At 35.7% G+C, this 115343-nt stretch carries 117 protein-coding genes and 2 riboswitches (2 of these 119 cut by a window edge); of the genes, 57 read left to right on the top strand and 60 right to left on the bottom strand.

The window, feature by feature from the left end; all coding sequences use genetic code 11:
• Positions 1-435: the 3' portion of an LVIVD repeat-containing protein gene (locus tag EXIGUO8A_RS17470; RefSeq protein ID WP_236564514.1), read on the top strand. 1224 nt of this gene lie to the left of the window's left edge; only the last 435 of its 1659 coding nucleotides appear in the window; its start codon lies off the left edge, out of view; the stop codon is at positions 433-435.
• Positions 436-506: 71 nt separating this feature from the next.
• On the opposite strand, the gene EXIGUO8A_RS17465 is transcribed toward EXIGUO8A_RS17470, so the two are convergent.
• The gene (locus tag EXIGUO8A_RS17465; RefSeq protein WP_159304162.1) at positions 507-1625 is read right to left on the bottom strand and encodes a TlpA disulfide reductase family protein; all 1119 of its coding nucleotides are present in this window, start codon (positions 1623-1625) and stop codon (positions 507-509) included.
• Positions 1626-1727: 102 nt separating this feature from the next.
• Complete coding sequence (locus tag EXIGUO8A_RS17460; RefSeq protein WP_159304161.1) at positions 1728-2222, bottom strand: hypothetical protein; 495 nt, start codon at positions 2220-2222, stop codon at positions 1728-1730.
• Between the two features lie 90 nt (positions 2223-2312).
• On the opposite strand from EXIGUO8A_RS17460, the gene EXIGUO8A_RS17455 reads away from it, so the two are divergent.
• Positions 2313-5231, top strand: coding sequence for an FAD-binding and (Fe-S)-binding domain-containing protein (locus tag EXIGUO8A_RS17455; protein WP_159304160.1), 2919 nt, complete (start codon positions 2313-2315; stop codon positions 5229-5231).
• Here EXIGUO8A_RS17455 and EXIGUO8A_RS17450 read toward each other — a convergent pair.
• Entirely contained in the window at positions 5228-6094 is an 867-nt protein-coding gene (locus EXIGUO8A_RS17450) for a UDP-2,3-diacylglucosamine diphosphatase (RefSeq protein ID WP_159304159.1), read from the bottom strand. The two genes, EXIGUO8A_RS17455 and EXIGUO8A_RS17450, sit on opposite strands and share 4 nt — an antisense overlap.
• A 229-nt stretch (positions 6095-6323) precedes the next feature.
• Between EXIGUO8A_RS17450 and aroC the strand changes: the two genes are divergently transcribed.
• Both aroC and EXIGUO8A_RS17440 read left to right on the top strand, forming a co-directional pair.
• The gene (gene aroC, locus EXIGUO8A_RS17445) at positions 6324-7388 is read left to right on the top strand and encodes a chorismate synthase (RefSeq protein ID WP_116769190.1); all 1065 of its coding nucleotides are present in this window, start codon (positions 6324-6326) and stop codon (positions 7386-7388) included.
• 60 nt (positions 7389-7448) lie between these two features.
• On the top strand, positions 7449-8750 hold the full coding sequence (locus EXIGUO8A_RS17440; protein WP_159304158.1) for a dicarboxylate/amino acid:cation symporter: 1302 nt from the start codon (positions 7449-7451) through the stop codon (positions 8748-8750).
• Positions 8751-8755: 5 nt separating this feature from the next.
• On the opposite strand, the gene EXIGUO8A_RS17435 is transcribed toward EXIGUO8A_RS17440, so the two are convergent.
• From EXIGUO8A_RS17435 to EXIGUO8A_RS17420, 4 genes are all read right to left on the bottom strand, one after another.
• Entirely contained in the window at positions 8756-9547 is a 792-nt protein-coding gene (locus tag EXIGUO8A_RS17435; protein WP_159304157.1) for a DUF1206 domain-containing protein, read from the bottom strand.
• A gap of 55 nt (positions 9548-9602) precedes the next feature.
• On the bottom strand, positions 9603-10712 hold the full coding sequence (locus tag EXIGUO8A_RS17430) for a DUF748 domain-containing protein (RefSeq protein WP_159304156.1): 1110 nt from the start codon (positions 10710-10712) through the stop codon (positions 9603-9605).
• A gap of 132 nt (positions 10713-10844) precedes the next feature.
• The gene (locus EXIGUO8A_RS17425) at positions 10845-11249 is read right to left on the bottom strand and encodes a thiol-disulfide oxidoreductase DCC family protein (RefSeq protein ID WP_159304155.1); all 405 of its coding nucleotides are present in this window, start codon (positions 11247-11249) and stop codon (positions 10845-10847) included.
• Positions 11250-11407: 158 nt separating this feature from the next.
• Complete coding sequence (locus EXIGUO8A_RS17420) at positions 11408-13579, bottom strand: endonuclease MutS2 (protein WP_159304154.1); 2172 nt, start codon at positions 13577-13579, stop codon at positions 11408-11410.
• A 198-nt stretch (positions 13580-13777) separates the two neighbouring features.
• Between EXIGUO8A_RS17420 and ung the strand changes: the two genes are divergently transcribed.
• Positions 13778-14443, top strand: a complete 666-nt coding sequence (ung, locus tag EXIGUO8A_RS17415; RefSeq protein WP_159304153.1) for a uracil-DNA glycosylase — start codon at positions 13778-13780, stop codon at positions 14441-14443.
• Positions 14444-14527: 84 nt separating this feature from the next.
• A complete protein-coding gene (locus EXIGUO8A_RS17410) occupies positions 14528-14956 on the top strand; it encodes a response regulator (RefSeq protein ID WP_116769183.1) in 429 nt (142 codons plus the stop codon).
• Between the two features lie 5 nt (positions 14957-14961).
• Here EXIGUO8A_RS17410 and EXIGUO8A_RS17405 read toward each other — a convergent pair whose 3' ends face one another.
• The 6 genes from EXIGUO8A_RS17405 to EXIGUO8A_RS17380 form a co-directional block, all read right to left on the bottom strand.
• Positions 14962-15807 (bottom strand): substrate-binding domain-containing protein, encoded by an 846-nt coding sequence (locus EXIGUO8A_RS17405; RefSeq protein ID WP_159304152.1) that lies wholly within the window; start codon positions 15805-15807, stop codon positions 14962-14964.
• Positions 15794-17830 (bottom strand): polyphosphate kinase 1, encoded by a 2037-nt coding sequence (gene ppk1, locus EXIGUO8A_RS17400; protein WP_159304151.1) that lies wholly within the window; start codon positions 17828-17830, stop codon positions 15794-15796. The genes EXIGUO8A_RS17405 and ppk1 overlap by 14 nt, the downstream gene beginning before the upstream one ends.
• Positions 17831-17885: 55 nt before the next feature.
• On the bottom strand, positions 17886-18752 hold the full coding sequence (locus EXIGUO8A_RS17395) for a nucleoside phosphorylase (protein ID WP_159304150.1): 867 nt from the start codon (positions 18750-18752) through the stop codon (positions 17886-17888).
• A gap of 1 nt (position 18753) precedes the next feature.
• Complete coding sequence (locus EXIGUO8A_RS17390; RefSeq protein WP_116769179.1) at positions 18754-19686, bottom strand: DUF1835 domain-containing protein; 933 nt, start codon at positions 19684-19686, stop codon at positions 18754-18756.
• Between the two features lie 108 nt (positions 19687-19794).
• The gene (locus tag EXIGUO8A_RS17385) at positions 19795-20124 is read right to left on the bottom strand and encodes a translation initiation factor (protein WP_159304149.1); all 330 of its coding nucleotides are present in this window, start codon (positions 20122-20124) and stop codon (positions 19795-19797) included.
• Positions 20125-20129: 5 nt separating this feature from the next.
• Positions 20130-21080, bottom strand: a complete 951-nt coding sequence (locus EXIGUO8A_RS17380) for an isopenicillin N synthase family dioxygenase (RefSeq protein WP_159304148.1) — start codon at positions 21078-21080, stop codon at positions 20130-20132.
• 122 nt (positions 21081-21202) lie between these two features.
• On the opposite strand from EXIGUO8A_RS17380, the gene EXIGUO8A_RS17375 reads away from it, so the two are divergent.
• From EXIGUO8A_RS17375 to EXIGUO8A_RS17330, 10 genes are all read left to right on the top strand, one after another.
• Positions 21203-23179 (top strand): alpha-ketoacid dehydrogenase subunit alpha/beta, encoded by a 1977-nt coding sequence (locus EXIGUO8A_RS17375; RefSeq protein WP_236564513.1) that lies wholly within the window; start codon positions 21203-21205, stop codon positions 23177-23179.
• A 148-nt stretch (positions 23180-23327) separates the two neighbouring features.
• Positions 23328-23807 carry a lipocalin family protein gene (locus EXIGUO8A_RS17370; RefSeq protein ID WP_116770118.1) on the top strand — a complete coding sequence of 160 codons (480 nt, stop codon included), beginning with the start codon at positions 23328-23330 and terminating at the stop codon, positions 23805-23807.
• Between the two features lie 28 nt (positions 23808-23835).
• Positions 23836-24528, top strand: a complete 693-nt coding sequence (locus tag EXIGUO8A_RS17365; protein ID WP_159304147.1) for an OmpA family protein — start codon at positions 23836-23838, stop codon at positions 24526-24528.
• 80 nt (positions 24529-24608) lie between these two features.
• The gene (locus EXIGUO8A_RS17360) at positions 24609-25730 is read left to right on the top strand and encodes an NAD(P)/FAD-dependent oxidoreductase (protein WP_159304146.1); all 1122 of its coding nucleotides are present in this window, start codon (positions 24609-24611) and stop codon (positions 25728-25730) included.
• Positions 25727-26437, top strand: coding sequence for a methyltransferase domain-containing protein (locus EXIGUO8A_RS17355; RefSeq protein WP_159304145.1), 711 nt, complete (start codon positions 25727-25729; stop codon positions 26435-26437). Before EXIGUO8A_RS17360 ends, EXIGUO8A_RS17355 begins: the two co-directional genes overlap by 4 nt.
• Positions 26438-26460: 23 nt before the next feature.
• Entirely contained in the window at positions 26461-27516 is a 1056-nt protein-coding gene (locus tag EXIGUO8A_RS17350) for a type III polyketide synthase (protein WP_159304144.1), read from the top strand.
• A 13-nt stretch (positions 27517-27529) separates the two neighbouring features.
• A complete protein-coding gene (locus EXIGUO8A_RS17345; protein ID WP_201304137.1) occupies positions 27530-28312 on the top strand; it encodes an enoyl-ACP reductase FabI in 783 nt (260 codons plus the stop codon).
• A 10-nt stretch (positions 28313-28322) separates the two neighbouring features.
• The gene (locus EXIGUO8A_RS17340; protein WP_159304143.1) at positions 28323-28772 is read left to right on the top strand and encodes a 3-hydroxyacyl-ACP dehydratase FabZ family protein; all 450 of its coding nucleotides are present in this window, start codon (positions 28323-28325) and stop codon (positions 28770-28772) included.
• Positions 28765-30039 (top strand): beta-ketoacyl-[acyl-carrier-protein] synthase family protein, encoded by a 1275-nt coding sequence (locus EXIGUO8A_RS17335; RefSeq protein WP_159304142.1) that lies wholly within the window; start codon positions 28765-28767, stop codon positions 30037-30039. Before EXIGUO8A_RS17340 ends, EXIGUO8A_RS17335 begins: the two co-directional genes overlap by 8 nt.
• A 53-nt stretch (positions 30040-30092) precedes the next feature.
• Positions 30093-30347, top strand: coding sequence for an acyl carrier protein (locus EXIGUO8A_RS17330; RefSeq protein WP_159304141.1), 255 nt, complete (start codon positions 30093-30095; stop codon positions 30345-30347).
• A 1-nt stretch (position 30348) separates the two neighbouring features.
• On the opposite strand, the gene EXIGUO8A_RS17325 is transcribed toward EXIGUO8A_RS17330, so the two are convergent.
• On the bottom strand, positions 30349-31308 hold the full coding sequence (locus tag EXIGUO8A_RS17325) for a TerC family protein (RefSeq protein ID WP_159304140.1): 960 nt from the start codon (positions 31306-31308) through the stop codon (positions 30349-30351).
• 308 nt (positions 31309-31616) lie between these two features.
• Here EXIGUO8A_RS17325 and EXIGUO8A_RS17320 point away from each other — a divergent pair, with 308 nt between their 5' ends.
• Entirely contained in the window at positions 31617-31958 is a 342-nt protein-coding gene (locus EXIGUO8A_RS17320; RefSeq protein WP_159304139.1) for a hypothetical protein, read from the top strand.
• Between the two features lie 11 nt (positions 31959-31969).
• On the opposite strand, the gene EXIGUO8A_RS17315 is transcribed toward EXIGUO8A_RS17320, so the two are convergent.
• Positions 31970-32272 (bottom strand): HPF/RaiA family ribosome-associated protein, encoded by a 303-nt coding sequence (locus EXIGUO8A_RS17315; protein ID WP_058102867.1) that lies wholly within the window; start codon positions 32270-32272, stop codon positions 31970-31972.
• A gap of 232 nt (positions 32273-32504) precedes the next feature.
• On the opposite strand from EXIGUO8A_RS17315, the gene EXIGUO8A_RS17310 reads away from it, so the two are divergent.
• The 6 genes from EXIGUO8A_RS17310 to EXIGUO8A_RS17285 all read left to right on the top strand — a co-directional run bounded on the left by EXIGUO8A_RS17310 (position 32505) and on the right by EXIGUO8A_RS17285 (position 36415).
• Positions 32505-32837, top strand: coding sequence for a hypothetical protein (locus tag EXIGUO8A_RS17310; protein WP_159304138.1), 333 nt, complete (start codon positions 32505-32507; stop codon positions 32835-32837).
• Positions 32838-32954: 117 nt separating this feature from the next.
• Positions 32955-33281: a hypothetical protein gene (locus EXIGUO8A_RS17305; RefSeq protein ID WP_159304137.1), complete on the top strand. Its 327-nt coding sequence runs from the start codon at positions 32955-32957 to the stop codon at positions 33279-33281.
• A 56-nt stretch (positions 33282-33337) separates the two neighbouring features.
• Positions 33338-33877, top strand: a complete 540-nt coding sequence (locus EXIGUO8A_RS17300; protein WP_159304136.1) for a DUF4251 domain-containing protein — start codon at positions 33338-33340, stop codon at positions 33875-33877.
• A gap of 251 nt (positions 33878-34128) precedes the next feature.
• The gene (locus tag EXIGUO8A_RS17295; RefSeq protein WP_116769162.1) at positions 34129-34557 is read left to right on the top strand and encodes an FKBP-type peptidyl-prolyl cis-trans isomerase; all 429 of its coding nucleotides are present in this window, start codon (positions 34129-34131) and stop codon (positions 34555-34557) included.
• A gap of 95 nt (positions 34558-34652) precedes the next feature.
• Positions 34653-35162 (top strand): TlpA family protein disulfide reductase, encoded by a 510-nt coding sequence (locus tag EXIGUO8A_RS17290; protein ID WP_236564512.1) that lies wholly within the window; start codon positions 34653-34655, stop codon positions 35160-35162.
• Positions 35162-36415, top strand: coding sequence for a glycoside hydrolase family protein (locus EXIGUO8A_RS17285; RefSeq protein WP_201304135.1), 1254 nt, complete (start codon positions 35162-35164; stop codon positions 36413-36415). Before EXIGUO8A_RS17290 ends, EXIGUO8A_RS17285 begins: the two co-directional genes overlap by 1 nt.
• Here the strand turns inward: EXIGUO8A_RS17285 and EXIGUO8A_RS17280 are convergent.
• Both EXIGUO8A_RS17280 and EXIGUO8A_RS17275 read right to left on the bottom strand, forming a co-directional pair.
• Complete coding sequence (locus EXIGUO8A_RS17280) at positions 36408-36881, bottom strand: FKBP-type peptidyl-prolyl cis-trans isomerase (RefSeq protein ID WP_159304135.1); 474 nt, start codon at positions 36879-36881, stop codon at positions 36408-36410. The two genes, EXIGUO8A_RS17285 and EXIGUO8A_RS17280, sit on opposite strands and share 8 nt — an antisense overlap.
• 94 nt (positions 36882-36975) lie before the next feature.
• Entirely contained in the window at positions 36976-37173 is a 198-nt protein-coding gene (locus EXIGUO8A_RS17275) for a hypothetical protein (RefSeq protein ID WP_116769158.1), read from the bottom strand.
• Between the two features lie 246 nt (positions 37174-37419).
• Here EXIGUO8A_RS17275 and EXIGUO8A_RS17270 point away from each other — a divergent pair, with 246 nt between their 5' ends.
• The 11 genes from EXIGUO8A_RS17270 (at position 37420) to EXIGUO8A_RS17220 (ending at position 51605) form a co-directional block, all read left to right on the top strand.
• Positions 37420-37833, top strand: a complete 414-nt coding sequence (locus EXIGUO8A_RS17270) for an HYC_CC_PP family protein (RefSeq protein WP_159304134.1) — start codon at positions 37420-37422, stop codon at positions 37831-37833.
• Positions 37834-37958: 125 nt separating this feature from the next.
• Entirely contained in the window at positions 37959-41711 is a 3753-nt protein-coding gene (locus EXIGUO8A_RS17265) for an efflux RND transporter permease subunit (RefSeq protein ID WP_159304133.1), read from the top strand.
• On the top strand, positions 41708-42925 hold the full coding sequence (locus EXIGUO8A_RS17260) for a TolC family protein (protein ID WP_159304132.1): 1218 nt from the start codon (positions 41708-41710) through the stop codon (positions 42923-42925). The genes EXIGUO8A_RS17265 and EXIGUO8A_RS17260 overlap by 4 nt, the downstream gene beginning before the upstream one ends.
• Positions 42926-42928: 3 nt before the next feature.
• Positions 42929-43495, top strand: a complete 567-nt coding sequence (locus EXIGUO8A_RS17255; protein WP_159304131.1) for a helix-turn-helix domain-containing protein — start codon at positions 42929-42931, stop codon at positions 43493-43495.
• Positions 43496-43562: 67 nt separating this feature from the next.
• Complete coding sequence (locus EXIGUO8A_RS17250) at positions 43563-44147, top strand: DUF3347 domain-containing protein (RefSeq protein WP_159304130.1); 585 nt, start codon at positions 43563-43565, stop codon at positions 44145-44147.
• 236 nt (positions 44148-44383) lie between these two features.
• Complete coding sequence (locus EXIGUO8A_RS17245) at positions 44384-46894, top strand: heavy metal translocating P-type ATPase (RefSeq protein ID WP_159304129.1); 2511 nt, start codon at positions 44384-44386, stop codon at positions 46892-46894.
• Between the two features lie 8 nt (positions 46895-46902).
• Positions 46903-47610, top strand: coding sequence for a PepSY domain-containing protein (locus tag EXIGUO8A_RS17240; RefSeq protein WP_159304128.1), 708 nt, complete (start codon positions 46903-46905; stop codon positions 47608-47610).
• A 12-nt stretch (positions 47611-47622) separates the two neighbouring features.
• Positions 47623-48114 carry a DUF305 domain-containing protein gene (locus EXIGUO8A_RS17235; protein WP_201304134.1) on the top strand — a complete coding sequence of 164 codons (492 nt, stop codon included), beginning with the start codon at positions 47623-47625 and terminating at the stop codon, positions 48112-48114.
• Positions 48115-48116: 2 nt separating this feature from the next.
• On the top strand, positions 48117-49889 hold the full coding sequence (locus EXIGUO8A_RS17230) for an efflux RND transporter periplasmic adaptor subunit (protein WP_159304127.1): 1773 nt from the start codon (positions 48117-48119) through the stop codon (positions 49887-49889).
• A 21-nt stretch (positions 49890-49910) separates the two neighbouring features.
• The gene (locus EXIGUO8A_RS17225) at positions 49911-50741 is read left to right on the top strand and encodes a class I SAM-dependent methyltransferase (RefSeq protein WP_159304126.1); all 831 of its coding nucleotides are present in this window, start codon (positions 49911-49913) and stop codon (positions 50739-50741) included.
• 78 nt (positions 50742-50819) lie between these two features.
• Positions 50820-51605 carry a CPBP family glutamic-type intramembrane protease gene (locus tag EXIGUO8A_RS17220; protein WP_159304125.1) on the top strand — a complete coding sequence of 262 codons (786 nt, stop codon included), beginning with the start codon at positions 50820-50822 and terminating at the stop codon, positions 51603-51605.
• A gap of 1124 nt (positions 51606-52729) precedes the next feature.
• Here the strand turns inward: EXIGUO8A_RS17220 and EXIGUO8A_RS17215 are convergent.
• The 18 genes from EXIGUO8A_RS17215 to EXIGUO8A_RS17130 all read right to left on the bottom strand — a co-directional run bounded on the left by EXIGUO8A_RS17215 (position 52730) and on the right by EXIGUO8A_RS17130 (position 69151).
• The gene (locus EXIGUO8A_RS17215; RefSeq protein ID WP_159304124.1) at positions 52730-53209 is read right to left on the bottom strand and encodes a Dps family protein; all 480 of its coding nucleotides are present in this window, start codon (positions 53207-53209) and stop codon (positions 52730-52732) included.
• 13 nt (positions 53210-53222) lie between these two features.
• Complete coding sequence (locus EXIGUO8A_RS17210; protein WP_159304123.1) at positions 53223-53630, bottom strand: OsmC family protein; 408 nt, start codon at positions 53628-53630, stop codon at positions 53223-53225.
• A 23-nt stretch (positions 53631-53653) separates the two neighbouring features.
• Complete coding sequence (locus tag EXIGUO8A_RS17205) at positions 53654-54106, bottom strand: DUF3237 family protein (protein WP_159304122.1); 453 nt, start codon at positions 54104-54106, stop codon at positions 53654-53656.
• Positions 54107-54124: 18 nt separating this feature from the next.
• A complete protein-coding gene (locus tag EXIGUO8A_RS17200; protein ID WP_159304121.1) occupies positions 54125-54535 on the bottom strand; it encodes a nuclear transport factor 2 family protein in 411 nt (136 codons plus the stop codon).
• Positions 54536-54558: 23 nt separating this feature from the next.
• A complete protein-coding gene (locus EXIGUO8A_RS17195) occupies positions 54559-55092 on the bottom strand; it encodes a carboxymuconolactone decarboxylase family protein (protein ID WP_159304120.1) in 534 nt (177 codons plus the stop codon).
• 6 nt (positions 55093-55098) lie between these two features.
• The gene (locus tag EXIGUO8A_RS17190; protein ID WP_159304119.1) at positions 55099-55977 is read right to left on the bottom strand and encodes an alpha/beta fold hydrolase; all 879 of its coding nucleotides are present in this window, start codon (positions 55975-55977) and stop codon (positions 55099-55101) included.
• Between the two features lie 11 nt (positions 55978-55988).
• Positions 55989-56378 (bottom strand): DUF4267 domain-containing protein, encoded by a 390-nt coding sequence (locus EXIGUO8A_RS17185; RefSeq protein WP_159304118.1) that lies wholly within the window; start codon positions 56376-56378, stop codon positions 55989-55991.
• A 32-nt stretch (positions 56379-56410) separates the two neighbouring features.
• Positions 56411-57019: an FMN-dependent NADH-azoreductase gene (locus EXIGUO8A_RS17180; protein ID WP_159304117.1), complete on the bottom strand. Its 609-nt coding sequence runs from the start codon at positions 57017-57019 to the stop codon at positions 56411-56413.
• Between the two features lie 212 nt (positions 57020-57231).
• On the bottom strand, positions 57232-57816 hold the full coding sequence (locus tag EXIGUO8A_RS17175; RefSeq protein WP_159304116.1) for a TetR/AcrR family transcriptional regulator: 585 nt from the start codon (positions 57814-57816) through the stop codon (positions 57232-57234).
• Positions 57817-58926: 1110 nt separating this feature from the next.
• Positions 58927-60435 carry a hypothetical protein gene (locus EXIGUO8A_RS17170; protein WP_159304115.1) on the bottom strand — a complete coding sequence of 503 codons (1509 nt, stop codon included), beginning with the start codon at positions 60433-60435 and terminating at the stop codon, positions 58927-58929.
• A 5-nt stretch (positions 60436-60440) separates the two neighbouring features.
• Complete coding sequence (locus EXIGUO8A_RS17165; RefSeq protein ID WP_159304114.1) at positions 60441-62381, bottom strand: P-loop NTPase fold protein; 1941 nt, start codon at positions 62379-62381, stop codon at positions 60441-60443.
• Between the two features lie 463 nt (positions 62382-62844).
• Positions 62845-63804, bottom strand: coding sequence for a TIGR03571 family LLM class oxidoreductase (locus tag EXIGUO8A_RS17160; RefSeq protein WP_159304113.1), 960 nt, complete (start codon positions 63802-63804; stop codon positions 62845-62847).
• A gap of 98 nt (positions 63805-63902) precedes the next feature.
• Complete coding sequence (locus EXIGUO8A_RS17155; protein WP_159304112.1) at positions 63903-65111, bottom strand: MFS transporter; 1209 nt, start codon at positions 65109-65111, stop codon at positions 63903-63905.
• A gap of 118 nt (positions 65112-65229) precedes the next feature.
• The gene (locus tag EXIGUO8A_RS17150) at positions 65230-65802 is read right to left on the bottom strand and encodes a Crp/Fnr family transcriptional regulator (RefSeq protein WP_159304111.1); all 573 of its coding nucleotides are present in this window, start codon (positions 65800-65802) and stop codon (positions 65230-65232) included.
• A 122-nt stretch (positions 65803-65924) separates the two neighbouring features.
• Complete coding sequence (locus EXIGUO8A_RS17145) at positions 65925-66524, bottom strand: DUF6642 family protein (RefSeq protein WP_159304110.1); 600 nt, start codon at positions 66522-66524, stop codon at positions 65925-65927.
• Between the two features lie 138 nt (positions 66525-66662).
• Complete coding sequence (locus tag EXIGUO8A_RS17140) at positions 66663-67229, bottom strand: hypothetical protein (protein ID WP_159304109.1); 567 nt, start codon at positions 67227-67229, stop codon at positions 66663-66665.
• Between the two features lie 20 nt (positions 67230-67249).
• Positions 67250-67981 carry an NAD(P)-dependent oxidoreductase gene (locus EXIGUO8A_RS17135; protein WP_159304108.1) on the bottom strand — a complete coding sequence of 244 codons (732 nt, stop codon included), beginning with the start codon at positions 67979-67981 and terminating at the stop codon, positions 67250-67252.
• 120 nt (positions 67982-68101) lie between these two features.
• The gene (locus tag EXIGUO8A_RS17130; protein WP_159304107.1) at positions 68102-69151 is read right to left on the bottom strand and encodes a serine hydrolase domain-containing protein; all 1050 of its coding nucleotides are present in this window, start codon (positions 69149-69151) and stop codon (positions 68102-68104) included.
• 237 nt (positions 69152-69388) lie between these two features.
• Positions 69389-69482, top strand: a riboswitch (TPP riboswitch).
• Between the two features lie 105 nt (positions 69483-69587).
• On the opposite strand from EXIGUO8A_RS17130, the gene thiS reads away from it, so the two are divergent.
• Genes thiS through thiH form a run of 5 tightly spaced genes read left to right on the top strand, consistent with a single transcriptional unit; the run spans position 69588 to position 73022 of the window.
• Positions 69588-69791: a sulfur carrier protein ThiS gene (gene thiS, locus EXIGUO8A_RS17125; protein ID WP_159304106.1), complete on the top strand. Its 204-nt coding sequence runs from the start codon at positions 69588-69590 to the stop codon at positions 69789-69791.
• A 36-nt stretch (positions 69792-69827) separates the two neighbouring features.
• Positions 69828-70469: a thiamine phosphate synthase gene (locus EXIGUO8A_RS17120; RefSeq protein WP_159304105.1), complete on the top strand. Its 642-nt coding sequence runs from the start codon at positions 69828-69830 to the stop codon at positions 70467-70469.
• 14 nt (positions 70470-70483) lie between these two features.
• On the top strand, positions 70484-71137 hold the full coding sequence (thiE, locus tag EXIGUO8A_RS17115; protein ID WP_159304104.1) for a thiamine phosphate synthase: 654 nt from the start codon (positions 70484-70486) through the stop codon (positions 71135-71137).
• Position 71138: 1 nt separating this feature from the next.
• Positions 71139-71903 carry a thiazole synthase gene (locus EXIGUO8A_RS17110; RefSeq protein ID WP_159304103.1) on the top strand — a complete coding sequence of 255 codons (765 nt, stop codon included), beginning with the start codon at positions 71139-71141 and terminating at the stop codon, positions 71901-71903.
• A gap of 6 nt (positions 71904-71909) precedes the next feature.
• The gene (gene thiH / locus EXIGUO8A_RS17105) at positions 71910-73022 is read left to right on the top strand and encodes a 2-iminoacetate synthase ThiH (RefSeq protein WP_159304102.1); all 1113 of its coding nucleotides are present in this window, start codon (positions 71910-71912) and stop codon (positions 73020-73022) included.
• A gap of 10 nt (positions 73023-73032) precedes the next feature.
• Here the strand turns inward: thiH and EXIGUO8A_RS17100 are convergent, their stop codons facing one another.
• From EXIGUO8A_RS17100 to EXIGUO8A_RS17080, 5 genes are read right to left on the bottom strand one after another with little or no spacing between them, the layout of a single operon-like run.
• A complete protein-coding gene (locus tag EXIGUO8A_RS17100; protein WP_159304101.1) occupies positions 73033-73497 on the bottom strand; it encodes a cupin domain-containing protein in 465 nt (154 codons plus the stop codon).
• 7 nt (positions 73498-73504) lie between these two features.
• Positions 73505-74275, bottom strand: a complete 771-nt coding sequence (locus EXIGUO8A_RS17095) for a carboxymuconolactone decarboxylase family protein (protein WP_236564511.1) — start codon at positions 74273-74275, stop codon at positions 73505-73507.
• A 10-nt stretch (positions 74276-74285) separates the two neighbouring features.
• Positions 74286-74759, bottom strand: a complete 474-nt coding sequence (locus tag EXIGUO8A_RS17090; protein WP_159304100.1) for a cupin domain-containing protein — start codon at positions 74757-74759, stop codon at positions 74286-74288.
• A complete protein-coding gene (locus EXIGUO8A_RS17085) occupies positions 74659-75882 on the bottom strand; it encodes an alpha/beta hydrolase (protein WP_236564510.1) in 1224 nt (407 codons plus the stop codon). Before EXIGUO8A_RS17085 ends, EXIGUO8A_RS17090 begins: the two co-directional genes overlap by 101 nt.
• 48 nt (positions 75883-75930) lie before the next feature.
• Positions 75931-76692 (bottom strand): hypothetical protein, encoded by a 762-nt coding sequence (locus EXIGUO8A_RS17080; RefSeq protein WP_159304099.1) that lies wholly within the window; start codon positions 76690-76692, stop codon positions 75931-75933.
• 150 nt (positions 76693-76842) lie between these two features.
• Here EXIGUO8A_RS17080 and EXIGUO8A_RS17075 point away from each other — a divergent pair, with 150 nt between their 5' ends.
• Complete coding sequence (locus tag EXIGUO8A_RS17075) at positions 76843-77757, top strand: helix-turn-helix domain-containing protein (RefSeq protein WP_159304098.1); 915 nt, start codon at positions 76843-76845, stop codon at positions 77755-77757.
• Between the two features lie 29 nt (positions 77758-77786).
• Here EXIGUO8A_RS17075 and EXIGUO8A_RS17070 read toward each other — a convergent pair whose 3' ends face one another.
• The 4 genes from EXIGUO8A_RS17070 to EXIGUO8A_RS17055 form a co-directional block, all read right to left on the bottom strand.
• Positions 77787-79040 (bottom strand): NAD(P)/FAD-dependent oxidoreductase, encoded by a 1254-nt coding sequence (locus tag EXIGUO8A_RS17070; protein WP_159304097.1) that lies wholly within the window; start codon positions 79038-79040, stop codon positions 77787-77789.
• 46 nt (positions 79041-79086) lie between these two features.
• Positions 79087-79251 (bottom strand): Lacal_2735 family protein, encoded by a 165-nt coding sequence (locus EXIGUO8A_RS17065; protein WP_159304096.1) that lies wholly within the window; start codon positions 79249-79251, stop codon positions 79087-79089.
• Between the two features lie 158 nt (positions 79252-79409).
• Positions 79410-80147, bottom strand: a complete 738-nt coding sequence (locus EXIGUO8A_RS17060) for a DUF5995 family protein (protein WP_262885587.1) — start codon at positions 80145-80147, stop codon at positions 79410-79412.
• Between the two features lie 107 nt (positions 80148-80254).
• Positions 80255-81028, bottom strand: a complete 774-nt coding sequence (locus EXIGUO8A_RS17055) for a 3-keto-disaccharide hydrolase (protein ID WP_159304094.1) — start codon at positions 81026-81028, stop codon at positions 80255-80257.
• 366 nt (positions 81029-81394) lie between these two features.
• Between EXIGUO8A_RS17055 and EXIGUO8A_RS17050 the strand changes: the two genes are divergently transcribed.
• The 9 genes from EXIGUO8A_RS17050 (at position 81395) to EXIGUO8A_RS17010 (ending at position 93061) form a co-directional block, all read left to right on the top strand.
• A complete protein-coding gene (locus EXIGUO8A_RS17050) occupies positions 81395-81814 on the top strand; it encodes a response regulator (RefSeq protein WP_159304093.1) in 420 nt (139 codons plus the stop codon).
• Positions 81815-81962: 148 nt separating this feature from the next.
• Complete coding sequence (locus EXIGUO8A_RS17045; protein ID WP_159304092.1) at positions 81963-84002, top strand: ATP-binding protein; 2040 nt, start codon at positions 81963-81965, stop codon at positions 84000-84002.
• Positions 84003-84141: 139 nt separating this feature from the next.
• Positions 84142-84801, top strand: coding sequence for a hypothetical protein (locus tag EXIGUO8A_RS17040; RefSeq protein WP_159304091.1), 660 nt, complete (start codon positions 84142-84144; stop codon positions 84799-84801).
• Positions 84802-84958: 157 nt separating this feature from the next.
• Complete coding sequence (locus tag EXIGUO8A_RS17035; protein WP_159304090.1) at positions 84959-85480, top strand: RNA polymerase sigma factor; 522 nt, start codon at positions 84959-84961, stop codon at positions 85478-85480.
• A 37-nt stretch (positions 85481-85517) separates the two neighbouring features.
• Positions 85518-86429: a FecR family protein gene (locus EXIGUO8A_RS17030; protein WP_159304089.1), complete on the top strand. Its 912-nt coding sequence runs from the start codon at positions 85518-85520 to the stop codon at positions 86427-86429.
• A gap of 23 nt (positions 86430-86452) precedes the next feature.
• A complete protein-coding gene (locus tag EXIGUO8A_RS17025; protein WP_159304088.1) occupies positions 86453-88954 on the top strand; it encodes a TonB-dependent receptor plug domain-containing protein in 2502 nt (833 codons plus the stop codon).
• Between the two features lie 172 nt (positions 88955-89126).
• Complete coding sequence (locus EXIGUO8A_RS17020; protein WP_159304087.1) at positions 89127-90581, top strand: vanadium-dependent haloperoxidase; 1455 nt, start codon at positions 89127-89129, stop codon at positions 90579-90581.
• Between the two features lie 152 nt (positions 90582-90733).
• Positions 90734-91945, top strand: coding sequence for a cytochrome-c peroxidase (locus EXIGUO8A_RS17015; RefSeq protein ID WP_159304086.1), 1212 nt, complete (start codon positions 90734-90736; stop codon positions 91943-91945).
• 258 nt (positions 91946-92203) lie between these two features.
• Positions 92204-93061: an outer membrane beta-barrel protein gene (locus tag EXIGUO8A_RS17010; protein WP_159304085.1), complete on the top strand. Its 858-nt coding sequence runs from the start codon at positions 92204-92206 to the stop codon at positions 93059-93061.
• 121 nt (positions 93062-93182) lie between these two features.
• On the opposite strand, the gene EXIGUO8A_RS17005 is transcribed toward EXIGUO8A_RS17010, so the two are convergent.
• The 3 genes from EXIGUO8A_RS17005 to EXIGUO8A_RS16995 all read right to left on the bottom strand — a co-directional run bounded on the left by EXIGUO8A_RS17005 (position 93183) and on the right by EXIGUO8A_RS16995 (position 95856).
• Positions 93183-93482 (bottom strand): EF-hand domain-containing protein, encoded by a 300-nt coding sequence (locus EXIGUO8A_RS17005; RefSeq protein WP_116769119.1) that lies wholly within the window; start codon positions 93480-93482, stop codon positions 93183-93185.
• A 130-nt stretch (positions 93483-93612) separates the two neighbouring features.
• Complete coding sequence (locus tag EXIGUO8A_RS17000; protein ID WP_201304133.1) at positions 93613-94344, bottom strand: hypothetical protein; 732 nt, start codon at positions 94342-94344, stop codon at positions 93613-93615.
• Between the two features lie 246 nt (positions 94345-94590).
• A complete protein-coding gene (locus EXIGUO8A_RS16995) occupies positions 94591-95856 on the bottom strand; it encodes an aryl-sulfate sulfotransferase (protein WP_159304084.1) in 1266 nt (421 codons plus the stop codon).
• Between the two features lie 279 nt (positions 95857-96135).
• Positions 96136-96233, top strand: a riboswitch (SAM-I-IV-variant riboswitch).
• A gap of 51 nt (positions 96234-96284) precedes the next feature.
• On the opposite strand from EXIGUO8A_RS16995, the gene EXIGUO8A_RS16990 reads away from it, so the two are divergent.
• Positions 96285-97583 carry a Na+/H+ antiporter NhaC family protein gene (locus tag EXIGUO8A_RS16990; protein WP_159304083.1) on the top strand — a complete coding sequence of 433 codons (1299 nt, stop codon included), beginning with the start codon at positions 96285-96287 and terminating at the stop codon, positions 97581-97583.
• Between the two features lie 74 nt (positions 97584-97657).
• On the opposite strand, the gene hxlA is transcribed toward EXIGUO8A_RS16990, so the two are convergent.
• Complete coding sequence (gene hxlA / locus EXIGUO8A_RS16985) at positions 97658-98287, bottom strand: 3-hexulose-6-phosphate synthase (RefSeq protein WP_091604148.1); 630 nt, start codon at positions 98285-98287, stop codon at positions 97658-97660.
• Between the two features lie 46 nt (positions 98288-98333).
• A complete protein-coding gene (hxlB, locus tag EXIGUO8A_RS16980; protein WP_159304082.1) occupies positions 98334-98918 on the bottom strand; it encodes a 6-phospho-3-hexuloisomerase in 585 nt (194 codons plus the stop codon).
• 225 nt (positions 98919-99143) lie between these two features.
• Here hxlB and EXIGUO8A_RS16975 point away from each other — a divergent pair, with 225 nt between their 5' ends.
• Positions 99144-99986 (top strand): helix-turn-helix domain-containing protein, encoded by an 843-nt coding sequence (locus EXIGUO8A_RS16975; RefSeq protein WP_071342277.1) that lies wholly within the window; start codon positions 99144-99146, stop codon positions 99984-99986.
• Between the two features lie 149 nt (positions 99987-100135).
• Here the strand turns inward: EXIGUO8A_RS16975 and EXIGUO8A_RS16970 are convergent, their stop codons facing one another.
• Together EXIGUO8A_RS16970 and EXIGUO8A_RS16965 are read right to left on the bottom strand one after the other, a co-directional pair.
• Positions 100136-101176, bottom strand: a complete 1041-nt coding sequence (locus EXIGUO8A_RS16970; RefSeq protein ID WP_159304081.1) for a leishmanolysin-related zinc metalloendopeptidase — start codon at positions 101174-101176, stop codon at positions 100136-100138.
• Between the two features lie 124 nt (positions 101177-101300).
• Positions 101301-102515, bottom strand: a complete 1215-nt coding sequence (locus EXIGUO8A_RS16965; RefSeq protein ID WP_159304080.1) for a patatin-like phospholipase family protein — start codon at positions 102513-102515, stop codon at positions 101301-101303.
• Between the two features lie 222 nt (positions 102516-102737).
• Here EXIGUO8A_RS16965 and EXIGUO8A_RS16960 point away from each other — a divergent pair, with 222 nt between their 5' ends.
• The 6 genes from EXIGUO8A_RS16960 (at position 102738) to EXIGUO8A_RS16935 (ending at position 107568) form a co-directional block, all read left to right on the top strand.
• Positions 102738-103322 carry a TetR/AcrR family transcriptional regulator gene (locus EXIGUO8A_RS16960; RefSeq protein ID WP_159304079.1) on the top strand — a complete coding sequence of 195 codons (585 nt, stop codon included), beginning with the start codon at positions 102738-102740 and terminating at the stop codon, positions 103320-103322.
• Positions 103315-103989 (top strand): Rossmann-fold NAD(P)-binding domain-containing protein, encoded by a 675-nt coding sequence (locus EXIGUO8A_RS16955; RefSeq protein ID WP_317164615.1) that lies wholly within the window; start codon positions 103315-103317, stop codon positions 103987-103989. The genes EXIGUO8A_RS16960 and EXIGUO8A_RS16955 overlap by 8 nt, the downstream gene beginning before the upstream one ends.
• A gap of 12 nt (positions 103990-104001) precedes the next feature.
• Positions 104002-104634 carry a nitroreductase family protein gene (locus EXIGUO8A_RS16950; protein ID WP_159304078.1) on the top strand — a complete coding sequence of 211 codons (633 nt, stop codon included), beginning with the start codon at positions 104002-104004 and terminating at the stop codon, positions 104632-104634.
• A 50-nt stretch (positions 104635-104684) separates the two neighbouring features.
• Entirely contained in the window at positions 104685-105842 is a 1158-nt protein-coding gene (locus EXIGUO8A_RS16945) for an iron-containing alcohol dehydrogenase (protein WP_159304077.1), read from the top strand.
• A 128-nt stretch (positions 105843-105970) separates the two neighbouring features.
• Positions 105971-106870 (top strand): EamA family transporter, encoded by a 900-nt coding sequence (locus EXIGUO8A_RS16940; protein ID WP_159304076.1) that lies wholly within the window; start codon positions 105971-105973, stop codon positions 106868-106870.
• 86 nt (positions 106871-106956) lie between these two features.
• The gene (locus EXIGUO8A_RS16935; protein ID WP_159304075.1) at positions 106957-107568 is read left to right on the top strand and encodes a DEAD/DEAH box helicase; all 612 of its coding nucleotides are present in this window, start codon (positions 106957-106959) and stop codon (positions 107566-107568) included.
• Between the two features lie 8 nt (positions 107569-107576).
• Here EXIGUO8A_RS16935 and EXIGUO8A_RS16930 read toward each other — a convergent pair whose 3' ends face one another.
• The 9 genes from EXIGUO8A_RS16930 to EXIGUO8A_RS16890 form a co-directional block, all read right to left on the bottom strand.
• The gene (locus EXIGUO8A_RS16930) at positions 107577-108338 is read right to left on the bottom strand and encodes a patatin-like phospholipase family protein (protein WP_159304074.1); all 762 of its coding nucleotides are present in this window, start codon (positions 108336-108338) and stop codon (positions 107577-107579) included.
• A 36-nt stretch (positions 108339-108374) separates the two neighbouring features.
• The gene (locus EXIGUO8A_RS16925) at positions 108375-108989 is read right to left on the bottom strand and encodes a DUF6134 family protein (RefSeq protein WP_159304073.1); all 615 of its coding nucleotides are present in this window, start codon (positions 108987-108989) and stop codon (positions 108375-108377) included.
• A 162-nt stretch (positions 108990-109151) separates the two neighbouring features.
• Positions 109152-109736 carry a DUF6515 family protein gene (locus tag EXIGUO8A_RS16920; RefSeq protein ID WP_159304072.1) on the bottom strand — a complete coding sequence of 195 codons (585 nt, stop codon included), beginning with the start codon at positions 109734-109736 and terminating at the stop codon, positions 109152-109154.
• A gap of 188 nt (positions 109737-109924) precedes the next feature.
• On the bottom strand, positions 109925-111823 hold the full coding sequence (locus tag EXIGUO8A_RS16915; protein WP_159304071.1) for a monovalent cation:proton antiporter-2 (CPA2) family protein: 1899 nt from the start codon (positions 111821-111823) through the stop codon (positions 109925-109927).
• Between the two features lie 40 nt (positions 111824-111863).
• The gene (locus tag EXIGUO8A_RS16910) at positions 111864-112418 is read right to left on the bottom strand and encodes an NAD(P)H-dependent oxidoreductase (protein ID WP_159304070.1); all 555 of its coding nucleotides are present in this window, start codon (positions 112416-112418) and stop codon (positions 111864-111866) included.
• Positions 112419-112461: 43 nt separating this feature from the next.
• Positions 112462-113085 (bottom strand): MarC family protein, encoded by a 624-nt coding sequence (locus tag EXIGUO8A_RS16905; RefSeq protein WP_116769103.1) that lies wholly within the window; start codon positions 113083-113085, stop codon positions 112462-112464.
• A 240-nt stretch (positions 113086-113325) separates the two neighbouring features.
• Positions 113326-114159: a hypothetical protein gene (locus EXIGUO8A_RS16900; RefSeq protein WP_159304069.1), complete on the bottom strand. Its 834-nt coding sequence runs from the start codon at positions 114157-114159 to the stop codon at positions 113326-113328.
• A 135-nt stretch (positions 114160-114294) separates the two neighbouring features.
• Entirely contained in the window at positions 114295-115083 is a 789-nt protein-coding gene (locus EXIGUO8A_RS16895) for an SDR family NAD(P)-dependent oxidoreductase (RefSeq protein WP_159304068.1), read from the bottom strand.
• A 95-nt stretch (positions 115084-115178) separates the two neighbouring features.
• Positions 115179-115343 carry the 3' portion of a 2OG-Fe(II) oxygenase family protein gene (locus tag EXIGUO8A_RS16890; RefSeq protein ID WP_159304067.1) on the bottom strand. 795 nt of this gene lie beyond the right edge of the window, so 165 of the gene's 960 nt are visible here — the last part of the coding sequence; its start codon lies beyond the right edge, outside the window — the gene reads right to left on this strand; its stop codon occupies positions 115179-115181.

The raw sequence follows: 115343 nt of genomic DNA, 5'->3' as shown, positions 1-115343 counted from the left end.
AGTGAAAGTTTAGAAGAGAGATGTTCAGAACTGTCAAAATATTCTGGTAGCGCAAATCTGAACGTGAATAGCGGAGAAGAGTTGGCTTACAGTGGATCAAAGAGGTTTAATAATGTTAATATCAATGGCGAATTGTTGTTGTGTGGTTCTTGGACGGTTAAAGATGGCGTAGCTATTAATGCCAATGGCTTGTTTGAAATGAACGGTACCTTGGTTGTTGGTAGAAATAATCGTCAAAGAAATATAACCATCAATTCTGGTGCAACCTTAATTGTTGAAGGTGATTTGGTCATCTATGGTAATTTGGTACTAAATGATGGTGCTTCCATAGCTTTTTTAGGTGATGATTCTGTAGTTGCCGTTACTGGTGAGATAATTAAAAATGGTGATGTTGCCGTTTCGGGTAATTTTAATGACTATTACAACAAGTTTTAAGACTTAAATCAAGTTATAAAAAAATCCCCTAGGTTTCGCCTAGGGGATTTTTTATGAAATGAACTTAAAAATTAGTTCAGTAATTCTGCAACCTTGGCTTCCAATGCTGGTCCTCTTAGGTTTTTAGCTACTATTACACCGTTCTCATCAAGAAGAAAAGCGGCAGGTATAGCGTCTACATTATATAACTTAGCGATCTGATCATCAAAATATGCGATGTTTGAAATGTGGTTCCACTCCAAACCATCTTCTGCAATGGCTTTCTTCCAAGCTTCTTCTGTTCTGTCTAAAGAAACCCCTAAGATATTTAAACCTTTATCGTGGTATTTATTATAAACTGCTACAATGTTTGGGTTTTCAGCTCTGCATGGTCTGCACCATCCTGCCCAAAAATCTATAAGTGTAACTTTTCCCATTACATCTTTTAAAGCAAGTTCGCTACCATCTAAACTAGGTCCTGAAAATTCAGGAGCTTTTGCGCCGATACTTGAGTTTTTTCCCGCTTCTTCCGAGGCTTTTAGTTTTTCTATACCTTCTTGAACCTGCTTACCTGGTTTTGTGTTTTTGATGTCTTCAGACAATGTGTTGTAAATTTCTTCTACTTCTTCAAGACTAACAGCTTTTGTTGCGATAGCCCTGTCAAGAACCAATGCTGATATTAGTGCGTTAGGATTGTTTTTAACGTAATCCAGTTCAAAGGTTTTGTATTCCTCTTGCAATTCTTTCATTTCATCTTGAAGCGCGACTGCAGCTTCACCTGATGCAGATTTCATGTCTTGCTGAATAGATTGTGCTTGCATTGAAATTTCTCTAGACTGCTCCATATAATCGGCAAAAGCATCATTTTGAAAAGTACCGCTAATTTCTGCGAAGCCCATACTATCTCGTTGAGCATTGAATTGGATCTCACCATTTTCTAGAATAACCGCCGTATAACCTGGTAGTTGTTCTACGAAAATATAGTGCAGTTCTGGTATGTCTGATTTTCCTGTAAATGTAAATTCGCCATTAGTTGTAGTGGCGGTGTCTATATCCATTGGTTGGTTGTTCTCGCCAATCGTTTTTAGAAAAACTCGGGTGCCATCTGTTAATTCTCCTCTTAATTTTCCATTGAGGGTAAAGCTTTCCGGTTTAGAGTTACAGTTGAACAATAAAATTCCGGCAAGCAGTATTACAATACTATTTTTCATAAATTTCACTTAGGTTAAGTTACAAATGTACTTATATATAGGATATAAAAAAAGACCCTTAACGCAAGGTTAAAGGTCTTTATAGTAATGTGATTTTTGTGTTTAGAACTGATATCTAATACCTAGTCCGATATCAAAATCGAAATTATCCGAGAACCCATCATACCCTATAACACCTAATTCAGGTCTAAAGTCTAACGACAATATTAAAGGGATATCAAAGTTGTATTCGATACCGATATCACCGGCAGCAAAAACGAAAAGACCTCCATCGTCATCATTGTTGGGGTTTGTAGGGAAATCAACGCTTCCTAAACCACCACCTACACCGTAGTACCAATTAAAATCTCCTTCTATTGGTCTAACCCATTGGTAGAGTCCGGCTAATTTGAAAGCATCAAAATTTCTACTGTCTCTCCATCCTAGGTCGAACTCGGCCCTAGTGTATCTGGTCAATGATTTTTGGTAACTGATTTCAGCACCAAAGCCATCGCTGTCTCCTAATCTAAGTCCAAGTGCATGATCGGCAATATCTTGAGCCGATATTGAACATGTTGCTAGCAATGACAATGCAATAATACTTTTTAAAATCTTCATATAGTTATTGGTTTTTGTGATGAAAAATGAGCCTATTTATAATGTGGCTCACACAATAAAACTTAATTTAGCAATCAAAATTGTGTTACGTTGGATAATAATTTACTTGCAAAGTTAAGAGAAGATTTAGAGGGAGATGTGCAATTTGATAATCTTACCAAAACACTGTACGCTACCGATGCGTCAGTATATCGAAAAATACCATTAGGTGCGGCTTTTCCAAAATCCGTCGAAGATATTAAGAAGATTGTGCAGTTTGCGAATAATGAAGAAATTAGCATTATTCCAAGAACTGCAGGCACTTCTTTGGCAGGGCAATGTGTAGGTGATGGACTAGTGGTCGACGTGTCAAAACATTTTACTGAAATAATAAGTCTGGATCTAGAAAAGAAACAGGTAACTGTTCAGCCAGGGGTTATTAGGGACGAACTGAATCAGTATTTAAAACCGTTCGGTTTATTTTTTGGTCCGAATACATCGACATCCAATAGGTGTATGATGGGCGGTATGGTCGGCAATAATTCATCGGGGACCACCTCTATCCAATATGGGGTAACCAGAGATAAGGTCGTCTCTATGAAAACGGTATTGTCAGACGGTTCTATAGCGGAGTTTGGTAGCATAGCTACAGATGAGTTCAAGAAGAAATTACAAGAAGATACTTTTGAAGCTTTACTTTATAAAGAGGTGTATAAAGAGCTATCTAATAAAGATGTAGTTAAAGAAATAAAAGAGAATTTTCCTAAACCTGAAATTCATAGAAGAAGTACAGGTTATGCTGTAGATGAATTATTGAAAACCGATATTTTCGGAGGAGAATTGCCCTATTTCAATATGGCAAAACTGTTATGTGGTAGTGAGGGTACACTTGCATTTACTACAGAATTAACAGTGCAATTAGATACTTTGCCACCACCGCTTTCGGCTATGGTTGTTACGCATTACAACACTTTAGAGGATTGCTTAATGGATGTGGTTCCGGTAATGGAACACCCATTGCAATTATGTGAAATGATGGATAAGGTAATTTTAGATTGTACCAAGAATAATCGTGCACAGTTAGCCAACAGGTTCTTTGTGGAAGGGGATCCTGCGGCTTTGTTGATGCTGCAGGTATCAGCACATACAAAATTGGAATTGGAACAAGCAATAGCCGCTTTGCATGAAACCATTGAGAAATCTGGGTTAAGCTATGCGAATCCTGTTTTATACGGGGATCAAATTGCCAAGGCCATAGAGCTTCGTAAAGCAGGATTGGGTCTATTGGGAAATATTGTAGGTGATATGAAAGCGGTAGCCTGTATTGAAGATACTGCTGTGGCTTTACCGGATTTGAAAGATTTTATAGCGGAGTTTTCCCTAATTATGAAAGGTTATGGGCAAAGTGCCGTGTATTATGCACATGCTGGTGCAGGTGAGCTGCATTTAAGACCAATTCTTAATTTAAAGAAATCTGCCGATGTGGGCTTGTTTAGGGCAATTACTACAGATGTAGCTAAACTGACTAAAAAATATAGAGGTTCATTTAGTGGAGAGCATGGAGATGGTATTGTACGTGCTGAGTTTATCCCTTTAATGATCGGTGAGAAAAACTATGAGTTGTTAAGGCGAATAAAATCATACTTCGATCCCAAGGGAATTTTTAATCCGGGTAAAATAGTTGACGCTTATCCAATGGACAAGTCCTTTCGTTACGAGGTTGACCGAAAGGAGCCCGATGTGGAGACCTTGATGGATTTCTCTGATAGTGAGGGTATTTTAAAGGCTGCTGAAAAATGTAATGGAAGTGGCGATTGTAGAAAAACCGAAAAAGCAAAAGGAGGTATGTGCCCAAGTTATCATGCCACCAAAAATGAAAAAGATACAACTAGAGGTAGGGCAAATACATTAAGAGAATTTTTGACCAACCCAAATAGTACTGCTAAGAATAGGTTTGATAGTCCCGAAATTAAGGAAGCCTTTGACCTTTGTTTAAGTTGTAAGGCATGTGCAAGTGAGTGTCCCAGTAATGTGGATGTATCAACCTTAAAAGCTGAATTTTTATATCAATATCAAGAGGCAAACGGTTATTCTTTTCGTGGTAAATTGTTCGCTTATAATACAAAGCTGAACGGATTGGGCAGTAAGGTTTCTGGCTTGACCAATGCCGTGTATGATTCAAAATTACTTGGGGGACTTTTGAAAAAAACAAGTGGAGTTGCACAAGAAAGGAGCTTGCCAAAGGTTTATAGTTTTAATTTTGATAAACATCTTCAAAAAATTAGTAATCAAAAAGTTGATATAAATAAAAAGGTAGTTTTGTTTATCGATGAATTTACGCGTTACCTAGATATTGAAGTAGGGAAAGATGCTATAGAATTATTGGCGAAACTTGGTTATGATGTAGAGCTTTATTATGCAGAAAGCGGTAGAACATTCCTTTCAAAAGGCTTCTTGAAACAAGCTAAAAAACTAGCGGTTAAAAACTCCAAGGATTTGCAAAAATTTGCAGATGCAGGTTTGCCTGTATTAGGTTTAGAGCCTTCAGCAATTTTGTCGTTTAGAGATGAATACAAACGTATGACCGGTAATAGAGATATAGCACAGAAAATTGCGGATAATTCCTTTTTAATCGAAGAATTTCTGGCAAAGGAAATTGCAGAAGGTAATTTGAGTGCGTCGAGTTTTACCACAAAAGCTAAGGATATAAAGATCCATAATCATTGTCATCAAAAAGCATTGAGCAATCAGAAAGTGACTTTTGATGTTTTAAACTTGCCAACCAACTACAAGGTTACCATTATACCATCTGGTTGTTGTGGTATGGCGGGTTCATTTGGTTATGAGGAAGAGCATTACGAGACGAGTATGAAAATTGGTAGTCTTAAGCTATTTCCTGCAGTACAAAAATCATCGGAGGAAACTATTATTGCTGCCAACGGTACCAGTTGTAGGCATCAAATTTTTGATGGTACCAAAAGAATTGCTAAGCACCCGGTGAGTGTATTGAAAGAAGCTTTACTAGACTAAATATCGGTAAGACCGTCTTTTTCTTTTTTAGAATCCCTCTCCTTACGTTGGGTTATGGTAGCAATAAGCTCATTCATGTTCATGGACTTTAGTTCTTCGTCCATATAAAACGAAGCCAGTTTATCATTTTCGTATCGGTATAGTTTCCAACGTTTAAATGAATATTCAAGGGCAGTCATGTGTTTTACCCAGTCACCCGAATTTAAGTAGAGGCATTCACCTTTTTTGGTTTCGAACTGTTGTTTGTTCGGAGCATGGCTGTGACCGCATACGACATGATCGTAATGTTGGTTGATGGCCATTTTTGCTACATTGTTTTCGAATAAGGCTATTTGCTCGGGATCTCTTTCACCATAGTCTAATTCTGGGTTAGAAAATGGTTTGTTCTTCTTTCCGAACATGCCTAAAAACTTGGTTTTTAATTTTGCCAGTTTTAATAAGGTGTCAAACCCTGTTTCCCCAAAATTTAATAACCAATGTGAGTGTCTAAAGGAAAAGTCGAAAATATCACCGTGAAAAAAGAGCGTGTTTTTTCCATTTAGTTTTAAAGAAAGTCTGTTAGAAACCTGAATGGTACCCATATAAATATCATCAATCTTTCTTAAGGGTTCATCTTTATTGCCAGTAATGTAATGTACTACCGTTCCTTTGGCTGCTAAAGAAAATATTTTCTTGACCACTTTTAGATGAGAAGGAGGAAAGTAGTTATTGCGCATTCTTTTTGCGTCTAGTATATCACCGTTTAGAATTAGAATTTTCGGGTCGATACTACATAGGTATGTAAGCAATTCCTCAGCATGACAACCATATGAGCCTAAGTGAACATCAGATAGCACCGCTATTTCAAGACGACGTTTTTTCAAAGGGGATAAATTTTGGGTCAAAATTAAACCTAATGGTATACATGCCAATCATTTGGAGAGTCAATAATCTTTAATGATTAGGTTAATTAATCATTATCACAAAAGAGTAAGGTTAAGGTAATATTAAGCACTTTTTAAATTTTTCTTTCATGCATTTAACATTTACCTTTGAAGTCTGTGAATTTGTAGGTGTAAAAACCATACGTATTTAATAAAGAACATACTTATTATGGCCGGAAACAGCTTTGGGAATATTTTTAAGGTAACCACTTTTGGAGAGTCGCATGGTAGAGCCATTGGCGGAGTAATTGACGGCTGTCCATCAGAAATTGAATTGGATTTTGAGGCCATACAAAAAGACCTTGATCGTCGTAAGCCTGGTCAGTCTGCAATAGTAACCCAGCGTAAAGAGCCAGATGAAGTAGAATTCTACTCAGGCGTTTTTGAAGGTAAGACTACGGGTACACCCATTGGTTTTGCTATTCATAATACCAATCAGAAGTCAAAGGATTACGGACATATAAAAGATTCTTATAGACCATCGCATGCTGATTATGTTTATGATCAAAAATATGGCTTTAGAGATTACCGTGGCGGTGGCAGAAGTTCGGCAAGGGAAACGGCAAGTAGGGTAGTCGCAGGTGCCATAGCAAAGCAATTTTTAAAAGGTATAGAAATACAGGCCTATGTTTCTCAAGTAGGTAGTATGAATTTGGGTAAGCACTATACTGAACTAGATCTTTCTTTAACAGAATCTAATGCAGTTCGCTGTCCAGATGTGGCAATGGCCGCTAAGATGGAGGATTATATAAAATCGATTAAAAAAGAAGGTGATACCATAGGTGGAGTGATTACATGCGTTGCCAAAAATGTACCGATTGGTTTAGGAGAGCCTGTATTCGATAAATTACATGCGGAATTAGGTAAGGCAATGTTGTCTATTAATGCTGTAAAGGGCTTTGAATACGGTAGCGGTTTTGAAGGTGTAAAGATGAAAGGCAGTGAACACAATGACCAATTTAATTCTGATGGTTCTACAAAGACCAATTTTAGTGGAGGAATTCAAGGTGGTATAAGTAACGGAATGGATATTTACTTTAACGTTGCATTTAAACCTGTAGCCACGGTCATACAAGGTTATGAAACTATTGATAAAGAGGGTAATATGGTCAAAACGCAAGGTAAGGGAAGGCACGATCCATGCGTGGTACCAAGAGCTGTGCCTATCGTTGAAGCAATGACAGCATTAGTCTTGGCAGATTATACACTTCTCAATAGAACCATTAAATTATAGGTTCGTTTTTAGCACTTTTCCTAGCAAAATACTATCTTACTTCCCTAAACTAAATTTTTTATGAGGAAGCTTGAGTTGCATTGGCAAATTCTATTGGGGATGTTGGCCGGGGTTTTATTTGCTTTAGCAATGGTTCAATTCGAATGGGGACCAAAATTTATATCAGATTGGATCAAACCATTTGGAAACATTTTTATCAACTCATTAAAGTTAATAGCGGTACCCCTTATCTTGGGGTCTCTTATTAAAGGAGTATCCGATTTAAAGGATATTTCAAAACTCTCTCAAATGGGTGGCCGTACCATTGCCATCTACATCGGAACCACTGTTATCGCTGTTTCTATCGGTTTAGGGGTGGTGAACATTGTGAAACCCGGAGGCTCCATTACCGAACAGACAAGAACGGAACTTGTTGAAAACTACAGAGGCGATGCTGATGCCATAAAAACAAAAGCGGAAAAGCAAAAAGAAGCTGGTCCGTTACAGGCTTTGGAAGATTTGGTTCCCAGTAACATATTTAAAGCAGCTTCTGATAATGGTAATATGCTGCAGGTTATATTTTTCGCCATTTTCTTTGGTATTGGATTAATACTTATTCCGGAAGAACAAGCAACACCGGTTAAAAAATTCTTTGATGGATTCAATGAAGTAATATTGAAGCTTATAGATTTGATTATGTTGGCAGCGCCATACGGTGTCTTTGCTTTATTGGCTGCTTTAATAGTAGAATCGCCAAGTATGGATCTTTTTAAGGCTTTGGCTTGGTATGCATTCTGCGTAGTACTTGGTCTTACTTTAATGTTGGGTGTTTACCTAGTTTTGGTCTGGGTGTTCACCAAAACATCTCCAAGTAAGTTTATGAAAGGGATGTCACCGGCTCAACTTCTTGCATTTTCAACAAGTTCCAGTGCTGCTACATTGCCAGTTACTATGGAAAGGGTAGAAGAGCACTTGGGTGTTGATGAAGAAGTAACAAGTTTTGTATTGCCCATAGGTGCTACTATAAATATGGATGGTACAAGTTTATATCAAGCCATTGCCGCCGTTTTTATTGCACAGGCATTTGGTATGGATCTTAGTCTTTCAGCACAATTGGGAATTATTGTTACAGCTACATTAGCTTCGATTGGTAGTGCTGCAGTTCCTGGTGCAGGTATGGTAATGCTAGTCATTGTACTCGCCCAAGCGGGAATACCAGAAGCTGGTTTAGCACTTATATTCGCTGTAGACCGACCTTTAGATATGTGTAGAACGGTAATTAATGTATCTGGTGATGCCTCTGTATCTATGATGGTGGCGAAGTCGGTTGATAAGTTGCACGAACCGAAGGTTAAGAATTGGGACGACAACTATAAAAAATAATTGTTTTAATCATTGTACTTACGGTAGGCCGCAGTACTGAACATGAACAACCCGTAGCAAACCAACCCAGCGGCGACAAATCCCAATAAATATTTGCCATAAGCTTGATCTTGTATAAATGAAAAAGCTTCGGCAGTACCTTTTACTTGTTTGGAAGAGGCATTTAAACCAATTCCTGCTGCCAGAAAAAAATAGGAAATAATACTGGTGACTATGCCTCTTGATAGTAAACCGGCATAACCCATTCTTTTAATATATTTACGTGTGTTCAGTGATGTGACGGATTGTATGTCAAAGTTGTTAATGAAATTACCTTTATGGATCTTTATAAATTGATATACCGCTTTTATACCAAGCGCACATCCGATGATGATAAATATAAGGGAGCGGGTCGAAGTATTTAATTGAGTGTCTTGGCTATTGCTGCCAGTGCTATAAATAGAAAAGAAACCGAATGCATCAGCAATGGCAATTAAGCCTAGTGAGAGGTAAATAATTCCGCTTATGGAAAAACCAATTCGTTTTACCGCACCTTTAAAATCAGTTCCAATGCCTTCAGGGTCGTTTACACCTTGTATCGATCTCCAAATGCCATAGCAAATAAGTCCTAAGCCTAATAAAATTACAATGACAGAGCCTAAGCTTTGTTGTTCCAAATAATTAATAATTGAAATTTTACCTGCTTTTCTGCCTCCCATATTAAATGCGGATAAGAAAGCTAGAATTCCTGTAATAGAAAATACGATCCCTTTGGAAATGTAACCGCTAAGGGCAATTTTTTTTATCGTATCGTTCATTGTTGTTTATTTGAATAGATGGTATTAAGTATTTGTTGAAATTGGTGAATTGGATTTAGTTCTTTTTTGATTTATCATTCAACTTGTCGGCTCCATCGGCGGCGTCCTTAAAGTTTAAATCATCATCTGTAATATCTTTATAAGCCTGTATCCATGCATTTCTGAAAATTCGCGTAACTGTGGGCCAAATTTTTGTTTTGACACTATTAAGGTCTCCCTCAACAGGAATTTTAGTGGCGAGTGTATCTTGTTTATGATTCTTTAGGATGAACTTAAAAAAGCCAACAAAGCCTTCCCATAATGTTTTTAAGAATCCGTCGTCTTTACCTACCAATTTGGCATTTTTTAGAATAGGTTTAAAAGATCCTTTTAGGTATCCATCGGCAATGGCAAGTTCTCCGAACACATCGAACGAACCTTCGTCAAAATCAATTCCGGCGTAGTGGTTAGTAAAGTCGTTAAGGGCTGTTGCATTGGCATTTTCTAAACTAAAAGTAATATCCATGTCAGGTATTTCCTTTACTAGATTCATGTCGCCATCCAATACGACATCGCCATTACCTATTGAAGTTGCGGTCGCATGTATGCTAGAGGGTAGGGTTCTGCTTTTTTCTACTACGTTTCTCAGGTTGGTTGCAGATAATTCCACGTTAGAAAGGTGTAAATCAATGTTAGGGTCTGCTTGTAACTGTAAAAAAGCAAGTTTCCCATTTCGTACGGTTAAGCGGTTAATGTCAATAGGTACTAAGTCGGTTAATGCTTTGGTCCAATCTTCGGTATCCGCTTGACCTACGGTATCTTGTTGGTCTTCAAATACGTAAAGAACCTTAGGCTCTTGCATTTCTATTTCGCTTACAATTCTTCCATGCAAAAGGGCATTCCATTCAATAGAAATATCCGTTTTTTTAAAATCTAGAAAAGGAATTTCTGTATTACCATCTACTGTATTCAGGTACATACCGTGTATGGTGTATGCGCCACGTATGATCGATAGGTCTATGTCTTCTACCTGACCATAGTACCCTGGTAAGTCGGCAAGAACATTATTAACGTAATTTTTTACGAAAAATGGGAGGGAAAGTCGCAAGGAGATAAGAAGTATAACTATTATTATAGGTATTAAATATCTCTTTTTTTTATAAAGTTTCTTTTTCTCGGTACTCATCTTTATCAACACTAATTTCTAAGGTCGATAATATAAGTCATTGAATTTTAATGTATAACATTTAGTGCGAAATGGGGTAAAAGTAATTCTAATCGAATTAAAACCTAAAAACAAGCTCAAATTTTAAGAAGTCTAAATGAATTTGCTTTTCAGCTCTTCTGTAGGGATCATACAATCAGCCTTTTTACCGTACCATTTGTATCTGTTCTTAGCGATAAAATCGTATACGATATTGCGAAAGGATTCTGGTAACCATAGTAAAATGGAGGAAATTGTTCTAAGACCTTTCAAATTCTTACCAATTTCTAGAGCGGCGGTAGATTTTGTGTAATAGGCGACGTTTGGTTCTATTAAAATAATGGAATCAATTTCATTGGAGTCAATATTTCTTTCAGCCAATAACTTTTTTCCGGTTTCACTTTGTAGTGCAGCGTATCTGAATACGTCATTTTTATCTCGCTTAATAATAAACTGAACGCTACTATCGCAAAGATTGCAAACACCATCAAAAAGAATAATTTTCTTATTTATATCCACAGGATAAAATTAAAGGTTAATTCAAAAATTATTTCCTAACACCATTATAAAATTTGTTACAATATACTGTCAAATTTATATGTTGAATGTCGATGGAACAAAAAAGAAAGTCAACACAAAATCGTATATGATTTTTTGTAAGGTGTTGATTTTCAACGTTATTTTTTCTTTTCAACCATTTCTAGTTGGTCAACACTTACGTTGGTGGTAAAAATGCCATAATTTACGATTGCTTTTCCTTTTTCAAGGGAATCTATACTACCTACAGCTTTTCCATCTTGCATTCTTACTCGGTCACCAACCTTAAAAACCGGTCTTGGTTTATTCTTCTCTTTTATGATTGCTTTCTTTTTCTCAACCTTCTTTTTTTCGCGGATAACTTTAACCTCTTTTTGCACTTCTTGTGCTACTTTGGCTTTTTTTGTTCTCTCTAGTTTTGCTTGGTGGGCCGACTTCTTTTTCCTTTTACTGTTCTCGGTTTCTACAATACGTAAAAGCTCAGAAACCAAAGATCTTTTTTTGTTGTCTTGAAAATATTTATCAGCGGCTACATTCACTTTATTCCCTAACTGAATCATGCGTTGATCGTGATCATAGAGTTCTTGGTAATTTTCAAGCTTAGATTTGATTTTTGCGTTTAATTTCTCCAATCTCTGATTTTCTTCTCTGGCTTTATCCTCTTCCTCTTTTAATCTAGAGCCGGTTTGCGCCATCTTATTCCGTTCTTTCTGCAATTTTGCAATAGTGGCATCAAATCGCACCTTGCCACGTTCTATTTTCTTTTTTGCCTTATTGATGAGGGAGTAGGGTATACCGTTCTTTTGGGCAACCTCAAAAGTGAATGAGCTACCGGCCTGACCTAAAATCAATTGAAAGGTAGGCTCTAATGTCCTTCCATCAAATAGCATGTTGGCATTGGTTGCATGCGGTAATTCGTTAGCAAGGGCTTTTAGGTTTGCATAGTGGGTCGTTATTACCCCATATGAACCTCGCTCATAAAATACCTCTAAAAACGCTTCTGCCAAGGCACCGCCCAATTCTGGGTCACTACCAGTGCCAAATTCATCGATTAGAAATAAGGTATTGTTGTCGCATCGCTTTAAGAACTGGTTCATGTTCTTAAGTCGATAACTGTATGTACTTAAGTGGTTTTCAATACTTTGGTTATCTCCAATATCCGTTAAAATCTTTTTGAAGAAGCACACTTCACTTCGTTCATGTACAGGAATCAACATGCCGCTCTGAAGCATCACCTGAAGCAGGCCTATGGTTTTTAACGTTATACTTTTTCCTCCAGCATTTGGACCGGATATGACAATTATTCTGTTTTCCTGATGTAATTCAATGGTCTGTGGATATGTATTTTCACCTTTTCGTTTATTATTTAAAAATAATAATGGATGATAGGCTTCTCTTAGAAAAAGTTTATTGGTAGAATTTATTTTGGGTAGTAATGCGTTAATATCTTCTGCGTATCTGGCTTTTGCGGCTATTACGTCTATTTGTGTTAGAAAATTTTGATAATCGCTTAAAAGGGCTCTAAATGGTCTTATTTGAGCTGTTAGTTGCTTTAAAATGCGTTGTACTTCTTCCTTCTCTTCAAATTCTAGGTTATTCAGCTCTCTGCTATACTTTAAAACTGCCTCAGGTTCAATATAAACAATGCTCCCTGTTTTAGAAGTGCCCATTACGGCACCTTTGATTTTCTTGCGGTACATGGCCTTTACGGCTAATACACGTCTATTTTCCACGACAGACTCCCTGATCTCGTCCAAATAGTCCGACGCTTGATAAGTGTTAAGTGCCGAACCAAAGCTTTGACTGATTTTTCCTCTGACCGCATTAATCTGTCTTCTAATGGAGAATAATTGATCGGATGCACTGTCTTTTACCTCGCCAAATCTGTCTATAACGTTGTTTATCAGTCCTGGTATTTCTGTATTGGACTCTAGTTTTAGAGCATAATCATTCAGCAACGGGTAGTAATTCTTAAACTTTTTAAAGAATTTTTGATGTTGCACAACGGTTAAGCAAATACTGGCAATACGCTTAAAACCTTGGAGTTCTAATGTGGTATTTTCGATTTTCAATAACTTTAGGTCAGCATTGATACTATCAAAACCATGGTTTGGTATGCGGTTTTCGCTGACCATTGACGATAAATATTCCGCCGTTTTACCCAGTTCTATTTTTATGACTTCTTCTGTTATGAAAGGGGCGATATGCAACGCCGCTTCTTTACCCAACTCGGTATGGCACCTAGCCGATACTTGTTGTAATACTGAAGGAAACTCTAGGTCTTGTAATGTTTTGGAATGTATGTTGGCCACGTGATGTCTAAATAAGTTACAAAGGTACGCATTGCCGATGAAATCTAATAAGGCAAGGCACTTATAGCTTTATATGCGCTATTGCATTTTCATGGTAAAAAGAAAAATTATTGAATAGCGTTTAATTGGTTTTTATTTTTTGATTGGTGAATGTCATAATATTAAATTTGAATTTTAAAGAGGAAAATATTTGTTAGCATGAAAATGAACCTATCTCAAAGTTGGCAACAACAGCTTAATGATGAATTTGAAAAGCCTTATTTTAAAAATTTGATGCAATTTGTAACTAAAGAGTATAGCCAACACACATGTTATCCTAATGAATCGGATGTATTTGCGGCTTTTAATCATTGTGAATTCGATAAGGTAAAAGTGGTTATCATTGGTCAGGATCCGTATCACGGTCCTAATCAGGCAAACGGATTATGTTTTTCGGTGAAAGATGGTATAAAACATCCGCCTTCCTTAGTCAATATTTTTAAGGAGTTGGAGAGTGATATTGGCAAAGCCTATCCAGAAAGTGGAAATCTGGAAAAATGGGCAAAACAAGGTGTGTTGCTTTTAAATGCTACGCTTACCGTTAGGGAACATGAACCAGGTAGTCACCAAAAGATGGGATGGGAAATGTTTACGGATACCGTGATTTCCAAACTTTCTGAAAATAGCGAACGCTTGGTTTTTCTGCTGTGGGGCGGTTTTGCCAAGAAAAAGGCAAAGTTGATCAATAAAAAGAATCATACCATTCTAACATCGGGGCATCCTTCTCCATTAAGTGCCAATCGTGGCTATTGGTTTGGCAATCGACATTTTTCTGTGTGCAATAAAATTTTAGATGATTTAGGCAATAAAAAGATCACGTGGTAAGTTAGATAATAAATAAATTCTTTAAATTTAGTTGGTATCGAAGGGTACACCACTCAATCTAACAACTTAAAAACTACTAATTAAATGAATAACTTAGAAAGGCTGAATACGATTTTACTGGTCGATGATGATGATGCAAGCAACTTTTTGCATTCCATTTTCATCAATAAGCTTGATATGGACGTTAATATTAATTCGGCTTTAAACGGTCAAGAAGCTTTGGATTTTATTTTAGGTAAAGGTCAAGAGAAGTTGGAGTTGCCCTGTATGGTCATGTTAGATCTTAGGATGCCCGTAATGGACGGATGGCAGTTTATGAAGGCTTATGAAGATATGGTACCTAAAAAGCTTAAAGATCAAATTACCATAGTACTTGTTACTATTAGTGATAATCAGGATGATAAAGAAAGAGCGAACACTAATAAGTATGTTGCAGATTATGCACAGAAACCTCTTTCAGACGAAACCTTTAAAGCGCTGATACAAAAGCATTTTAGTTTAGCGGCAATATAAAATTTCTATTTCAAAATATCCGTTACGGGAATTGAATCTTCTATAAGGTTTAATTCCCGTAATGTTTTTTGAACATTGCGTAACACCTCTTCTGGTAGTTGTTTTTGGCTCCATTCCGTTATTTGCAACCATTCTTGAATATCTTCCAATTTTTGATGATACCTGTTGGCAAGGGTGGTATCTATTTTAGGAATTTGCTTAAATTCTGCTGTATAGGTATTGATGACGTCAAGAATATGATTTAAGATTCCGTTGTTTTCCTTAATAAAAGAATCGGTTCCTACAAGTACAAAACAAGGCCAGGGTGTAGGGCAATTTCCTAAATGCTTAAAAGTGCCATTATCCACTAGAGGTTTAGTGGTAAAACGTTCCCACATAAAATAATCTGCTTCGCCGGATGCCAAGCCTTCGATTGCTCCATTAAGATTGTTGATGATGTTGAATTTTAAGGTGTTGGTATCCCAACCCATCTGTTTGGCTTGTACGTAAGCCATTAAGTGGCTTCCGCTGCCAAAGCGACTTATTGCAGCTGTGGTATCTTTTAATTCATTTAATGAGCTAAATGAACTTTTCGCGTCTACGTGAATACCCCAAAGTAGAGGAGAGGCAATATATTCCTGAATAATTTTTACCGGATTGCCCTCTGTAATACTCTTTATAATACCTTCTGTTAGAATAATAGCTAGATCGGTTTCACCATCCTTGAGCATTTGGCTCATTTTACCAGTACCCTCGGGTATATCTGTCCATTTTAGCTGAATACCACGTTCTTCAAATGCACCTTCTTCTATGGCTAAATGCCAAGGAAGATTAAAATGCTCTGGTACTCCAATAATTCTAACGGTTTTCATTCAATTTATTTTTTAAATAGTCATAGATGGCATATTGTGATCTAATTGGGGTATCACCATCATTAAGGCTAACCTTTTTATTCGTGTTGTTTATGTCCAATACACGCGCTTTCTGATTGTCGTTGAGTTGTAAGGTTAAAATATGCTTTAATTCATTAAAAATATCCTCATCCAATATTGGGGTTAGCACTTCTATGCGCCTATCAAGATTTCGCGTCATCCAGTCGGCAGATCCAATATACATGAGTTCGTTTCCGCCATTTTCAAACAGGTATATACGCCCATGTTCCAGATAGCGATCTACAATACTGGTAATGAATACATTCTCTTTCATACCATCACCAGGGTTTTCGTTGGCAGTTAGATAACAGCAAAAGCCTCTTACGATCAACCTAACGTTAACACCGGCATTGGCAGCTCTATAGAGAGCCTTAATCATATTGGAATCCTCTAAGCTGTTCATTTTTGCCGTAATACTAGCTTTCTTACCGTTTAAAGCAGAATTAATTTCGTTTTGAATAAGATTCATGAACGTAATTCTGGTAGTAAACGGTGAAACTAGTAAGCGTTTTAACTTAGGTACAATTAACTTACGCTCTAAAACTTGAAATACCTGTCCTAAATCTTTGGTGATTTTTTTATGCGCTGTAAATAAGCCGTGATCACAATATATTTTTGATGTCTTAGCATTAAAATTGCCAGTGCCGATATAAGCGTACCGTTTTTCAATCTCAGCTTCCGTTCTATACACCATGGCAATTTTTGAATGCACCTTTACTTGTGGGATACTGAAAATAACTTTAGCTCCTTTCTCTTCAAAAATTCGTCCCCATTTAATATTATTGGCTTCGTCGAACCTTGCTTGTGCCTCTACGAACAAAGTAACTTCTTTGTTATTGTCCAAAGCAGTTAATATAGCATCTGCTAGTGAGGAGGACTTGGCAATACGGTAGATTGTCATTTTTATGGCAGTTACCGTAGGGTCGGTTGCAGCTGCGGACAAAAAATCTTCGACTACCTTAAAATCTTGATACGGAAAATGTACCAATTGGTCTTTTGTGGCAATACTTTTGAAAATATCGTCGGTAAAAGATAGTTCTGGGTGAGGTAAAGCCGGTTTTTCTTCATATTGCAGAGGTTCTGTGCCTTCTGGAGCAGGAAAAGAGAAAAAATCGGATAAATTATGATAAGTTCCTCCTGGAGATAGGTCAACATCGCCTAGTTTAAAATCACGCTTCATGGCATCTAATAGCCAGCTGGGCATTGTTTCATCATACAGTAGCCTAGTTGCTTGCCCGAACAAACGCTTGTCTAACGAATTGTATATTTTTTCAACGAGCTCAACATCAGAATAATCATCATCTAAATATAATTCGGCATCTCTAGAAAGTTTAATGGAATAGCAGTCTGTAGCCTCTTTTGTAGGAAGCAATTTTTCTATATTCAATCGTATTATATCATCTACATAACAAAATTGATGTCCGTTACCGGGTAATGCAATAAAGCGATCTTGTTCTTCGGTAGGTATTTTTACAATGCTATACTCACTGTTCGGGTGTGTAACTGCAAGATACAGTGCGCCGTCGGTCAAAATGGCGTTCCCGTCATGTATTTCACAAGCTTGCTTAATATCTTTATCGAACAATTCTTCTAGAAAATTCTTTTGCTCTGGTGTGAAGTTAGACGTATTCCTAATGAAAATATTATGTTCTTCAAGCTCCGATAGGGTTGAGGCTATTACCTTGCCAAATTCCACCTGCTGTTGGTTGATAATTTGTAGAATATGCTGAAGCGTAGAATTTGCCTTGAACATTAATTTCTTACGGAACTTCTTGTCAAGGTTTTTTATTTGACGTAGCTGAGATACACGAACTTTAAAATACTCATCAAGGTTTGAAGAAAAAATGGCCAAGAATTTTAACCGCTCCAATAATGGGGTGTCGGCACTTTTAGCTTCAAGCAGTACACGCTCATTGAAATAGAGCCAATTAATATCTCTATGCTTTAGGTTGTCTTTTTTCATGATTGGATTTGCGTAAAAATAAGAAGTACAATATTAAGAATATTGTAAATGTATGTTAAGCCAATCGTTTCAAACAAAATTCAATTAACCTATCGACAGATTCTGTTGGGGTTACCGAAAATTCTCCTGTAGACCTATTGGCTAAAATACAATTTAGAGACACAGCTTCGTGACCTAAGAGTTGTGAAAGTGCGTAAATGCCAGATGTTTCCATTTCTAAGTTGGTCAACTGAATGTTATTATAGCTGAACGTAGATAGTTTTTCCATCAATTCCATTTGACTAGGTTTAATTCTCAACTGGCGTTGTTGTGGTCCGTAAAACCCCGTGTTTGTTGCGGTAAAGCCTAATCGTATACGATTATCAGTAAATAATTTTCCTAGCTTTTCGGAGTAGGAGAGTACATATGGCCTAGCTTTATTAGCGTTCCACGAAGTATGGGCAATAAATGCGTCTTCTATTTTTGGGTAGTTGATGCTACCATGTTCGTAGAAGTGTAGAAGCCCATCAAATCCTATAGCATATTTGCTTATTAAAAATGAATCGATTGGAATATCGGGTTGTATGGCGCCACTAGTTCCAATTCTTATGATATTTAATGAGGTGTGTTCTTTTTTAAGTGTTCTTGTTTCAAAATCAATATTAACAAGCGCATCTAACTCATTTAAAACAATATCGATATTATCGGTACCGATACCGGTAGAAATGACGGAAATACGCTTACCGTTTAAATGACCGGTATGGGTATGAAACTCACGTTTTCCCTTTTTTACCTCAATGGTATCGAAGAAGCGGGACACCTGGCTGACCCTGTCAGGGTCACCTACGGTAATAACGGTAGTTGCAATATCTTCCGGTAATAAATTTAGATGATAAATACTGCCATCTTCATTGATGACAAGTTCAGCAGGCCTTAATTGCATGCTATAATTTTAAGATTCGGTTCGTGGTAGTGTTATATAGGAAATTGTACTTTAAAGCACCTCCTAAATACACATCGTTGTCTTGAATGCAAGAATAATAACTTGTTTTGCCTGCTAATATCTCTTTTCCTTTCTTGGAAACACGAACAGGGTTTAAGCTGGTGATCAAAGGTTTAAGGCGAGACAAGGCACGGTCGTACTGTGTATTGGAAAAGCCAAGGTTTCCTTGGTTTTTTAGAAGAACGTCCATGTATTCCGTTTTGGATTTAGGTTTCTTGTCGATTCCCAATTGCAAAATAGTATTTTCCATTTCATTTAATCCGTTGTTAATGCTAGGAAAACGTTTTAAATGAGATTTTACTGCATCACCTAGATAATCGAACTGATAATCTTTAAAATCGGTAAGATTCTCTAATCGTATAGGATTATTGCTACAATACAATTGCCAAACATAATCGGCGTATTCTGTATCGTCTTGTGTTAATACCTTTTTATTTTTGTAAAGGCTCAATAGTTGGTCATCGGTCAGCTCATTAAGACTGTACATTTTATCTGTTTCGTCTTCTTTACCACTGCAAACCAACGATATTTGAGCATATTTTCTATGGGTAAGCAGCCAGCTGATCACCGCTAGCATATTCACCTGACAAAAAAGATCATATTCGAACCAAAGCACGATATGATCTTGTTGTTTATGGCTACATAGCGACCTGTATTCCTTTAGGGTCTTTTCTATAAACCAAGATTTTGAAACTTTATAATTTTTATGAAGAAACTCAAAACGGGCTTTCCAGAAGGTTTCTGTACCTACGTTAGGTAGTGTTTGACCTTCACATAGCATTTCTCGCCATGTAATGACGTCACCGTCCAAGTTTAATTTTTGAAGGCGTTCGGTGAAAACATCTCCATTGGTAATGTGTAAGAGAGAACTCATACCGGGGTTTGATTTAGTTAGAATGATTAAAAATAATACTTATAACAACGTTATAAAATTATTTAACAGAAAACAAATGATAGGATTAAAGACTGAAAAAATGTTAAATTAGCCGCCTACACGCTTCACTGCGAAGCCTTTATCTTTAAGTATTGCCATGATTTTATCTCTGTAATCTCCTTGAATGATAATTTTATCATCCTTAAAACTACCGCCAACACTCAATTTTGTCTTAAGTTCTTTGGCTAATTTCTTAAAATCTTCGTCGGCACCGGTATAACCTTCCAATATAGTTATTGGTTTACCCTTACGTTTTTCATACTTACAAATTATAGGGTCATCTTGAAGCCAAAGAGAATTTTTTTCTTTGCTCTTTATAGGAGTTTCCTCGGGTTCGTGATCGGGAAATAGATTTTTTAACTGGTCTTTAATATCCATGTCCGTTATTTTTTAATTAGCCCTAATTCAATTAGTCTTTCATGTAAAAACTCACCTGCGGTTATATCTTCATATAATTTAGGATGGTCTTCATCAATACAATTTTCTAAACAGTTTAAAGGCATTTCACTAACCGGATGCATAAAAAATGGTACAGAATATCTAGAAGTACCCCATAACTCCTTTGGTGGATTAACGACCTGGTGAATGGTTGAAAGTAATTTGTTGTTGGTTAAGCGAGAAAGCATATCGCCAACATTAATCATTAATTCATCGGGTTTTGCGATGGCATCTACCCATTCGCCTTCATGGTTTTTAACCTGTAATCCCTTACCATGTGCGCCCATTAAAAGAGTGATCAAGTTTATATCGCCATGTGCGGCCGCTCTAACGGCATTTTTTGGTTCAGAGGTAATTGGTGGGTAATGTATGGGACGTAGAATAGAATTTCCGTTTTTAATGAAGTCATCAAAGTAGTATTCATTTAAATTTAGGTGAAGAGCCAATGCACGTAAAACGTATTTTGCAGTTTTTTCAAGCATTTTATACGTTTCCTTACCTACTTTATTAAACTCCGGAAGTTCCTTAACTATAACATTTGCAGGATATTCTTTTTCAAGTTTATCATTATCCTCTACATATTGTCCAAAGTGCCAAAACTCCTTTAGGTCGCCTTCTTTTCTTCCTTTGGCATGTTCCTTTCCAAAAGAAGTATATCCGCGTTGTCCACCAATACCTTCTATTTGGTAACCATCTTTTACATCATCGGGTAGATCAAAGAAGGCTTTTATTTCAGCATATAAAGAATCTACTAATTCATCGGATAAGAAATGTCCGCCCAAAGCAACAAAACCTATTTCTTCAAAGGCTTTTCCAATTTCATTTATAAATTTCTGTTTTCTTTTTGGGTCGTCCGAAAGGAAATCCGACAGGTCAACACTAGGTACCAAGCTCATATTTTTAAAGATTTTACGTAAAATTAATAATTATTGGCGATTTACGCGCGTTGTTATAATCGATACTTGCTATATGCATTTTTGTTACATTTATGGTTTAATAGTCAAAACTGACCTTATCAATGAATTATACCGATTTTAAAGTAACTAAAGACGTTAAGTTAACACTTTATAAATCAATGCTTAAACCTCGAATGGTAGAGGAGAAAATGTTGATTCTTTTACGACAGGGCAAAATTTCAAAATGGTTTAGCGGTATTGGTCAAGAGGCTATTTCAATTGGGGTTACATCGGCTTTGAAGAACGATGAGTACATTTTACCCATGCATAGAAACTTAGGTGTGTTTACTACAAGAGAAATTCCATTGTACAGATTATTCGCGCAATGGCAAGGTAAGGCAAGCGGATTTACCCAAGGTAGGGACAGAAGTTTTCATTTTGGATCGCAAGACTTTAAAATTGTAGGTATGATCTCGCATTTAGGTCCGCAATTGGGTGTTGCCGATGGTATTGCGCTAGCACATAAATTAAAAAATGAAAAGAAAGTTACGGCAGTTTTTACAGGAGAAGGGGCAACTAGCGAAGGTGATTTTCATGAAGCCTTAAATGTCGCGGCTGTCTGGGATTTACCTGTACTTTTCTGCGTAGAGAACAATGGCTACGGTTTATCAACTCCAACAAATGAACAGTTTAAATGCAATGATATTGCCGATAAGGGTATTGGTTATGGAATGGAATCTCACATCATTGATGGAAATAATATTTTAGAAGTCTATTTTAAAGTGTCGCATTTGGTGAGGGACATGCGTATAAATCCAAGACCCGTACTATTAGAGTTCAAAACGTTTCGTATGCGAGGGCATGAAGAAGCTAGCGGAACAAAATATGTTCCCCAAGCGCTTTTAGATACGTGGGCCGAAAAAGATCCATTGGAGAATTTCACAAAATACCTATTGGATGAAAACCTATTAACGCAAAAAAGTATTGCCAAGTATAAAGCAGATATTCAAGCAGAAATTGATGAGCATTTACGAATTGCTTTTTCTGAAGACCATATTGTACCTAATGCAACTAAAGAATTAAATGATGTATATCAAAAATTTGATTTAAAAGAAGTTAGACCAAGTAAATTTGTTACGAATATAAGGTTGGTAGACGCTATTTCAGAAGGATTAAGACAGTCTATGTTGAAATTTAACAACCTAGTTATCATGGGGCAAGATGTTGCCGAGTATGGTGGGGTTTTTAAAATTACAGAGGGTTTTATAAATGACTTTGGGAAAGAAAGAGTGCGTAATACCCCAATATGCGAATCGGCAATAGTTTCTACTTCTATGGGCTTATCCATTAACGGTATGAAAGCAGTTATGGAAATGCAATTTGCAGATTTTGCAAGTAGCGGTTTCAACCCGATTGTCAATTATTTGGCGAAGAGCTATTATAGATGGGGAGAAAAAGCAGATGTAGTTATTAGAATGCCTTGTGGTGGCGGTGTAGCGGCTGGGCCTTTTCATTCTCAGACCAATGAAGCTTGGTTTACCAAGACTCCTGGTTTAAAAGTGGTGTATCCGGCTTTTCCATATGATGCAAAGGGGTTGTTGGCTACCTCTATAGAAGATCCCAACCCTGTATTGTTCTTTGAACATAAAGGATTGTACAGAAGTATTTATCAAGAGGTACCGGTAGACTATTATACATTACCGCTGGGTGAAGCCAGTCGACTAAGACAGGGTGATCAAATTACTATAATTACATACGGTGCCGGCGTTCATTGGGCATTGGATGTTTTAGATAAGCATGCCGATATTAGGGCAGACTTATTGGATTTACGAACCCTTCAGCCTTTGGATACCAGAGCAATCTTTGATTCTGTTATAAGAACCGGTAAAGTCATCATTTTGCAAGAGGATAGCCTTTTTGGGGGCATTGCGAGTGATATTTCTGCGATGGTCACGGAAAATTGTTTCGAGTATTTGGACGGACCAATCAAAAGAGTGGCAAGTTTAGAGACGCCTATTCCGTTCAATGCCAAACTAGAAGAACAATATCTTGCCAAATCTAGATTTGAAAATGAACTTCTTGAACTAATCGCTTATTAAGGATACCGGTCAACAAAATTGTTAAAAGAGGTAATAGGTATTGATATTTAAAAGCATCTTTGCTGAGTCATTTGGTCGAAAAGTTAAAAAATAATCCGTCCAAAAAATGACGATCAACGTATATAGATCAAACCTAAATAATTTACTTATGAAAAAAATAATTTTGCTTTTTAGTGCCGTACTCTTAATCTCCTCATGTTCAGTTTCAAAGGATGCAAGGGCTAAACGAAACTTATTAAGCGGTACTTGGACTTTAAACAATGTTTCTTTTGAAGGCAATACGGGCAATGTAAAAGCTGTACTGTTCAACGATGTTGAAGATATTTGTTTAGAGGGCAGTGAATGGTTCTTTCGCGACAATAACAGTACTGGTCGATATACCATTGACCAATCTACCTTTTGTACAGGAGGTGATCGTTATATAAGATGGTCTGTTGTAGAACGTGAAGAAAATTATACCAGTCAATTACAGTTTAAGTTCATAAACGAAAAAAATCAAGACATATCAGGTGGTGCAGGTTACCGTTTAAATATTGAAAACCTAACGGAATATGCTATGACCTTAAAATCTAATGTGATGGTAGAAGGCGCACCAGTTAACGTTGTTTATGAATTCAGTAAAAAATAAAAACCTACTCAAAAATTAAATTAAGTATATGAAAACAATGATATTACGTAGAACTAGTTACATTCTTGCTCTTGCCTTGGTAATGAGCTGTAGTACGGTCAAAAACGCAAATAAAACACAAAAAGGAGCTGTAATTGGTGCATCGGGCGGTGCGGTAATCGGTGGAATTTTAGGAAACAATGTTGGTAGTGGAAACAACACTGCTTTAGGTGCAATATTAGGTGCTGCTATTGGTGGTGCAGCCGGTGGATATATCGGTAATAGAATGGACCGTCAAGCTGAACGTATTGAAGAAGAAATACCTGGAGCAGAAGTAAAAAGAGTCGGTGAAGGTATTAATGTTACTTTCAATCAAGATGCCGGAGTATATTTTGACACGAACAAATCTAATGTACAAGGTACTTCTGCGACCACTTTGAATAAATTAGTGAGTATTTTTAAAGAATACCCTCAATCTAATATATTGGTAGAAGGTCATACAGATAGCGCAGGTGCTGAAGAGTATAACCTAAATCTTTCAAAGCAAAGAGCAGAGTCGGTAACCAATTATTTGATAAGTCAAGGTATAGATGCCAGTCGTTTTGATACCAAGTGGTATGGAGAGGCACAACCTGTAGGTGATAACTCAACTGCTGAAGGTAAAGCAAAGAATAGACGTGTAGAATTAGCAATTGTAGCTAGTGAGTCGTTAAAACAAGAGGCAAAAATGCAAACAAACTAATAATTTTCAGTTTTGTATTGAGTTAAAAATAAAAGCCCTGCATTGCAGGGCTTTTTTGTTTTTGGTGTAACTTCCATGCAGTGAAGGAACACGACATACTTATTATCGGTGGTGGTTTGGCGGGGTTGACCGCTGCTATTCATTTAGCTTTAAATGGATTAAATGTTGCCGTTCTAGAAATGCAGTCATATCCACATCACAAAGTTTGTGGTGAATACGTATCTAAGGAGATTGTACCCTATTTACAACGTTTAGGTGTCAATTTACAAGCAAGTGGTGCTATTGATATTTCCCGGTTCAACATTAGCACTTCAGATGGACTTTTACTTGAGACCGATTTACCATTGGGCGGATTGGGAATAAGCAGGTATGCTTTTGACAATCTATTGTTTCAACGGGCAAAAGAACTTGGGGTCTTTTTTTACTTTGAAAAAGTGATTGCTACTACCTATAAAGAAGATTATTTCATAGTTGATACAAAAAACCAAACTTTTACTACTAAAATTGTCATTGGAGCCTACGGAAAACGCTCTGTATTAGACAAAAACCTAAATAGACCTTTTAGTAAGCAAAAGCAGTCGTGGTTAGCTGTAAAAGCTCATTATCGCATTTCTGATTTTCCTTCGGAATTAGTGGCATTACATAATTTTAAAGGTGGTTATGGCGGCTTGTCCCAAACGGAAACCGGAGCTATAAATTTTTGCTATCTAGCCCATTACAAAAGTTTTAAGAAATATAAAGATGTACATAGCTTTACTAAGAAAGTAGTTGCGGAAAATCCGTTGCTCAAAGATTTTTTGCATAATGCACAACCCGTATTTGAAACTCCGTTAACTATAGCCCAAATTTCATTTGATAAGAAAGATAGTGTCGTAGACCATATTCTTATGTGTGGAGATACGGCCGGTCTTATACATCCGCTTTGTGGAAATGGTATGGCGATGGCTATTCATAGTGCCAAAATTGCTTCAGAACTGATAGTTCGATTTTTTGACGAAAAGGGGTATGGTCGTTCAGCGTTAGAGCAAGATTATAAAAAAGCTTGGTCAATTGCATTTAGTAGAAGGTTGTGGTTTGGTAGACAATTACAAAAGGTATTAATGAATGACAGACTGGTCTCTTTCGGATTAAAATCTTTTGGCAGATCGAATTCGATATTGAAGTTCATAATTTCTAAAACACATGGAGAATTGATATCATGACGGTAGATTTTAAACATAGAAGTGATGAAATAGAGGTTATGGATACCTTTTCGGGGACAGTTGCTGAGCTTGAGGTTATTCTGAACGATATTAATAGGGTAAACAAGCTGCTGGGCGGTTATAAGATTACCTTAAAAGCTGTTTTTGAGTTACTTAAGAGTGAAAATAAAAAATCGTATACGATATTGGATATGGGTTGTGCCGATGGAACTATGCTAAGAAAGCTGGCAACGGAAGCAAAAAATAAACAAATCGATCTAAAGCTCGTTGGGGTGGATTTAAATGGGAAAGCATTGCAACTGGCACGGGAGTGTTCAATTGATTTTCCAGAAATAAGTTATATCCATGCCGATGTTTTAGCAACAGATTTTTCAGATTTACATATTGATGTGGTCATGACCACCTTAACCCTTCACCATTTTACAGATGAAGGCGTACAGCAGTTTGTAAATCGATTTGTAGAGTTGGCATCACTTGGGGTTGTGATCAATGATTTGCAGCGCAGTCCCGTTGCTTATTATTTATTTAAAGCATTCAGTTTGTTTTTTATAAAAACCGAAGTCGGAAGAAAAGATGGTTTGTTATCCATCCGTAGGGCATTTAAAAAAGAGGAATTGTTAAGTTTTGCACAACGAGTTTGCAATGCATCACACCAAATACAATGGAAATGGGCATTTAGATATGTATGGATTTTAAAAAAGAAGTAGTAGATTGAAGATTAAGAAAAGCTATGAATTACACAAGAATTGTTAGTGTTGCCAAGGAGTTACCACCGTATTCTAGAAATACCAAGGATATTATTCCGCTTGTGGAGTTGTGGCTAAGCGGTCAAGATGAGCGGTTCTCTAGAAAAGTGGTTAAAATTTTTGAAGGTGCGGCAGTGGACAAACGTTACTCTATAATGCCTCCAGAAGACGTTTTTGTCTCAACATCCTTTGAAGATAAAAACAAGATTTATAGTAGAGAGGCAAAGCGAATGGGAGCCAATGTTTTAAGAAACGCGTTGCAAAAAACAGATTGGAAACCTTCATCCATTGACTATATTATTACGGTAAGTTGTACAGGTATTATGATTCCGTCCTTAGATGCATATTTGATCAACGAATTGGAAATGCGACAAGATGTGGTTCGATTGCCCGTAACGGAAATGGGATGTGCCGCTGGGGTTTCCGGTCTTATTTATGCGCACAATTTTTTAAAGTCGAATTCGGGTAAACGCATTGCTTTGGTATCCGTAGAAAGTCCCACCGCTACCTTTCAGTTGCAAGATTATTCCATGGCAAATATGGTCAGCGCAGCAATTTTTGGTGATGGTGCTGCCTGTGTATTGTTGTCTTCTGAAGAAGATGCAGTAGGACCAAGGATTATAGGGGAAGAGATGTATCACTTTAAAGATGCCACACAGATGATGGGCTTCGACCTGACCAATCACGGATTAAAAATGATACTTGATCCGGCAGTTCCGGAAACGATATCCAACCATTTTGAAAAAATCGTTCATCCTTTTTTAGAAAAGTATGGAAGTAACATTCAGAAAGTAGATCATTTGGTATTTCATCCCGGAGGAAAGAAAATAGTACAGACCGTTGAATCGTTATTCGGTGCTTTAGGAAAGAATATTGATGATACCCGAGAAGTTTTAAGACTGTATGGTAATATGAGCAGTGCTACTGTTCTATATGTTTTAGAGCGCTTTATAGAAAAAAATATACCGATAGGAGAACAAGGTTTAATTCTCAGTTTTGGTCCGGGGTTTTCGGCACAGCGGGTTTTAATAGAATGGTAGCATAATTATAGACATGAAAAACAATTACTGGGCATTAATAGTAGGAGGTAGTAGCGGTTTGGGACTGGCAACCGCAAAGAAATTGGCAAAACATGGCTACCACATCATCATCTTACACAGAGATCGACGTGCAGATATGGATGTCATTGAAAAGAACTTTGCGGAAATTAAGGCTATGGGGAATGAATGTATAGCTATGAATGTAGATGCTTTAAACGCAGAAAAACGAACAGCTATCATTTCTGATATAAAAGAGAAATTACCATCTGGGGAGCATATTAAGGTTTTGGTGCACAGCGTGGCAAAAGGCACGTTAAAGCCTATGTATTCCAAAGATACACCAACATTAACCGCTACGGATTTCAAAATAACTTTTGATGCCATGGCATTAAGTTTGTACGATTGGACAAAAGCATTGGTATCGGCAAATTTGTTTGCTAGTGACACAAGAATAATTTCCTTTACCAGTGAAGGAAATACCAAAGCTTTGCCCAATTACGGTGCAGTTTCGGTCGCAAAAGTAGCATTAGAGGCACTAACACGAAGTATTGCTTTGGAATTTGCCCCACTGGGGATAAAGGCGAATTGTATACAGGCAGGTATTACCATGACAAAGTCGCTATCTATGATTCCTGGTTTTGAGCAGATAAAGGAAAATGGTTTAAAGAGAAACCCCAATAATCGCTTAACCACTCCCGAAGATGTAGCCAATGCGGTATATATGTTGACTACCGATGAAGCAAAATGGATTACCGGTACCGTTATCAAAGTGGATGGGGGAGAAAGTTTGATGTAAATGTAAAATGATGAACGAATCGTTTAGTTGGATTTTGGACCGATTGCCCTATTCAGAGCCATTTTTGTTCGTAGATAAGCTTTTGCAGTTGGATGATGATGGAGTAGAGGGTTTATATACATTCAAGGAGGATGCAGGTTTTTATACCGGTCATTTTAAAAACAATCCTGTGACTCCAGGAGTGTTGTTGACAGAATGTTGTGCGCAGATTGGCTTGGTGTGCTTGGGTATTCATTTATTGGAGAAAGACACAATGTTTGATGATTTGCTGATAGGAATGAGTAGTTCGCAAATGGAATTTTTATTGCCTGTATTTCCCGATGAGTGTGTTAGGGTGGTTTCCGAGCTTGTTTATTTTAGGTTTCAGAAATTGAAATGTAATGTGAAAATGTATAATGAAGAAGATAAATTGGTCTGTAAAGGCACTTTAGCAGGCATGATAAGTATTACAAATGAGTAGACGTGTGGTCATAACAGGTTTAGGAGTGTGCGCACCAAATGGTGTGGGGCTTTCTGATTTTACTCAGGCTTTACTAAATGGTAAAAGCGGAATTCGGCATCAACCAAACTTGGAAAAATTAGGTTTTGGTTGTCAGGTAGCGGGAGAACCTTTGGTTAAGGACAAACTAATTGATAGTTACTTTACACCTCTAGAACGTAGAGGATTAAACGCAACTGGAGTAGTATACGGAGTAATTGCCGGTGTAGATGCTTGGAAAGATGCTGGTCTGGATAAGAACTTGACCAATGAGCCAAGCTGGGACCGCGGAGTTATTTTTGGAACAGGAATTCTGGGAGTGGATAAATTTAGGGAAGCCATTCATTTAATTGATGATGGTAATGTACGGAGACTGGGCAGTACTTCGGTTATACAAACAATGGCGAGTGGTATCAGTGCTTACTTAGGCGGTATGTTGGGGTGCGGTAATCAGGTAACCACCAATTCCGCCGCATGTACTACGGGAACTGAAGGTATCATTATGGCTTATGACCGCATAAGTCAAGGGAAGGCAGAAATTATGTTGACCGGTAGTTGTAGTGATAGCGGACCTTATGTATGGGGAGGTTTTGATGCCATGCGTATTTTGCCAAGGGGATATAATAATGACCCCACCAAGGCAAGCCGACCTATGAGTGCTACTGCTAGCGGTTTTATACCTGGTAGTGGCGCAGGGGCTTTGGTTTTGGAATCTTTAGAGAGTGCCCAAAAACGGGGTGCACACATCTATGCCGAAGTCTTAGGGGGTGAAATTAATAGTGGAGGACAAATAGATGAAGGATCTATGACCGCACCAAATAGTATGGCCGTACAACGCTGTATTAGTAATGCTATTTCCAATTCGGGTATTAAGGCTTCTGAAGTTGATGTGATTAACGGACATTTGACTGCTACAACCAAAGATGGGCTGGAGATATTAAATTGGAGCAAGGCACTTAACCGAAAAGGTAAAGACTTTCCGTTTATAAATTCGTTTAAAGGGGTAATCGGTCATTGTCTAGCTGCAGCAGGTAGTATTGAAAGTGTAGCTGCAATTCTTCAGTTTAAGGAGAAAGTGGTTTTTAAAAATATAAATTGTGAAGATATACACCCAGAGATTACCGACGTAATTGCTGGGTCTTGTATTCCGAGAGAAACAGCATTTTATGAACCAAGGGTGATAGCCAAAGCAAGCTTCGGATTCGGAGATGTAAATGCCTGTGTTATTTTTAAGGCATTTTCAATGTAACATATAGAGAATTAAATTTGCATACCAATTGGTATTTTAAATAAAATATACTTATGCTTAAAGAGGAAAAATATCAAAAGTTAAAAGACATTATAAAAGTATATCTTCCGGAAGACGTAGCGGTTACTGATATTACGAAAGATAGTCACCTAATGAACAACCTCAATATCAACTCCGCCAACTTAGTGGATATTGTATTGGATGTTGAGGATGCCTTCGATATCCGCCTTGAAAATGAAGATATGGAGAACATGCAGACCGTTGGTGATGCCATGGCAATTATCGATGCCAAATTATCGGCAAAATAATCTAATTGTCGATGTTATGTTCTGAATCCTTTTCCTTGATTAATGTGGAGGCAAGAATACCGGATATCAGTGCAACGGAAATTACGGTCAACGAAACCCATTCTGGTAAATGAACGTAATGGGAAAATAACATCTTTAATCCTACAAACGCCAAAATAACGACTAGGCTATAATTAATGTATCTGAACTTTTCAAGCATTCTTGAAATAAGGAAGTACATGGAACGTAAGCCTAAAATTGCAAGTATATTAGAGCTGAACACAATAAACGGATCGGCTGTAATGGCTAAAATTGCGGGTATACTATCTAACGCGAAGAGAATATCGGTCAATTCAATAACGATTAAAGCAACAAAAAGAGGCGTAGCAGCATTGAGTCCCATTCGCTTTACAAAGAAATCGTGACCATGTAATGTGGTGGTCACCGGGTATATTCTTTTAATCTGTTTGAATACAAAAGAGTTTTTGGGGTCAAAGTTTTCATCATCACCTTTCAACATTTTAAAGGCGGTATATAACAGGAATACGCCAAAAACATATATGATCCATTCGAATTTGGTAATTAAGGCAACACCGAAGAGAATCATTAAGGCTCTAAATACGATAGCACCTAAAATACCCCAAAACAATACACGGTGCTGATACAAAGGTGGAATTTTAAACGAGGAGAAGATGACGGCAATAACAAAAACGTTATCCACACTTAATGAAAGCTCGATCAAGTAACCCGTTATATATTTTAGAACGGCGTCGTTGGGAGTCAATGCAGTTGGGTTGTCAACAATGCCAGCATTGAAAAGCCAATAAATAACTCCACTAAATGCCAAGGCAACAGTTACCCAAATAGCGGTCCAGATACCTGCCTCCTTCGATTTGATAACATGTTCGTTCTTGTGAAAAACCCCTAAATCCAAGGCAAGGAATACAAGTACAAATGCAATAAAGACAATCCAGACTATCATATAAAATTTTTGAAGTTGCAAAGGTATTAAAAAATGGAAAGTAGCACTGTCATTTATTTAAAACGTTAATGCTTGATTATCATTTATTTAAATACCGTATCGTTTTTGCAAAGGTGATGTTTGCATTTAAAAAGCATTACAACTTTTGCCTATATTTTTAGCCTATTTGCAATAAGTGACTAAAAAGCTTGGTAGATTGCCTATTACAGATAAAGCGAGCAAAAGGTTCGATGAAGTGCAAGTAGGCTTCTAGTTTTTTGACCATTGGCTTTAAAAATGCTACTTTACGGTTAGAACAATTATATGAAATGAAAAAACTAACTCTTTTGGGTGGTGTTTTCATGTGCCTTTTTTTGGGAATGAACACTGCTATTGCACAAAACTCAGATACTGTTAGTGCGCAAGTAACCAAACGCCCTTTGTTAAATCAATTTGAGTCAGATTATGTATTAACAGCCTCTGAGCGTATTGCATTGAAACAATGTCGTATTGCGTATCAGTATCGCGTTAAGGAAATATTGGATTCTGTAGAAATATCCGATAGAAAAAGAAAACGTTTACTATTGGAACTAAAACGAAACCCTTTCTCCGAGAAAATTAAGGAAGTGGTGGCAGAATATACCCAGGTAGAAAAAGAAATTGAACAATAAAAAAATGCAGTCTAATGAGACTGCATTTTTGCTTTTCGTTTTTCCAATTGCCGATGTAAATCCTCTATAGATGAAGCAATGGATGCTTCAAAACTAGCTGAGGAGGATTGTGCGAATAAACGCGGACCGGGTGCACTTAAGCGTATGTTACAAACCATACCTGTGTCTGGGGAAGAGGTATTCTCCTTTTTGAAAAAAACATCGGATCTTACAATAAAATCATACTTGTCCAATAATTTCTCTAATTTTTGTGCTGCCATAATCTCTAATCGATTGCTGGCTTTTACATCGTCGTATTCAAAATTGATATTCATAGGCTATAAGTTTAGTTTAAGGTACTCATTTTGAAAATGCTTCACAATTAAAAATATCTTAATAATAAGGAAGATTAATATTAAGCTATGCTAACTGTTTTGTTTTAATAATGTTAGCACTATAGGTTCCATTTTAAAATAAAGTTAAACTTACACAAACATAGTATAAATATGAAGTGTTTATCTTAAATTGAAGTAAAATTCCCACATTTTTACTTCTAAATCAAAAGCCATGGAAAATGTACAGGATAAATCAAAGTGCTTAGGTAAATTAGAACGGTGTAAGAACACTATTCAACACTTTAAAATAAGGGTAGACTCTTATCTTTATGAACCTACAACTATGGCGTTGTTCGAAACTAAATTCCGGTTAAAAAATACCATTAAGAAGCTTTCCGAGGCAAATAAAAGTCTATTGGATTATTTGAAATCTACTAATGACGTATTACCGGAGCAGCACAAAATGGTAAATTTACATATTAGGGAAACTTCTGAACTTGAATTCGACTTTATGGAGTATACCTTAAAGTTTAGAAAACGTGCAGATTCTAGGCACATCGTCTAAATACTTATTTCTTAGGTGATTGGTAAATTTGATGTCAATTTTTATGCTGGTGACAGGTTTCTGTACAATTTTAAATAAATGTTCTTAATTTAGAGGTAGAACACTTATGAAATTGATATGAAACTATTTATGCGGCTGGCAATTTGCTGCACATTTTTTTGTACGGGTATGTTGTATTCACAGCAGAACAATACCCCAGCTTCAAAAACAACAGAAGAGGATGAAGGACCAATTATGTTTCAGTTTGAGCCCAATTATGAGACCGCTGTAATGTTACAGAGAGCGGCTTTAAAACAAAAAATAAAAGCTCTTGATACATTGGATATTTCAGACCGAAAGAGACAGCGTTTGATCAAAGCGTTGTATAAAGAATCACGCAACATCAATTTTGAGAAATCGGTTTTAGTGAATACCGAATTCGAAGAGGAAGAATTTGAAGATTAAACAGCACCCTTTGGCATAGAATTGGCAGTAGATAGGGTGATTAAAAAGTGTACCTTATGAAACCATTTTTATATTTCATTTTAAGTTGTGTGTTGCTTAGTTGCAAATCATCGAAAACAATAATTGATGATTCGCATCCTATACATGGTATCATGTCTTCAAAGAATTTTGAATTTAAGGCAAAATCTTCCAACCCTTTGGCGACCCAAAGTTTAACAGCAGTTGCCAATAGTGGTCTTTTGCCGCCAGGTAGTAATATTTCAAGGATAGATTTAAACGGTAACGGTAATTACATAAAAGTTACGAATGATAGTGTATCCGCTAATTTACCCTACTACGGAGAAAGGCAATTTGGAGGAACTTATGGTACAGCAGATGGTGTTGAGTTTAATGGTGTTCCTGATGATTACAATCAAACTTTTAATGCAGACAAACAAAGGTATATGGTTACTTTTCAGATAAGTAATAGTACAGACCGGTATACAGTGAACATGCAGGTTTACCCTAATAAATCTTGTGTGGTATCGGTGAATACCAGTAATAGAAATACGATACAATATAATGGTATTATTGAATCTTTAGATTCTAAAGATTAGTATTTTAAATGAAATGGATCAAAGTATACATTTAAATAGTATCAATACTTGACAACACTATTCATTATAAACAAGATATCATAGATTTTTTTATTACAAATTACTTGCAATTAGTTGGTTTTTAGTGTGTTTACCCTTCATTTATGTTAAGAATAGGCTAAAAAGGGAAGGTTTTTCCATATTCTTCGTTATTCCCTATTGAGAACAATACCTTTGTGCCTTAATTAAGTGAAATAGTAGAAATTAACAGTATGAGCAAAGTAAAAGCAGATAGTCAAGTACGTGTACATTACACAGGAAAATTAAGTGATGGTCAAGTATTTGATAGTTCGGTAGACAGAGAGCCTTTAGAAGTAAAATTAGGACAAGGTAGTTTAATACCTGGTTTTGAAAAAGGTTTATTGGATATGGAAGCGAATGAGAAAAAAACTATCGTTATAGCTAAGGAAGATGCATATGGTGAAAAGCAAAAAGAGCTTTTTCAGACAGTACCAAAATCTGAATTGCCAGCAGAAATAGAGCCAAAAGTAAATATGGCGTTAATGGCAACCAATGCAGACGGTAGCGAAAGACAATTACGTGTAGCGGAGGTAAATGAAAATGACATTGTAGTAGATGCAAATCACCCATTGGCTGGTGAAGATTTGACCTTTGATCTAGAGCTTGTAGAAATCAAGTAATAGACTTAAATTATATAATGAAAAACCGCCTAATAGGCGGTTTTTTTTTGGTTCAATACCAACTGTTTTAATAGTTTGAAATATTATATTTGAATATGTATTTAAGAACATTGTATTTCTTGGTTTTAACTGTTGCCATGGTGGTAGGTTGTAAAGAGGTGAAGACCAAGGCGCCAGAATCGGTAACAGCCGAAAATAACAAAGAGCAAGTACCCACAGCAACTTATGAAGATTTAGAAGGTAATCCCATTGAATTGAGTGATTACAAGGGTAAACGTGTATTGTTGAATTATTGGGCAACCTGGTGCAGGCCTTGCATTGAGGAAATGCCGGATATGGAAAAGGCACAAGCTATTTTAGAAAAGGATAATTACGTATTTCTGATTGCATCAGATCAATCGGTCGAAAAAATCAACAAGTTTAAGGAAGCCCGTGGTTTTCAATTGAATTATATAAAATTCAACGGGGCATATGCCGAAGAAAATGTAAGTGCCTTACCGGCAACATTTATTTATAATGAAGTAGGGGAGCAGGTATTACGTTTTGATGGCGGATTAAAGTGGGATAGTCCTGAAATGATCGAAAAACTCAAAGCGGTTCAGTAATGCATAAACCAACCTTATTCTATATTTTTTTAGTTGCTTGTAGTTTTATAAGTGGATGCAAAGAAACATCCGAAAAAAAAGATATAAATCCTCTAACGGATAATTCAGCTCAATTGGTTACGGAAATGAATTCTCCTGCAGGTACTACATCGGCATTGCCACATCTTGTGATCAATAAAGATGTAGCCTTATTATCTTGGGTAGAATCACCTAACGATTCGTTGTCAACAATGAATTACTCAGAATTGATTGATGGCGAGTGGCAAGAAGCACAAAATATACTAAGTGGTACAAATTGGTTTGTGAATTGGGCAGATTACCCGATGATTTCTGAAAATAACGGCAATTTATGGTCGCACATACTTAAAAAATCCAGCGCGGGTACTTATTCCTATGATATAAAAATGAATATAAAGCCAAAGGGGGAAATGCTATGGAAAACCGATTTGGCTCTACATACTGATGAAACCCCAACCGAACATGGTTTTGTAAGTATAGTGCCATATCAGAACCATTTCTTTGTCAATTGGTTAGATGGTAGACATACGGAAGAAAATGAAGAAGGCGAGAGGGGAGCAATGACGCTGCGTGGGGGAATCGTGACTACAACCGGTAAACTAATAGAAGAATACGAGCTAGATGATAAAACCTGCGATTGCTGCCAAACTACTTCTGCTATTACCGATAATGGACCCGTGGTCATTTATAGAGACCGATCAGATGGTGAAATTAGGGATATCAGTATTGTTCGTCAGGTAGAAGGGGAGTGGACGGCACCTAAAGTAATACATGAAGATGATTGGCAAATAAAAGGTTGCCCGGTGAACGGACCAAAAGTCGATGTACTGGGTAATAATTTGGTCGTAGCATGGTTTACGGCAGCTGAGAACAAACAAAAAGTACAACTGGTATTTTCTTCAGATGGCGGCGCTACTTTTATAGAACCTGTTATAATTGTTGAAGGTAAGGTTATGGGTAGAGTAGATGTGCTTTGGGCAGATGAGGAGACGGCTATTGTAAGTTGGATGGAAGTGAATGATAAGGTAGCCCTGTTCAAGGCAATGGCGGTAAGTGCCGACGGTAAAACTTCTCAGAAGCAAGTAATTACCGAAATGGCAGATTCCCGAAAATCAGGATTTCCCCAAATGGAAATAATGGAAGAAACCTTATTCTTTGCTTGGACGGAACAAGTAGGAGCGACCACTCAAGTAAAAACGGCTAAAATGCCTATAAAAGCGTTTTCGTTTAATTAACGGAAAGTAGTTCAATATCGAAAACCAATACCGATCCACCGGGTATTCCATTATAATCAAAACTACCATAGCCCAGGTGAGCAGGAATCAGTAGCATACCATTGCCACCTTCGTTGAATAACTGAATACCTTCCGTCCATCCCGAAATAACTTGATCAAGACCAATGGTGATTCCTTCTTCGCTTTGATCAAAAACCGTCCCGTTAAGAAAATAGCCTTTGTAAGCCACTGTAACATTAGATGTTGCCGTTGGTGCTGCACCCTCACCTTGATTTTCTATAATATAATGTAAACCCGATGCGGTTTTTTGCGATTCTAACGAATTGTCTTCCAGATAAGCATTTATTTCTGCTTCGTTGGTTTCGGTGTAATCAATGGGTTCAACAACAGTGGTGGTATTGGTGTCATCCGATAGTTTACAAGAAACCAAGGAAGTCAATAAAAAAAGGAATGCGATATATTTCATTTTATTTTTTTTGGATGATAAGTTTTTGATGTTTGTGTAGACTTACATCTTACCGATGTATGACTTTTTTTGAATCAAGCTAGATATTGGTGTGTTAGGCGATAAAAGTATTTACCGAGAAACGGACACTACAATGCTTGTACAAGTATTTTTGAAATTTAAGGGCTTGCGATTGCGATTCAAAAATAACAGCTTCGGTAATACTGTTGGCTAAAACAAGATGCCCAATAAGGTATTCTACGTAGTAGGTATTGTTTTCAGAAAGGAGAACAAAATTTGGTTTCTTTGTCACGCTAAATTAATTATTGTACTAAAATAAAGTTTTTATTTTATTGATCCTAATTTTTTCACTTTTCCTTGTTAAAACGACTTGAAATTGTTGTGGTTTTTACCTTTGCTAATAGAGATGCAAAATATGCTTTCATCGATTTGTTTAGATGGTACTTGATTAAATCAGATGGTTTTTGTAACGGATAAAATCAATTGAATAAGCAAAATAGCATCTTTTGTATTATTATAATTAGTAATTTTGCATATAATGAAAAAGTTAATTCACAAATTTCTCTCTGTTACTATGGCAGTTGTAGTGTTTTTATCTACAATGTCATTTAGTGTCGACATGCACTATTGCGGAGATATGCTGGTTGATTTTTCTATCATGGAGCAAGTGAAGACTTGCGGTATGGAAAAAGTTAAAACTGATTGTGATAACACTACTTATACCGAAAAATCTTGTTGTACAGATACCCAATTGAATGTTGAAGGAGCTGAAAGCATGAAAGTATCGTTTGATCAATTATCTTTTGATCAACAGGTTTTTGTGGCTACATTTACTTATTCTTATATCAATCTTTTTCAAGGAATTGATTCTAATGAATTTTCCTATAAAGATTATTCCCCTCCTTTTGTCAAACAGAATGTGCAAGTGCTGCACCAGACATTTTTAATTTGATTTATTAAATAGTTCCGGTTTTTGATCGGAAACTGAGCCCTACAGGATACTTGTTTTGGGCATGTTTTGTTTGTTATTGTTTTAACATCTAAACTTTTGATTTAACTATTTAATATCAATGATATATGCTAAATAAGAGCATTAAATTTCTCATAGAGAACAAGTTGGTTGCTGTATTGTTACTGGTCTTGTTCGTATGTTGGGGTGTTGTAAGCACTCCTTTTAATTGGAACACGGGTATTTTACCATCTAATCCGGTGGCAGTAGATGCCATACCCGATATTGGCGAAAACCAACAGATTGTTTTCAGCAAATGGGAAGGTAGATCTCCTCAAGATATTGAAGACCAAATTACCTATCCTTTAACGACTACCCTTTTGGGTATACCGGGGGTTAAGACCATACGTAGCTCATCTATGTTCGGTTTTTCCAGTATATATATCATTTTTGAGGAAAATGTTGAATTTTACTGGACCCGGAGTAGAATTCTTGAAAAACTAAATTCACTACCAAGTGGTCTGCTACCGGATGGAGTAAACCCCACTCTAGGTCCAGATGCCACAGGGTTAGGACAAATTTACTGGTACACCTTAGAAGGTCGTGATAAAGATGGTAATGTAACAGGTGGTTGGGATTTACAAGAATTACGTAGCATACAAGATTATTATGTAAAGTACGGTCTTGCATCGGCAGGCGGGGTATCTGAAGTAGCTTCTATTGGTGGTTATGTACAGGAATATCAAATAGATGTTGAGCCCGAAAAAATGAGGCAGTATGGTATTGGATTGGGAGATGTAGTTAAGGCGGTAAAGGAGTCTAATCAAGATATTGGGGTGCAAACCTTAGAGATGAATCAGGCGGAATATCTGGTTAGAGGTTTAGGCTACATAAAATCAATTGCAGATATAGAGAATGCCGTAGTTACCTCGAAAGATTTTGTTTCAATACGTGTTAAAGATGTAGCTAACGTTCACTTGGGTCCACAAACCAGAAGAGGTATTTTAGATAAGGAAGGTGCAGAAGTTGCTGGTGGAGTGGTAGTGGCTAGGTATGGCGCCAATCCGTTAGAGGTAATTAATAATGTAAAGGAACAAATTACAGAGATATCTTCCGGATTGCCTTCAAAAATATTAGAAGACGGTCGTACATCTCAATTGACCATAGTACCATTTTATGACCGTACAGAACTTATTCAAGAAACCTTGCATACTTTGGATGAGGCCCTAACCTTGGAGATTCTTATTACAATTCTTGTAATTATTGTAATGGTTTATAATCTGCGTGCTTCTATTCTAATATCAGGATTATTGCCCGTTGCCGTATTAATGGTATTCATAGCAATGAAACTTTTTAATGTAGACGCTAACATTGTGGCTTTATCGGGTATAGCTATCGCTATTGGCACCATGGTAGATGTTGGTGTAATTCTGGCAGAGAATATGATAAGACATCAAGAGGACGATAAACTACGCCTTAATGCCAATGGGGAAGAATACACTACCAATGAAATTATATATAATGCCACTTCAGAAGTTTCTGGAGCGATATTAACGGCAGTTTTAACTACTATCATTAGCTTTTTGCCTGTATTTACCATGATAGGGGCAGAGGGAAAACTTTTTAGGCCATTGGCATTTACAAAAACCATGGCATTAACGGCATCACTGGTTATTGCTCTTTTCTTAATACCGCCAATTGCTGCATTTCTTTTCAGAAAAAGAAGTATAAAAACGGGTACGGCCTATGTTGTTAACGGTCTTTTCGTAATACTTGGTATCACTGCGGTTGTATATGGATTTTGGTTAGGTCTGCTGTTAGTTGCCTTTGGGGTAATTGCTTTTTTAAGGTTGAAAGCATTTATCTCTACAAACCAGGAAAATCTTATCAATATTGGTGTTTCAACTTTAGCAATCGTAATGTTATTGGCGACGTATTGGAGACCACTTGGTTTTGATCGAAGCATTATTCTGAACTTGATTTTTGTCTCCATTATTTGCTTTGGTCTTTTAGGTGTTTTTGCAGTTTTTAGAAGATATTATGATCAAATTCTACGTTGGGCACTTAATAATCGTCTTCTCTTTTTAACGATTCCCACTACTGTTTTGCTATTGGGGTTCTTGATCATGAGAAATACGGGTAAAGAATTTATGCCGGCCCTTAATGAGGGTTCTTTTCTTTTAATGCCCACTTCTTTGCCACATGCCGGTGTAGCAGAGAATAAGCGTGTATTGCAGCAGTTAGATATGGCCGTTGCCGGTATTCCTGAGATAGAAACGGTGGTAGGTAAGTCTGGTAGAACGGAATCTGCACTTGATCCAGCTCCGCTATCCATGTATGAAAATATGATTCAGTATAAGTCTGAATATATGCGGAATAGTAATGGTGATAGACAACGCTACAAGGTAAATAATGATGGCTTGTTCGTTCTCAAAAATGGTCAGTTTGTCATTAACCCGAATAACAAGATTAATGAAGATGCCAGTTACAAAGCTTCACAGCTTAAGACAACTGCCACAAACAAAGATTTTATCGAAGATGAAGACGGATCATATTATAGAAATTGGCGCCCCGAAATTAACAGTCCAGATGATATTTGGAACGAGATCGTTAAAGTGACCAAATTTCCAGGTGTGACTTCTGCTCCAAAATTACAACCTATAGAGACTAGGCTTGTAATGCTGCAGACCGGTATGCGTGCGCCAATGGGCATTAAGGTGAAAGGTCCAGATCTTAATACCATTGAAAACTTTGGGCTGCAATTGGAATCTATTTTAAAAGAAGTAGAAGGGGTCAAAAAGCAAGCTGTATTTGCAGATCGCATTGTGGGCAAACCATATCTATTAATTGATATTAAACGAGATCAGCTAGCACGTTATGGACTTTCAATTATGGATGTGCAAGAGGTGTTGCAGGTTGCTGTTGGGGGTATGCCATTAACACAAACCGTTGAAGGAAGGGAGCGTTATGGTGTTAGGGTTCGTTACCCTCGGGAATTAAGGTCGAATCCCGATGATTTAAAAAGTATATATGTTCCTATAAAAAATGGTTCTCAAGTACCATTGGGTGATCTTGTTACAATTAGGTATGAACAGGGTCCGCAGGTAATTAAAAGTGAAGATACTTTTTTAATTGGCTATGTATTGTTCGATAAGTTAGATGGTTTTGCCGAAGTAAATGTTGTTGAGAATGCACAAGCTTTAATTGATAGGAAAATTGAAGATGGTAGCTTAACGGTACCTCAAGGCATAAGTTATCGCTTTACGGGAACTTACGAAAACCAACTAAGAGCAGAGAAAACTCTTTCTATTGTAGTACCTATGGCACTATTAATTATTTTCTTGATCTTATATTTTCAATTCAGATCGGTAACCACTTCATTAATGGTGTTTACAGGAATAGCAGTGGCTTTTGCCGGCGGGTTTGTAATGATTTGGCTTTACGGACAAGATTGGTTTTTCAACTTTAGTTTGTTCGGTGAAAATTTGCGCACACTTTTTAATATGAAAACCATTAACTTAAGTGTGGCCGTTTGGGTAGGCTTTATTGCCTTGTTCGGTATTGCTACAGATGACGGTGTGGTAATGGCAACCTATTTGACCCAGACATTTGACAGTGAGAAACCAACGGACAAAACAGGAATTACAAAAGCAACTTTAGATGCTGCAGGAAAACGTATTCGTCCTTGTTTAATGACTACAGTAACCACAATATTAGCATTGCTACCGGTATTGACTTCCACAGGAAAAGGTAGCGATATTATGATACCTATGGCAATTCCCATATTTGGAGGAATGATTATAGATATTACTTCATACTTTTTAGTTCCGGTATTGTTTAGCTGGAAAAAAGAATATCAACTTAAAAAATTAAACGGATGAAAAATAGTATTCTAAATCTCTGTTTTTGGTTTGTTGTTCTTTCTGTAAAAGCACAACATGTACAAAAGTATATAGAAGAAGCAGTTGAAAATAATCCTGAGATTCAATCTCTAGAATTAAGATATCAAATTGCGGATGAAAAAGTAAATGAGGCGGCTTGGGTTCCTAATACCGAAATAAGTGCCGGCTATTTTGTAAGTGAGCCAGAAACTAGGGTTGGTGCACAACGTGCCCGAATCGGGGTAAAACAAATGTTGCCATGGTTCGGTACAATTACCGCCCGTGAAAATTACGCTACTTCAATGGCAGATTCGGAGTATGTGGAAATCGTTATCGCAAAAAGAAAATTGGCGCTATCGGTATCCCGGTCATATTATGAGCTATATCTAATACGTTCAAAGCAAAGAATACTTGAGCAGAATATTCAACTATTACAAACCTATGAGCGCCTGGCATTGACCTCAGTGCAAGTGGGTAAGGCTTCTGCGGTAGATGTTTTACGTTTACAAATTCGCCAGAATGAGCTACAACAGCAAATAGAAATACTAGAAGAAGCTTTTATTTCTGAACAGGCAAACTTCAATATTTTACGCAATAGTGAAGCAACCACGGTTGTAGAAATAGTTGACTTATTGGACATGCCCAATGAAGATTTTGGTATAGATACAGAAAAACTTGCCCTTAACCCAGAACTATTAAAATATGATAAACTTTATGAGTCTGTTGTAAAGTCAGAATTGCTTAACCAACGCGAAAGTGCACCTACAATTGGGTTTGGTATAGACTATTTACCGGTCAGCGAACGTACCGATATGGTCTTAGATGACAATGGTAAAGATATTTTAATGCCTATGGTTTCAGTTTCAGTACCCATTTTTAATCATAGATATAAATCGATTTCCAAGCAAAATGAATTACGAAAACAAGAAATAGAGTTTCAAAAGAACAGTCGCCTTAATGTGTTAGAGTCTGCTTTCGCTAAAGCTATTTCAGAACGTAACCAAGCTAGAATAGCCTACAACATTCAAAGTAAAAATGTAGCACAGGCCAAAGATGCCGAGCAAATTCTAATTGCCAATTACGAGACCGGCACAATTGACTTTAATGATGTGTTGGACATACAGGAACTACAGCTCAAATTTGAGTTGAATCAAATAGCATCTATTCAGCAATACTACCTGCAATCGGCAATTATTAATTACTTAATAGACTAGGCTATGGACAAGAAATTATTTGTAAAGAATATGGTGTGTAGTCGCTGTATTAAAGTCATTAGAAGTGAAATTGAAAAGTTAGGTATTACATTGAAAAACATTGAGTTAGGTACAATTACTTATACAGAAAGTTCTAATGATGACTTTGTGAATATACAATCGGCATTAGAGCAAAATGGTTTTGAAATATTACTTGGTCAAGAGCAACGATTGGTAGAACAAATAAAAATTGAACTCATTAAGTTGTTACAAACATTACCGTTTCATTTAGAACATACACTGTCTAAGTATTTAGGGGGTTTAATGGGCTTGGAGTATTCAAAGATTAGTAAGATATTTTCCGTTAATGAAAATGTTACTATTGAAAAATACTTTATAAAACTTAAGCTGGAAAAGGTGAAAGAATTGGTGCAATTGCAAGAATACAACTTTACCGAAATTTCACAATTACTTGATTATAGCAATGTAAATCATTTAAGTAGGCTTTTTAAGAAAGAAACGGGTATGAGTTTAACGGAATATAAAAATAATCAGTTGAATAGAAGAAACACCTTAGACGGAATTACGTAGATAAGAACCATAATTATGACACAAAACTTTTTAACTAGATAATAAATTTGAAATTAAAACTAATATGATGAAAACAACTAAAAGAAATATAGGGTCATTGGTATTTATTACTGTTTTGATGCTATCAGTATCATGCAAAGAAACCAATAAAAAGTCAACACCATCGGCTAAAGAAAGTGTAGAAAAGCAAGAGGTTTTGGATGAAACAGGGACTATGGGCAGTGAACAGAATGTAAGTTCAGAAAGTGTACTTGAAGATTATTTTAATTTAAAGAATGCTTTGGTTGAAGATGATAACAATTCTGCTAAAAAAATGGGCGGTGTACTTGCAGCCTCATTGGGTAATCTCAATAAGTCCGCTTATACGGATAGTCAACAAGAAACCTTAGCTGCCATAGCTGAAGATGCTCAAAAATATGCGGTAGAAATTTCAAGTAGTGATTTAGATAGTCAACGGGAACACTTTAAATATTTAAGTGTAATTATTACTAATATGATCGCTATTACAGGTAGTGAAAGTACGGTATATGAGCAGTATTGTCCAATGTACGATGGTGGTACCGCTTGGTTAAGCACAGAGAAAGCTGTATTAAACCCTTATTATGGTAGCTCTATGCTGAGATGTGGTACGGTACAGAGGGAAATCAACTAAGTTTAAAAGATAGTAAAGAATAAAGTCCTGGTACAGGAAGTGTATTTCTTATGTTAATGGTTAGTGTTTAATCACTTCCGTATCAGGCATTTTTTAAGGTTTAATAACAGTTATTTTTCGGTTCAGGTTAAGCTGTTCCCTATTAATTGTTGAATTTATGGTAGTCCAAGTAAGGCGTTATAGAATCGGTTTTCTATGCTACACCTTATGATTAAGAAATTAAACTAAAGTGCATTATGAAACACGTTTATCACATACACGGAATGACATGTAACGGATGCCGAAGTCATGTTGAGCAAACACTTTCAAAAGTTGATGGTGTTACCAATGCATCTGTAGATTTAGAAAAAGCGGAGGCAACTATTGAAATGCAATCGCATATACCAATAGAGACTTTTCAGAACGTACTGGAGAAAGAAGGCGGTACATATTCTATTCATAGTTCAAGTGAAGTTTTTGATAAGGGTGTATCTAAGAAGGATAACCATGTAAAGAAATCAAAGAAAGGGAACGGCACCTTTTATTGTCCCATGCATTGTGAAGGTGATAAAACATATGATAAGCCGGGTGATTGCCCGGTTTGTGGTATGGACCTGGTTGAAGAACAGAACCTCTCTTCTACATCATCAGAACAGTGGACTTGTCCTATGCACCCAGAAATAGTTAAAGATGAAGCGGGATCATGTCCTATATGTGGTATGGATTTGGTTCCTATGGAGGCTGATAGTTCTGCAGAAGAGAAAACCTATAAGAAATTGCTCAAAAAATTCTGGATCGCATTAGCATTTACCTTGCCCATATTCATTATTGCTATGAGCGAAATGATTCCGGATAACCCGTTATATAAGGTTATGCCCCAGAAAAAATGGAACTGGATTCAGTTTGCCTTATCAATTCCGGTGGTGTTCTATGCTACGCGCATGTTTTTTGAAAGAGCGTATAGAAGTATAAGGACATGGAATCTTAATATGTTTACCTTAATTGGTATCGGTGCCGGTGTTGCATGGCTTTTTAGTGTCTTTGGTATGTTGTTTCCAGATTTTTTTCCAGCACAATTTAAAACGGAATCCGGTGCAGTGCATGTGTACTTTGAAGCCGCAACGGTGATATTGACGTTGGTATTAATGGGTCAGGTATTAGAGGCCAGGGCACATAGCAAAACAAATTCTGCAGTAAAGGAACTATTGAAACTTGCCCCAAATAAAGCCATAAAAGTTGTGGATGGCAAAGAGGAAGAAGTAGCTATAGATACCATTGAAAAAGGAGATGTTTTACGAGTTAAGCCAGGTGATAAAATTCCTGTAGATGGTAAGATTACTGAAGGAGACATTACTGTGGACGAGTCCATGATCTCTGGTGAACCCATACCGGTTAATAAAACCGTTGGTGATCATGTTAATAGTGGAACCATAAACGGAAACCAATCATTCTTAATGCAGGCGGAAAAGGTAGGTAGTGATACCCTTTTATCTCAAATTATCCATATGGTGAACGATGCTAGCCGTAGTCGTGCGCCTATACAAAAGTTGGCCGATACCGTTTCCGGGTATTTTGTGCCGGTGGTTGTCCTTGTTTCCCTAATAACATTTGTAGTATGGGCGATCTGGGGTCCTGATCCTGCGTATGTTTATGCCTTGGTCAATGCAATAGCGGTTTTAATAATTGCTTGTCCCTGTGCTTTAGGGTTGGCCACGCCCATGTCAGTAATGGTCGGTGTTGGTAAAGGAGCTCAAAACGGGGTGCTCATTAAAAATGCTGAAGCACTTGAGAAAATGGATAAGGTAAATACTCTTATTGTTGATAAAACAGGTACCATTACAGAAGGAAAACCAACTGTTGATAAAATAGGGGTTTTCTCTAAAGATTATACAGAGCATGAGATTTTACATCTAATTGCATCTCTGAACAACTCCAGCGAGCATCCACTGGCCCAAGCCACGGTAAAGTATGGAAAAGAGAAACAGGTAGAGATATCTAAAACAGAACTGTTCAATTCCGTAACAGGTAAAGGGGTAGAGGGTAGTGTAGACGGTAAGTCTCTCTATTTAGGCAATGCTAAAATGATGGAATATGCAAATGCACCGGTATCGTCACAAATGCAATCAGAAGTTCAGGACCATCAAAAGCAAGGTAAAACAGTTTCATACTTAGCGGTAAATGAAGAAGTAACAGGGTATGTTGTTATTGGTGATAAAATTAAACCCTCTAGTGCAAAGGCCATTAAAGAACTACAGGATAAAGGCATAGAGGTGATAATGTTAACCGGTGATAACCACAATACGGCACAAGCTGTTGCCGGTGAATTAAACCTTACCGATTTTAAAGCTGAAATGTTACCCGAAAATAAGCTCAATGAAGTTGAAAAATTGCAAGAGCAGGGTAGGGTTGTGGCCATGGCCGGTGATGGTATTAATGATGCTCCTGCCTTGGCTAAAAGTGATGTGGGTATAGCCATGGGCACAGGAACGGATGTTGCCATTGAAAGTGCCATGATCACATTGGTAAAAGGAGATTTACATGGTATTGTAAAAGCTAGAAACCTTAGTCATAAAGTAATGCAGAACATAAAACAAAATCTCTTTTTTGCTTTGATCTATAATACACTTGGTGTGCCCATAGCGGCGGGAGTGTTATTCCCATTTTTTGGCATACTGTTGTCGCCAATGATCGCGGCTTTAGCAATGAGTTTTAGTTCTGTATCGGTAATTGCAAATTCATTAAGGTTAAGAGGTTCAGATTTAGATTGATATAAAAAATGGTAAAGCGTAAAACGGCATTAAGAATAAGAAAAGCACATAGGTATTTGGGTATCTTTTTAGGTATTCAGTTTTTGATGTGGACGATTAGTGGAATGTATTTTAGTTGGACGGATATAGATGAAATACACGGGGATCATTATAAAAAGGTAGTTCCTGAACAGGCATCTTTTTCAAATTTGATAGGAAGCTCCCAAATAGCTATTCAAGAACCTATCAAAACTTTAGAATTGCTGGAAATTGCTGGGCAACCTTATTATTGGATCAACAAAACAAAGCTTTTTAACGCACGTACAGGGGTAATAAAAGAAGGGCTCACAGAACAAGAGGCATTAAAAGTTGCAGACCGCTTTATGCTTTCTGACTTAGAACGTGGGCAAATACAGAAAATTGATGCTGTGGGCAAGCATCATGAATATCGCGGAAGACCTTTACCTGCTTATGAAATTTCTTATAAGACAGATAAAAACTTAAAGGCTTATGTAGCTGTCAATAATGGCAGGTTTCAAACAGTTAGATATAGAGATTGGCGCTGGTTCGATTTTCTTTGGATGACCCACACTATGGATTATCAAGGCAGGGACAATTTTAATAATATAATACTTAGAGCCTTTTCCCTTTTGGGATTGATTACCGTTGGTAGCGGATTTTTACTGTGGTATACAAGTTCGCCTACTATTAGGAAAATTAAAAAGAAGTTGAATTAAAACTAAAAAATCATGAAAACAGAAGAACATAAAAATCATAAAATGGATACCAATAACTATACAAAATTTGCATTGATGCTAGGGGCATCGTTTGTGGCCATGTACATCACCATGTACCTAAACACCTATGCTATAGACCATGTTTATTTTAGTCTCACAAGGTTTTATATGAGTTGTTTGGGTATTTCGACCATGGCATTGATCATGTTTTTTGCAATGCGTAATATGTATAAGAATAGAAAAAAGAATATAGTTATAATCGTTGGTAGTATAGCTTTGTTTTTAGGTGCTTTGGGCTTGGTTAGGGTACAAGCACCCATTGTAGGCGATGTGTTGTGGATGAAGGCAATGATACCGCATCATTCTATTGCAATTTTAACCAGTGAGCGTGCAGATATTCAGGATCCAGAGGTCAAAAAGTTGGCCAATGATATTATCAAAGCACAAAAAAAGGAAATCGAAGAAATGAAGGCGATGATCAAGCGCCTTGAAAACGAAAAATAAGTATGAAGAAAAATGTTCTTTACCTAGTTGCCGCCGTGTTCGTAGGGTTGCTTTGTGGCTATTTTATATTTGGCAATAATTCTACTGCACCGGGTGAAAAAGTGCTCAATGATCATGACCATGAAGAGGTTGGGTCCAGTGAAATGTGGACCTGCTCTATGCATCCACAGATTATGCAGCCAGAACCAGGCGATTGCCCTATATGTGGTATGGATTTAATACCTGCGGAGACAAGTGCGGACGGACTTTCGGCCAACGAAATTAAAATGACCGAAAATGCCGTTGCCTTGGCAAATATTCAAACAACGATAGTTGGCTCGGTTGCCGGTGAATCTGGGGAGAACAGTATTTTACTTTCCGGTAAAATTGTACCCAATGATGAAAATAATGCGGTACAGGCCAGTTATTTTGATGGTCGATTAGAACGTTTACATGTTAATTATGAGGGGCAAAAGATCCAGAAAGGCCAGCTATTGGCGACCATTTACTCCCCTAATTTGGTTGCGGCACAACAAGAGCTTTTGACCACGGCAACCCTAAAAGAATCTCAGCCGGCGTTATATGAAGCGGTGAGGAATAAATTGAAATTATGGAAATTATCCGATGCTCAAATTGCCGCAATTGAAACTACAGGTAAGGTTAAGGACAATTTTCCTATCTATGCTACGGTAACCGGTACCGTTACAGAGGTTACGGCTAGGGAAGGAGACTACGTAAAACAAGGTCAGCCTATATTAAAAGTGAGTAACCTTACTACGGTTTGGGCAGAATTCGATGCTTATGAAAATCAAATACCAAGTTTAAAAGTTGGGCAGAAAATAAAAGTAGTGTCAAATGCTTATGCAGCAAAAGAATTTGAGGCAATAATATCTTTTGTAGACCCAATTTTAAGCAATGCTACTCGTACGGTAATCGTTAGGGCCATTCTTAAAAATACAGATGATTTATTTAAGCCAGGTATGTTCGTTACCGGTAAAATATCTGGTGACACCAACCATAATGAGGAATTTATTACCGTACCGGCAAGTGCCGTAATGTGGACGGGGGAGCGGTCTCTAGTATACGTAAAAACTAGTGTGGATCAACCCATTTTTGAAATGCGGGAAGTAAAAATCAATGGTAGAAATGGTGAAAACATAACTATCGCTAACGGCTTACAGCATGGAGAGGAAATTGTTACCAATGGTACGTTTACCATTGATGCCGCTGCACAGCTACAGGGTAAAAAATCTATGATGAACAAAATGGGAGGAAGGGTAATGACCGGTCATGAAAATCATACTGGGGTGGAAGCTACTAGTAATAAAGCTGAAACATCATCTCATATGGAGATGGAATTTTCAAAGTCTTTTCAAGATGATTTTTCAAAGGCCTTGCATACCTATTTAGAAATGAAAGATGCATTTGTTTCTGGTGAACCCCAGCAAATTACTTCTTTGGCCAAAAAAGCGGCTGCTGCTTTTGAATCATTACCCAAAAAAGATTTGGGTACACTTGAAAAAGAACATTTGGAAAAAAGTATCGACATGTTCTCGGCAATCGGTAATAGTGGTAATCTAGAACAACAAAGGGAACATTTAGTAGTCTTAAATGAACATATAGTAGCTATTACCATGAATTTGAAATCACCTGCTGAAAACTTATACGTACAGCGATGCCCTATGGCCAATAATAACCAAGGTGCGGTTTGGCTAAGTCTTGATGAAGAAATTAGAAACCCATATTTTGATAGTGGTATGTTAACCTGTGGTAGTGTAGTACAAGTGATTCAATAGACCGCAGAACATAAAAATGACATGAAAAAGCAAATTAAAGAATTTACAGGTGCAATTTTAATGCAGTTGCAACGTAAAAAAGCTGAATCTCTAATAAAAAAAGGAATCAGTTTTAATGTAGGTAACGAACTGAATTTAAATGAGCGGCTAATACGCGCCGCCCTTTTAAAACAAGCGGAGAAAAATGAAGATTTCAATCTACTTGCCGATTATCATAAAAACTTTTGGAAGCAAACCGGCAGAAAATATTTTTCGGAAAAAGATAGTGTATTAAACGATTTCTTTTTACCACATTGCTTACCTGTATTTGAAGGGCTAAAAAAACTTCTTAACGACAATCCTAAAAAATACCATACCATGATAGAAATTGGTACCGGTAACGGAGAGGTTTTAGGGTATTTGAGTACACAGTTTCCACAAATAGAAAAATTCGTCGGTATAGATTTGAGTGCACCGCAAGTAGAAGTTAACATCCAAAAGTACCATCAATTTACAAATATTGACTTTGTAGCCTCCGATGGTTCTGAATGGATCAGGAAAAACGGAACGGACAATATGATCATTTTAACTTCGGGTGGTGTTTTAGAGTATTTTACACAACAACAGTTAAATCAACTGTTCAGCTATTTAAACCATTTGAAAAACATCATTTTCATAGCAATCGAGCCAAAAGGGGTAGATGTTGATTTTACTAAAAATCCAAACTCGCAACCCTATGGAATAGAGCGGTCATTCTCTCATAACTACACGCAGCTTTTTGAAGAATCAGGGTTTAGCTTATGGTATCAATCTGTAATTGAAGGCGTGCAAAAAGAAGCTGATTTTGAAGTGTTCGGCGCCATAAATCTATAGAATCTGGTATAAAGACTCAGCATAAGATTTTAACTAAATAACCAAACCACAACTACGAGAATACCGATGACCACAAAAATGATTAACTTTTTAAAAAAGTACGAAATCTGGGTGTTTTTAACCCTGGCACCATTGTTGAATTTTGCTATAACCTTTGCAAAGAGTAGGGGGCTTATAGAGTTTTTTCCATATACCAACGGTAGGTTTTATGCATTGTTTTTCTTGTTAGTTTTCATTGTGAAAATTACAAAGGGCAATGAGGGAATCAAGAATTTGTTCAGACCTATGCTGGTTTGGAAAGTACACCCAAAGTGGTATGTATTTAGCTTACTGTTCGCATTTACAATAGGGCTCATCACCTTATCGATCAAAGCCATATACCATAACGATATATCTTTTCTTCAGTTCGAATTATATATACCTACTTTAAAATTCACTTTGTTCTTGTTGTCATGGGCATTTTTGGGTGAGGTGGTTTGGATCGGGTATGCTGTGCGTGTTCTTTCAAAGAAAATTAATCCTTTTTTGGCTACTCAGATTATTGGTTTTGTATGGTCTTTATGGTGGTTGCCTTCTGTTTATATTAACGTGGGAGTAATAGAAGATTTACCGGTGTGGCCGTTATTCTTGAATATGATGGGCGCAGCAGGTATGTGTGCCATAGTGTATTCAAAAACTAAAAGCGGTATTTGTGTTTTGGTGATACAATCTATGTTGAACATGTCTTTGGTATTATTACCAATTTCACCAGATGCCGGGGATTATACCTATACCATATTTGCCGTATTATATTTTCTGATCATGTTGGTTTTTATGTATTTCTTGCCACTTAAAATTCACTCAAAACCAAAAAAGGTTTCTTAGTTTGAAATTTGTTAACGCGAGCTTCTAGTTATCCTGTGGATGATTTAGAAGTCGGTAAGACGATGTTGGTGGACTTGTAAGTTGGATTTTAAATTTTTCTAATAGCGATGAAATATATAACTAATAGTGGATTGTTAAAAAGTCTATTTTACATACGCGAGCTTTTGAATTATCCTATGGATGATTTAAAAGTCGGCGAGATGCAGACTTTGGACCTGTGAAGTAAGAATTTTAATGATTGTATAAGTTTTAGAATAGTGGATATTAAAAAGTCTATTTTACATAATATAAATTATAGTACATTTTATAATATTGGTTTATCCAGTGGATGAAGCAATATTTAAGAATGATGGCGCGCTGGCGATTCACGTGCATATTCTATGTAGCTATAATGATACTATGTAAAATAGAGCTTCTCGTATAAATTGGATATTCTGAACTATGGTACAGAAATTTTCAAATAAATGATTCTCGTAAATTTCATGATTCATTAAAATGTACCATAATTTGCCGTTATGTAAAATATCCGCTGCCAACGTTAATTGCTTTATAAAGCCAAATTGCATAATGCAATTTATTTTAAACACAATTTCCAGCCGCTTGCCAGCGCATTATAAAAGCTTTGTTTTTCGTCTTGTTTTAAAATTCGCGTATTTGATAAAATGTACGTCAAAAAAAATTTTACGCGATTACTCACGTCGTTTATATTGTATTAGAGGTGTTCGTGAATGCTTCGCATTTCTCGTGAGCTTGCCACAAGAGTATAAATTATTTAAAAAGGAATGTATTTAAAACCAATCATCCACTGGATAATCGATTTTAAATAATCTATACACTTGTTATATGTAGAACTCTAATTCAAGTTTTCTTTTTAGTGTTAAATATCTTTTGCCTTGATGCAAAAGAAACAAAAAATCAAGGCTGCATATAATTTTGGAAACAATAAACGGTTCCTTCCACTATATTTTAGGAAACATCGTAACTATTAAGATTATGTAGAAATATTATGTAAAATAGAATCTCCTAATAAACTGTATTACTAAACCCCTAAAATATGGCCGTTCCACTCGCCTATTGTTTTGTCCAAAATTTTATGAGGCCTATTAAAGAAGCCTGAAGAAGCATCAAGATTCAAAAGTATATGCTGAATACATCCATACTAATTTTTCTTGCTCTCTTATATAATCACTCATCAATGCATTAGTTCCTTCATCGTTTATCTCTTCTGAATATTTGAGAACCTTCCTTTGTTTTTCAAGTAAAACCTTAAGAGAAAAAAGGAGTTCTTCAACAATTTTATCTGCTTTAAAAACTCCTTTACTTTCTAGTATTTTAGATTTTTCTAAAAAATCTGTAAATCTAAATTCTGGTTCAAAGCCTAAAGTTAAAACTCTTTCAGCTATATCATCAATTTTTATGAAGAGGTCATTATACAATTCTTCAAATTTAAGATGTAATTCAAAAAATTTGTTACCTTTTATATTCCAATGATATCCTTTGACATTTTGATAAAATATAGAATAATTGGCAAGCAGATCATTTAATAAATCTGCTAGTTCTTTACTCTTTTCTTTGTTTAAGCCTATACTACTTATATTATTCATATAATCTATTTTATTATCGAATTAAAATTTCTTTAGATAAGGTTTTATGTACTGGACATTTGTTTGCTATTTCAAGTAATCTGTTTCGTTGTTTATCATTTAGATTACCTCTTATCGTTATGCATTTATCTATAACGTGTACATAACCTTCTTCTGAAGAACACTCTATACAGTCCTCATGATATACTCTATTTTGAGTTAACTCAACTTTTAGTTCTTCTAAATCCCAATTCTTTCTATCTGCATACATTTTCACTGTCATACAAATACATGCACCAAGTGCATTTAGCAATAAATCATATGGTGTTGGTCCTAAATCTTTTCCGTGTGGAATGGGTTCATCTGCAATGACTTGGTGAGTTCCATTTGTAATAGTTGTCTTGTAAGGATTTTTGCCTATAGTAGCTGTAACTTTTCTCATTAAGATTATTTTTGAAACTATAATTATGGTTTATATACTTTAACTTCTAATTCTTGAGTGGCCAAATTGGCTACTCCTCTACCCCAAAAAAGCATATTGTTTACCCAATTGTACTTTTTATTGTTTGTAAACATTTTTATTTCCTCGTTTAAAAACATTTGACCAGTTTCTGGATTTGGTAACGCTGTACCTGAAGCGCTCCAAGCAATTTTTATTCCTTCTTCAACAGTGATAGTTCCAAATAAACTTAGTTCAAAACCACCATCATTTCTTACTCGCATATAATCTATTGCTTCAAATTTTCCGTTAAGTTTTTCACCTTTTACTTCACCTTCTAGCAAAATATTAAACTGTGAACCTTCCGCAGGTATTGCTTTTTGCCCTGTAATCATATCTTCAAAAGAATACCCAAATTCTGTTAGTCCTTTAATCCCAAAATTTGCAGTATATATTAACTCTTCTACTTGTATATTCATTTTAGTTATTATTAATAATTATAATTTTCTATCTTTTTCATTAATTGCCAAGTCATTAATACTGGCATATCTTTTTTGCATTAAACCATTTGAATCAAATTCCCAGTTTTCATTTCCATAAGCTCGCCACCATTGTCCATTTTTATCTTGATATTCATATTCAAACCTTACTGCGATTCTATTTTCTGTATGTGCCCAATATTCCTTTTTTAATTTATAGTTGAGCTCGTTTTTCCATTTATCAACGAGAAAAGCTTGCACTTCTTCCCTACCATTAACAAATTGATTTCTATTACGCCATTCGGTATCAATTGTATAAGCCATTGATATTTTTATAGGATCTTTGCTATTCCAGCCATCTTCGGCTGCTTGAATTTTATGTTTTGCCGTTTCCAGAGTAAATGGAGGCAAAGGATATTTTATTTCCATTTTTAGTTGCTCTATTAAAATATTTATAATTCAGGTGCCATTGGAAAGTCAATAGGTACATCTGTTATATTGTGCAGATAATTCATAACTACTTTGTCTGCTATGGCTATTACTAAATCTACTAAGCTTCCTTTTGAATAACCAGAATTGAAAAATGATTCAAGACTTGATTCTGTTGGATTACCTTTTGTTTCTGCAATTTCTTTAGCTAAACGTACTAATGAGTTTAATTTATCATTAAATGAGGCATATCCTCTTCTTAGTTCAAGAATTTCTTTATCATTAAAACCGTTCATTTTTCCAAGCATTGTATGTGCACTTAAACAATAATTGCAGCCATTTACTTGACTTACAAGCAAGTTTATTGCTTCTTTTTCCTTATTGGAGAAAGATGTTTTTCCTTGTTGTAATTTCAAATAATTTTCTAAACCAGTATCAGAGTATGCCATAGTAGCGTACAAGTTTGGAACCATGCCAAGTTTACCTTTTAAGGCATCGAACAGGTTTTGATTAACACGAGATACTTCGTCTTTTGATGGTATGTTAAATTTTTGCATTTTTTTTTAATTTAATAGTTCAGCTTTAAGTTCTTTGATTACTGCATTAGGATTCTCTTCTTGAGGAAAATGTCCTACTCCTTCAAGTTTTACAACTCTGGAGTCATTATATTCATTTGTCCAAACATCTAATTCGTTCTGCGTAAAGGCGGGATCTAACATTCCCCAAATCATTATTTTTGGAATGTGAGTCACTTTTTTACGTTTCTCCCATAAACTTGCTAACCACTCACTAGAGCCTATGATTTCTCTAGGAAATACCCAAGATCCCTTTCTATCTTGTTTAGTTGTCAGATGCTTATAATAATGCTTATGTGCATTTTTAGTTAAACCTTTTCCAGCCACTTTTTTAGCTACCACTTTTCCGAAAATATTAAAGTTTAGAATTAGAAACTTCCCAATTTTACCTCCTAATTTTTTACTAAAATCTTCCATATGAGGTATTCCTTTTACTGACCAGAAATAAGTATTTAAAACAAATAGTTTTGAAACTTTTTCTGGATATTTCAATGCATAATGCATGCCTATAGGGCCTCCCCAATCATTAATCATTAATGTGAATTTTTCAAGATTTAGGCTGTCTAAAAAAAGTTCAATATTTTTAGCTTGATTTTCTGGTTTGTAATCCCAATTATAGGGTTTGTCTGAAAAACCAAAACCAATATAATCTGGTACTATACAGCGATGAGTTTTTGACATTTCTTTTACAAGATTTCTATATTCAAAAGACCATCCTGGATTACCATGAAGCATTACTATTGGTTCACCTTCTCCTTCATCTATGTAATTCATTCTACCCACAGGTAAATCAAAATAATTTCTTTTGAAAGGGTATTCATTTGTATCTAACCAACTAGGGTTTTGGTTTACTTTAGAATTATTCATTTTGTTTGAATTTAGTTAGTATTTTTTCTTAAATAATAAATGCATCCAAGAATACAAATTGGTAATGCAGATAAGTGCATCCATGCATCTAAAACATTATTCCTATTATATCCTAAAACGATCCATGCATCGGTAGCTGCAATTACGCCAGAAACTAATAAGAACCAACCCAATAATTTATAGTGCTTGTAATAGACTAAAATCAAGAAAAATACTCCTACAATGACGTCTCGTATACCTTTGATGTAATGGAATGAAAGGTTACCATTTGTCTCAACCTGTGGAATTCCGAAAGCATTTTGTCCACCAATTGGATCGAAAAGAAAACGACCTCCAGCGAGTATTATCAGGAAGAATCCGGTAGCTATGATAATAGGGTTCATTAGTTTAGATACATTCATAATTTTAAATTTTAGTATTAATGATTAGATTTTTATTTGCTTAAATTTTTGGCCTTTTCAAGAGCAATACTAAATTCTTCTTTTGGGTTAGCTGTTACAGCAGAAGGCTGGAATCTTACTTCCTTAATATCCGTAATACCTATCATATTTAGCCACCATTTGAGATATGTAGAATGGTAATCTTCACCCCAAGAAGGCGGTGTATTTAATCCATATACACCAGAAGTAAAAAATAAACGAGCACTTTTGTTCTCTAGAAGTCCAGAATAGCCAGTATCAGGATGAAACTTGTATGTAAAATGAGGTTGTGTTATAACATCTATATATTGCTTTAATTTATAAGGAATGCTACCATTCCACATAGGAACAGAAATAACATACTCATCTGCTCCTTTAAATCTGTCTATCACTTCCACAACCTTATCCCAATGTGTTTGAAGTGTATTTGTCATTTCTCCAAATCCAAAGAAAGTACCTTTTGCTGCTGCTTTATCACCATCGAATTCGATTAGTGGCTCTTGCCAAAGATTTAAAGTGTCCACTTCGATATCTGAAAGTGATTTTAAGTAGTTATTAGCAAGTTTAGTTGAATCCGAGTTCATACCTCTTGGTGAAGCGATAATGTGAAGAATTTGTTTCATTTTAAAGAATTTATATTTAGTTAATTATAGTTGTTTTCTTATTATGTAATAAACATTACAAAATAGGATATTCATATACCTGAAAAGGTTTGAATATTCTCTATTATGTAATAAGCGTTACAAAATAAAAACCAATAAAACACAAAACGTTACCTATGGCATCTTGACATAACCACAAGTAACGAATTAAGATAAATTTAGTGAAAATATATTTAATCGAAAATTTTTAAATTTTCGTCCAACATTTTTTTAAGATTTTCAACATCAGGATTAATTCGTTGCGTAATATTGAATCCATTAAATAAATTCAATAAATATTTAGCAGTAACACTCGCAGATTTTTCCTTGTCATATTTTCCTAATCTCTGTGCTTCAATTATTAATTGTTTTAATTCTTTTTCTAAAAAAAGCATTAATTCAGATGTTAAATCCCTCGTCTCCTTATCTACATTTCTAAATTCCACAACGGCATTTCCAAAATAACAACCATTCATAATATCCTGAGTACTTCTTTCTAATTTAGAATAATATAAAGTTCTAATAAAATCGATTGGGTCACCAATTGTCTTCACTCCTTCATCAATTTCTTTTTTTGTAATTGCCCAAAATCTTTTTAATGATTTTTGGTATAATTCTTTTTTCCCTCCTTTAAAAATATTATAAAAACTGCCTTGGCCTATATCAAGAGCCTCCATTAAGTCTTTAGCTGTTGCACCATTATATCCTTTTTCCCAGAAAACAGGAATAGATTTATCTATTAATTCTTGCTCTTTATAGCGTCTTGGTCTTCCTGCCATATTATATAATTAGTTTTATCAAAAATAATAAATGTAATAGTTATTACAAATTTAATTTATTAGCTTGAATTCCATTTCACACACATTCCACTACTCTCCTATCGTCGTTTCGTGTAAAGAGTGTTTCATTAAAATCGTAAAGAAACTTTTGAGAATAAATTTTTTTAAGAAACTTTAGTAACAACTTTCGCTTTTATCCAAAGCTCAAGTTACATAACGCAGAACATTATAATACAATTATTGTAGTTTCGTGTATAGCGCATTTCCGCGCTATTTTACATAGTTACGTTATAAATCCCGCAGGAGAATTATAACAAAGTAATTATGTAAAAACGAAACTACGGTAAGTTCAACTATATGCTAATTGAGGCAGCCGTTTCATCTCGCCACCAAATAATATCAGCCACTGGCTAATCTTATTTGTCACGAATTTAAAAGCTATCCTTTTAGAATTGTTTAAAATTCTCATATTCGAGGAAATATGTTCAAGATTTTTTTTCTAGAGCATTCTCGTAAGCTTGCCGCAACAGCTAACGGCAGTATTTTGGAAGGTCTGGTAGACCTTTTAAAATATGAGCGAGACGGTGCTTTGGCATAGCGAGATAATTTCTTAGCCCTTGCTAACCTCTCGTCTTGTTTGAATCTTTTCTTAAGGTACTTCTAACATTATGTAAAATAGGACATAAATTTTAGAGATTAAGTATCTCTGAAATTTTGGGCCAGATGTAGCGTTGGCATTGACTAGCACGGCGTTGATTGAAGTCTCTTTTCTTTTTTTCTTGATACGGCAAAGTATACTTTGAGCGAGACGATGCGCTGGCGAAATCGACGAAGGAGATTCATGAATACCTTTATAAACAATAAACATGCATTGAACTAAACAAAAAAAATCAAGGCTGAAAGTTCCGATAGCTATCGGAATTTAGAAACAACCAGCCTGCCGGCAGGCAGGTGTACGGCTTAGTCCCTAAATTTTAGGATCCATTGTAACTCTCAAGACTGCTTTAAGGTAAAAGAACCAATATAGGTGGTCAACAATTATTGTAACCAACCCCCTAAAATTCTTAACGCTACTCTCCCCTATTGTTTTAGCCAAAATTCTCTTTGGCATTAAACTCCCGAAGAAATTAAAGATTTTAGTTTATCTAAAACATTCTCTGGTAATTTATTCTTATTAGATTGGTTATCAATATGTTTTAGCATTTCAAGATATTTGGGTTGATTATTTATATTTGTAATAAACCGTTCATTGATAATTGATATAGTATAATCCAAGAGTTTAGAAATAACGGTGGTATAGAAATTATAATTGCCAGATTGGATTAGATAATTACTAATATATTCTACAGAATTACTGGTATCACATATTTCCTTATCAAACTGTCTTTTATAAATACCAATTTTGAGGTTTAAAATGTTTTCAAATTGTTTATGATAGGCATTCAAATTGGTAATAATAGAAAATAGAAAGGGTACGGCTTTATTTTTTAGATCTTGGGTTACAACATATTTGCCATTTTCTAAGTATTGTTTTATTCCTAGTTGATGTAGATTAACATCTGTACTGCAAACAATATTTATTATCTGGCCAGAAAAATCAGTTTGACTAATTTCATCTTTACTTAAATCTAGCACAAAAAACGAATCATAAAAACCTTCTCGTTCATTAATATTACTTAGGGTTTTTGTTTTCTGTAATATTCTATTTCCAAGCTTTAGTTTATTTGGAATATCAGAATCCGAACTTTTTAAAACCTCCTTGAATTCATCGGCAGATTTTGGTATCCAACTCTCCAAAAGAGATTGTTTTTTTCCATCATTAAAAAATTCATAAAACTCGTTGAAATATTTGGTATCAGATTTAGCTCTACTATAAATTTCATTTTCATAATTAGCTTCTAGAGCAATGAATTCCTCAACAGGTTTAATTTCCTCAATATTATCTTTTAACACTTTGGCATTATTAGTAACTTTAAAATACGTCGCTATTGTTGTTTTTATACCAGTTTCTAAATTGTTGTTCGATAATTTTTTATCATGGAAATGAAAATAAAATTTGAACCAGGTTGATGCATTCTTGTTATTACTAAATAAGAACATTTGTTGAACTTTTTTAAACATGCCTTGATATCTGGTCTGTTCAACTTGCTCAATTTTTAGGCCATCGACAACTTTTTTAAAAAAACAAAACAAAACATTCAACTCTTTTACGAAATCATTAGTCTTTCCTGTGTTGGCAACTTGTTTATCGACTAACCCAAATACATAAGTTAGAAATCCAAGTGATGCAGTTCTAACCTCAGCGGTAATAAATCTATCCTCATGTTTTTCAACCTGTTCGAGTATAAAAAAAATATCTGTAATTATTTCATCACTTCTAAATTCAAACCTTTGTTCCTCTACGGCTTTAATTATTTTATTCCATAGTGAGGATGAACTTAATAATGAACGCGTCTTATTTGATGAACTTATCTTCCCTAATATTTCATAGTCATCATAATAATTTTCAATTATTACCGCCCTTACGGAAGCAAACTCTTTCGGATTATAAAATTCTGGATGTTGAATGAAGTTCTCTAATAGTTCATTCTTTTGCAGTTCTGTAATTTCTATCGCCATCTTAATTAAGCAGTTTTTTTATGTGCACCGACAAAATCTTCTATATGCTTTATTGATATTAATTCTTTGAAGGTTTTCCTATCTGAAATGTCCACAAGTTTAGAATAGCACTTCTCCAATAGAAGTTTAGGATTAATTTCACTAATGTTATTTCCATTTTGCTTTAATTGGTTATATATAATTCTAAAAACCTCAGGCTCTAAATCAATATTTCTATATTCAAGAAAATATAAAAGACCTTGCACAAATTTTGCTAGTAAAATGGGGTTTTTGATTTTCCTGATTTTTTCAGTCATTATTTGACTCAAATCATGAATTTTTCCTTCTAAATCTAGATTGTCAACGAATTCCTTGGTTGATTCTATAACCTCATAATATTCATCACTTCCCTTCTCCTTGCCCAACTTAACATATTCTGCCATTTCGCTTATTTGACCTGTAGCTATTAAGTTGATTAGCTTCGCACTATTTTCTAACTTACTTTCAAAAACACTTCTTCTTAATTTAAAAAAAATGTCAAGCGATTCTATTCTGACATGTTCTGTTCTTTTTAAGAAACTATTAAATTCCGCTACTCTTTTCTTTGAAAATTTCCTTTCTTGATCAATCTCTTCATTGAGCTCAGAGGGAAATGAATCTAGGTCATAATTTAGTGTGTTTCTATATAGACTAATTATATCAGGAAATTTTTGGATTAACAATAGATACTTTGCCAGCTTTGCTATATCCTCTTTGAGCGAAAAGCCTTCAATCGGCCTCTCTTTAATTAATAAATAATTTGATATCAATATGTTTATAAATTGAATAATTTGTCTTGGGTTCTTATCAAATACTAGAACGATTAAGGCTGACAGTTCATCATTTTTGAAATCACCAATTCTAGTTTCTACAAGTTTTTTTTCCGCTAAATCTTCTAATTCGCTAATGTAAAATTCTGGAATCCAAAGAATTGTATTGAAGAATTTTCTGAGGTATTCTCCAGCATACCTATGATAGTCATCCCCTTTAAAATCTTTAGAATAGTTTAGTGTTTTTCTTAAATGTCTTTTAATTGCTGTTTCATCACAGGGAATCAGAAACACTATATTCTTATCTTTTATTGATTTATCAATTGGATCCAAAAATGTTTTTATTGTCGACATAATTTGAATAGCCTTTTCGCCGCTAACTCTGTCCAAATTGTCGAATACAAACACTACTTTCTTTATTTCATCATCTAGATTATTAATTAATTGTTTAAACATATTTTCAAATTCAATTGGATCTTGAATTTTTTCTTCAATGTATTCTACTTTATCGCCTTTAATGTTTTCAATAAATTTTTGAGCATATTTAAATAAGAATGAAACTGAGAATAAGCCTAAAAAAGTAGTTACGGCCCCTGGAATATCATCTTTTTGAAAATAGTCTAGACCTAAAACCTTATCCGTTATCAACCAAACCAATAAACCTAAAACTAGTATTGATACAGGGAGAAATATTGCACCTCTAAGAAGTTGCCAAACTGTAAGTGGCTTTCTTTTAATACCTTTTTTAGACCTAGATAAATTATATAACAATTCATCTTTTCCCTTATATTTTTTCTTCCAGATTTTACTATTCTTAAAAAAATGATGAGTTTCCTTGATAAATGTTCTCCTTAGAGCATCTCCTTCGTGTTTCCATACATCAAAAATTAATAATGGAATAGTGTTTATTTGTAGTTCACTTTGAAGTGTTTCAGCAATAGAGCTTTTCCCTGAACCCCAATCTCCAAAAAGTCCTATGGTAAATGATTCAGGGCTTTTAAAAATTACACGCTTTAAGGTTGTCACCATTTCTCCATGTCCGAATAACAGTCCCTTATCTAAGGGTTTTTCAGAAATGAATTGAAATTCATTGGCAACATCTTTTTTATTCTTATTCATACGCCTTAGGCATTTTCTAAACTTTTCCTTTAATTCCATACGCTGTTATTGCAGAAAAACTGCCGAATGAATTTTAAATTTCTAAAAGAAGAGGGGGTATGTAAATATATATTTTTTTAACAAGTAATCAATTACGGGAATCCGTTATTAAAATTAATTTTTGTAGTAAAATACCATTCCATACACATTACCACTCCCCTCCTACCGTCGGCTCGTATAATAAGTGTTCCATTACCTTTGAAAGAAAGTTTTTAGAAAGAAAAAAATCAATTAAGATGGTAACAACTTTGCTAGCGCTCCATCTCGCTCAAAAATATAAAGGTCTCCCAGACCTTCATATTTTATGCTGTAATCAAAGCTCAAGTTACATAATGCGAAACATTATAGTACAATTTTTCAAAAAAAGCGTATCGTGGTAACGACGCATACAAAGTAGAAATTATCCTGTGTAGACAGTAACTTAAAATTTCTTAAATATTATCTAGAAATATAACAATACAGACTAAAACTCCGGCAATACAACCTCTTCAATTTTAGCAATAGCCTCACTTACGGGAGTTTCAGACTTTCTTAGGTTGATTGCCATATGGTTGACTCCTACATTTTCATAGGACTTTAAATATTCGGTAAGATTATTAATGCCTACCGTACCTCCAAAACGCTGTGGTCTAAAAGTAGCATTGTCATCTTTAGATAGGTTTAAATGTATAGCCGAAATATAAGGTTTTGCTGCTTGGTCTTCATCATATAAAGCATTACACCAGTATTTTCTGCTCTCCAAAGTTTCGGCAACAGGTCTAGGATAATTAAACCAAGCTTGCGCGTTTTTAGCAATCCAATTAATGCTTTGTCCGGAATGACCAGCTACTACAAGCGGAATGTCATTTTTCGGTTTAGGGTACACTTCAATACCACTAGTTAAAAAATCATATTTAGATTTTAAATTACTATTTGTTTTCCAAGCTTCTTTGATGATATCAAGATTTTGTCTAAAGATTTCAGGCCTTTTTTTATAGTCGATATTATACATTGGGAACTCCACAGGTCTGTCTCCCAAACCTAAGCCTAACAATAGTCTGCCGTCACTTAAATTTTCTATGGTAGCAGCAGCTTTCGCTAATTTTATAGGTTGTTGTAATGGCAATACTATGGCAGCTGTACCCAACAAAATGTTTTTAGTAGCGGCAGCTAAATAACCTAAATATGGAAGCGTATCGAACAATTGCGCACCATCGCCAAAGTTTGGGTCGTACACAGGAACATCTCGCATCCATAAAGCTGCGAATCCTGCTTCGTCAATTTGTTGTGCTAATGCTAAGTGATTGGAGATATCTGGAACTCCGAAAGGTCTGTTATCTTCCAAACGTTTGCGATTTCCATCGGTTGACCAATCGTTATCTAAAGGAAACTCTATACCAAGTGTCATTTTACCTGGTTTGTATAGTTTATCAAATGGATTCATAGTGTGTTTTTATTAAATTCATCAGGTATCCGTTAAGACACCTGATAAATTATTTAGCATTAAGGGAATCTTTCTATTATGTATGTAGTTTTTGATATTTATATTTTTTCTTTTTTGAATAAAACTAAGGTTAACAAGAATCCCACAATTACTAGAATACCACCTACCCAAGGAGTCGCTTCAATACCTAAGCTCGATTCTACAACCATTCCGCCTACATAGGCACCAATAGCAATACCGACGTTAAAAGCTGCAATGTTTAAGGCAGATGCTACATCTTCGGTTCCTGGTAAGTGTTTTTCAGCCATCTTCACCACGTATAATTGCAATGCAGGTACGTTTGAAAACGCTAATATTCCCATAAAAAACAAGGTTACTATAGCAAAAATCTGACTAGAAGCGGTGAAGTATAACACAAACAATACTATCGCTTGTAAAGCAAACATTACTAATAATGCTTTGCCTGGTTTATTGTTAGATACTTTACCACCAATGATATTCCCAATCGCGATGGCAATACCATAAATTAAAAGAAATACACTAGTCATATCCGAAGAGAAACCAGTCACTTCTTCTAACAGCGGAGTTAAGTAGGTAAAAGTGACAAACGTACCACCATAACCAAATGCAGTAATGGCTAACACCAATAAAATAGACGGATTCTTAATCACTTTTAATTGGTCTATAAGTCGTAATGGAGCCGATTGTTTAATGTTTTTAGGAACCAAAGCTAAACTAGCTATTGCACCTACTAATCCTAAAAGGGCAACACCAATAAAAGTAGCTCTCCATCCAAAATTCTGACCGATATATGTTCCTAAAGGCACACCAGTTACAATAGCCACAGTAAGACCTGCAAACATTATAGAAATAGCTGTTGCTCGCTTATCTTTTGGAACCAAACTAGCAGCAATGGTAGACCCAATAGAAAAGAATACACCGTGTGCAAAACCTGTTACGACTCTAGATAATAGCAACAACTCAAAACTTGGTGAGATAGCTGCTAAACCGTTACCAATTATAAATAGTAACATTATACCCATTAGTAATTGTTTTCTTGGAATTTTACCAGTTAAGGCAGTTAAAATGGGTGCTCCAATGGCAACACCAATGGCGTACAGACTTACTAATAATCCTGCTGATGTTAATGATGTGCCTAGGTCGTTTGCAACGGTAGATAATAAACCTACAATTACAAATTCCGTTGTTCCTATGGCAAATGCACTTATGGTCAATGCCCATAATGCTGCTGGTAGACTCTTCTTTTTGGCTACCGTTTGGGAGCCCTGTATTGTTGTAGTTTTCATAGTACATTGTATTTAATTGTTCGATACAAAATTCTATGAAAACAAAGGGGTGTGCGAGGACATACATCACGGATTTTTTGTGAGGTATATCAATTTTGAAAAGTGATTTTGGTCACTTTTAGCTGTTAAAACGACTTAAAGTCTCTCTGGATACACCTAAATAGGAAGCGATTAATTTTTTAGGAACGCGTTGTATTAATTTTGGAAGTTTATTTAATATATACTCATACCTGCTTTCTGCAGTCATTGTAAGCAAAGACAAGATTCTTTGTTGCAGATTGATGTAACCGTGGTTTGATTTAATTCTGAAAAAGTTGGCAACGGCAGGGACTTCAAAACAAATTTTTTCCCTGTTCTCTAAAGACAAACAGAAAAACTCAGAATCTTCAAGACAATCTACAAAAATAGTACCTGGTTCTTGATGTTGAAAAGCACAATGGTCGCTCACCCAATAGTTTTCCATAGCAAATTGAAGAATGTGTTCTTTGCCTTTTTCGTCTATGGAATACGCTTTTACTAAGCCTTTGATAATCCAATATTCAAAATCTACAGGTTGACCTACTTGTATTAAAAATTGGTGTTTTTTAAGACTTTTAAATTCAAAGTGCGATTGTACAAAATTCCATTCATCATCAGTTAAAGAAACGATTTCTTCAAAATGTTGTTTTAGTAACTGTAACTGGTCTTCCATAAAACAAAAATACTTTTCTTTAACAAATACCCAAGTAAAATAATCACCCTAATTAATGATAACTAAAGCAAACAGAGAATAAAGAAAAATTAGAGTGTATACACTTGTTGCTATTGTCAACTCTAATAATACAATCTAAAATCTAACATTTTACAGACATTGTAATGCCTTTGGTGCAGCTCTTCTACGACCTCAAACATATCATCATCTTCTTTAAACAAGTTAAAGAATGCTTTATCAAGATTTGCACTGCTTACGCCGTTAAAAGCATTTCCGTAGCCAGAAACGGCTTTGGCGTTTGTAATATCTAAAAAGTACTGGGCTTCTTCTTCGTCTAGGTCAAGAATTTTTGCATTTGAAAAATGCAGGATTTTGCCTTTTAAGCGACCTTCAAAAATTTCGGCAATTTCCTGTAATGTATAGTAATAGTCGTTTAAGCAGATACTATTTGCTTCGCCATGCATTACTAAATAAATGATTTCATAATCCTTAAAATTATGATCATCTAACACCAATGCGTTTAGGCTATCTTCAAGTCCTTCTATAGTATCGCACGTTTTGTAGATACTTGCAATGCCATATTTCATGGCGAGTTGTTCCAAGCTTTGTTGTGCTTCGGTAAGTTGTTCGGTTTCTATATCATCGACACCTTCTAAACAGTATATGAAATGGTCTTCATCTGTTAATTGGGTTTGGGGTAATTGTCGTCTTTTTTCTAGCAAGCTTTTGAATTATTTGGGGTGCATGAAATACAAAATTACAGTAATGTACTTACTCTTTTTAGCCTTTTTAGGATAAAAATAAGTTCTTATGGCTAGTGCTTCCCTCCTACTGATAGTTGTTGGGTTTTGCTAATGCTGCTAATTTTTGCTTCTAGATTTCAACCTACGTAAACCAAGTATAATCAAGATGACTATTAAAACTAAAAAATATATAGTGGTAGTACTACTTTTAATAACTGAAAATAAGCTTGTGATATGTACAGAAGTTTCTGTAACGGTTGGGAAAGCATTTAGCATGGAAATAATACCGATGTTTTCTATATAATCCGCTATACCGGCAATTATAGGCAATAGACACAGGTATAAGTAATTAGGGTTCAATTTAGGTAGTTTCGTGAGGAAATAAGCCAGTACTGCTGCATAAGAAATACCAAAGAGTAATGGGTAAATCATATCTACAGGAAGTTGTTTGTTGAGATACGTTTGGCGACCAATATGGCCTAGTGTATGAAAAAGGGTGTTTACAACCTCTAAATCATATCCTGCGGGCATCATATCCAATAATTGCAATCCGTTCGAGAAGGCCATCGTTGCCGGAATGGTAACTAACAGCATATACGCATAAACGATATTGGTGAGTAAAAAAAGCACCAGCACCTTCTTGCCAGAATGTTGTTTTTCTAACTGTTTTATAAATCTTTCCATTTTACTTTTATGTTGTTTAATTAATTGTCCTGCGGTGAACTATAGATTACCGGCATTTGCCCCTTCCACTTATTCCATAAACTATGGTTATTGATTAAATCAGCCATAAAATGGGCAACATTAATACGGCTCACTTTACCGGCATTAAATATGGCGCTACGTGTAGGTGAAGGAAAAATTTCATAATCACTAACCTGGTCTTCATTTATTAATCCGTCTGGTCTAACAGCTACCCATTCAATGGCTTTATTGTTTTGACCAATTTGGGTACGTAGATAATCTGCCGCTTTTTCATTATCTACATGAGGCGGAAGTAATAAGCGAAGCAAACCAATAACGAATTTTTGGGCGAAAGAAATCCGTTCGTTCAAATCACGATTTCGATTCCCGGTGGTATTCATCAGAACATACTTTGTAGTACGTTCTAATTTATTGGATTTTATGGCATTACACAGGCGTTTTGTAGCATCGGTAACCAATTTTCTGGGTTGCCCGTAAATACCATTCCAGGTTAAATTATGCCCTAGGCACGATGCTACTGCATCGCAATCATTTACTATTATCCGCATTTCATTTTCGCTTAGGTCAAGAATGCTAGCTGTTATAATTTGTAGATGCTCATTGTTCTTCCATGATTCAGGAAGCTTATGGGGAGAACGTACAATTACTTTAACAAAGTGTTGTTGCAAAAGAAGTTGCGCTACCAATTGGCTACCTGTGGCACCACTGGCGCCGACCACTAAAATTTTCATACTAATTTGATTGATTGATTGATTGATTGATTGATGATTTGCCTGTAAGACGATGTAAAACTATACTTGTTACAAGTTTATGTATGTATTTAATTATAAGTTAGTTATAATATTTTTTAGCTATTTTCCTTCACGTAGTATTTTAACCACTCTGCTATGAGTTATTTCTAATAAGTTCCATTGATAGCCTTCAAAATCTGTCGTATTCATAAATTGCACGACCACGGCATCAATATCTTTATGGTATTCTGCCAGACATTGGTAACCAGCAGCCAAGCCTCCATGATTAAATTCATAAAGTGAGGTGTAGATTTCCATTTCCTGTTCATTAAGTAAAGAGCCGTCGTTCAATGCTCTTAAGAATTTACCAACATCTTCTGCGGTAGCCAACATCATACCGTTATCCTCGTTTTTAAAGTCTTTATCTATTCCTACATAATAACCACTCATAACATCTTCGATATTCACTTCGTTGATAGATCCGTACGTATTGTTGAGTCCAAGTGGTATTAAGATTTCCTTTTTGAAATAATCTTGTCGGCTACCACCAGTAACCTGTTCTATAATTCGGGAAAGCAGTAAGTAATTGGTATTGGAGTATCCATAATCTTTGTTGGGTTCAAAGTTCGCTGGTAAATCCAATGCATATTTAAGCACATCTACATCGGTGTTCGGTTGGTTTTTCCAATACTCAGGATTGTCGGTGAAATTGGGAATACCGCTTCGGTGCTGTACCATCATTCTCAACGTAATTTTATCGGCATTTTCAACTCTACCTGAAAGCTCAGGAAAATAATCGGTAAGCGGTTTATCTAAAGAAATACGATTTTCATTAGCTAATCTTGTAATGGCAACAGCGACATACAGCTTACTAATACTTGCAATTTTGAATAAGGCGTTTGGTTTGGCAGGTATTTGCTTTGCGCTATTGTGATAACCTGCGGTATAGAATGCCGGTGGCTTACCAGCTTCATCAACGTAGACAATGACACCGTCAAATCCGTAGCCTAAGGTTTGATCTACTTGCTCTTGTACCGTATTCGGTAATGGTAAAATCCATGCTTTCACTAAAATCCACGGTACAAACCATAACGATATGAATGTACTTGTAAATAATATGATTCTGAAAATCTGTTTTTTCTTACTGGTTTTTGGTTTAGTATTTTCCATGTTTCGATGCTGTCCGTTTGATTGATGATGCAAACTTATAATGGAATCAAGATAACATTAAATTGAGAATTACCGAATTGTAATTTATTGAGGATGAATTGTTTTGTGCTATAAAAAACTCATATATAAAAGTATTTTATAATGTATCGTATTTAGATTTCGTGTTAAACTCTAATTAAATAATCAATCAATGCTACTTTCAGAATCATATCTCACATCAAATTCTTAATTTAGCGATGTAAACTTTAGGAGTAGCTATTTCATAGTTTGAGAAATATCCTTAGAACCTGATTTGATTAAGATCAACGTAGGGAAAAGTTAACAGGATTAATCTCCTGAACTTTCCGTTTTTCAATCCATTAGATCAATTCTTTCTGTTTACACCGTAATCCATATCAATGTTGCGTTATGCACTTTTGATTAATTAATGAAGCAGATGATACACATAAAAGTAAACGACACCCCTAAAAAAATAGCAGAAACTACTACGCTAGAGGAAATCATTAAAGAACTGGACATTTCTGTGAACGGTATAGCAGTTGCCGTAAATGAAAACATCGTCTCTAAAGCAACATGGGGAAATAAAACGTTAACCGAAAATGATGAGGTACTGATTATAAGGGCTACACAAGGAGGTTAAAGAAAATAGAACTGCTAACCGCATAAACCAAAACAAATGATCGTAGTAATAGCACCGGAAAAAGATATACCCAATGAGAAAGTCATTTTACATGAGCTGTTTCAAGAGGGCTTGGAGTATTATCATTTGAGGAAACCATTTAAAGACTATCAAGAACATTGTGATTACTTAGATGGTATCGATAAAAAATACCATGATAGAATTGTGGTGCACTTACATCATGAACTGATCAATAGTTATAATCTTAAGGGATTGCATTTTCAAGAGCAAATGCGAATAGATCATATTGATAACCCTGGGCAGTATTTTAAAAAGTTGAATATGTATGGTAAAACCATAAGTTCCTCTTTTCACGATCCAAAAGTTTTGGAAGAATGCGAGTTCGAATTTGATTACCATTTACTGAGTCCGGTATTTTCATCTATTTCTAAAAAGGGATATGAAGGCAAAGGCTTTGATGTCAACCACATTGACAAATTGATCGTAGGTATGGGCGGTATTAGCGATAATAAAGTAGCAGCCACGCTGAAGCTGGGTTTCAAAGGAATAGGCGTGTTAGGAGGAGTGTGGAATATGGAAAACCCTGTGGAAAGCTTCGTGGCATTGAAAAAGCAATATGAAACTGTTGTTCAAGAGCAGCGAAAAACATCGCTAAGAAATACAACAAAAGACATTTAAGTTAAAGAAATTATATGATTCCAACATTACATTATATATCACAGGGGAAAACACCAGAAGAGCATTTAGATCATATACAAAAAGCCTGTACGGCAGGAGCTGAATTGGTACAGTTACGACTTAAAAAATTACCTGGTAAAGTGGTATGGGAAACGGCAAAAAAAGCAAGGGAAATCACTGAGAAATATCAAACTAGATTGATAATCAACGATTTTTATAAGATTGCTGCAGCGGTAAAAGCCGATGGTGTTCATTTGGGTAAAACAGATACGTGCCCCACTGTAGCTAGAAAAGAACTTTCTTCTTGGCAGATTATAGGCGGCACTGCCAATACCCTCGAAGATTGTGAAGCTTTAATCGAAAAGAAAGTGGACTATATAGGTTTGGGTCCTTTTCGCTTTACAGAGACCAAAGAAAATTTGAGTCCGGTTTTGGGCTTAAACGGTTACTTGACCATATTGGAAGAACTGAAAGCAGAAATACCGGTTATTGCTATAGGTGGTATTGTTATAGACGATGTTGCCGAAATAATGAAAACCGGTGTTCATGGTATTGCCGTATCGGGTGAAATAACACGGAATTTCAATACAATATCAGAATTTAAAAAATTGATTAATGGAGGTCCACTTGACGAGCAGCGTTGGATATCCGAAGAAAAAAGAAAATAATATGTTACAGATAGCGGACAAAAAGTTTAACTCCAGATTGTTTACGGGAACGGGAAAATTCAGTTCATCTATCGTAATGAAAGAGGCCATATTGGCTTCTGAGAGTGAGTTGGTAACAGTGGCGTTAAAACGTGTAGATGTTGAAGATAGTCAAGATGATATTTTACGTCATTTAAACCATGCACATATCAATTTATTACCGAATACATCGGGAGTACGTACGGCAAAAGAAGCGGTATTTGCAGCGCAGTTATCCCGTGAGGCTTTAGAGACCAACTGGGTGAAATTGGAAATTCATCCGGATCCAAAATACCTACTCCCCGACCCTATTGAAACCCTTAAAGCCGCTGAGGAACTTGTAAAATTAGGGTTCGTTGTGATGCCTTACATACATGCAGATCCCGTGTTGTGCAAACGTCTGGAAGAAGTGGGTGTTCAGTGCGTTATGCCTTTAGGCGCCCCTATAGGAAGTAACAAAGGATTAAAAACACAAGAGTTTTTGGAGATCATCATTGACCAAAGCAATGTGCCCGTAATTGTAGATGCCGGTATTGGTGCACCATCACATGCTGCTTATGCGATGGAATTAGGTGCAGATGCAGTTTTGGTCAACACGGCGATAGCTGTTTCCCAGAATCCCGTTGAAATGGGCAAAGCGTTTAAAATGGCAGTAGCTGCGGGCAGAATGGCTTATGAAGCAAAGTTGGCTCCGGTAGTCCACAAAAAAGCGGAAGCCAGTAGTCCGTTAACCAGTTTTTTGAATTAAAGTAATATGGGCAGTTTTAAAGATATTTTCGACACCTATAATTGGGACGATACCCTAGCCAGTATTTTTTCTAAAACAGAGAACGATGTATTACGGGCTTTGGGCAATACGAAAAGAGACTTAGAGGATTTTAAAGCATTGATTTCACCCGCTGCCAAACCGTATTTGGAGCAAATGGCACAGCTAAGCCGTCAATTGACAAAAAAGAGATTTGGGAATACCATACAAATGTATTCGCCCATGTACTTGAGCAATGAGTGCCAGAATATTTGTACGTATTGCGGCTTTAGCATGACGAACAAAATTCCAAGAAAAACGCTAACGGATGCCGAAATCTTAAAAGAAGTAGCTTATATAAAATCTAAAGGCTATGACCATATTCTATTGGTAACTGGTGAGGCAAATAGAACAGTTGGCGTTGATTATATCGATAATGCCTTACAATTGATTCGTTCGCAGTTTGCTAATATTACCATAGAGGTACAACCATTGTTACAAGATGAATATGAGCAATTGATAGAGAGCGGACTCTATGCGGTTTTAGTATATCAAGAAACCTATCATAGAGATGAGTATAAAAAACACCATCCGAAGGGTAAGAAATCCAATTTTGATTTTAGACTGGATACTCCCGATCGCTTAGGCAAAGCAGGTATTCATAAAATTGGATTAGGAGCTTTATTTGGGTTAGAAGATTGGCGAGCCGATAGCTTTTTTACAGCATTGCACTTAAAGTATTTGCAGAAGACGTATTGGAAAACAAAGTACTCCATTTCTTTCCCAAGATTACGACCACATTCAGGTGGCTTAGAACCAAAGGTTGAAATGACCGATCCAGGTTTGGTGCAACTAATCTGTGCCTTTAGATTATTGGATGAAGATGTAGAACTCTCTATTTCTACGCGTGAAAGCGAAATCTTTAGAAATAACATTGTCAATTTAGGTATCACCTCAATTAGTGCGGAGTCCAAAACCAATCCCGGTGGGTATGCAGTTGCGCCCGAATCTTTAGAACAGTTTGAAATATCTGATGAAAGACCTACGGAAGAAATCACCGCTATGCTAAAATCGCAAGGACTTGATGTGGTTTGGAAAGATTGGGCTAATAATTGGGAATAGACAACTTACGTTATTTAAGATATTCATCATCCGTAACGGGTTGAAACCATTCCGCAGCACCTTTTTGGCGGTCAGATATGGCAATATGTGCAAACTCGGAATTTGCAGCGGCACCATGCCAGTGTTTTATATTTGGTAAGCACTTTATCGTCTCTCCTATACTTAATATACGTTTGGGCTTTCCTTCTTCTTGATAGTAACCTTCACCTTGGGTTACGATTAATATTTGCCCTGCCGGATGTGAATGCCAATTAGTACGTGCGGCGGGTTCAAAAGTAACCAAACCGGCATACATGGTATTTAAACTGTCCGGCGCTGTCAACATATTTAACCACGCGGTACCCGTAAAATTCGAGTTTTCTATTTGAGTCCCTTTCTCGAACAGTTCAGCTTCTTTTTTACTTTCTTTTGGCGTCATGCATGCGGACAAAAGTAACAGTAACATAGCGATAGTAAAGTATCCGGTATTTTTCATGGCTGTTTTATTCGGTTCTACTTTTCAATACTTCTGTAAGTACTGTTTTTGTTGCAAGAACATTATCTTCAGTTGTAGTTTTTACTAAGATTTCGGTAAACTCTATCAATTGTTCGGATAGCCAACCCACGTTCAATGAAAGGTTTAAGTGGCTTCTTAGCATAGGCTCTAAACTTCCCAAACTTGCAATGACCGAAATGGTCACTAGTTCACGTTGTTTATAGGTAAGTACATCTCGCTCAAAAATATCCGCAAATAGATGCTCTTTAAGAAACCTGTCCATTTCAGGTGAAAACTTCTGGTATTCTGGTTTTCCATCCAACGGTCTACCAACAAGTTCTTCCAAAACAGTCTTTCCCCGTTCATATTTACTGCTGGAATCGTCAATAGTTGTGGCTTCTGGTCCCCACTCATCATCTATACCTTTAGCTGTTCTTTCTTCCAGCACTTCTAAAAGTGTTTGCAAACCGCGTATACTTCTTGGGAACCCTGCATAGGCATACAAATGAACCAATATCTCTTTAACTTCATTTACGGTGAGCTTATGGTCTAAGCCTTCATTTAGAACATCCTTGAGCTGAGATAAATTACCTTGGGCAGTGTGACTTGCAATTTTGATTATACTTTTCTCTTGGTTGGATAAAGCATTATCTGATGTTGCTTGTTGTGCTATTGATTGACAACTGATAAATAATACTACCCAAACCAAAACTGTCATCGTGCTAAGAATACTTCTTAAAAGCATGATAGGTTTAAATCTAAATATCTTTAATTTCATGATTAATGAATTAGTCGTTCAGTTGATCGGCAACACTATCATAATATTCTTGTGTTACCACTTCGGTCCATGTGGTGGGTTGTCCTCCTCCATAAATCGCTAAATAGGTAACATCACTATCTTTAGTTGAAGCGTGCCAGTGCTCTGTTTCTTTATCACATTTGATCACATCGCCTGCTTTAAGTATCACAGGGTCTTTTCCTCTTTCTTGATAATAGCCTTCACCGTCTACGTAAATAAGAATTTGAGAGGTTGAATGTTTGTGCCAGTCTAACGTAGAATTTGCCTTAAAAGTGGCTTTGGTAATATTAAAGTCGGTTTCATCATCAGCCTGTAATACACCGTTCAACCAAGCTTCGCCAAGGTAATGCGTATTTGGTGCCTTAAAGCCCTCGTCTTTGTATGAGGATACTTTGTAGTCCGTATTTTGGGCAAAAATGCAGATAGGAAGCATAAACAGTACTGTTGTAATTAGATTTTTCATTTCTTTTATTTTTTAGTTTAATTTCTTCTAGCCAATTGTACATTACATCGGCTATTTCTTGATTATTTAAATCGGACATGGGAAAGTGCGTGTTTCCCTTGATTCCTATTTCAGGTAACACTACTAAAGTAACGTCACCACCAGCGTCATTTACGGTTTTTGTCCATTTACGTGCCATGGAAAGAGCGGCACGCCATTGGTCTTGACCAGGGTTTTCAACTTCAGTTTCAGGGATGTAATCCCCATAATAAATTACAATGGGAATTTTGGTCAGTTTTTGAAACTCTACCATAGCAACACCTTTAGCACGTAATGTTCCGCCTACATTGGAAATAGGCTCAGGAATGTTATCTTCCGGAAAAACAAAATTACTACCAGGTTCGTACGCTACTATAGCTTTTATACGATCGGTCTTTAGGGCGGCACTCCAACCTTGTCCGCCACTATGGGAATGGGTAACAAGGATTCCGTCACCAATTTTTCCGAATAATTGAGAAACCGCTTCAATATTAAGATTGATGTTTAAAGGTCCCGTATCTGGTGTACTACGACGGAAAAATTGATCTAAAGCTTCAGGGTCCTTAGAAAATTGAACGTTCGGATAAAAACGTGTACCCTCGCCCATTCTGAATATGCCGAACCAAAGCTGATCTTCAGTTTTAGATTCCAATGTTTTTGGCTCTAAGCTTTGTCCTGCCAATCCCCTTCTGGGTTGATCTAATAAATAGACAGGATACCGTTTCTTAAGGAATATACTTTGAAATCCTTCCCTGTTATCTGGAGTGCTTTGCCAAGTTCGCATGGACTGACCGTAGCCGTGCCAAAACACTAGCGGAAGATTGCGAGGTTCTGTAGGAATTTGATAGAATACCGACGCGTGGTCACCATGCAAGGTCTGCCCTTCGGTACTTTGATTTGTGGGATTAAAAGCACCATGGGCAATGGGGTCGAAAGTGCCAGAGCTTTTCTTAACCGAACCACCAACGGCAAAAGTCCCTTGTTCTTGAATAGAAATAATATCATTCGATTCAACAGGATTATCTGCTATTTGCTTGTTTTGTTCATTACAGCCAATACATAAAAGTATGCTTGTAAGTACTACTGTATATTTTAGCTTTATCATGTATTACTTTGTTTATGTATTCATTTTATTAAGGGGTTATGCCTTTTTTTAAATCTTTCTTTTTGTTGGAAAACTATAGTTCAATAGCACGCTCCAAGTGAAATCATCATCGGGCAATATTTGGGTGCTTATGCCTTTATTTATAACACCTGTCAACGAAAGTGGACATTGCTTTTTACCAATGGTCAAGAACGCTGAGATATAATATCCGGTTAAATCGTCAGAGGTAAGATAGTAAACTTGAGGTGTAAAATTGATAAAAAACGATTCTGAAATGGGAATTTGACTAAAGGCAGCATTGAGCACCAAAAAATTAGTTTCTTTTACCCCAGCATCAAAACCGCGACCATATAGATAATACATACCAATACTCGTATGCTTTGATAATTTATAACTGGGTACCACTTCGGCACCCAAATACCTTCTAGATTCTAAAAGTTCTTCGGTATTTCCGTTTCTAATAACATTTACAGTTCTAAAATTCAGTCCGGGATGCGCCCCTACCCTCAGTGAAAACTTTTCTTTTTCAATCACTTTATAGCGAAACCAAAAAAGCATCGTCCACGGTTTGGCATCAAGGGAAAAACGGATGTCAGGCTCAAAACTAAACTTATTTTTGATGAATTTTAAATCGAATAGCAAAGCGGGATCACCTAAAGAAAAAGAAGGAACCAATGAAACGCCATTGTGGGTGATGCTAGCACTTCCTCTAAAGTCATCTAAAAACCTATAGTTTTCATCTTTTGCATTTTCCTGTGCATTAGCGGTACTGAATAACAGCAATAACATTAAAGTTCCTATCTTCTTCATTGTACGTGATTACAATGTCAAAATTAGACTAAGAAAAAGGGTAGTATACTACCCAAATAACGGATGTTTATACCAAAATTACAGATAATACATATGTAGCTTGATGATGTGATCATCAATAGGTTATCTTTATTTTAAATACAATGAGTTGTGAAGAATATTTTAGAAATTAAAACCATTGCAGACTACTTTAAATTAAGAAATTACGAAGTTCTGCATCCTTTGGTAGGTATTGTCGATTTTAAAAAGGTAAACCAATCCGGATATACCAATAAATCCTACGACGGATTTCATTACAGCTGTTATGCTATTTTTTTGAAAGATGCAGTGGGTTGTAAACTTAAGTATGGCGGTAACTCATATGACTATGACGAAGGTACCTTGGTTTTTATGGCGCCCAACCAGACTATTGAACTTGGCGGCTATGAACCGGGTTTTGTACCCAAAGGCTATGCTTTGCTTTTTCACCCAGACCTATTGCTGGGTACAAGTTTGGCAAATAAGATTCACGAATTTAATTTCTTTGCGTACTCAAGTAATGAGGCTTTGCATTTATCCGCTAAAGAGCGAAAGCTAATCTTGAGTTTATTGGAAAAAATTCAGTTTGAATTGGAACAGCCCATTGATAAACATAGCAAGAAACTGATTGTGACGAATATTGAACTATTTTTAGATTATTGCCTTCGTTTTTATGACAGGCAATTCATTACACGTGAAGTAGTGAATAAGGGTACTTTAGAGAAGTTTGATCATCTACTTTCTCAATATTTTTCATCGGAAAAGCCAAAGATCAATGGTTTGCCTTCGGTAGCTTATTTTGCGGATCAGCTTCATTTATCCTCCAATTATTTTGGGGACTTGGTTAAAAAGGAAACCGGCAAATCTGCCCAAGAATATATTCAAGCGAAATTGATAGATGTAGCTAAGGAAAAAGTATTCGACCCTAACAAATCGGTCAGTGAAATCGCCTATGAACTCGGCTTTAAATATCCACAGCATTTTAGCCGTTTGTTCAAACAAAAAGTAGGGCGTTCCCCTAAAGAGTTTAGGGCGACGTTGAATTAAACAGATTAAAACTAGAAGTTTGAAAATCACTATTTAAACAAACCTTCTAAGTTTTCCAGTACACCATGAGCCGCACTTTCTCCTGCTAACATTGCGGCATTTAAGGAACCGTTCAATTGTACATCTCCTGCTAAATAAATGGTTTCGGTCAAGCGTGTTTCAGAAGGCGGTACTTCGTATTGCAGTTGGCTCAAGTTTGGTAAAGAAATAGGAATATGGTAATGTTTTATAAATGTACAGGGGGTTATGCCAAAGTATTCACTTAATTCTTTTTGAACGCTTTTTACAAGCTCTTTTCCAGTTACCCCTTTATTGTTAACTACCTTTACCGAAAGCAATTCCTTACCGCCGCTAACCATGGTTTCAAGACTTGTGGGGTAAAAAATGTTATTGATTAACGAGTCGGTTTCAGGTAGAAGTCCGATTAATTTTTTATTGATTTTTCTGTTTTCGGTTTCAAAATATAAGGTGTCACAACTATGCCATTCCGTAGCTTGATTCTTTAGATTTCTGATTAGTTGACTAGGTTCTGTTGCAACAATCGTAAAATCGCTTTCTATTTTAGTACCGTTGGTAAGTAGGATTTCTTTTTCGCTTATGGAAGCTACTGCGGTATTGTAGTTTATAGAAGTGTTTTGTAGCTGACGGACTAATTGCTTTGGAATTTCTTCCATCCCTCCTTTTGGTACTGCCGCATCACCTTCGCCGAACATTTTATAAACAAACTCAAACATTCTACTAGATGTTTCTAATTGGTCTTCAAGAAAAATTCCACCGAAGAAAGGTTTAAAAAAGTCATTTATCATATCGGCTGAAAAGCCAAAATCCGTTAAGTAAGAAAGAGTCGATTGCTCTTTGGTTTCAAAAATATCTGAAAGGGATTTATTTTTAAGTTTTGTATTTAATCGTAAAACTTTCAATTTATCAGCAACGGTACCAATATTTGCGAATAGTGTTGAGAATATGAGGCTTATATCTCTAAGCGGGTCGCCTATAACGTGTTGTTTTGTATGCTTGAAAATTGCTGCGCCAGGTAAAAAGCGTTGTAGGTACAAAGATTTATAATTTAGATATTTTTGAGCGGCAGGATAGGCTGTAAGTAGCACTTGAAACCCTTGGTCTAATTGATATCCGTTTATAATATCCGTTTTTACCCTACCTCCTGCTCTTTCTGTTGCTTCAAGAATTATGGGAGAAAATCCTTTTTGTTCTAATACAGTCGCAGCTATTAATCCGCTAACACCGGCACCAACAATATGTATTTTATAATTCTGCTTTTCCATAATTACCTTCTACGCTTTAATACTATTCCTAATTAGAAAGGTGAAATTAAGGAAGCATTTCAATTTTTTTCATTATTTCATCAGCTTCAAAAGCTTTTTGATCACTCATTTTTCTGTTTGCCGTAGACAATGTATGAGCTTCTTTCAGCAGCTTTTCATATTGAGATTGTAATTTTTCTTTTTCCGACTTCTTTTTAAAAATTCTGAACATATTTTTAGTATTTCTATGAATTAATCTCAATAAATGATAATTCAAAAATACATAATGTTTAATTATTTATATAAAAAATTAAACAAATAGTTAGAAGTAACTTTGTAATAAAAGCTTTGCAAAAGTTAAGAGTGGCATACAAAGGATGAAAATTAACTTTAATCTTCCCGCAACCTAGAAATTACCTTGCCCACATTCTTTTCTTCGAACTTTCCTATAAACTTAAGGGTATAAGTGATAAATGATGATTTTGGAGATTTGATGAATTCTCCCAATCGTAAAACAGTTAAATCCATATTGCGTATCGCATCATCTTGGTGCCCAACTCCCAAACCCCATAATAAATTGGCATTATACCATGATAGTGCCCTTGCTTTACCTAAACTAAAATTGATGATTTCTTCATCGGTATTCTTACCTGCAATGTCCAATATAAATAACAAGGGAGAAACCCTACTTAATCTGTCTTGCATTTCATTGACGATATTACCAAGAATATTATTTACGATATTAAAATCATTTTCTATATCGCTAATTTGTTTGCCTTGCATTACAGCGCTTGCGGCTAATCCTAAATCAAGATTAATATGGGTATTGATACCTAACATGATATGCTGTAAAATGGTTAAAGGTTCGTTTTTAGCACTAAAAGCGAACTGCCAAGATTTACTTATGGGTGTTTGTCTGGTATAGCCATTATATGCATCAATATAATAGTTGGCAAAGGCAACATCAAAAATTTCCATGCGGGCATTGTCCTCAAAGTTACCTAACACTATTTCATTTTGAATTTCAGCGGTAACCCTTCTATAGAGATAGGCGAAATAACCAATGCGGCTATTCGTTGTAATGGCATCATCAATAATGATATCCAATTGATCTAGTACTTGCTGTATGGTGGTTGGTCGGCTGATTTTCTAAGAATAAAATTTACGAATGCTAATTTTTAATTACTTTAAAAATATTCAATTCAAATAGTTTAGGTGCTATATAAAATAGGTTTTTACAATTCCCTTATTTTTACATTTCTAAACCAAGATTCAAAATACCAATTTTGAAATGCAATTTTACCTTGGGTTGCTTTACCGAAGTCAGGTGCGTCTTTAAATTTGGAGTTGGCAACTTTATTTTTCCAAACGGCGGAGTTTATCTCTTCTTGGGCCGTAAGTACGCCGTTAAGATAGAACTGAATTTTTCCGTTTTGTTGAATAATTCGTGTGGTATTCCATTGCCCAACTGGGTTGGCTTCCACAGTATTTAATTGTGGCGCTAATCCCCATATAGTACCAGGTCTTTTTAAAGGAGTTTTGGTATCCATATGTTCAGGTTCCAATATCTGATACTCAACACCAGTATTGTAAGTTGCTTTGTATTCCGGAGTTTCTTGCACATTGATAAATGCCCCACCGTTTCCTCTAAGTGCCATTTGCCAGTCAAATTGCAGCTCGTAGTTTTCATAAACTTTATCGGTCACTAAATCCCCAAATACTTTACTTTCATCCGTAGTATTACAAAAAATCATACCATCTCTTACTTCCCAAGCCGAGAATTTGGTGGAATCTGGTTTGTTGAAAAGATGCCAGCCTTCTAATGATGTACCATTAAAAAGTAAGCGCCAACCTTGTTCCTTTTCAATATCCAATAATTGATTATGTACCTTGTTTTTAGCTGCTATTTCTTTAGAACGATTAATTTGGAACTCCTTTTTCTTTTCAGTTTTGCAAGAGATGATGATAAAAATGAATGATACTAGAATATAAAGGGAGGATTTGGTCATTAGTGTAATTTATAATATTGATTTGATGAATTCGGTCAGGTAATATCAGAAATAATGTGGTGATTTCAAATAGAAATCACCACTTGAACTAGAAAGAAACAATTTCAATTGCTTTATTGCAAGTGGTTTTTCATTAAACTATAACTAGTTACGCTATTATTATTTTGTCTAAAAGGTTCGTGATAGATTTAGTATTCAAAAAGATGATGTGTTATAATGTATATAGTTTTGGATAACTGTTATTTCATTTTTTTAAGGAGAATTTTACATCAAATGGTACTTATGTAGACCATTTATGCTTTTTATCTGAATTAATTTCTCACTTTGTGACAATGGTATACTTTTCTTGTTCTAAACTCAAATAGTATGAAATTGGAACTGGTAATTGTAGATGACTCTACGTTGTGGTTGTCGTTAGCAGAGAAACTTGCAAAAACCCATCCATTAGTAGGTAGTGTAACAACTTTTGATGATTCTTATGACGCTTGGGTACACATACAGATCAACAAACCACAATTTGTGATTTCGGACATTGAAATGCCGGGTATGAACGGACTCTCTTTTTTGGAAATGTTCGCTGATCGATTACCTTTTATATCAAGTTCAACAAAACAAGAATTCGAAGATGTAGCCAGAGAGCTCGGTTGTGTAGATTTTATAACCAAACCATTTACGAAATCAGGACTTCATAATTCTATAGATCTAGTATATGAAAAACTATATGGTAAAAGTGATAAGACCATATCTCGTAGTAACTATCAAAATTATAACGCATATAACCAATAATCGGCTTATAAATTAATCAGCCTCATTTTAATATTCAATTTTCTCCACACACTTAAAAGTAAGAATATACCTACATTAAATATCTTTTCACAACAAAAATGTTTTAATCTAAATTTCTGTTTGTAATTTTTCGGAAATAAACGGTTAAATGCTACATATTTTATTTGCAAAGAAAAGCTTCCCCATTGTTTTTTTACTGGTTCTTGTTTGTACCACAAAACTTCTAGGACAATCGGAAAAAAGTACTCTTAATAAAATTAACGAGTTGCGTTTGGCATCCAATTTTAAGCCAAAAAGTCCACAGTATATAGATTTGATTCTTGAATTGGCAAAAGAAAAAATTCGCGAAAATCCTGATACAACGGCAATTTTATTAAAAGAAGGACTTGATTTAAGTCTAAAATCCAATTACAGAGCAGGAGAAAGTAGAGCCTTATCTACTTACGGTTATTATTATTTTGAAAAAGGGGAAAAAGACAAAGCTTTGGATCACAATTTAAAAGCTTTGAATATTGCCGAAAAATATAATCTTGGCGCTGAAAAACTAAAAGCGTTAAACAATATGGGCTTGGATTATACCATTCAAGGGGAAGATGCTCTTGCGCTTACCCAATTTTTAGAAGCTTTAGAAGTAGCCGATAAAATTGGTGATATTGGTATGAGCATTAACATCAACGTTAGTATTGGTACCCTTTACGGTAAGAACGGAGACTATCAAACAGCTGCTACTTTTTTAGATATAGCCCGTGATTTAAGTTTAGAATCTGAGGATAACAAGGCTTTACCTTATACATTTTTAAACATGGCTTCTCAATATGCTGATATGGGCAATTATGAGCGTGCCAATGAATTAATTGATAAAAGTATAGTCTTTTTTGAAAAGAAAAATATAAAGGATTGGTTGTCTCATTCTTATGAGCAAAAAGGTAGTATTGCGCTACGACAAAAACAATATGAAAGAGCACTAAAATACTTGCTAAAAGCAGAAGAATTATGTGATAAACTGAACTTTACTTATGGTTATGCTTTGGTATACTTAGCATTGTCAAAATGTTATCTTGGATTAGATAATATAGACAAAGCAGAATATTATGGTTTAAAATCATTAGAATTTGGCGAAGATTTAAATGTTGAAAATGTAATTAAAGAGTCAAATTCAATTTTAGCACAAACATATCATAGAAAAGGTGATAATACGTTGGCCTATAATTACCAAACGGCATATTTGGAACTATATAAGATCGGTGCAGATGAAAAGTTTAAAAAAGGTCTTGGCATTCTACGAAGCAAAATGGAATTTGAGAACCAGAAAAAACAGTTGATAGTAGAAAAGAACAAAGAAATTACCAAACAAAAAAAATACATATACATTACTATCGGTGCTCTGGTGTTACTTCTAATATTTTTAATTTCTGTTTATAGAACCAATAAATTACAAAAGAAATACACACAAGAACTACAAGAAAAGCAAGAGATTCTATTGCAACACGAAACTGAGTTAAGTGAAGCCAATAAAACAAAAGACAAGCTTTTTTCTATTATTGCCCATGACCTAAGAGGACCTATAAATTCTTTTTACGGATTGCTAGAATTGTCTTTGACAGAACAGATGACTAAAGAACAATACAATGTGTTAATCCCCAAAGCTTTAAATAATATACAGGGAATTTCGGTAATGCTAAACAATCTATTAGAATGGGCCAAAGCTCAAATGAACGGTATTGTGGTAGAACCCCGTGAATTGGAAATAAACTCAGTTCTTGAAAATACCATAAAAGTATTGACTCCCCTAGCCTCAAAAAAAGATATAAAGATTGTTAACGAAGTACCAGACACAAAATGTTTCAGTGATCAAAATCATTTGACTATTATTCTTAGAAATCTAATAAGTAATGCTATAAAGTTCACTCATGTCAATGGAACTATAAATATTAGCGCTACTAGAAAAGACGATTTCTTAGAAGTTGCTGTTTCAGATAATGGTATTGGTATGAGTACGAAAAAGGTAGAACAACTTTTTAAAAATGCTCATGTAGATTCTACTTTTGGTACCAACAATGAAAAAGGTACAGGTTTAGGTCTTTTTTTATGTAAAGAAATGGCAGAAAGTAATGGTGGTAAATTATGGGTTACCAGTATTGAAAATGTAGGAACTACAGTGTTCTTCACAGTGCCATTACATAAGTAAACACTATTTAATTAGATGTATTTTATTTATTGAAATTATTCTCAAGGGATGGTTTAAGTACTTGCATTTTATTTTAAAAAGATAATTTTTTTGTTAAAACTGCGTTTTAGCAACTCACAAATTATAAAACCATTAACCAATGAATTTCAAGATGTTACCGATTACCGTATTGTTTCTGTTTATTACAAATGTTTTCGCACAAAATAAAGGTGTGGTAACGTTTAAGAATGGAGATGTCAAAGAAGGATTTATTGAAAATAAAGGCAATAAGATTCTGTTTTATGCAAGTGAAAGTGCAACACCAGATAAAATTGCCCATGAAGATATAGAACATATTAAAACGGGAGATATCGAATATTTTAGAACTTCACCAAAGTCTAAAAAGTTAGAAGAATATCAAGTAATGGTTTCTGGAGAAACTATGCTTGTAGCACGTAATATTCAAACGAATTATGGTAGCATGAAAGTTGAGCATGAAACTACATACGTACAAAATGGGAATTTAACGGCAAGTCAAAGTATGCAGGTTTCAAGAAGAGTTGTAAGGGGACCAAGCAATAGAGGTACTATTATAAAGTATTACATTAAAAAACCAGGAGCCAATATTGAACAAGTATACAGATTAATTGTTGGTGATGTTGATTGGATCGGCTACAAGAAAAAAGTGAAGAAACAATTGGGCGATTGCAAAGAACTTATCAATAAAATGAACAACGGAGACTTTAAAGATGAAGAATATGGTAAAGGAGCAGAATTGGCTGCTATCGTATTGTTCTATAATCAGAACTGCGGTAAGTAAACTTAGCTTGTTGTAAAGATTATTACATCCTACAATATCAAAGCCTATAGTAATCTATAGGCTTTTATTTTTATAGTATATTGCACTATACGCTATTAAAGGTTTCTCTAAATAGCCTTATAGACCATTTAGGTCTTAAAGAATTTAATACTTAAGAATGGGGCAAGAGCCATCTGTTTGCGAAGAACGTGTTTACAATCAAATTTATAGAACCCATGCAGAAGTTTTGCGAAATTACCTGTACTATAAGTTTGGTGACATGCAATGTGCAGAAGATATTGTACATGATTCTTTTGTGAAATTATGGAACAAATGTAGTTCTGTAGTGTATGATAGGGTAACTGGTTTTTTATATAAAATAGCCCGCAACCTTATGATAGATAACCTTAGAAACAAAAAAGTGGCCTTAAAATTTGAAAAAGGCCTAGTACACGTACAAGAGAACGAGGACCCTTATTTTAAATTGAGAACTAAAGAATTTAGGTCTAAACTAGAATCTGTTATTTCTAACTTGCCCGAAAAGCAACGTGAGGCTTTTTTAATGAACAGGATAGATAAATTAACGTATAAAGAAATAGCCTTACGATTAGAAGTTAGCGAAACGGCCATAGAAAAACGAATTTCAAAAGCATTGATAAAACTGAACAGTATTACAGAAATTAAAGATTTTTCTATTTAGCAGGTTGGTTAAATAGTTTTTAAAACGTATTACTAGTATGAGCAAGCATTTAGAAGATAAAAATTTAATTGCACGTTGGATGGATGATCGTTTAAGTAACGAGGAGAAAGAACAACTGAAGAAAACGGGAGAACTAGATGCGCTCAAAGCTGTAGTCGATGATATCGACACATGGAAGGTTAAACCATTTGATGTAGACGCAGGGTTGGCCAAATTGAAAAATAAAAATGCTAATGTTGTACCCATTAATAGTAGTAAAAACAAAACATGGTGGAGTATTGCAGCAGGGGTTGCAGTACTATTTACATGTAGTTTTTTATGGTATTATCTTTCTAATGGGGATACAACGGTAGTTACCGAAATTGCCGAAAATAGAAGTATTACATTACCAAAGGGTACTCTGGTGGAGTTAGACGCAGCTTCAAGTATTTCATATAATAAAAATGAATGGGACAATACAAGGCTCATAGAACTTAAGGGGCAGGCATATTTTAATGTTACTAGTGGTAGTTCTTTTATAGTTGAAACACCTACAGCCCAAATTTCCGTTTTGGGCACCCAGTTTAATGTTAGTTCACAGAAAGAACAATTTTCGGTCTATTGCTATGAAGGTAAGATCAAAGTATCGTATCGAGATGAATCTGAAATTATTACAGTGGGGCAAAGTGTTATATTGAATGACGGAAAACTTCAAAAATCAACCCACCAATCCTCTGGACCAGAATGGATGAAAGGTATTAGTACATATGATAGAACTTCACTGAAAACAGTAATTTCAGATGTTAAAAGATATTACAACGTGAATATCGATTTGCCGTCAAAATATGAAAATCAACAATTTACGGGTACTATTGCACATAAAGATTTACAACATACATTGTCCACTATTTTTACCACAATGGAAATAGAATATAGCTTAAAAGAAGATAATACCGTTATTTTTGAATAAGAATACAATTGTAAAAGCATAGCATGATCAATACTAAAAGAACAAAGAATACAATAGTTCAGTATCTCATTCTTCTTTTCATGTGTTTTTTCTATTCTCATGCATCCTACTCACAAAATCAATCCGCACAAAAATTAGTCGATCGCCTAGAAACTTTGCAAAACACCTACGTTGTAGCATTTACCTATAACAATTCGCTTTTGGATCAGGTACTACTACCAGCAAATTTTAACTGCGATAATTTAAGTAACTGCATAGCGGCTATAAAGGAAAATGCTCCAATAAATTTTTTGGAGAACGGACCTGGTTCTTTTATGGTAGTACCTATAAGAAAAGATGTCACATTTACCGTTGTGGATAAAGATACTGGCGAGTCAATAGGAGATATTACTGTTCAGGTAAATAAGGGTGAAGAGCGCTTTTTGTATCCTATAAAATCTACATATACCGTCAAGAATCTATTCCCACTAGATTCCGTTCATATTCGTTCGGCATTTTACAATACCTTGCATGTAAAAGCTTCTGAACTATTGAATTTGAATACACCCTTGCGCCTAGAACATGCGATGATCCATTTGAACGAGGTTCAGATAACCGATTATCTAACACGTGGTGTAAATACTAAAATAAGTGACAATACCTTTCAGATAAACATGGAGTCTTTGGGTTTACTGGCAGGTGAAACAGATGGAGATGTTTTTAATGTCGTAAAAAATATACCGGGCGTGCATACACCAAGCGGAAAACCTGGTAATCTTAATTTTAGAGGTAGTACATTTGATCAATCCCTTATTGAAATTGATGATATTCCTATTTATCACAATGGTCATTTCTATGGTGCAATTGCACCTTATAACCCTACTACGGTTAGTAACATAGAAATTCAAAGAAATACCCTTGCCGCTAAATGGGGAGGTCGTGTGGGCGGACTTATACATATGACCACCAAGAATAAAGTGCCAGATTCCACGTCTTATACCGTTCAGGCTAATATGGTTTATGCCGGTGCAACAGTTGAAATACCAGTAGTAAAAGATAAATTGGCTTTTTATGTAGCAGGTAGGTCTAATTATCCGGGAATCAATTCTCCTAAGTTAACGGCATTTTCTAACCTGAATTTTCAAGGTAGCCGTTTAGAGGACGTTGCCGATGAAGTAAATAGCGATAATTTTGAAGTTGGTTTTTATGATATAAATTCCAAATTAGTATATGATATCAACGAAAACCATAAAGCTACCGTTAGTTACATCAATATTCAAAATCGCTTATCTGCAACCTTAGAGGACTTTGAAGATAAGGATAACAAAGACTTTCGCGATTTGTATTTAGATAATTGGGGAATGACCATTAAATGGGAAGGTACCTTTTCTGATAGACTTAGTGCACAAGCAAGATTAAGCAAATCGTCATTATACATCGATAATAAAAGTGAAGGTTTTTCAGCCGAAGAAAGGTCAAGTTTCGAAAAATATTCCAATACAATAAACGACACTCGGTTTATAAGTGAAGTTCAGCTACAAATAAACGAATTCACCGCGCTTGAAACCGGCTATACACTAACTGACTATAGTCTAAGATTCGATGAACGAAATGATGAGGAAAGTATTGACAGTGGTAGAAATCAAGATGCTTTGAACCACAGTATGTTTGCATCTATCAATAAGAATTGGAACGAAAAAGTAACGGCAAATTTTGGTCTGCATTCAGACTACTATGGTCCTAATAAAAAATTATATGTAGACCCTAGGGTTTCTATAAACGTAAGAACAAGTGATGCTTTGTTTCTTAAAACTTCTGCAGGGCGTTCACATCAATTCATACAAAAGAAATTACGAGACGATTTTGATGATTTTAATGATGATAGTCAATTTTGGTTTCTTCCTGATCAGACCACATCGGTATTAGAGGGTTATCAAACCATGTTAGGGGCCTTATATACTAAATCGGGCTGGTTGGTAGATGTAGAGTTATATGTAAGAAACACCAATAATGTAACACTGCAAACCAATACCGAAACACTAAAAGAAGGGAAGTTAAAAAGTATAGGAGCCGATTTCTTTGTAAAAAAAAGATGGAACAATTTTGAAGCCTTATTTAGCTATTCACTAAGTGAAGTCGATACCGATTTTGGTGAGACCCTGCCCATTTACTTTGATCAACGTCACATTTTACATGTTACTGGGTTATGGCATTTAGATCCGTTTTATTTAGCTGTTACTTGGGGATACTTTTCTGGCATGCCAGTAGTTGTTCCAGAATTTGAAACAGATGAAGGTACTTCTCAGAGCGATTTGGGTATTGTCTATACAAATAGATTTCCAAGTATGCATCAATTAGATGTTTCTGCCACTTATGCTTTCACCAATACCAGAAAAACTTGGAAGGGTATTGTGGGCTTATCTATTCTAAATTTATATGATCAAGATAATATTGTGAATATATTCCAGAATGAACCTCCAGTTGATGACCCCTATCGTAAAACTATTGACTTTGCTCCTAATCTTCAATTGAGTATACAGTTTTAAACAGCTTTTTTAAATATTTCAATAGTTTGTTTTTCAAGCATTTAGATTAAAATCTATGTTTAATTCATTTTTTTTTAGAATATAAGGGTTGGGTAAATCCGTAACCGAAACGTATTAAGGAAAAGGCACTAAAAAATGCCTTTAGTTAAACATTAACCTTAATACAAAAGTTATGAGAAATTATAGTGTTAGATGGGTGCTGATCATCCTATCGGTAATTTTAGTAAACGCCTGTGCAAAAGATGAATTGGATGTTCTTGAAATTAGTGAGACCGATACAGATGATTTTGAAACAGTAGCACAAGATTCTTTAACCGCCAGAAGACAGAATGACCGAAATAACAATTTAAACCCTTCAGAGGAAACCGTTCAACTTATTGTGGATTGGAATGACCTTTGGTTGGTGCTAGATAGATATACCAACGGGTTAAGACCCAATACAACGGCAAGAGCTTTAGGCTATATTCACTTAGCAGGTTATGAAACCGCTGTAGCGGATATGGACGGCTATGGGTCTACAGAAAATCAGCTTCAGGGCTTTAATCTTGATCAAGATGAAAGAGCTGATAATGTAGATAGAAATTTGGCTCTAAATACCTGCTATGCCTTGGTTTTAGACCATTTTATGTTCAGTGTTTCCAATAATGCCAAAGCAGGTATAGCCACTTTAGAAGATGAATTGGAAGAAGAACTATCTGAAGATCTTACACAAGAAGAAATTGAGAATTCCATAGCATGGGGAACTTTGGTAGCAGAAACGGTAATTGCCTATAGCCAAACCGATACCGAAGCCGAGTCTCAACAATTGGACCCTAACCCTGCATCTTACGTGGCACCTGTAGGTGAAGGCTTATGGGCGGCATCTGAAGGGGAAAGTGCTTGGTTTCCCTATTGGAACAGGGTAAGAACATTTGTTATTGGTCCTGATCAGACATCTAGTACGCCACCACCATTCGCACATAACACCAACAGAAATAGTGGTTATTACGAACAAATGGAAGAAGTGGAGATTTCTGCTACAACTGCCAGGTTATCGGATAATGAAGATCTGTGGATTTCAGAATTCTGGTCAGATGATGTAGAAGGCTTAATGATGAGTCCGCCAGGGAGACAGTTTTCCATTGCCAATCAGCTTATAGAACAAGAGGACTTGGATTACGAACAAGCATTAGAGTTGTTGTTAAAACTTGGTTTTGCAATGAATGATGCCGCGGTTTCCGCATGGGACGATAAATACACCTATAATACCGAAAGACCCAGTAGATTCATTCTGGAATACATCAATGACGATTTTCAAACGAATTTAGCTCGTTTTATATCTAGCCCTAATCCTGCTTTTCCTGCATATCCATCGGGTCATGCAACATTTGCAGCAGTAGCATCGGGAGTGTTTATAGACATATTTGGGGGAGACGCCATAAACTTTACGGATAGAACCCATGCCGGCAGATCAGAGTTTGATGGAACACCCAGAAGTTTTAATTCTTTTTCTGAAATGGCAGAAGAAAATGGATATTCTAGAATACCACTGGGCGTGCATATTCAAGCGGATAGTGATGAAGGAGCACGTTTGGGTTATGAGATATCTGCCGCAGTGAACAATTTTAGTCTGTCCCCTAATTTTTAATACTTAATCTATTGATTGTAGAAGTTCCGCCGGTAATGGCGGGACTTTTGCAATTTAAACTTTCCTACCTCTACCCTACTTTAATTTTAATGACCTGAATGACAAAAAACTACTTTTTAATTTTTATCAATCCTTTTTAAAAACAATGTAATATGAAAAAGTATTTTGTCCCGATTTGCCTAATGGTAACTATTTTAAGCTCCTGTAGCAAAGATGAATATGTAGAAATTACCGAAGATGAAGAACAAGCTCTGGTAGATGATGATACTAATGAAGCAGATGTTGAAACTGAAACTGATACCAACAATGATCTTGCTGTCGATTCATCTATTTTAGTCTTGCCCGACTCCCCTTTTAATTATGCCAATATTCTGTTGCCCAATTTCTTTTTGGATAATGATGTTAGAAATGAGGATAATACCCCTAACAATAATCAAATTACAGATAATGGTGCCACATTAGGTAGGGTATTGTTCTATGATAATAATTTGTCTAGAAACAATACCATTTCTTGCGCATCTTGCCATATTCAAGAACATGGGTTTGCTGATCCTACAGCCTTAAGTACAGGTTTTGATGGGGAGTTAACATCAAGAAATTCTATGGGACTGGCAAATGCAAGATTTTATGAAAACGGAAGGTTTTTTTGGGATGAAAGAGCAGAAAGCCTTGAAGAGCAAACATTGGTTCCCATTCAAGACCTGGTAGAGATGGGGATGACGCTACCCGAATTGGAAGATAAGTTATCTGAGTTAGACTATTACGGCACCTTGTTTACAAATGCCTTTGGAGATGAGGCCGTTACGAGTGACCATATTGCGTTGGCATTATCTCAATTTATTCGCTCTATGGTTTCGTATGAATCTAAATTTGATGAAGGTTTGACACAGGTAAACGATATAGACGACAACTTCCCCAATTTTACAACTTCGGAAAATAGAGGAAAACAACTTTTTATGAGCAACCAGACCAGGTGTTTCGATTGCCATGCTACCAATGTTTTTGTGGGTGATGATGCTAGAAACAATGGCTTGGATGCTACAATTACAGATCTTGGCGTTGGTGGTATAACGGGTAATAATAATGAGCTGGGTGAGTTTAAGGTACCCTCATTAAGAAATATTGCATTAACCGGTCCGTATATGCATGACGGTAGGTTTGAAACATTAGAAGACGTCATTGAGCACTATAATAGTGGTGTACAGAATAACCCTAATTTAGATAACAGACTTACACAAGGTAATAATGTTCGTCGCTTAAATTTATCGGATGATGATAAACAAGCATTGGTAGACTTTTTGAACACCTTGACCGATGATGAGTTTGTCAATGATGAAAAGTATGCGAATCCGTTTGTAGAATAGTAAAAGCCTATAAAAGAATGTAATGCAAAAAATCAGATGAAATTAATTAGTTAAAAATTCATTTGAGCAAATACGTAGTATTAGAATGGTGTAAATTTGGCGTTCATTTTAAAATAAAGTCGTTTTTATAGAGCCAATAGTTACAAATTTGTTCACTCTAAAATAAGTGCTAACGTAATAAATATTAGGTTTTTGTAAATATTTGAGACTTACATGTTTAAAATGATAATGACTTAATAACGGTATAAAAAAATTAGTATGAAGCGTATATTATTAGCATCAATTTTGGGAATGATCGGCACTATTTCTTACGGACAATGGCAGGTTTCTGCAAGTTCTGGCTATGCAATAGGTAGTGCAACTATGAAATTAGGAGAACGCATTACTGCATCTGAAACAGAAAATTCGTATGGTAGTTATGGTGAAGGCACAAACTTTCAACTAAGGGGAACCTATTTTTTCGATGATTCTTTTGGTTTTGACCTTGGGGTTGGTTACTTGCATGGTACTGATCAAGATATATCTGTAATAAGCCTACCAAGTACAGAAGTAGATGCTGTGGCAAGGGCGCGTGCCTTTGGAGCTTCGGCATCTGTAGTATATAAGTTTACCAATAATATTTATGGTCGTTTTGGTGCCTTATTAAAATTAGGTGGTAAAACAGAGGGTGTAATATATCAAAAATCTGTTTTTTCCGAAGAAGAGGCAGAAGCTTTGGGCGTACCAGATGGTTCGTATTCAGAAACCAATTATAAGGAAGATTTTCACGGTCATTTTCCATTAGGTTTTGTAGGGGCACTTGGATATAAGTATGATCTGGATGATAATTTTAGCCTTTTCGTAGAAGCTGAATATTACGGTATTAGTTTAAAACGTAAAGATTCTGAGATTTCGGAGTTCAATACCGATGTAAAGCTACCTGACGGCTCTGTTGCCGTTAGTGGATTATATACCATTGATAATTTGCCAGAAGGAGTAAACAAAAATACTACTTATGTAGATGAACTATCAAATACGAATACCGATACCACACAAGAATTATCTCAAAAAGTACCATATTCTTCATTTGGATTAAATATTGGTATTACATACAAATTCTCGAAAGCTTCGAAATAAACCTTTCAACAATTATTACGCAGCAATATAAAAACCCCTGTTTGTTACAAACAGGGGTTTTTTGTAATGAACTAAAAATGAAATAAACGTATTCGGGGGGAATACGTTTATATGGAAGGTTTTATTTTAACAAACCAAGTATACCTTCCAATTCTGTAAGATTTAAACTAGAGTTATTATTTGTATCCAGCACCTCAAAATTTTCAGATACTTCTCCAATAGCTTCGGTTGAACTAATAGCTTCATCGTTATTAGTATCCAATAAGCTAAATAAGCTCGCCACTTGCTGTACAGTAGAATTAGAACTTAGTGAGCTTAATAATGTAGCAGCATCGGACATTGATGACGTGTTCATGTTCTTTACACTGTTACAACTGGTAATTGAAGCAATAATGATAAACGTTGCAATTACTTTTTTCATGGTTATGTGTTTTTAATATTAATGTATTACAAAAGTATCTTTACCTCTTAGTAAGAGAAAACATTATATACCAATAGTGTAATTATTACTACGTATCTATAGAATCAATAGATGAAAAGTGATGTATTGCTTAATTGAAGGCATCAGCCTTAAACCAAATATTGATGGAGACTTCTTCAGGTCGTTCATCTTGTGGTGGAGCGCCTTGAGAACCTCCTCGACCGCCACCACCAGGACCACCTCTGCCGCCTCCCGGTCCGCCACCTTGTCCTCCACCACCAAAGCTTACATTTGAGCTTTCAGTTTTTGTTTCGGATGTTATTTTTGGAGTCACAATACCAATAGATAATTTGGATAATTTGGTGTCATTATCAGCAATACTATTTTTTGGTATTTTTAATTGATAACGAAGTTCTTTTGAAGCTTCGTCATAGTTATAGTTTATCGTAACGCCCAAATTGTTTAGGTCTAAATGAAATTCTTCTTCATAATCAAAATTAATAAAGCGTGCCGTTCTGGGCATTTCTTCCAATAGCTCGTTCATGTCTGGTCTTTTCCGCTCTTGTTCATCCGTTTTTTTACGAGTATTATTATCTCTTTCATTTCTTTCTGGACGTTGTGGCGCAGTACTATTGATTGGATATTGAATAGAAACATTTTTCTTCTTTTTTCCTTTAGCATCAAAATATACATAAAAGCCACGGTGCAACATAGACATCATAGTAGCTTGGTCAACTGTACTTAACTCGACAATAATATGCTCTTCGTCTACAATGCTGTGATATGTAATGTTATCCCCTGTATTTTGAGCTTGGCCAATAGCCAAAACAAGTATCAATATTAGCGTAGTATATATTTTCATTTTTTTTGATCTTAGTAATTTTTTGGAATCGTAAACCTATTGATTAAACAAGGACTAAAGAAGAATTTTAAGTGGATGCCATAAGATTTAAAGTGAATACCTGAATCTTTAATGGTAACATGTTTGAACAATGCTAATTGTTTTGATTTCATAATATAGATGGATTAAAAGTAGAAAAGCTCCAACATTGCTATTGGAGCTCTTCATCATCAATCAATCAATCAATCAATCAAAAAAACTATCGTATTATAGACCCAATGCAGTTATGGCATCATCATCTTTGGTGAACGCATAAGCTCGCCAAGGTCTAGTGTAATTTGTATATCTCCATAAAACGTCCCCGTCACTGTTCACTTCCCAAATCGCTCCTGTTCCTTCACTGATAAGAGTGTTGCCATTGCTCATTCTAACACCGCTGCCTAAGCCATTACTATATAGGTCGCTATCTGTAAATTCCCATATTAATTCCGGTTCATTGTCTTGACCGGCCACCAATTCGTATGGCGGACTCAGTTGATATTCCGCTACTGCCGACTGGTTATCGTATTTGTTATTTACAAAAACCAGCATTTTATTGTCATCAAAAAGGTTAGGGTAATGAACTCTGTTCATGGTCACTTCACCAACATTATCATAAGCAAGAGGATTACCAAAACGGTATACCAAATCGCCACCCAAATTGTAGTTTCCTCCAGTACTTGTGGCAGCTTCTTCTGTAGTGGTGCTGTGATCAATGACCCAAACCTCACTATAAAAGTTTACTGTCATATATAACAGGTCATTAGTTTCATCTAGTGTAATACCATTAACGTGCATGATATCGCCATCTGTTTGATCATTATTATAATTAACATCGATTAAGTTGGGTACATCGCCAACAACACCAAAATTAGACTTACTTTCATCGTAATCTTGTACCAAATGATCTGTAGCATGCCACTCCCATACTATTTCTTGGGTTAAAGGGTTCATTTCTATAATGGCTTCGGGGTATATATCAAAATTGCCGGAAAAGCCCATTTCAGCAGCATCTGCTGCACTTACTTCTTCCCATACCGGAAATATGATGTTACCGTTGGACAAATAATTTATATCATGGTGAGCTATATAGGTGTTAGAAGAATATTCAACTTCCCATTCAATAGATTGATCAGCATTGATCTTTCTAAATGCCCCACCATAACCTCCAAATGATATTCGGGGATTATCCACTTTTATCGTAGATACCAGACTACCATCAGATTGAAGCATGGCATCATTACCCAATTGATCACCGTTAAAGTCCCAATCGAACAAGGTATTTCCGTCATGGTCAATTAAATATACTCCGGTGTCTGGCGCAATGGCAAGAATATAAGAATCACTATCAACGGTACTGCTTGCTTCAGTAGTATCGCTACTATCATCGGTTATATCTTCTTCGGTAATAGAGACGTCATCAGAATCATCACTACAAGAGGCTAAGGATAATAAGATCAAGAATAAAGAGACGGTACCTAAATTAAATTTCATTTTACTCATCATTCAAATTTTTAAAGGTTGTTAAATTGTTTAAGCATCTAAGTTTATAGTTGCGAGTCTCTGCTTAGATGATAAAGGTAGATAGAAGTTTAAATGAGAATGAGGTTTCTCAGTGAATGAGATTCGTTATTCAGTGAATGGGTAATTTGGCTAGGTTAAAATATTTGAATGTAGCCTATGTGATAGAATCAAGACACAAGCGGAACAATTAATGTTATAATTAATATAAAATCTGATTTTATGAGTTAACAGTTGATTATTTTTGCGCCCTTAATTTATCAAGAATCTCAAATAGAGATAGCAACCTGCAATAACGAGCAAGGTGCTAAAAGTGATAAGCCAATACCTTTGGAAAAAACGTTAACCCCTTCCTTTTGTATTTGCTATTGCGTTAGTTGAGGTTCTGTAAAAAGAATTTTATGAGCCAAGTTAAAGCTGTAGTTGCCAATTATAAGGCATTATTTCCATTTTTAGTATTCATTATCGTGTTTTTAGGTGTGGGTATTTTTCAGCAAGATTTTTATGCACTCCCCGCTCCTATTGCCGTTATCGCAGGAATTTTAGTGGCATTTCTCATGTTTAAACAAGCAATGGACGAGAAAATAGCTGTTCTGTTAAAAGGTTGTGGTAATGATAAAATACTTACGATGTGCCTAATATATTTACTTGCAGGGGCTTTTGCAGCTACAACCAAGGCAATGGGTAGTGTAGACGCTATAGTGCATTTAGGGCTAGATGTTATTAGTGGGCAGTTTATTTATGTAGGTGTATTTGTGATTGCCGCATTTTTGTCGATTTCAACAGGAACTTCTGTAGGTGCAATTGTAGCATTGGCTCCAATCGTTATGGGTTTTGCAGATACCGGTAATTTTTCATTGGCAATTTTGTGTGGCGCATTATTAGGAGGTGCTATGTTCGGTGATAACCTTTCTGTAATTTCAGATACTACAATTGCGGCAACACAATCGTTGAACGTTAGAATGAGCGATAAATTTAAAGCCAATATCAAAATAGCTGTCCCAGCGGCCGTTATAAGCATGATAATTTTAATCTATCAAGGGTTGGTCATGAATACACAAGGGTTGGAAATGGAAGCATACAGTTATTCCATACTTAAGATCGTACCTTATTTAATTGTGATTACACTTTCTGTAATAGGTGTAAACGTATTTGTAACTCTTGTATTAGGGGCAATTTCTGCGGGAATTTTGGGAGTTTTCTATGGAGACTTTACAATTTTAGAATTTACACGAATATCGTATACCGGATTTACCAATATGACGGAGATATTCTTGTTGTCTTTATTAACTGGAGGATTGGCTGCTTTAGTGACATACAATGGCGGAATAGAATTTATTCTACTTAAAATCAAAACCTTTGTAAAAAGTAAGAAGTCCGCCCAATTTGGTATTGCCGCCTTAGTGTCTACCATAAATATGGCAATTGCGAACAATACGGTCTCAATAATTATATCTGGACCAATTGCAAAATCCATAAACGATGAATATGCATTGGAAAACAAGCAAACTGCATCAATTCTAGATGTTTTTGCATGTATAACGCAAGGATTACTCCCTTATGGAGCTCAGGTGCTTATGATTTTGAGCTTTGCAAACGGCAGTATTAGCTATATTGATTTGGTAAGTAATACCTGGTATCTGTTATTGTTACTGATTTCTACGATATTATTTATTGGTTTACGACCAAAACAGAACTAGCTAGAAACAACAAATCCCCATTAAAAATGGGGATTTAAGTTGCTGTAAAAGTACCACTTTCGTCTTCTACCTGCTTATGCCATTGCCAATTCTTGTAATTCTTTGGCTGCATTGGCAGGATCTTCTGCACCATATATAGCGGCACCGGCTACTGCAACTGTAACACCAGAGTTTTTAACCGCGGTAATACTGCTTAAATTAACACCACCGGCAATAGAAACTGCCACTCCTGCTCTAGTTGCTTCATCAATAAGTACCTGTATAGAGTAACCATCTTCTGCTTGCTCATCTAAACCGGCATGTAGCTCAACAAACTCTGCACCTAATGCAATAGCTTCTTGCGCACGTTTAACTCTATCTTTTACACCGATAGTATCGACAACAACACCTTTACCATGCTCTTTTGCCGCTTTAACAGCACCTGCAATGGTAGAATCGCCTGTTGCACCTAATACCGTAATGTAATCTGCACCAGCTCCAAAAGCCATATTTGCTTCTAGTTCACCTGCATCGGCAGTTTTAAAATCAGCCAATACCAATTTATCTGGGAAAGCATCTTTCATTTTTCTGATACCAGCTAAACCTTCACTTTTTATAAGCGGAGTTCCTAGTTCGATAATGTCGATGTAAGGAGCAACTTTTGTTGCTAGTGCTATTGCGTCATCTATATTCAATAAATCGATCGCTACTTGTAATTTTGCCATAATATGCTATTTTAATGTTCTAATTATTATATATTTAAACTTGTTCTTATTCCATGTTTGCGTGACGTTTCCATAATTCAGATGCTGTGCTGCCGTCTAGATCCCAAAGGGTTTGTATCAATGCATCGAATGTCAAAAGCAATGATTGTTCAAAAAGGCTACCGGCATACTGTTTAGAAACATTTTCATCTCTTGCCTGTTTTTGTGCTGCGGGTATAACAACTGTTTGGTCAGACATAGTTGCCAAAGGAGATGTGTTGTTAGTGGAAAAACAAATTAACCCTGCCCCTACTTTTTTAGCAGTTTCAGCAGCCCTAACGATACCACTCGTTGTGCCTGATCCTGATCCAGCAATCAATAAATCACCCTCTTCAATCGCCGGTGCGGTAGTTTCACCAACAACATGTACTTGATACCCTAGGTGCATCAGTCGCATTGCCGATGCTTTCATCATCAATCCTGTTCTGCCTGCTCCTATTACAAAAATGTTTTTGGCATTGTTTATTGTCGGAATCATACTTGCTATTTCATTATAATTAATGGAGTGTGTCAATTTTATATGCTCATTTATAATAATGTTCATTGCACTTTCCACTAATTGTGTTTCCTTATTTCTAAGTGTATCCTCCATAGCTAAATTGACTTTGTTTGTTCTTCTTTTTCTAACTGGGTACAAAGTTATTGTGAGTTTAGTAAGGAAAATGACACTATTTGGTAGATGTCTGGTACAATTTGCCAATACCTAATTTATTGATGGTGGAATTCGCTATTTTTGTGGTACATTTTGGAAACAAGGTCATTTTGATGGATTAAAATGATAACTGATAATTAATTAGATCATTTATAAATTAAAGCTATGCTGAGTGATAAAGTATTATACATTAAAGATTTAGGTAACTGTCCACCAGCTTATTTAAACGACCCAGCTAGAAGAGATTTTTTTGAGATCGTATGGTTGGTCAATGAAGATGCACTTCATGAACCACAGCACGATTTTCAAACATTAAGAGGAGATTGGATTTATCTAATACCGCCATACCGGGTTCATCAATTGAACAAGGCAGGTAAGAATGGAGTCTTGATTTCTTTTAAACAAGAATTGTTGGAAGGCGATCTAAAGGAATTTTTGTTAGACGTTTTTAGAATGTTCAATATACAAGGTGAGTTTTCGTGTCTTCAGGTAAATGAAGAAACCAGTAAAGGCTTAACGACCGTATTGCAGTTATTGAAAGATGATTACAATAAGGAAACCGTAAACCTGGTTATGATCAAAGCCCTTTTAAAGGTCTTTCTATTAAAGCTGATACATTTAAAAGAGCAGCATTTTACCCTGCAGGATATTAATGAAAAAAGGGTTTACGAGTTTATGTTATTATTGGAAAATAACTATAAAGAAGAACGAAATGCAAAATTCTACGCAGAGCAATTAGGTATAAGTGCCAAGCGCTTAAATCAAATATTAAAAGAAAAGCTGGATAAAACCGGAGTACAATTAATTCATGACCGTTTAATTCTTGAGGCAAAACGCCAAATTATTCATAGTGAGAATACCATTAAAGAAATTGCCTATAACCTAGATTTTAAAGATCACTCCTATTTTAGTAGGTTCTTTAAACAGCATGCGGAACAGACGCCACAGGAGTTTCAGAACAAGGTGAAAGAGCATGTGATTTCTCATGATAATACCTTGTATAGTTAATATTTTAATTTTCTATAGACTAGGAGCCAATTCTCTAAACTCGGTACGATAACCAAATTCGGCTAAAGTAATAACAGATATAGCCATGTAAAAAAAAGCCTGCATCATAATTATATGATGCAGGCTTAAAATCTAAATGATTATATTAATTATTTGCTCGTATTGACAAATCCTCTAATACCTAATAAAACCTCCATTTTAGCAATATTAAGTCCAGGATTTTCAGCCGTACCTTCATCACCTAATTCATTGATGTCTACTCCTTCTGTTCCACGTGGTAGGTCATAAGACTCTCCAACGGAAGCAGAACCATAACCAAGATCTCTCATAGATCCAGCTGTAATTCTACTTAATGGATTCTCTCCTAGATTCAAGAAACCTGTCATTAGTTCATTATTTAAAGTAGATTCTCTCCAATGACCTAAAGCAGTACCTGGTCCTCCCATATTTTCAATAGGTAACTCATTTGTACCACCTTCAGCATTCCAAAAAACGTTTGCTTTTTTTCCTGTAAAATATGGATTGCTATCTGGACCTGCCCTTAGGGTTCTATCAAAACCAAAAGGAACTGTATTCCAAAGTGTACCTATTCCTAAAACATGCCCCATTTCATGAACAATAACCTCTTCAAATAAGTCTATTTCTTCAAGAAAATCTAAATCATCCACGTCAAAGAACATAACTCCTGTCAATGATAAGAAATCTTCTGTTCTTACAAATTGAGGTCCAGCTTGACCAAGAATTCCACCAGGGCCATCTATTGGTGCTAATGCTACTTCAATAACGAGGTCATCTATGGTATCAATATCAGGAAAACCTTGAAAAGCAGACGGTATTGGACCAGAAACATCTGGTACATCTTTAATAATAATTCTTTCCCATCTGGCGGCTGCAGCTTCGAAAACTTCAACTTGTCTATCTGTTGGAGGCAATAAATACTTTAAAGTGATATTATAACGACCTTTTTCTGCATTACTGGATTTCGCAGTTTGAACATCTGTAATTCCTAAATCATCAATAATTATAGGATTATCAGTGGGGGTTTTTAAGGCAATTTCAAGCGGTTTAACTTCTTGTACTAATTCGACTTCAGAATCTAATTTATCTTCTGTACAAGATGTGAAAACGAATGCACCTAATGCACATCCGATAGCTAAAAATTTACCAGTTCTTTGTAAAGTGTTTTTCATAAAAATATAGTGTTTAGTGTAATTATTTGATAGTTTATCTCATGTAAGTGAGCTAAAAAATCAATTATGTTTAATTTAACAAAATCTTTTCGTTTATTCTTTCTTGTAATTAAAATTATTTGCTTTAAGATTTTCTATCCCAAGTAATCCACCTATCCATACCGTCTTTGTACCATTTATCGCCCTGTAAGAATAGAAGGTCATTACTACGTTCTACTCTAAATTCAATAGGCTGATTATAGATCAGTCCGTTTTTCCAACCAATAAAACACTTTATTAATTTATCGATTTCTTCATCTGTAGTTAAGTCCATATCCATTTTATAGAGCTGTTGGATCAATGGAATAATTTCTTCAAAACTATGGCTATCATAATGAATTAAAGGAGATAATCTAATAATCTGCTCATTTGGTTTATTGCCCGTTGCAGCTTTTAAAAACATCATAGCAATGTAATTGGCGGTGTCTGGCGGTTGATATAATATGGTTTTAGCTTGGTGCAGTACCGTTTCTTTAAAAAAATTAAATTGAGGTTTCCACTTTGAAAAATGGAATTTCTTTCTTCTGAATTGAAGCGCAATTTGTTTCCAGTTCCAAAAGTCCCTTTTAGAATCTGCTGACATTAAGGAATTACTGGTGCCTAAAGAAACAACGCGAATGGTATTTAGGTCTACTCCCAATTTATAAGCTTCAATGATTCCTGCTAAAATAGGATTGTTGAATCCGCCGAGAGCACCGTCCCAAAGCTCATAGAATATATCGCTACCCTTAGCCTTAAAGCGTGCAGGAAAATCAAAATATTGTACGGGAGCGTTAGATGAAGCATTTATGGCCTGTGTAAGTCTAACGGAATCATCTCCTTCGGAATTCGATGAGAACGATTTAAAAAATTTTGCACGATTGTTCAGTGCATCGTATGTTGCAACAACAATTTTAAGGGAATTCTTTCCAATGAGTTTTGGAAGTTCATCCATTTGTATTTTATCGATTTCGGGAAACAAGCTCTCAAACGCTTCCTTTTTTCTTTTGGCACTATATTTAGGTCCGAAACCTGCATTGAAGAGGCCGAGATAATCCACCGGAAAATAGCGGTCTTTAAAAGTATTTTTATGAAAAATAAGCTCCCTATTACTTTTCTCCTTAAAAAGGGCAATTGCCTTGTCTAAAAAATAATTTTCTGCCAATGCCGCCAACACGATACTGCCCCCTGAGTTTGCAATAATTAAATCAAATTTTTGAAGTATTTGGTGACCGTTTAAATTTCCGTAACGATCTTTTAAGGTAAGCAATTGAATTATTGCCCAACTTCCGCCGCCATCTAAAGATAGAATTTTATACATGTGTTATGGAATACCTAGTAAGGTTAGTAGATGTGGTAAATAAAAAGGACGTGGGAACTACCTTTATTAGACATCTTAAAGTTAGTGAATTATGGTATAAAGTTATTATAGGAAGTTCTTAGAATTTATGAGGATATTGTATTTTAATGGTATGATTAAAGTTGTGTTAATAAAAAAGAATGAACATTCATTTTTTGTAACTTTGTGTAAAGAATTAGACTTATGGCAGCACTTCAAAAAAGTATAGACAAACGTAATGCACTTATTAATGCAACCATAGAACTTGTGAACAACAATGGTTTTCATGCCACGCCAATGAGCAAAATAGCTAAAATGGCCTGTGTATCACCAGCTACTATATATCTGTATTTTGAAAATAAGCAAGACTTGGTCAATAAAACTTATATAGAAGTGAAATCTAAGTATACTGAGTATGCTTTTGCCACTTATGACGAAAGCATGACAGTAGAAAAGGGTTTTGAGGTCATTTGGAAACGTATTGCAGAATTTAAAATGAAAGAGTGTGCCAATTCTATGTTTTTAGCACAATGTGATAATACTCCTATGATCGATGAAGCTAGTAGGCAAGAAGGTATTAAGCACTTACAACCCCTATTGGATCTTTGGAGGCGTGGAATAAAAGAGGGTGTTATAAAACCCATGTCTGAGTACATGCTGTATGCATACGCCATAAATCCGCTTTCATTTTTGGTCATAGCCCAAAACCGTGGCTCTGTACAATTAGACGAGGCTCAATTAAAGCAAGCCTATGAAGCAGCTTGGAATAGTATAAAAGTGTGTGAATAGTATAAAAAAGACAGCTATAATATTAGGAGCATCCGGTTTAACCGGTGGATTACTTTTAGATCGCCTAATAGGTGACGAAAGGTACCAAACCATAAAACTATTTTCAAGGTCTAGAATTGATGGTTTGCCCAATAAAGTACATCAGCATATTGGTAATTTGTTGGCCTTGGATCAGTTCAAGAATGAGTTTACAGCAGATGAAATGTATTGTTGTATAGGGACTACCGCGAAAAAGACTCCCGATAAAGAAAGGTATAAAGCCATAGATTATGGTATACCGGTAGCAGCGGCCAAGCTTTCTAAAGAAAACGGAATCAAAACCTTTATAGTGGTTTCTGCCATGGGCGCCAATAAAAAAAGTAGCGTTTTTTATAATCGTACCAAAGGTGAAATGGAGCAAGGTGTTTTGGATCAGGGCATACAAAAGACCGCTATTTTGAGACCTTCTTTAATTGGTGGAAATAGAGATGAACGTAGGGTTTTGGAAAAGATAGGTCTCGTTGTATTTAAAATTATACAACCCTTATTTATCGGTCCGCTGAAAAAATATAAAATAGTCAATGCCGATTGCATAGCGCAGGCGATGTTGAATATAGCGAATACTACAAGTAATACCAATGTAATTATTACATCAGACGATATAAAACAATTAGCAAAAACAACTTAAATAAATTATAGCATGGAATTATTAGATAAATTAAACTGGAGATACGCAGCTAAAGCAATGAACGGCGAAAAAGTGGCGGAAGATAAGGTAGAGCGTATATTAGAAGCTGCTCGCCTTGCTCCTACTTCAAGCGGTTTGCAGCCATTTGAAATCATTGTCGTAAAAAATCAAGATATAAAGGAACAAATAAGACCAGTAGCTTGGAATCAATCTATGATAACCGACTGCTCCCACCTTTTAGTTTTTGCTGCTTGGGACACCTATACCGTTGAACGTATTAATTACATGTTCGATCTAACAAACGAGATACGTGGATTTAAAAACGAAGGATGGGAAAACTACCGTAACATGTTATTGGACTCATACCCACAGAAAGATGCTGAAGAAAACTTTAACCATGCCGCAAAACAGGCTTACATTGCTTTTTCTCAAGCCATAGCCGCAGCAGCTTTTGAAGAGGTAGATGCTACCCCAATTGAAGGGTTTGATCCAGATGCCGTAGACAAAATTTTAGGCTTACGCGAAAAAGGATTACGTAGTGCTGTTTTGTTGCCACTAGGTTATAGAAATGAAAGTGAAGATTGGTTGGTTAATCTAGTAAAGGTTAGAAAACCAATGAAAGATTTGGTCACGGTTATAGAGTAACCTTTTATCAAATTATAAATATAGATTACAAATTAGAAAGAAGAGAAAAAATGAACAATTTTGAATTTAAGAACCCTACCAAGATTATTTTTGGAAAGGATACCATAGCGAAATTAGAAAGTGAAATACCTGCTGATGCTAAAGTTTTAATGCTTTATGGTGGAGGTAGTATTAAAAAAAATGGAATATACGATCAAGTAACAAAGGCATTATCAGATGTAGATATGATCGAGTTTGGTGGTATACCAGCCAATCCTGAATATGCAACCTTAATGGAAGCATTAAAGGTCATAAAAAAAGAAGATATAAATTATCTACTTGCTGTTGGTGGTGGTTCTGTTATTGATGGAACAAAATTTTTATCGGCAGCTGCGGTCTATGATGGTGATACGCCTTGGGATATACTTACCAAAAATGTGAGAACCAAAAAAGGGATGCCTTTTGGCACCGTATTAACATTGCCGGCTACAGGTTCTGAAATGAATTCTGGCGCGGTAATCACTAGAGCCGAAACCAAAGAAAAATTGGCTATGGGCGGACCAGGATTGTACCCAGAGTTTTCTATCCTAGATCCACAGGTAATTACATCTATACCAGAGCGCCAATTGGCAAATGGTATTACAGATGCTTTTACCCATGTTCTAGAGCAATATATGACCTACCCGATAGATGCATTATTGCAAGATAGGTTTGCCGAAAGTATTCTACAGACATTGATCGACGTGGCACCAAAAGTTTTGAAAGACCCAACAGATTATAAACCAGCTGCAGATTTTATGTGGAGCTGTACAATGGCACTGAACGGTTTAATTCAAAAAGGAGTTCCTGGCGACTGGGCCGTACATATGATGGGTCATGAGTTAACTGCTTTGTTCGGTATTGATCATGCACGTACCTTGGCTATAGTGGCACCAAGTCATTATAAATATAATTTTGAAGCTAAAAAGGAAAAATTGGCACAGTACGGTGAACGTGTTTGGAATATAACCGAAGGAAGTGTTGATGATAAGGCTTATGCGGCCATTGAAAAGACCGTAGCATTCTTTCATGAATTAGGAATCGATACCAAATTATCGGATTACACGAAAGAATATGAAGGTACTGCCGAAGAAATTTCTAAACGCTTTACAGATCGTGGTTGGAAATTAGGTGAACGACAAGCTTTACTGCCAGAAGACGCTGAGAAAATCGTTAAGATGGCTTATTAAAATTTAGTTTGAGTGTTGAAAAAGGGGATGTCTTGTAGAGAGGCATCCCCTTTTTTTATTTTCAATAGGTTGCATAAAGTTTTCTTAATATGAACTAATAGTAGAAAACCAATATCTTCGCGCGCATTATGTGGATGTACCTTGGACTTTTAGCGGCTTTATTTTTAGGATTACATAACTTATGCAAAAAGCATGCGGTGCAAGGCAATGAAGTTTTTCCTGTACTACTGGGCACTATCTCATCGGGGTTTTTATTGCTCCTGCCCTTTTATCTTGGGTCTTTGTTTTTTAAGGATTATATGGTATCCATAGATTTTTATATTACCAATATTCCTCTTAAAACACACGGGTTTATCGCAATAAAATCGGCTATAATGGCGGCATCATGGGTGTTGGCTTATCAGGCATTAAAACATTTACCTATAACCATTGTTACGCCCATACGATCTGCTGGTCCGTTTTTTACTTTTATAGGTGCTATTACCATTTACCAAGAAAAGCCGAATTCGTGGCAGTGGATAGGTTTTTTTCTCATCATATTTTCGGTGATTTTGTATTCCAGAATAGGAAAAAAAGAAGGAATTCATTTTAAGCGAAATAAGTGGATTTTTGCCATAGTCGGAGCAACTTTTTTAGGAGCTTCTAGCGGATTGTACGATAAGTTCTTAATACAAAGTTTAGCATTAAATCCGCAAACATTACAATTCTGGTTTTGCTTATACACCGTTTTGTTCTTATTGATCATACTTACCATAACCTGGTTTCCTTTTAAAGAAAAGAGAAAAGCCTTTACTTGGCGTTGGACCATACCGTTGGTTGGTATTTTACTGCAAATAGCCGATTATTTCTATTTTAAGGCATTACAAGATCCAGACGCGTTGATCATGCTTTTGTCCGCCATAAAACGAAGTCAAATATTGATTGCTGTAGTTATAGGAGGTTTTATATTTAAGGAACAGAATAAACGTAAGAAACTGGTACCGCTGGCAGGGATCATGCTAGGCGTATTTCTAATACTGTACAGTTAGTACTTAAAAGCACTATCTAATTGGTATAGCCCTTTGTAGATAGTATCTTTGTGAACTAGCAACTTGTTTAAAAAGAGGAGCAATTTATGGCATTTAAAAAACTGAATCCGCATTTACTTGAAAGGTTGTCAAATTTTTCTATTGAAGAACCTACAAAACTTCAGAAAAGGAGTATTCCTGTAATAAAAAGTGGTGCAAATGTGTATTGCACAGGACCAAAAGAAAGTGGAAAGACGACAACTTTAATTTTGACCACCCTACAAAAACTACAATGTAAAGCCGAGGGAAATGCGCCTAGAGCTGTTGTGGTTGTTGAGAATAAGGAAAAGGTATTGGAACTTTATGATAAGTTTTTCGAATATACCAAGTATACGGATATGAGACTATATGCCAGTTATAAGGAATTGCATATTGATATTCAAAAATCGGAAATATTTGAAGGGATCGATATTTTAATCACGACTCCCCCCACCTTGCACAAATTGTTTTTATTAAATGGTGTAAGTACGTCACAATTAAAAATATGCAGCATTGATGATGGCGATTTTCTAAGTCAAAAATCGAATTATACTGCAATGATTACCGTTTCGCAAAGTATAATGAAATGCCAGTATGTTCTATATGCTGAAAAGCTAACTCCAAAATTGGAACGATTCGAAGATTTCTTTATGGAACGTTCGCAGTATGTAAAGGTGTAAATTAAAGCTTACTTTCCGTAACCTACTTCATTTAAAACATTGATGGTACTATCATAGCCTATTTTGAAAATGGAATCAATATTTCTCATATCAAAAGTGGCAAACTCACATAACTCGTTAGGCGAGATTACAAACTTGCAGGCAGAAAATTTTGCAAGCGACTCAGCGGCTGATTTTATTTTATATGCCCTATCAAGCACATTATATGAATGCTTTAAATCGGTAATTTGAACAGGTTTTAAAGCATTTACATAACTTCCAATAAGGGTATCACATCTAGTTATAAGTGGTTCTACCGGAAAATTGTTCAACACTCCCCCATCAATGTAAAAATTTCCGTCAATATCGATTGGTGAAAAAACACCCGGAAAAGTTGCAGAAGCTAAAACCGGTATGATCAGCTGGCCTTCTTTAAAAATCACCAATTCACCTTTAATAATATCTGTAGCCGTTATAAACAAGGATTTTGGTAACGATTTAAAATCATCATTTGGAAAGAATTTTTTAAACTCGTCATAAAATTTCTCTGTATCCAGCAAACCTGGTTTTCTACGTGCGAATCTATTGGTATGGAAAATGGGTATTTCTTTGAAAAATTTTAAAATCTCTTGCCATGTTATGCCTCCGGCATATAGTGCACCCACAATTGCACCAGCACTAGTTCCAGAAATATGATTGGGGAAAATATCATGTTCTTCCAAGGCTTTTATAGCTCCAATATGTGCAACACCCCTTATACCTCCTCCAGATAAAACTAATCCTGTATTCATGTTCGAATTATTGAAATTTTCAAATTATGTTTTACATCAATTCTGGGCTATTAATTCAAACTTTATTAATCCTCCATTAATTTCCGCTTTTTGCAAAAATCCGTCTGTATAATAATATACATTTTCATGATTTTTGGCATTTATCTTTTTATAGACGTGGTTACCTAAAGAAACAATACTATTAAAACTACCGTCTTGCTCAGAAAAACAGCGATCGACACCAATAGGTTCTTTGAAATATAGTAATATGGTCGCATAATCAATATCACCTTCTACGGTCTTTTCTTTCTTACTATTTTTAATAATCTGATAGGTATTCTGCTCTTTGTGGGTAATGATATCGGCATAAGGTTTATCATTGACATCAATAACAACACTTGATTTTTTTAAACGTTCATTTTCGTATAACACATCGTATTTATAGTCTACCTCAATTTCTTTGATTATTCTAGTTTTTATAGCCGTAATACTTTTGTAACGAATAGTAGCATCGCTTATCGTCTTTGTTGCTGTTAAATTACCAATGACTTTATCTTTATGTACAATATTAAATGATAGCACATGCTCTTTAACATCTATATTGCTCGGCATGGCACTAACTAAAACAAGGGCAATCATAAAAATTAAAAACTGGTGACTTCTAGATGGCATGTATTGTTGTTCTTTGGATTATGATGTAATTTTTTAAATAATAGTAAAACTAAACAAATGAATTACTATAAAAACTAACGATTGTCATTTTTCAAAAATATACAAATGATAAAGGGCTTATCAATTAAGATAAGCCCTTTAAAACTCCATTTATAATCTTTATTATTCCATATCAATGATACCTACTACTTCATAAGCTCTAGAACCATCTATCTGTATTTTTTCATACAGGATGTTTGCATACTCGTAATATGTAAAACCGTCAATAGTTACTTTTTCATACCCATCTGGCAATTCATAGACCACTGTGCCAATTTCTGGCTCCACCACTTCGTATCCAGAATTTGATTCTATATAAAAAGTTCCTCCAACATTAAAATATAGGTGATTATTAAATCTGACCCTAACGGAATTTGGAGGTAGGGTATTTATTCTAAATCCAATTTTAGGAGCAATAGCGATATATCTACCTCTTGATTGCGTGTAATATTTGTTATTGGAATAGTAATAGCTTTGACCGTTATGTCTAACCACGGTTTTGTTTGGTACCGATCTTACCGAAACCACTTTCTTGGTAGGTGTTTTGTACACTACTTTTTTACTTGAAACCCTACCAGGCGTTCTTGTAACTGTTTTGGTAGTAGTGGTTTTTGTTGTTGTTCTTTTACGTGTTTGCGCATTACTTGGTAAGGCAAATGCAATTAATAACACACTAAGTACTGCATATGTTCTAGTAATTGTTTTCATCGTTTAAAATTTAAAAGGTTAAACTTTTATTTTTACGTTCAATACTTTGACAGTTTATTGCTGCAGTGGTTTAATCGGATACCTTTTAAAGTGAGAGAAAATAGACGATATGGACTTTTTTATCTACTAATGAACATATTTTATAGAAGTTAAAACTCCATTTTTTTACCTTTTAAGCGATGGATAAGTTAAGGGTTAGTGTTGTTTTGTTGATTCTTTAATACTTTTCTAATGGACTCACTGTCCCAATGATTATCATATTCTACAATTCCTCTTTTAAAGTCTTCTTCCAACAATCGCTCTTGCTCTTCCAGTTCTTTACGAGCTTTAAAAATGTAGTTTTCATCTTCTTTAGATTCAGATGCCAATCTTCTTAAACTAGATTCATCATATTTAATAAAATTCTGAACTTGCCTATTCAGCGTGTATTTTCTAAAGCCTAATTTGCTAAGCACATCCCTTGCCAGTGAAAGTGATGTATCAAGAGATTCCCTATAAATATTCTCAAAGCCCATATTCAGTAACTCATAGGCATCATATCGGTTTTGTGCCCTAATCATTAGCTCCACATGAGGATAATGTTCTTTTACAAGAGAAGTAATTCTTTTTGTAATGCTTGGGTTATCAATGGCGCATATTAAAATTTTGGCTTCTGCTATTCCTGCAGATTCCAAAAGATCTATTCTGGTAGCATCACCATAATACACTTCAAATCCCATTTTACGAAGAAAGTCTACCCGATTGGAATCTTGATCCAAAATAGTAGCTTCAATACCATGAGAACGAAGAAATCGCCCCACAGTACTACCAAAATGCCCAAAACCAACCAAGATTACGTTTTGTGTTTTTGCAATATGGTCCATTGGTCTCTTAATCGATTCTTTAGTACCGATTTTAGGTAAAATAAAACGTTCGTTAATAATACTTATGATGGGAGTTAAAGACATGGTCAGTGCGGTGATTACCAAAAGAATATCCATTTGCTCTTGTTCAAGAATATTTAGTTGAAAAGCAAAGGATAAAAGAACGAATGCAAATTCCCCTACTTGCGCTAATCCAAAAGTCAATAATAGTTTTTGGTCCAATTTCAATTTAAATACTTGTCCGGTAATGAACAGCACCAATGCTTTAATGAGGATAACGGTAATTAGAATACCTCCAATCGTCCAAGGCATTTTTGCGATTACAACAAAGTTGATAGATGCTCCAACTGCAATAAAGAACAGACCTAACATTAGATTTTTGAAAGGCTCTAAAGTACTTTCGAGTTCATGTTTATATTCGCTGCTAGATAAAACCACTCCGCCTAAGAAAGCGCCCAATGCCGGAGAAAGACCAACGTACTCCATTAAAAACGAAATACTGAATACGATTAGAAAAGCAGATGCGATCAACAACTCACGAACACCTGTTTTTGCGACTCTTCTCAACATGGGTACGATCAAATATCTACCAGCTCCAATAATCAGAAATACCGATAGAATAATTGCCAAGGTCTGGTAGCCCATAGGTAAGCTATCTAAAAGATTTCCGGTGGCTTCATGTTCATTGCCGTTGGTTTCGCTATTTGTATTGGAAAGCAACGGAATCGCACCCAACATGAATATGACAATAATATCTTGAAAAAGTAAAATTGAAAATGCCGAATTACCAAACGTGGTATCCATTAAACCTTTTTCCTTAATCGTCTGCATTGCTATTGCGGTAGATGACAATGCAATGGCCATTGAGATGACCAATGCAACTTTCCAATCATAATCTAAAAAGATGAAGAACAGGTAAGATAGTATCATGGTTCCGGCAACTTGAAAGCCCCCCATGCCAGTAATGCTCTTTCTCATATTCCAGAAGTTCTTAGGCTCAATTTCCAAGCCTATAAGAAATAACATGATGACTACTCCAAATTCAGCAAAATGAAGAATATCATCCCCTTCTTCACCAATGAAACCTAACACATAAGGACCTATTAACACACCTGCAATTAAATATCCAATAACAGAACTTAGTCCTAATCTTTTGGCTAATGAAACACAGATAATAGCGCCTAATAAGAAAACAATGGCAACAAAAAGTAGACTTCCGGTCATAGTTGGTTTGGTTTTTTATGGTAAACGACAAGCTTGTGTGCTATGAAGAACTAAGCACGGTTATTTCTTTTTGCAGGCGATCTATCAATGAGCTGTATTGAACACCGTATTCATTTAGGTGATCATCAGACAATTTATAAGTGCCCATAACGGTAAATGGTTTATGGTAGTTCATAAGACACAAATTTGCGGTTTGCTCAAAAGGTCTTAAAAATTCTGTTATGGTATAGCTATTACTACCTTGTGTACAATACAATTCTTTACTGCCTCCAGTAGTTATTGCGTTTAAGCATATTTTTGATTCCAAGGCCTTACCATTTGGTCCGTACGCCCAATTAAACTCCAAGACCATATCTATCCATTGTTTTAATAAGGGAGGACAACTATACCAGTACATAGGATGATGCCATATGATAACATCATGTTCTTCCAACAATTTTTTTTCAAAGTGGACATCAATATGAAAATCTGGATACTGTTCGTACAGGTCATGAAAAGTTACCCCCTCTTTATCTTTAATATAATTCACCAAAATGCTATTTGCACGTGATTTCTCAAACTTCGGATGCGCAAACAGAACAAGTACTTTTTTCATGTCGTATAAATTAAGAACCTATAGCTATGGTCATTTAAGCCAATTAATTTGTCATTAGATCAAAGGAAAGTTTAATGCCCTCTATAATCATACCTGTACCGATTATGGCAATGATCAAACCCATAATTTTACCGATTACCGATATAACATTAAAGCCAACCAATTTTACGATCAAGTTACTAAGTCTAAAAGTGAAGTAGGTTAATAGACTCATGAATCCAAATATTGCGATTACGATGGCAATATGAACAGGTTGGGCACTAGATACAAAGTTCATTGCGGTTACTATGGTACCAGGACCCGCTAAAATAGGAATGGCAAGTGGTGAAACAGCGATATTTTCATCGATGTTCACATGTTTAATATTTTTTACGTTCGATTGTTTAGATTGTAGCATTTCAAAACCGATATAGAAAATAAGGATTCCACCGGTTATCTTAAATGCAGGAATACTGATATTGAACAACTCAAAAATATACTTTCCTAAAAGAACAAAAACCAATACAATTATAAACGCAATTAAATTTGCCCTTTTATTGATATCCTCCTTGGTTTTAGTATCGGCACCTTGGGTCAACGATAAAAAAACGGTCATATTGGAAATTGGGTTTGTAATGGCAAAAAAGCCAGTAAAAACGGCAATTGAAAATGTAATTAAGTCATCCATTATTTTGAATAGAATTTAATCGTGCAATAACTTCAATTCCATTTGAAATTCCTAAATTATTTTGAAACTTTTGGCATTATTTAATCGTTTTATAATATAGCAAATGCCGAGACCAATTAAAATTAATCTCAGCATTATAATTTAAATTTCCTGAAGTATAATTTAAGCTTTATACATATAATTTATTCTAACATTTAGATTCATTAATGCTAAAATGCATAACAAACCATCTGAAAAAGACTAATTACATGTAACCGCACTACTGTCGATGGAGTCTGCTGTTGCCTCATTCATGGTCCAAGAAGAAGAAAATAAAGCAAATTTATCTATGGCATGGCCCGAAGAACGTGCCGAGACTTCCATTGTGTAAATTTTAGGGGTATTAAAAGTCACGTATATTTTATGGGCATCATTATCGCTTGTTGATGTATTCCATTTAAAATCCAAGTCATTACCACTTCTATAAATTTTAAACCAGCCATCTTTAGACGACCCATTAGGGTTAGGGGTTTTGCCTGTATCTTTTGGGTATACTCTACTGTCATTTTTTTCTCCAAAGAAATCATCTGCATCGGCAAATCTTAACCAAGAGTCATTATGTTCTGTACCCTGATCTCCCGTTGTTACAGAAGAGCGCCATTCAAATCGATATGTACCAGGTGTGGTAATGTTCAATTTAAAGGTTACCGTCCCATTTCCGGGATTACCAAGAAACTGGTCTCCTGTCCAAACCATGTAACCATCTCCTGTGTAGTTATCACCTTGTGTTTTCAATTCCCAATCGTCACTAAATTGGCCACTTTCAAATTCAACCATTACAAGTCCGTCAGCCTCATTATATACACTATTTTCAGCATTACATGGTGATGAGTTATCGGTTTCTGTAGCATCATCATTTTCTCCAGTGTCACTAGTGGATGCCTCCTCCTCATTCGGTTCAGCATCTTCAATTAGGTTTTCTTCCGTTGTGTTTGTCGCGTCTAAATCATCACTTGTATCATCACTGGAACATGAAGAGATAAAGGCAAAAATCAAACAAAACAAGACAGTATTGTATTGGTTTCTATTCTTCATCGAAGTTTCTTTTAATTGATTGAACATTAATCCTATTAAATTGATAACCAGAAATAATACCTTATATTTTGATATTAGCCCTCTTTTCGATGAATTGCTAGCATTGCAATGGAAAAATTAACCAAACAAGATTGCTTAAATCAATTGATCTGTAGTCTTCAAAAGTTCCTTTATTTTTTCACTGTTATATGCATCTGGATGTGCAGTTGCGTACGAACCTTTATCATTATCGAAATACTGACCGGTTTTTGCTAAATCTGTCATGCTTAAATCATAAAGAATATCTACACCTTTTTCAGCGGGCGACCAATGTTGTCCGTATGCTTCCTTCGCCATTTTAGTGTTTAGCAATGAACCAGGGTTTACGGCAACTACGGTAATGTTTGGCTCTTGTTCTGCCAAATCAAAACTCCACATGGTAAGTGCCAATTTACTTTGGGCGTAGGCCTCATTAGCACCTAAATTCGCTTTTCCTTCTAATGCAATCAATGAAACCGGAGACTGTGCCGCTGAACTCAAATTTACCACGCGTGGGGCATCTGATTTTTTAAGTAAACTTAAAACTGAATTGGTAAGTTGATACGGTGCTAAATAATTTACTGCCAAACGAATATCAATTCCCGAAGAAGTACTATCTACCTTACTGGTAAAAATACCTGCGTTATTAACCAGCACATCAATTTTCGACATTTTTTCAATGACATCTGTAGCCATTTTTTTTACATCTGCTAGGTTTGAGAAATCCGCTAAAAAGCCAATTATATTTTCGTTATTGGATTGCTCTTTTATTTCTTTTAATGTAGTTTCTAATTTTGTTTGGTTTCTACCATGGATAGCCACAAAGTTTCCCTCTTTCGCTAAACGTAACGCTAAAAGTTTGCCTATACCATCTGTACTTCCTGTAATGAGTATATATTTTTTCATGCTATTTCTTTTTATTCTTATAATGAAATTGTAGCAGTAAAATAACCGCTACAATTTTATATGTGTTTCTAAGCAATAACGCTTTTCAAGTCTTATTAAAATGGTGCAATGGTATCTTTAGGACCATCTGGTAAACTCCAACGCTGGCGTGCAGTAATGTCTTCCGCCGAAACAACGTTTGTTGCGGTATTATTGCCACCATAGCTACTGGTACTACCTCGTGGTATTTGCATACGATCTCCGTATAACCATACTACTAA

The sequence above is a fragment of the Maribacter litoralis genome (genome assembly GCF_902506355.1).
In the GTDB taxonomy this organism is placed as follows: Bacteria; Bacteroidota; Bacteroidia; order Flavobacteriales; family Flavobacteriaceae; genus Maribacter; species Maribacter litoralis.
The sequence above is the reverse complement of the archived record's forward strand: the minus strand, read 5'-3'. Positions and strand labels throughout refer to the sequence as shown.

Excerpts from the sequence above, each read along its gene's own strand:
- EXIGUO8A_RS17465 (WP_159304162.1), bottom strand. The coding sequence starts at position 1,625 with ATGAAAAATAGTATTGTAATACTGCTTGCCGGAATTTTATTGTTCAAC.
- EXIGUO8A_RS17460 (WP_159304161.1), bottom strand. The coding sequence starts at position 2,222 with ATGAAGATTTTAAAAAGTATTATTGCATTGTCATTGCTAGCAACATGT.
- aroC (WP_116769190.1), top strand. The coding sequence starts at position 6,324 with ATGGCCGGAAACAGCTTTGGGAATATTTTTAAGGTAACCACTTTTGGA.
- EXIGUO8A_RS17440 (WP_159304158.1), top strand. The coding sequence starts at position 7,449 with ATGAGGAAGCTTGAGTTGCATTGGCAAATTCTATTGGGGATGTTGGCC.
- EXIGUO8A_RS17435 (WP_159304157.1), bottom strand. The coding sequence starts at position 9,547 with ATGAACGATACGATAAAAAAAATTGCCCTTAGCGGTTACATTTCCAAA.
- EXIGUO8A_RS17430 (WP_159304156.1), bottom strand. The coding sequence starts at position 10,712 with ATGAGTACCGAGAAAAAGAAACTTTATAAAAAAAAGAGATATTTAATA.
- ung (WP_159304153.1), top strand. The coding sequence starts at position 13,778 with ATGAAAATGAACCTATCTCAAAGTTGGCAACAACAGCTTAATGATGAA.
- EXIGUO8A_RS17410 (WP_116769183.1), top strand. The coding sequence starts at position 14,528 with ATGAATAACTTAGAAAGGCTGAATACGATTTTACTGGTCGATGATGAT.
- EXIGUO8A_RS17405 (WP_159304152.1), bottom strand. The coding sequence starts at position 15,807 with ATGAAAACCGTTAGAATTATTGGAGTACCAGAGCATTTTAATCTTCCT.
- ppk1 (WP_159304151.1), bottom strand. The coding sequence starts at position 17,830 with ATGAAAAAAGACAACCTAAAGCATAGAGATATTAATTGGCTCTATTTC.
- EXIGUO8A_RS17395 (WP_159304150.1), bottom strand. The coding sequence starts at position 18,752 with ATGCAATTAAGGCCTGCTGAACTTGTCATCAATGAAGATGGCAGTATT.
- EXIGUO8A_RS17390 (WP_116769179.1), bottom strand. The coding sequence starts at position 19,686 with ATGAGTTCTCTCTTACACATTACCAATGGAGATGTTTTCACCGAACGC.
- EXIGUO8A_RS17385 (WP_159304149.1), bottom strand. The coding sequence starts at position 20,124 with ATGGATATTAAAGACCAGTTAAAAAATCTATTTCCCGATCACGAACCC.
- EXIGUO8A_RS17380 (WP_159304148.1), bottom strand. The coding sequence starts at position 21,080 with ATGAGCTTGGTACCTAGTGTTGACCTGTCGGATTTCCTTTCGGACGAC.
- EXIGUO8A_RS17375 (WP_236564513.1), top strand. The coding sequence starts at position 21,203 with ATGAATTATACCGATTTTAAAGTAACTAAAGACGTTAAGTTAACACTT.
- EXIGUO8A_RS17370 (WP_116770118.1), top strand. The coding sequence starts at position 23,328 with ATGAAAAAAATAATTTTGCTTTTTAGTGCCGTACTCTTAATCTCCTCA.
- EXIGUO8A_RS17365 (WP_159304147.1), top strand. The coding sequence starts at position 23,836 with ATGAAAACAATGATATTACGTAGAACTAGTTACATTCTTGCTCTTGCC.
- EXIGUO8A_RS17355 (WP_159304145.1), top strand. The coding sequence starts at position 25,727 with ATGACGGTAGATTTTAAACATAGAAGTGATGAAATAGAGGTTATGGAT.
- EXIGUO8A_RS17350 (WP_159304144.1), top strand. The coding sequence starts at position 26,461 with ATGAATTACACAAGAATTGTTAGTGTTGCCAAGGAGTTACCACCGTAT.
- EXIGUO8A_RS17345 (WP_201304137.1), top strand. The coding sequence starts at position 27,530 with ATGAAAAACAATTACTGGGCATTAATAGTAGGAGGTAGTAGCGGTTTG.
- EXIGUO8A_RS17340 (WP_159304143.1), top strand. The coding sequence starts at position 28,323 with ATGAACGAATCGTTTAGTTGGATTTTGGACCGATTGCCCTATTCAGAG.
- EXIGUO8A_RS17335 (WP_159304142.1), top strand. The coding sequence starts at position 28,765 with ATGAGTAGACGTGTGGTCATAACAGGTTTAGGAGTGTGCGCACCAAAT.
- EXIGUO8A_RS17330 (WP_159304141.1), top strand. The coding sequence starts at position 30,093 with ATGCTTAAAGAGGAAAAATATCAAAAGTTAAAAGACATTATAAAAGTA.
- EXIGUO8A_RS17325 (WP_159304140.1), bottom strand. The coding sequence starts at position 31,308 with ATGATAGTCTGGATTGTCTTTATTGCATTTGTACTTGTATTCCTTGCC.
- EXIGUO8A_RS17320 (WP_159304139.1), top strand. The coding sequence starts at position 31,617 with ATGAAAAAACTAACTCTTTTGGGTGGTGTTTTCATGTGCCTTTTTTTG.
- EXIGUO8A_RS17315 (WP_058102867.1), bottom strand. The coding sequence starts at position 32,272 with ATGAATATCAATTTTGAATACGACGATGTAAAAGCCAGCAATCGATTA.
- EXIGUO8A_RS17310 (WP_159304138.1), top strand. The coding sequence starts at position 32,505 with ATGGAAAATGTACAGGATAAATCAAAGTGCTTAGGTAAATTAGAACGG.
- EXIGUO8A_RS17305 (WP_159304137.1), top strand. The coding sequence starts at position 32,955 with ATGAAACTATTTATGCGGCTGGCAATTTGCTGCACATTTTTTTGTACG.
- EXIGUO8A_RS17300 (WP_159304136.1), top strand. The coding sequence starts at position 33,338 with ATGAAACCATTTTTATATTTCATTTTAAGTTGTGTGTTGCTTAGTTGC.
- EXIGUO8A_RS17295 (WP_116769162.1), top strand. The coding sequence starts at position 34,129 with ATGAGCAAAGTAAAAGCAGATAGTCAAGTACGTGTACATTACACAGGA.
- EXIGUO8A_RS17290 (WP_236564512.1), top strand. The coding sequence starts at position 34,653 with ATGTATTTAAGAACATTGTATTTCTTGGTTTTAACTGTTGCCATGGTG.
- EXIGUO8A_RS17285 (WP_201304135.1), top strand. The coding sequence starts at position 35,162 with ATGCATAAACCAACCTTATTCTATATTTTTTTAGTTGCTTGTAGTTTT.
- EXIGUO8A_RS17280 (WP_159304135.1), bottom strand. The coding sequence starts at position 36,881 with ATGAAATATATCGCATTCCTTTTTTTATTGACTTCCTTGGTTTCTTGT.
- EXIGUO8A_RS17270 (WP_159304134.1), top strand. The coding sequence starts at position 37,420 with ATGAAAAAGTTAATTCACAAATTTCTCTCTGTTACTATGGCAGTTGTA.
- EXIGUO8A_RS17265 (WP_159304133.1), top strand. The coding sequence starts at position 37,959 with ATGCTAAATAAGAGCATTAAATTTCTCATAGAGAACAAGTTGGTTGCT.
- EXIGUO8A_RS17260 (WP_159304132.1), top strand. The coding sequence starts at position 41,708 with ATGAAAAATAGTATTCTAAATCTCTGTTTTTGGTTTGTTGTTCTTTCT.
- EXIGUO8A_RS17255 (WP_159304131.1), top strand. The coding sequence starts at position 42,929 with ATGGACAAGAAATTATTTGTAAAGAATATGGTGTGTAGTCGCTGTATT.
- EXIGUO8A_RS17250 (WP_159304130.1), top strand. The coding sequence starts at position 43,563 with ATGAAAACAACTAAAAGAAATATAGGGTCATTGGTATTTATTACTGTT.
- EXIGUO8A_RS17245 (WP_159304129.1), top strand. The coding sequence starts at position 44,384 with ATGAAACACGTTTATCACATACACGGAATGACATGTAACGGATGCCGA.
- EXIGUO8A_RS17240 (WP_159304128.1), top strand. The coding sequence starts at position 46,903 with ATGGTAAAGCGTAAAACGGCATTAAGAATAAGAAAAGCACATAGGTAT.
- EXIGUO8A_RS17235 (WP_201304134.1), top strand. The coding sequence starts at position 47,623 with ATGAAAACAGAAGAACATAAAAATCATAAAATGGATACCAATAACTAT.
- EXIGUO8A_RS17230 (WP_159304127.1), top strand. The coding sequence starts at position 48,117 with ATGAAGAAAAATGTTCTTTACCTAGTTGCCGCCGTGTTCGTAGGGTTG.
- EXIGUO8A_RS17225 (WP_159304126.1), top strand. The coding sequence starts at position 49,911 with ATGAAAAAGCAAATTAAAGAATTTACAGGTGCAATTTTAATGCAGTTG.
- EXIGUO8A_RS17220 (WP_159304125.1), top strand. The coding sequence starts at position 50,820 with ATGATTAACTTTTTAAAAAAGTACGAAATCTGGGTGTTTTTAACCCTG.
- EXIGUO8A_RS17215 (WP_159304124.1), bottom strand. The coding sequence starts at position 53,209 with ATGAATAATATAAGTAGTATAGGCTTAAACAAAGAAAAGAGTAAAGAA.
- EXIGUO8A_RS17210 (WP_159304123.1), bottom strand. The coding sequence starts at position 53,630 with ATGAGAAAAGTTACAGCTACTATAGGCAAAAATCCTTACAAGACAACT.
- EXIGUO8A_RS17205 (WP_159304122.1), bottom strand. The coding sequence starts at position 54,106 with ATGAATATACAAGTAGAAGAGTTAATATATACTGCAAATTTTGGGATT.
- EXIGUO8A_RS17200 (WP_159304121.1), bottom strand. The coding sequence starts at position 54,535 with ATGGAAATAAAATATCCTTTGCCTCCATTTACTCTGGAAACGGCAAAA.
- EXIGUO8A_RS17195 (WP_159304120.1), bottom strand. The coding sequence starts at position 55,092 with ATGCAAAAATTTAACATACCATCAAAAGACGAAGTATCTCGTGTTAAT.
- EXIGUO8A_RS17190 (WP_159304119.1), bottom strand. The coding sequence starts at position 55,977 with ATGAATAATTCTAAAGTAAACCAAAACCCTAGTTGGTTAGATACAAAT.
- EXIGUO8A_RS17185 (WP_159304118.1), bottom strand. The coding sequence starts at position 56,378 with ATGAATGTATCTAAACTAATGAACCCTATTATCATAGCTACCGGATTC.
- EXIGUO8A_RS17180 (WP_159304117.1), bottom strand. The coding sequence starts at position 57,019 with ATGAAACAAATTCTTCACATTATCGCTTCACCAAGAGGTATGAACTCG.
- EXIGUO8A_RS17175 (WP_159304116.1), bottom strand. The coding sequence starts at position 57,816 with ATGGCAGGAAGACCAAGACGCTATAAAGAGCAAGAATTAATAGATAAA.
- EXIGUO8A_RS17170 (WP_159304115.1), bottom strand. The coding sequence starts at position 60,435 with ATGGCGATAGAAATTACAGAACTGCAAAAGAATGAACTATTAGAGAAC.
- EXIGUO8A_RS17165 (WP_159304114.1), bottom strand. The coding sequence starts at position 62,381 with ATGGAATTAAAGGAAAAGTTTAGAAAATGCCTAAGGCGTATGAATAAG.
- EXIGUO8A_RS17160 (WP_159304113.1), bottom strand. The coding sequence starts at position 63,804 with ATGAATCCATTTGATAAACTATACAAACCAGGTAAAATGACACTTGGT.
- EXIGUO8A_RS17155 (WP_159304112.1), bottom strand. The coding sequence starts at position 65,111 with ATGAAAACTACAACAATACAGGGCTCCCAAACGGTAGCCAAAAAGAAG.
- EXIGUO8A_RS17150 (WP_159304111.1), bottom strand. The coding sequence starts at position 65,802 with ATGGAAGACCAGTTACAGTTACTAAAACAACATTTTGAAGAAATCGTT.
- EXIGUO8A_RS17140 (WP_159304109.1), bottom strand. The coding sequence starts at position 67,229 with ATGGAAAGATTTATAAAACAGTTAGAAAAACAACATTCTGGCAAGAAG.
- EXIGUO8A_RS17135 (WP_159304108.1), bottom strand. The coding sequence starts at position 67,981 with ATGAAAATTTTAGTGGTCGGCGCCAGTGGTGCCACAGGTAGCCAATTG.
- EXIGUO8A_RS17130 (WP_159304107.1), bottom strand. The coding sequence starts at position 69,151 with ATGGAAAATACTAAACCAAAAACCAGTAAGAAAAAACAGATTTTCAGA.
- thiS (WP_159304106.1), top strand. The coding sequence starts at position 69,588 with ATGATACACATAAAAGTAAACGACACCCCTAAAAAAATAGCAGAAACT.
- EXIGUO8A_RS17120 (WP_159304105.1), top strand. The coding sequence starts at position 69,828 with ATGATCGTAGTAATAGCACCGGAAAAAGATATACCCAATGAGAAAGTC.
- thiE (WP_159304104.1), top strand. The coding sequence starts at position 70,484 with ATGATTCCAACATTACATTATATATCACAGGGGAAAACACCAGAAGAG.
- EXIGUO8A_RS17110 (WP_159304103.1), top strand. The coding sequence starts at position 71,139 with ATGTTACAGATAGCGGACAAAAAGTTTAACTCCAGATTGTTTACGGGA.
- thiH (WP_159304102.1), top strand. The coding sequence starts at position 71,910 with ATGGGCAGTTTTAAAGATATTTTCGACACCTATAATTGGGACGATACC.
- EXIGUO8A_RS17100 (WP_159304101.1), bottom strand. The coding sequence starts at position 73,497 with ATGAAAAATACCGGATACTTTACTATCGCTATGTTACTGTTACTTTTG.
- EXIGUO8A_RS17095 (WP_236564511.1), bottom strand. The coding sequence starts at position 74,275 with ATGAAATTAAAGATATTTAGATTTAAACCTATCATGCTTTTAAGAAGT.
- EXIGUO8A_RS17090 (WP_159304100.1), bottom strand. The coding sequence starts at position 74,759 with ATGAAAAATCTAATTACAACAGTACTGTTTATGCTTCCTATCTGCATT.
- EXIGUO8A_RS17085 (WP_236564510.1), bottom strand. The coding sequence starts at position 75,882 with ATGATAAAGCTAAAATATACAGTAGTACTTACAAGCATACTTTTATGT.
- EXIGUO8A_RS17080 (WP_159304099.1), bottom strand. The coding sequence starts at position 76,692 with ATGAAGAAGATAGGAACTTTAATGTTATTGCTGTTATTCAGTACCGCT.
- EXIGUO8A_RS17070 (WP_159304097.1), bottom strand. The coding sequence starts at position 79,040 with ATGGAAAAGCAGAATTATAAAATACATATTGTTGGTGCCGGTGTTAGC.
- EXIGUO8A_RS17065 (WP_159304096.1), bottom strand. The coding sequence starts at position 79,251 with ATGTTCAGAATTTTTAAAAAGAAGTCGGAAAAAGAAAAATTACAATCT.
- EXIGUO8A_RS17055 (WP_159304094.1), bottom strand. The coding sequence starts at position 81,028 with ATGACCAAATCCTCCCTTTATATTCTAGTATCATTCATTTTTATCATC.
- EXIGUO8A_RS17050 (WP_159304093.1), top strand. The coding sequence starts at position 81,395 with ATGAAATTGGAACTGGTAATTGTAGATGACTCTACGTTGTGGTTGTCG.
- EXIGUO8A_RS17045 (WP_159304092.1), top strand. The coding sequence starts at position 81,963 with ATGCTACATATTTTATTTGCAAAGAAAAGCTTCCCCATTGTTTTTTTA.
- EXIGUO8A_RS17040 (WP_159304091.1), top strand. The coding sequence starts at position 84,142 with ATGAATTTCAAGATGTTACCGATTACCGTATTGTTTCTGTTTATTACA.
- EXIGUO8A_RS17035 (WP_159304090.1), top strand. The coding sequence starts at position 84,959 with ATGGGGCAAGAGCCATCTGTTTGCGAAGAACGTGTTTACAATCAAATT.
- EXIGUO8A_RS17030 (WP_159304089.1), top strand. The coding sequence starts at position 85,518 with ATGAGCAAGCATTTAGAAGATAAAAATTTAATTGCACGTTGGATGGAT.
- EXIGUO8A_RS17025 (WP_159304088.1), top strand. The coding sequence starts at position 86,453 with ATGATCAATACTAAAAGAACAAAGAATACAATAGTTCAGTATCTCATT.
- EXIGUO8A_RS17020 (WP_159304087.1), top strand. The coding sequence starts at position 89,127 with ATGAGAAATTATAGTGTTAGATGGGTGCTGATCATCCTATCGGTAATT.
- EXIGUO8A_RS17015 (WP_159304086.1), top strand. The coding sequence starts at position 90,734 with ATGAAAAAGTATTTTGTCCCGATTTGCCTAATGGTAACTATTTTAAGC.
- EXIGUO8A_RS17010 (WP_159304085.1), top strand. The coding sequence starts at position 92,204 with ATGAAGCGTATATTATTAGCATCAATTTTGGGAATGATCGGCACTATT.
- EXIGUO8A_RS17005 (WP_116769119.1), bottom strand. The coding sequence starts at position 93,482 with ATGAAAAAAGTAATTGCAACGTTTATCATTATTGCTTCAATTACCAGT.
- EXIGUO8A_RS17000 (WP_201304133.1), bottom strand. The coding sequence starts at position 94,344 with ATGAAAATATATACTACGCTAATATTGATACTTGTTTTGGCTATTGGC.
- EXIGUO8A_RS16995 (WP_159304084.1), bottom strand. The coding sequence starts at position 95,856 with ATGAAATTTAATTTAGGTACCGTCTCTTTATTCTTGATCTTATTATCC.
- EXIGUO8A_RS16990 (WP_159304083.1), top strand. The coding sequence starts at position 96,285 with ATGAGCCAAGTTAAAGCTGTAGTTGCCAATTATAAGGCATTATTTCCA.
- hxlA (WP_091604148.1), bottom strand. The coding sequence starts at position 98,287 with ATGGCAAAATTACAAGTAGCGATCGATTTATTGAATATAGATGACGCA.
- hxlB (WP_159304082.1), bottom strand. The coding sequence starts at position 98,918 with ATGGAGGATACACTTAGAAATAAGGAAACACAATTAGTGGAAAGTGCA.
- EXIGUO8A_RS16975 (WP_071342277.1), top strand. The coding sequence starts at position 99,144 with ATGCTGAGTGATAAAGTATTATACATTAAAGATTTAGGTAACTGTCCA.
- EXIGUO8A_RS16970 (WP_159304081.1), bottom strand. The coding sequence starts at position 101,176 with ATGAAAAACACTTTACAAAGAACTGGTAAATTTTTAGCTATCGGATGT.
- EXIGUO8A_RS16965 (WP_159304080.1), bottom strand. The coding sequence starts at position 102,515 with ATGTATAAAATTCTATCTTTAGATGGCGGCGGAAGTTGGGCAATAATT.
- EXIGUO8A_RS16960 (WP_159304079.1), top strand. The coding sequence starts at position 102,738 with ATGGCAGCACTTCAAAAAAGTATAGACAAACGTAATGCACTTATTAAT.
- EXIGUO8A_RS16950 (WP_159304078.1), top strand. The coding sequence starts at position 104,002 with ATGGAATTATTAGATAAATTAAACTGGAGATACGCAGCTAAAGCAATG.
- EXIGUO8A_RS16945 (WP_159304077.1), top strand. The coding sequence starts at position 104,685 with ATGAACAATTTTGAATTTAAGAACCCTACCAAGATTATTTTTGGAAAG.
- EXIGUO8A_RS16940 (WP_159304076.1), top strand. The coding sequence starts at position 105,971 with ATGTGGATGTACCTTGGACTTTTAGCGGCTTTATTTTTAGGATTACAT.
- EXIGUO8A_RS16935 (WP_159304075.1), top strand. The coding sequence starts at position 106,957 with ATGGCATTTAAAAAACTGAATCCGCATTTACTTGAAAGGTTGTCAAAT.
- EXIGUO8A_RS16930 (WP_159304074.1), bottom strand. The coding sequence starts at position 108,338 with ATGAATACAGGATTAGTTTTATCTGGAGGAGGTATAAGGGGTGTTGCA.
- EXIGUO8A_RS16925 (WP_159304073.1), bottom strand. The coding sequence starts at position 108,989 with ATGCCATCTAGAAGTCACCAGTTTTTAATTTTTATGATTGCCCTTGTT.
- EXIGUO8A_RS16920 (WP_159304072.1), bottom strand. The coding sequence starts at position 109,736 with ATGAAAACAATTACTAGAACATATGCAGTACTTAGTGTGTTATTAATT.
- EXIGUO8A_RS16915 (WP_159304071.1), bottom strand. The coding sequence starts at position 111,823 with ATGACCGGAAGTCTACTTTTTGTTGCCATTGTTTTCTTATTAGGCGCT.
- EXIGUO8A_RS16910 (WP_159304070.1), bottom strand. The coding sequence starts at position 112,418 with ATGAAAAAAGTACTTGTTCTGTTTGCGCATCCGAAGTTTGAGAAATCA.
- EXIGUO8A_RS16905 (WP_116769103.1), bottom strand. The coding sequence starts at position 113,085 with ATGGATGACTTAATTACATTTTCAATTGCCGTTTTTACTGGCTTTTTT.
- EXIGUO8A_RS16900 (WP_159304069.1), bottom strand. The coding sequence starts at position 114,159 with ATGAAGAATAGAAACCAATACAATACTGTCTTGTTTTGTTTGATTTTT.
- EXIGUO8A_RS16895 (WP_159304068.1), bottom strand. The coding sequence starts at position 115,083 with ATGAAAAAATATATACTCATTACAGGAAGTACAGATGGTATAGGCAAA.